At 75.1% G+C, this 112,834-nt stretch carries 60 protein-coding genes, 4 rRNA genes, 7 pseudogenes and 2 other annotated features (1 of these 73 cut by a window edge); of the genes and pseudogenes, 42 read left to right on the plus strand and 29 right to left on the minus strand.

Annotation, left to right across the window (positions count from 1 at the left end; all coding sequences use genetic code 11):
- From C6361_RS39400 to C6361_RS36145, 5 genes and pseudogenes are all read left to right on the plus strand, one after another.
- Window positions 1-359, plus strand: a pseudogene (locus C6361_RS39400) (class I tRNA ligase family protein); its annotated part reaches 307 nt to the left of the window's first position; the annotation flags it as partial.
- Window positions 360-439: 80 nt separating this feature from the next.
- A pseudogene (locus tag C6361_RS39405) lies at window positions 440-673 on the plus strand (class I tRNA ligase family protein); the annotation flags it as partial.
- Window positions 674-1,195 carry a hypothetical protein gene (locus C6361_RS38670; RefSeq protein WP_234359214.1) on the plus strand — a complete coding sequence of 174 codons (522 nt, stop codon included), beginning with the start codon at window positions 674-676 and terminating at the stop codon, window positions 1,193-1,195.
- A 7-nt stretch (window positions 1,196-1,202) separates the two neighbouring features.
- Window positions 1,203-1,850, plus strand: a complete 648-nt coding sequence (locus C6361_RS36140) for a nucleoside/nucleotide kinase family protein (protein WP_107257883.1) — start codon at window positions 1,203-1,205, stop codon at window positions 1,848-1,850.
- Between the two features lie 235 nt (window positions 1,851-2,085).
- Window positions 2,086-5,229: a bifunctional diguanylate cyclase/phosphodiesterase gene (locus C6361_RS36145; RefSeq protein ID WP_159079642.1), complete on the plus strand. Its 3,144-nt coding sequence runs from the start codon at window positions 2,086-2,088 to the stop codon at window positions 5,227-5,229.
- 116 nt (window positions 5,230-5,345) lie between these two features.
- On the opposite strand, the gene C6361_RS36150 is transcribed toward C6361_RS36145, so the two are convergent.
- Together C6361_RS36150 and dapD are read right to left on the minus strand one after the other, a co-directional pair.
- Window positions 5,346-5,924, minus strand: a complete 579-nt coding sequence (locus C6361_RS36150; RefSeq protein ID WP_107270582.1) for a sugar O-acetyltransferase — start codon at window positions 5,922-5,924, stop codon at window positions 5,346-5,348.
- An 18-nt stretch (window positions 5,925-5,942) separates the two neighbouring features.
- Window positions 5,943-6,896, minus strand: a complete 954-nt coding sequence (gene dapD / locus C6361_RS36155; protein WP_107257886.1) for a 2,3,4,5-tetrahydropyridine-2,6-dicarboxylate N-succinyltransferase — start codon at window positions 6,894-6,896, stop codon at window positions 5,943-5,945.
- Window positions 6,897-7,012: 116 nt separating this feature from the next.
- Between dapD and dapE the strand changes: the two genes are divergently transcribed.
- Entirely contained in the window at window positions 7,013-8,086 is a 1,074-nt protein-coding gene (gene dapE / locus C6361_RS36160; protein WP_107257887.1) for a succinyl-diaminopimelate desuccinylase, read from the plus strand.
- A gap of 94 nt (window positions 8,087-8,180) precedes the next feature.
- Here dapE and C6361_RS37385 read toward each other — a convergent pair whose 3' ends face one another.
- Entirely contained in the window at window positions 8,181-8,342 is a 162-nt protein-coding gene (locus C6361_RS37385) for a hypothetical protein (protein ID WP_199853617.1), read from the minus strand.
- 171 nt (window positions 8,343-8,513) lie between these two features.
- Between C6361_RS37385 and C6361_RS36165 the strand changes: the two genes are divergently transcribed.
- The 3 genes from C6361_RS36165 to C6361_RS36180 all read left to right on the plus strand — a co-directional run bounded on the left by C6361_RS36165 (window position 8,514) and on the right by C6361_RS36180 (window position 11,856).
- Complete coding sequence (locus C6361_RS36165; RefSeq protein ID WP_107257888.1) at window positions 8,514-9,383, plus strand: TIGR00730 family Rossman fold protein; 870 nt, start codon at window positions 8,514-8,516, stop codon at window positions 9,381-9,383.
- Window positions 9,384-9,628: 245 nt separating this feature from the next.
- The gene (locus tag C6361_RS36170; protein WP_159079644.1) at window positions 9,629-10,069 is read left to right on the plus strand and encodes a MarR family winged helix-turn-helix transcriptional regulator; all 441 of its coding nucleotides are present in this window, start codon (window positions 9,629-9,631) and stop codon (window positions 10,067-10,069) included.
- A gap of 755 nt (window positions 10,070-10,824) precedes the next feature.
- Window positions 10,825-11,856: a phosphotransferase enzyme family protein gene (locus tag C6361_RS36180; RefSeq protein WP_107270584.1), complete on the plus strand. Its 1,032-nt coding sequence runs from the start codon at window positions 10,825-10,827 to the stop codon at window positions 11,854-11,856.
- A gap of 17 nt (window positions 11,857-11,873) precedes the next feature.
- Here the strand turns inward: C6361_RS36180 and C6361_RS36185 are convergent, their stop codons facing one another.
- The 6 genes from C6361_RS36185 to C6361_RS37390 all read right to left on the minus strand — a co-directional run bounded on the left by C6361_RS36185 (window position 11,874) and on the right by C6361_RS37390 (window position 17,880).
- The gene (locus tag C6361_RS36185) at window positions 11,874-13,877 is read right to left on the minus strand and encodes a cell wall-binding repeat-containing protein (protein ID WP_159079645.1); all 2,004 of its coding nucleotides are present in this window, start codon (window positions 13,875-13,877) and stop codon (window positions 11,874-11,876) included.
- A gap of 172 nt (window positions 13,878-14,049) precedes the next feature.
- Window positions 14,050-14,970 carry an acetyltransferase gene (locus C6361_RS36190; protein WP_107270586.1) on the minus strand — a complete coding sequence of 307 codons (921 nt, stop codon included), beginning with the start codon at window positions 14,968-14,970 and terminating at the stop codon, window positions 14,050-14,052.
- A gap of 612 nt (window positions 14,971-15,582) precedes the next feature.
- Window positions 15,583-16,173 carry a DUF6346 domain-containing protein gene (locus C6361_RS36195; protein ID WP_107263085.1) on the minus strand — a complete coding sequence of 197 codons (591 nt, stop codon included), beginning with the start codon at window positions 16,171-16,173 and terminating at the stop codon, window positions 15,583-15,585.
- Between the two features lie 11 nt (window positions 16,174-16,184).
- Window positions 16,185-17,189 carry a hypothetical protein gene (locus C6361_RS36200; RefSeq protein WP_107263084.1) on the minus strand — a complete coding sequence of 335 codons (1,005 nt, stop codon included), beginning with the start codon at window positions 17,187-17,189 and terminating at the stop codon, window positions 16,185-16,187.
- Complete coding sequence (locus C6361_RS36205) at window positions 17,186-17,497, minus strand: type VII secretion target (protein WP_107263083.1); 312 nt, start codon at window positions 17,495-17,497, stop codon at window positions 17,186-17,188. Before C6361_RS36205 ends, C6361_RS36200 begins: the two co-directional genes overlap by 4 nt.
- Entirely contained in the window at window positions 17,494-17,880 is a 387-nt protein-coding gene (locus C6361_RS37390; protein ID WP_159079646.1) for a YbaB/EbfC family nucleoid-associated protein, read from the minus strand. Before C6361_RS37390 ends, C6361_RS36205 begins: the two co-directional genes overlap by 4 nt.
- A gap of 268 nt (window positions 17,881-18,148) precedes the next feature.
- On the opposite strand from C6361_RS37390, the gene C6361_RS36215 reads away from it, so the two are divergent.
- Window positions 18,149-18,886 carry a class I SAM-dependent methyltransferase gene (locus C6361_RS36215; RefSeq protein WP_107270588.1) on the plus strand — a complete coding sequence of 246 codons (738 nt, stop codon included), beginning with the start codon at window positions 18,149-18,151 and terminating at the stop codon, window positions 18,884-18,886.
- Between the two features lie 36 nt (window positions 18,887-18,922).
- Here C6361_RS36215 and C6361_RS36220 read toward each other — a convergent pair whose 3' ends face one another.
- Window positions 18,923-19,264 (minus strand): DUF952 domain-containing protein, encoded by a 342-nt coding sequence (locus C6361_RS36220; RefSeq protein WP_107270589.1) that lies wholly within the window; start codon window positions 19,262-19,264, stop codon window positions 18,923-18,925.
- Window positions 19,265-19,400: 136 nt separating this feature from the next.
- Between C6361_RS36220 and C6361_RS36225 the strand changes: the two genes are divergently transcribed.
- Window positions 19,401-20,633 (plus strand): cytochrome P450, encoded by a 1,233-nt coding sequence (locus C6361_RS36225; protein ID WP_107270590.1) that lies wholly within the window; start codon window positions 19,401-19,403, stop codon window positions 20,631-20,633.
- Window positions 20,634-20,962: 329 nt separating this feature from the next.
- On the opposite strand, the gene C6361_RS36230 is transcribed toward C6361_RS36225, so the two are convergent.
- Together C6361_RS36230 and C6361_RS36235 are read right to left on the minus strand one after the other, a co-directional pair.
- Window positions 20,963-22,180, minus strand: a complete 1,218-nt coding sequence (locus tag C6361_RS36230; protein ID WP_234359215.1) for a sodium:proton exchanger — start codon at window positions 22,178-22,180, stop codon at window positions 20,963-20,965.
- A 228-nt stretch (window positions 22,181-22,408) separates the two neighbouring features.
- Complete coding sequence (locus C6361_RS36235; RefSeq protein WP_107270592.1) at window positions 22,409-23,140, minus strand: hypothetical protein; 732 nt, start codon at window positions 23,138-23,140, stop codon at window positions 22,409-22,411.
- A gap of 274 nt (window positions 23,141-23,414) precedes the next feature.
- Between C6361_RS36235 and C6361_RS36240 the strand changes: the two genes are divergently transcribed.
- Window positions 23,415-24,212, plus strand: coding sequence for a putative protein N(5)-glutamine methyltransferase (locus C6361_RS36240; protein ID WP_107270593.1), 798 nt, complete (start codon window positions 23,415-23,417; stop codon window positions 24,210-24,212).
- Window positions 24,213-24,268: 56 nt separating this feature from the next.
- Here the strand turns inward: C6361_RS36240 and ligA are convergent, their stop codons facing one another.
- Window positions 24,269-26,668: an NAD-dependent DNA ligase LigA gene (ligA, locus tag C6361_RS36245; RefSeq protein ID WP_234359216.1), complete on the minus strand. Its 2,400-nt coding sequence runs from the start codon at window positions 26,666-26,668 to the stop codon at window positions 24,269-24,271.
- Window positions 26,669-26,802: 134 nt separating this feature from the next.
- On the opposite strand from ligA, the gene C6361_RS36250 reads away from it, so the two are divergent.
- The 14 genes and pseudogenes from C6361_RS36250 to C6361_RS36315 all read left to right on the plus strand — a co-directional run bounded on the left by C6361_RS36250 (window position 26,803) and on the right by C6361_RS36315 (window position 39,006).
- Entirely contained in the window at window positions 26,803-27,933 is a 1,131-nt protein-coding gene (locus C6361_RS36250; protein WP_199853169.1) for a cation diffusion facilitator family transporter, read from the plus strand.
- Window positions 27,934-28,241: 308 nt separating this feature from the next.
- Window positions 28,242-29,129, plus strand: a complete 888-nt coding sequence (locus tag C6361_RS36255) for a DUF1996 domain-containing protein (protein WP_107263074.1) — start codon at window positions 28,242-28,244, stop codon at window positions 29,127-29,129.
- Window positions 29,130-29,199: 70 nt separating this feature from the next.
- A complete protein-coding gene (locus C6361_RS36260; protein ID WP_107270594.1) occupies window positions 29,200-29,814 on the plus strand; it encodes a DUF305 domain-containing protein in 615 nt (204 codons plus the stop codon).
- 700 nt (window positions 29,815-30,514) lie between these two features.
- Window positions 30,515-30,739, plus strand: a pseudogene (locus C6361_RS36265) (integrase core domain-containing protein); the annotation flags it as partial.
- Window positions 30,740-30,898: 159 nt separating this feature from the next.
- Complete coding sequence (locus tag C6361_RS36270) at window positions 30,899-32,716, plus strand: ABC transporter ATP-binding protein (protein ID WP_107270595.1); 1,818 nt, start codon at window positions 30,899-30,901, stop codon at window positions 32,714-32,716.
- 71 nt (window positions 32,717-32,787) lie between these two features.
- Entirely contained in the window at window positions 32,788-32,922 is a 135-nt protein-coding gene (locus tag C6361_RS36275) for a keywimysin-related RiPP (RefSeq protein WP_159079647.1), read from the plus strand.
- Window positions 32,923-32,962: 40 nt separating this feature from the next.
- A complete protein-coding gene (locus C6361_RS36280; RefSeq protein WP_107270596.1) occupies window positions 32,963-34,804 on the plus strand; it encodes an asparagine synthase-related protein in 1,842 nt (613 codons plus the stop codon).
- 10 nt (window positions 34,805-34,814) lie between these two features.
- The gene (locus C6361_RS36285) at window positions 34,815-35,075 is read left to right on the plus strand and encodes a lasso peptide biosynthesis PqqD family chaperone (protein ID WP_107270597.1); all 261 of its coding nucleotides are present in this window, start codon (window positions 34,815-34,817) and stop codon (window positions 35,073-35,075) included.
- The gene (locus tag C6361_RS36290) at window positions 35,072-35,557 is read left to right on the plus strand and encodes a lasso peptide biosynthesis B2 protein (RefSeq protein ID WP_107270598.1); all 486 of its coding nucleotides are present in this window, start codon (window positions 35,072-35,074) and stop codon (window positions 35,555-35,557) included. The genes C6361_RS36285 and C6361_RS36290 overlap by 4 nt, the downstream gene beginning before the upstream one ends.
- Window positions 35,554-36,096, plus strand: coding sequence for a MauE/DoxX family redox-associated membrane protein (locus C6361_RS36295; protein ID WP_107270599.1), 543 nt, complete (start codon window positions 35,554-35,556; stop codon window positions 36,094-36,096). The genes C6361_RS36290 and C6361_RS36295 overlap by 4 nt, the downstream gene beginning before the upstream one ends.
- A gap of 9 nt (window positions 36,097-36,105) precedes the next feature.
- Window positions 36,106-36,660: a redoxin family protein gene (locus C6361_RS36300; RefSeq protein ID WP_107270600.1), complete on the plus strand. Its 555-nt coding sequence runs from the start codon at window positions 36,106-36,108 to the stop codon at window positions 36,658-36,660.
- A 101-nt stretch (window positions 36,661-36,761) separates the two neighbouring features.
- On the plus strand, window positions 36,762-37,460 hold the full coding sequence (locus C6361_RS36305) for a hypothetical protein (RefSeq protein ID WP_107270601.1): 699 nt from the start codon (window positions 36,762-36,764) through the stop codon (window positions 37,458-37,460).
- Window positions 37,457-37,822, plus strand: coding sequence for a transcriptional regulator (locus C6361_RS36310; RefSeq protein WP_234359217.1), 366 nt, complete (start codon window positions 37,457-37,459; stop codon window positions 37,820-37,822). The genes C6361_RS36305 and C6361_RS36310 overlap by 4 nt, the downstream gene beginning before the upstream one ends.
- Window positions 37,819-39,006: an acetylhydrolase gene (locus tag C6361_RS36315; RefSeq protein ID WP_107270602.1), complete on the plus strand. Its 1,188-nt coding sequence runs from the start codon at window positions 37,819-37,821 to the stop codon at window positions 39,004-39,006. Before C6361_RS36310 ends, C6361_RS36315 begins: the two co-directional genes overlap by 4 nt.
- Before the next feature lie 300 nt (window positions 39,007-39,306).
- Here C6361_RS36315 and C6361_RS36325 read toward each other — a convergent pair whose 3' ends face one another.
- The gene (locus C6361_RS36325) at window positions 39,307-40,011 is read right to left on the minus strand and encodes a B3/4 domain-containing protein (protein WP_107270604.1); all 705 of its coding nucleotides are present in this window, start codon (window positions 40,009-40,011) and stop codon (window positions 39,307-39,309) included.
- An 80-nt stretch (window positions 40,012-40,091) separates the two neighbouring features.
- Between C6361_RS36325 and C6361_RS36330 the strand changes: the two genes are divergently transcribed.
- The 4 genes from C6361_RS36330 (at window position 40,092) to C6361_RS36345 (ending at window position 45,401) form a co-directional block, all read left to right on the plus strand.
- Window positions 40,092-41,576, plus strand: coding sequence for a PLP-dependent aminotransferase family protein (locus C6361_RS36330; protein WP_107270605.1), 1,485 nt, complete (start codon window positions 40,092-40,094; stop codon window positions 41,574-41,576).
- A gap of 78 nt (window positions 41,577-41,654) precedes the next feature.
- On the plus strand, window positions 41,655-42,512 hold the full coding sequence (locus C6361_RS36335; protein ID WP_107270606.1) for an SMP-30/gluconolactonase/LRE family protein: 858 nt from the start codon (window positions 41,655-41,657) through the stop codon (window positions 42,510-42,512).
- A 169-nt stretch (window positions 42,513-42,681) separates the two neighbouring features.
- Complete coding sequence (locus C6361_RS36340; protein WP_107270607.1) at window positions 42,682-45,012, plus strand: excinuclease ABC subunit UvrA; 2,331 nt, start codon at window positions 42,682-42,684, stop codon at window positions 45,010-45,012.
- Complete coding sequence (locus tag C6361_RS36345) at window positions 45,009-45,401, plus strand: hypothetical protein (protein WP_107270608.1); 393 nt, start codon at window positions 45,009-45,011, stop codon at window positions 45,399-45,401. The genes C6361_RS36340 and C6361_RS36345 overlap by 4 nt, the downstream gene beginning before the upstream one ends.
- A gap of 84 nt (window positions 45,402-45,485) precedes the next feature.
- Here C6361_RS36345 and C6361_RS36350 read toward each other — a convergent pair whose 3' ends face one another.
- On the minus strand, window positions 45,486-46,655 hold the full coding sequence (locus C6361_RS36350; RefSeq protein WP_159079648.1) for a low temperature requirement protein A: 1,170 nt from the start codon (window positions 46,653-46,655) through the stop codon (window positions 45,486-45,488).
- A 273-nt stretch (window positions 46,656-46,928) separates the two neighbouring features.
- Here C6361_RS36350 and rrf (C6361_RS36355) point away from each other — a divergent pair.
- The 3 genes from rrf (C6361_RS36355) to C6361_RS36370 all read left to right on the plus strand — a co-directional run bounded on the left by rrf (C6361_RS36355) (window position 46,929) and on the right by C6361_RS36370 (window position 51,056).
- Window positions 46,929-47,045: ribosomal RNA gene (gene rrf / locus C6361_RS36355) — 5S ribosomal RNA — on the plus strand.
- Window positions 47,046-47,127: 82 nt separating this feature from the next.
- Window positions 47,128-50,028, plus strand: a complete 2,901-nt coding sequence (locus C6361_RS39410) for a hypothetical protein (RefSeq protein WP_369931048.1) — start codon at window positions 47,128-47,130, stop codon at window positions 50,026-50,028.
- Window positions 50,025-51,056, plus strand: coding sequence for an HAD-IIA family hydrolase (locus tag C6361_RS36370; RefSeq protein ID WP_199853170.1), 1,032 nt, complete (start codon window positions 50,025-50,027; stop codon window positions 51,054-51,056). The genes C6361_RS39410 and C6361_RS36370 overlap by 4 nt, the downstream gene beginning before the upstream one ends.
- 286 nt (window positions 51,057-51,342) lie before the next feature.
- On the opposite strand, the gene C6361_RS36375 is transcribed toward C6361_RS36370, so the two are convergent.
- Entirely contained in the window at window positions 51,343-51,819 is a 477-nt protein-coding gene (locus C6361_RS36375; protein WP_369931050.1) for a hypothetical protein, read from the minus strand.
- Window positions 51,816-52,829: an N-acetyl-1-D-myo-inositol-2-amino-2-deoxy-alpha-D-glucopyranoside deacetylase gene (mshB, locus tag C6361_RS36380; RefSeq protein ID WP_107271403.1), complete on the minus strand. Its 1,014-nt coding sequence runs from the start codon at window positions 52,827-52,829 to the stop codon at window positions 51,816-51,818. Before mshB ends, C6361_RS36375 begins: the two co-directional genes overlap by 4 nt.
- A gap of 166 nt (window positions 52,830-52,995) precedes the next feature.
- On the opposite strand from mshB, the gene C6361_RS36385 reads away from it, so the two are divergent.
- A complete protein-coding gene (locus C6361_RS36385) occupies window positions 52,996-55,260 on the plus strand; it encodes a prolyl oligopeptidase family serine peptidase (protein ID WP_107271404.1) in 2,265 nt (754 codons plus the stop codon).
- 128 nt (window positions 55,261-55,388) lie between these two features.
- Here C6361_RS36385 and rrf (C6361_RS36390) read toward each other — a convergent pair.
- The 3 genes from rrf (C6361_RS36390) to C6361_RS36400 all read right to left on the minus strand — a co-directional run bounded on the left by rrf (C6361_RS36390) (window position 55,389) and on the right by C6361_RS36400 (window position 60,592).
- Window positions 55,389-55,505, minus strand: a 5S ribosomal RNA gene (gene rrf / locus C6361_RS36390).
- Window positions 55,506-55,603: 98 nt separating this feature from the next.
- Window positions 55,604-58,714, minus strand: a 23S ribosomal RNA gene (locus C6361_RS36395).
- 30 nt (window positions 58,715-58,744) lie between these two features.
- Window positions 58,745-60,592: a condensation domain-containing protein gene (locus C6361_RS36400; protein WP_159079649.1), complete on the minus strand. Its 1,848-nt coding sequence runs from the start codon at window positions 60,590-60,592 to the stop codon at window positions 58,745-58,747.
- Window positions 60,593-60,634: 42 nt separating this feature from the next.
- Here C6361_RS36400 and C6361_RS36405 point away from each other — a divergent pair.
- Window positions 60,635-62,136: ribosomal RNA gene (locus tag C6361_RS36405) — 16S ribosomal RNA — on the plus strand.
- A gap of 268 nt (window positions 62,137-62,404) precedes the next feature.
- Here the strand turns inward: C6361_RS36405 and C6361_RS36410 are convergent.
- Both C6361_RS36410 and C6361_RS37860 read right to left on the minus strand, forming a co-directional pair.
- A complete protein-coding gene (locus C6361_RS36410; protein ID WP_199853171.1) occupies window positions 62,405-63,304 on the minus strand; it encodes a transposase in 900 nt (299 codons plus the stop codon).
- 15 nt (window positions 63,305-63,319) lie between these two features.
- Window positions 63,320-63,457: a hypothetical protein gene (locus C6361_RS37860; protein ID WP_199853172.1), complete on the minus strand. Its 138-nt coding sequence runs from the start codon at window positions 63,455-63,457 to the stop codon at window positions 63,320-63,322.
- Between the two features lie 496 nt (window positions 63,458-63,953).
- Between C6361_RS37860 and C6361_RS36415 the strand changes: the two genes are divergently transcribed.
- The gene (locus tag C6361_RS36415) at window positions 63,954-65,012 is read left to right on the plus strand and encodes an IS110 family transposase (protein WP_107270611.1); all 1,059 of its coding nucleotides are present in this window, start codon (window positions 63,954-63,956) and stop codon (window positions 65,010-65,012) included.
- Between the two features lie 62 nt (window positions 65,013-65,074).
- On the opposite strand, the gene C6361_RS36420 is transcribed toward C6361_RS36415, so the two are convergent.
- The 4 genes and pseudogenes from C6361_RS36420 to C6361_RS36435 all read right to left on the minus strand — a co-directional run.
- The gene (locus C6361_RS36420) at window positions 65,075-65,770 is read right to left on the minus strand and encodes a C39 family peptidase (protein WP_107270612.1); all 696 of its coding nucleotides are present in this window, start codon (window positions 65,768-65,770) and stop codon (window positions 65,075-65,077) included.
- A gap of 343 nt (window positions 65,771-66,113) precedes the next feature.
- Entirely contained in the window at window positions 66,114-66,929 is an 816-nt protein-coding gene (locus tag C6361_RS36425) for a SigB/SigF/SigG family RNA polymerase sigma factor (RefSeq protein ID WP_107270613.1), read from the minus strand.
- 183 nt (window positions 66,930-67,112) lie between these two features.
- Window positions 67,113-67,997, minus strand: a complete 885-nt coding sequence (locus tag C6361_RS36430) for an IS5 family transposase (protein WP_107270614.1) — start codon at window positions 67,995-67,997, stop codon at window positions 67,113-67,115.
- Window positions 67,998-68,045: 48 nt separating this feature from the next.
- A pseudogene (locus C6361_RS36435) lies at window positions 68,046-68,915 on the minus strand (IS481 family transposase); the annotation flags it as partial.
- Between C6361_RS36435 and C6361_RS38675 the strand changes: the two are divergent.
- Window positions 68,866-70,593: an AMP-binding protein gene (locus C6361_RS38675; RefSeq protein WP_304598522.1), complete on the plus strand. Its 1,728-nt coding sequence runs from the start codon at window positions 68,866-68,868 to the stop codon at window positions 70,591-70,593. The pseudogene C6361_RS36435 and the gene C6361_RS38675 overlap by 50 nt on opposite strands.
- A gap of 33 nt (window positions 70,594-70,626) precedes the next feature.
- Here C6361_RS38675 and C6361_RS39415 read toward each other — a convergent pair.
- Window positions 70,627-71,493, minus strand: a pseudogene (locus C6361_RS39415) (AMP-binding protein); the annotation flags it as partial.
- Window positions 71,481-71,615: a sequence feature (16S ribosomal RNA rRNA prediction is too short), on the plus strand. Its footprint overlaps the pseudogene before it by 13 nt.
- 1,197 nt (window positions 71,616-72,812) lie before the next feature.
- On the opposite strand from C6361_RS39415, the pseudogene C6361_RS39420 reads away from it, so the two are divergent.
- Window positions 72,813-73,088 (plus strand): annotated as a pseudogene (locus C6361_RS39420) (AMP-binding protein); the annotation flags it as partial.
- Window positions 73,089-73,268: 180 nt separating this feature from the next.
- Window positions 73,269-73,403, plus strand: a sequence feature (16S ribosomal RNA rRNA prediction is too short).
- A 764-nt stretch (window positions 73,404-74,167) separates the two neighbouring features.
- Entirely contained in the window at window positions 74,168-74,389 is a 222-nt protein-coding gene (locus C6361_RS37870; RefSeq protein WP_199853173.1) for a hypothetical protein, read from the plus strand.
- Between the two features lie 12,195 nt (window positions 74,390-86,584).
- Here C6361_RS37870 and C6361_RS36570 read toward each other — a convergent pair.
- On the minus strand, window positions 86,585-86,866 hold the full coding sequence (locus C6361_RS36570; RefSeq protein WP_199853174.1) for a hypothetical protein: 282 nt from the start codon (window positions 86,864-86,866) through the stop codon (window positions 86,585-86,587).
- Window positions 86,867-88,445: 1,579 nt separating this feature from the next.
- On the opposite strand from C6361_RS36570, the gene C6361_RS37410 reads away from it, so the two are divergent.
- The 3 genes from C6361_RS37410 (at window position 88,446) to C6361_RS39430 (ending at window position 97,447) form a co-directional block, all read left to right on the plus strand.
- Window positions 88,446-88,664, plus strand: coding sequence for a hypothetical protein (locus C6361_RS37410; RefSeq protein WP_159079652.1), 219 nt, complete (start codon window positions 88,446-88,448; stop codon window positions 88,662-88,664).
- Between the two features lie 6,203 nt (window positions 88,665-94,867).
- On the plus strand, window positions 94,868-95,035 hold the full coding sequence (locus C6361_RS39425) for a hypothetical protein (RefSeq protein ID WP_369931472.1): 168 nt from the start codon (window positions 94,868-94,870) through the stop codon (window positions 95,033-95,035).
- Window positions 95,036-95,164: 129 nt separating this feature from the next.
- Window positions 95,165-97,447 carry a DUF3631 domain-containing protein gene (locus tag C6361_RS39430; protein ID WP_369931473.1) on the plus strand — a complete coding sequence of 761 codons (2,283 nt, stop codon included), beginning with the start codon at window positions 95,165-95,167 and terminating at the stop codon, window positions 97,445-97,447.
- A 7,376-nt stretch (window positions 97,448-104,823) separates the two neighbouring features.
- Here C6361_RS39430 and C6361_RS37445 read toward each other — a convergent pair.
- A pseudogene (locus C6361_RS37445) lies at window positions 104,824-105,003 on the minus strand (amino acid permease); the annotation flags it as partial.
- Window positions 105,004-112,834 lie beyond the last annotated feature (7,831 nt).

Here is a 112,834-nt window from a genome sequence, read left to right on the forward strand (position 1 = left end):
AGCTGCTGACCCGGGTGTACGAGGCGGGTCATCTCCGCCCCGGCCGGTACGACGGGCGGTACTGCGTCGGCTGTGAGGCGTACGCGACGGAGCTGGTCTGTGCGGTGCACGGCCGGCCGACCGAGCTGGTCGGCGAGGAGAACTGGTTCTTCCGGCTCTCCGAGTTCGCCCGGCCGCTCGCCGAGTGGTTCGACCGGTGCCCGGAGGCGGTCCGGCCGGCCGCCCGCCGCAACGAGGCGCTCGGCTGGCTGCGCCGGGGACTGACCGACTTCTCGATCAGCCGGGCCGGCCTGGACTGGGGCATCCCGCTGCCCTGGGAGCCGAGCCAGGTGACGTACGTCTGGTTCGACGCCCTCGGCAGCTATCTCACCCCGCCGGCTGGCCCGCACCGGAGTACTCCCGCTGGTGGCCGGCCCGGCACGTCATCGGCAAGGACATCCTGCGGTTCCACGCGGTCTACTGGCCGGCGATCCTGCTCGCCGCCGACCTGCCGCTGCCGGAGCGGATCACCGTGCACGGCTTCCTGCTGCAACGCGGCAGCAAGATCGCGAAGTCCGGGGAGCGGGCCGTCGCCCTGGACGACCTGCTCGACCGGTTCGGTCCGGAGGGGCTCCGCTACCACCTGCTCCGGGACAACCCGGTCGGCCCGGACGGGGAGTTCTCGCTCGCCTCGGTGGAGGCGCGCTACAACGCCGACCTGGCCAACACCCTCGGCAACCTGCTCTCCCGGGTGACCGCGCTGGTGGTGTCCCGGTGTGCCGGGACCGGCCCGGCTCCGGACCCGTCCTCGCCGCTCGCCCCGGCCGCCGCCCGGTGGGCCGAGGCCGGTGCGGCCGGGTGGTCGGTCGGGGCGCCCTCCGAGGCGCTGGCCGCCGCCTGGCGGCTGGTGGCGGCGACCAACTCCTACCTGGTCTCGGCGCAGCCGTGGCGGTCGCCGGCCGGCTCGACCGAGGCGGCCACGGTACTCGGCGACGCGCTGGAGGCGCTGCGCATCGTCGCCGTACTGGCCGCACCGGCGGTACCGGAGACCGCCGGGCGGATCTGGCGGCAGATCGGGCTCGACGGGTACGCCCCACGGGTGCCCGACGACCTGGCCTGGGGCGGCTATCCGGGCGGCCTCGGGGTCACCAGGGCGGCGCCGCTCTTCCCCCGGCTCGCGGCCGGCGAACCCCGGCCGGCCGGCGGGGTGGGATAGTTCCCGGGTGCGCCCCGATCCGTCTCCCCACACCCTGGACCAGTTGGTGGCCCGGGCCCGCGCGTTGGCGTCGACCGGGTCGCGCCGGCTGCTCGGCATCACCGGCGCGCCGGCGGCGGGCAAGTCGACCCTGGCCGGGCTGCTGGTGACGGCGCTGGGCGGCGTCGCCGAGCTGGTGCCGATGGACGGCTTCCACCTGGCCGACTCCGAACTGCACCGGCTCGGCCGGCACGCCCGCAAGGGCGCGCCGGACACCTTCGACGGTGCCGGCTTCGTCGCGCTGCTGCGCCGGCTCCGGGCCGGCACGGAGACGGTGTACGCGCCCGAGTTCCGCCGGGAGCTGGAGGAGGCGGTCGCCGGGGCGATCCCGGTCCCGCCGTCGGTGCCGCTGGTGGTGGTCGAGGGCAACTACCTGCTGGTACCCGACCAGCCCTGGGGCGAGGTGCGCGACCTCCTCGACGAGGTGTGGTTCCTCGAACTCGACGAGTCCGAACGGCTGAACCGGCTGACCGAGCGGCACATCGCGTTCGGCCGGCAGCCGCGGGAGGCGGCGGCCCGGGCCCGGGGCACCGACCAGCGCAACGCCGAGTTGATCGCCGGCACCGTCGACCGGGCCGACCTGATCGTCCGGATGGCACAGTCCAATCCGACCTGATCGTCCGGATGGCACAGTCCAGTCCGGCCTGACCCGGCAGGTCCGATCAGGCCGGACGCCGGAGGTTCCGGGTTGCTCACTGCCCATCGGGCGCCACCACTACCCGCCGGGGCGATGGCGAAGCGCATCGAGGACTGGTAGACCCATCGGCGAAGCTGTTTGGACCGGTGGTGCAGCCGTCGGCGACGATCGGCAGGAGCGACGATCGGCAGGAGCGACGATCGGCAGGAGAGCTGTGTCAGTTCGGAAACTGTTGGCCGGGTATGCCGGGGTGAACGCCGCGCTGGTGGTCGGCTTCTTCGCCCTGCCGGTGCCGCGTCCGGTGGTGACCGCCGCGTTCGGGTTGACCAGCATGGTGGCGGTGGCGGTCGGGATCCGCCGATACCGGCCGCAGCGGGCGTACGCCTGGTGGCTCTTCGTCGCGGCGCTCGGGGTCTTCGCGGCGGGTGACACCGTCTATCTGCTCGCCGCGAACCTGCCGCTCGGCGATTCCCCGGCCGACTCGGGGCTCGTCTCCGACCTCTTCTATCTGGTGATGGTGCCGCTGATCGGCGCGGGGCTGCTCGGGCTGACCCGCTCCACCACCGGGGCCCGGGACCGGTCCGGACTCCTCGACTTCCTGATCTTCACCACCGCCGGTGCCTTCCTGCTCTGGGTGATGGTGATCCGGCCGTACCTCGTCGGGCCGGGGCCGAGCACCTTCGAGCAGTCGGTGCTGGCCGCGTACGCGCTGCTCGACGTGCTGTTGCTGGCCACCGCCGTGCGGGTCGCGGTGACCTCGCGGGGCAGCGTCGCCGGGTTGCTCCTGGCGGCCGGCGCGGCCGGGATGCTCGTCTCCGACATCAGCTACGGCGCCGCGTTGCTGCGCGGCGCGTGGCAGCCGGGCGGCCCGGACGAGCTGGGCTGGCTCGCCTTCTACGTAGCCTGGGGGGCCGCCGCGCTGCACCCGTCGATGGCGACGCTGACCGAACCGGCCGCGCCCCCGGACAGCGAGATCGACAAGACCCGGCTGGTACTGCTCGGCATCGCCGCGACGCTCGCCCCGGCGGTGCTGCTGCTGGAGGTGGTCAACGGCGACGTCCGGGACGGCGCGGTGATCGCCGTGGTCGGCGGCGTGGTCTTCGCGCTGGTGCTGAGCCGGCTCGGTGACGCGGTGGACGGGCACCGGCAGGCGGTGGCCCGGGAGCGGAGCCTGCGGCAGTCCGGCGCCGAGCTGGTGGCCGCGACCGACACCGCCGAGGTACGCCGGGCGGTACGGACCGCGGTGGCCCGGCTGGTGCCCCGGCACTCCTCGCACCGGATGGTCTTCACGATCAACCACACCGACGGGGTGCCGGCGACCACGGTGAGCATCTGGGGACCGGGGATGGCCACGCCGTCACCCTTCTATCCCGCCCCGACCACGGCCGCGGCCCGGCGCAGCCGGCTGCTCCGGGTCCGGACCCTGCAACCGGCGCTGGCCGAGCAGCTTCGCGGATTCGAGAGCGTCGCGCTCTGCCCGCTGGTCGGTGACGGCCGGGTCGACGGCGGGGCCAGCGGCGCACCCCGGGTCGGCGCGCTGCTGGTCGCCACCGACAGCCGGCTGCTGCCGACCCTGCGGGACTCGCTGGAGGTACTGGCCGCGCAGGCGGCGATGGCGCTGGAACGGATCAGCCTGAACCAGGAGATCAACCGCCGGGACAGCGAGGCGTACTTCCGCAGCCTGGTGCAGAACGCCGCCGACGTGATCCTGATCGTCGACGACGACCACCGGGTCCGGTACGCCAGCCCGTCGGTCCGACCCGTGCTCGGCGTCGAGCCGGCCGACTGCACCGATCTGGGTACGGTGCTCTCGCCCGAGGACCAGCTCTCGGTCCCGGCCCTGCTCGACACGGCGCTGGTCGAGTCGGACCGTCGAGGGGTCGACTGGAGCGTACGGCGCCCCGACGGGCAGTGGGTGCAGCTGGAGGTGACCTGTCGGGACCTGCGCCGGGACCGGGCCGTACGCGGCTTCGTGCTGACGTTGCGGGACATCACCGAACGGGTCCGGCTGGAGCAGGAGCTGACCCACCGGTCGGTGCACGACTCGTTGACCGGGTTGGCCAACCGGGCCTCCTACCAGGACCAGGTGTACGAGGCGGTGGAGAAGGCCCGGGACGGCGACCGTACCGTCGGCACGCTCTCCATCGACCTCGACGAGTTCACGGCGGTCAACGACACCCACGGGCACGCGATCGGGGACGCGCTGCTGGTCGCCGCCGGTCAGCGGCTGCGGGAGATCGTCGGACCGAACGACCTGGTGGCCCGGCTCGGTGGCGACGAGTTCGCCGTACTCATCCCGGACGCCGACGACCCGGAGCAGGTCGAGCAGGTCGCCGACCACCTGGTCCGGGCGCTCGCCGAGCCGTTGGAGGTCGGCGACACCGTGGTCAACGGCTCGGTCAGCGTCGGGGTGGCCACCACGGCCGACGCCAGCGACGCGGGCGAGCTGCTGCAACGGGCCGACCTCGCGCTCTATGTCGCCAAGGGGGCCGGCAAGGGGCGCTGGTGCCGCTACCAGTCCGAGCTGCACACCGCGATCGTGGAGCGGCTGGAGCTGCGGGCGGCGCTGACCGAGGCGGTGCAGAAGCTCAGCTTCTCGGTCGACTACCAGCCGATCGTCGACATGCGGACCGGGGCGGCGGTCGGCTTCGAGGCGCTGGCCCGGTGGCACCATCCGGCGCGGGGGCCGGTGCCGCCGGAGCTGTTCATCGGGCTGGCCGAGGAGACCGGGCTGATCGAGCCGATCGGGGACTACGTGCTGCGCCAGGCGGCCGGTGCGGTGGCCCGGTGGCGCGCGGAGCGGGGCGACGAGGGTGTGCCGTACGTCAGCATCAACGTCTCGGCCCGACAGCTCCGTACCCCGGGCTTCGTCGGTACCGTGCGTGCCGCGCTGACCGCCGCCGACGTACCGCCGGACCGGGTGATGCTGGAGATCACCGAGAGTCTGCTGCTGCGGGACCAGGAGCCGGTCTGGGCCGAGCTGTCCGAGCTGCGCACCCTGGGGCTGCGGGTCGCCATCGACGACTTCGGCACCGGCTTCTCGTCGTTGAGCTATCTCCAGCAGATGCCGGCCGACGTACTCAAGATCGACCGGTCGTTCACCGAGACGGTGGCGTCGTCGCGGCGGCAGCGGCTGCTGGTGGAGGGGATCGTCCGGCTCGCCGGCACCCTCGGCCTGGACATCATCGCCGAGGGGGTGGAGACGGAGGCGGTCCGGACCATCCTGCTCGACATGGGCTGCGCCTCCGGGCAGGGCTATCTCTTCGCCCGGCCGTTGAAGGACCACGACGTGCTGCGCTGGCTCGGCGACGCCCCCGCACCCGGCACCCTGCCGAAGCCCCGCCCCGCCGCCGAGTGACGCCGCCCGGCCGCCGTGGGAAGCCGTCCTTCGCGAGGACGCCGTTTGTCAGCGGTGGGAAGTCGCCTGGCCGCCGAGGGACGCGGGCGGTTCGGGGGCGCGGCCGGAGGCGACGGTCAGCCGGCCAGCGGGCGGACGACCCGGGCCGGGTTGCCGACGGCGAGTACCCCGGCCGGCAGATCCCGGGTGACCACGCTGCCGGCACCGACCACGGTGTCCGGGCCGATGGTGACCCCGCCGAGCACGATCACCCCGCCGCCGAGCCAGACGTTGTCGCCGATGGTGATCGGCCGGGCCGCCTCCCAGCCGGCCCGTCGCTGCCCCGGGTCGAGCGGGTGGTGCGGGGTCAGCAGTTGCACGTTCGGCCCGACCTGCACGGCGGCGCCGATCTCGATCACCGCGACGTCCAGCAGCACGGTGTTGAAGTTCAGGAACGACCCGTCGCCGATCCGGATCTGGCTGCCGTAGTCGCAGTAGAACGGCGGCCGGACCACCACCCCGTCGCCGACCGCACCGAGCAGCTCGCGCAGCAGTTCCCGGTGCTGCTCCGGCCGGTCGGCCGGCGTCGAGTTGTAACGCTGCACGAGCAGGGCGGCCCGCCGGGTCAGCCCGGTCAGTTCCGGGTCGTCGGCCCGGTAGAGGTCACCGGCGAGCATCCGCTCCCGGGGCGAGCGCGGATCCGCGTCGGTGACCATCTCGCCGCACCCGTTTCCTCAGTCGTTGGCGTGCAGGGCGGCGTTCAGCTCGATGCCCCGGCCGGTACGCGGCTTCGCCTCCAGGGCGCCGGTCACCGAGTTGCGCCAGAACAGCAGCCCGTCGACGCCGGAGAGTTCCCGGGCCTTGACCACCCGGCCGTCCGGCAGGGTCACCTTCGAGCCGGCCGTGATGTAGCAGCCCGCCTCGACCACGCAGTCGTCGCCGAGGGAGATCCCGATCCCGGCGTTGGCGCCGAGCAGGCTCCGCTCGCCGATCCGGACCTTCTCCTTGCCGCCGCCGGAGAGGGTACCCATGATCGAGGCGCCGGCACCGACGTCGGAGCCGTCCCCGACCACCACCCCGGCGACGATCCGCCCCTCCACCATGGAGGCGCCGAGGGTGCCGGCGTTGAAGTTGCAGAAGCCCTCGTGCATCACGGTGGTGCCGCTGGCCAGGTGGGCGCCGAGGCGTACCCGGTCGGCGTCGGCGATCCGGACCCCGGACGGGACGACGTAGTCGGTCATCCGGGGGAACTTGTCGACCCCGTAGACGGCCAGGTGCCGGCCGGCGGCCCGCTCGATCACCCGCAGCTCGTCGACCCGCTCCGGCGGGCACGGGCCGGCCGAGGTCCAGGCGACGTTCGCCAGCACCCCGAAGATGCCGTCGAGGTTCAGCTCGTTGGGCCGGACCAGGCGGTGGGAGAGGAGATGCAACCGGAGGTACGCGTCGGCGGCGTCCTTGATCGGGTCGGCCAGCGAGCCGATCTCGGTCGCCACCACGGCGGTACGCAGCCCCGGCAGCGCCCGCTCGCCGATCGCGCCCGGCGGCAGGTCGAGCACGTCGCCGTCCTCGCCCGCGACGAGCGGGGACGAACCCAGGCCGAGCTTGCCGGTCGGATACCACGTGTCGAGCACCTGGTCCCCGGCGAGCGTGGCTACTCCGATCCCCCAGGCGGGCTGTGCGGTCGTCACCCGGTTTACCTCTCCGTCATCCGTCTGGCACCTCGGCTCAGCCGTGAGTGTGGAACGTCATTTCCGAGCCTTGGACGCGTCCCGCCGATACGACCTTGACGGTACCGTCTCCCACCATGGAGAACCCGCTCACCCCCGAGGTGTTGGCCGATCCGGTGGCGTTGACCCGTGCCCTGGTCGACATCGAGTCCGTCTCGCGCAACGAGAAGGAGATCGCGGACTGCGTCGAGGAGGTGCTCAGGAACGTCCCGCACCTGACCGTGGCCCGGCACAGCAACACGATCATGGCTCGTACCGACCTCGGGCGGGCCCAGCGGGTGGTGTTGGCGGGGCACCTGGACACCGTGCCGTTGAACAACAACTTCCCGTCGAGCGTGCAGGGTGACCTGATCTACGGCTGCGGCACCTCGGACATGAAGTCCGGGGTGGCGTACGCGCTGCACCTGGCGGTGAGCGTGCCCGAGCCCCGGTACGACGTCACCTACTTCTTCTACGAGGCCGAGGAGATCGAGTCCCGCTACAACGGGCTGACCCTGGTCGCGCAGGCGCATCCGGAGTGGCTGACCGCCGACTTCGCGGTGTTGCTGGAGCCCACCCACGGGGTGGTGGAGGCGGGCTGCCAGGGCACGATGGGGGCGATCGTCAGCGCGACCGGCCGGCGGGCACACTCGGCCCGCTCGTGGAACGGGGTGAACGCGATCCACGGGATCGGCGGCGCGCTCAACCGACTGGCCGGGTACCAGGCCCGGATGGTCACCATCGACGGCTGCGTGTACCGCGAGGGGATGAACGCGGTCCGGATCAGCGGCGGCGTCGCCGGCAACGTGGTACCGGACCTCTGCGAGATGCAGGTGAACTACCGGTTCGCGCCGGACCGGACGGTCGAGGAGGCGGAGGCACACGTACGCGAGGTCTTCGACGGCTACCTGGTCCGGGTGATCGAGTCGGCGCCGGGTGCGCTGCCGGGGCTGACCGAGGCGCCGGCCCGGGAGTTCCTGGCGGCGGTCGGCGCGGAACCGGTCGGCAAGCTGGGCTGGACGGACGTGTCGCGCTTCGCCGCGCTGGGCATTCCGGCGCTCAACTTCGGGCCGGGCGACCCGAACCTGGCGCACGCCCCCGACGAGCACGTGGAGATCGGCAAGATCCGGGACGGCGCGGCTACCCTGCACCGCTGGCTCGCCTCGCACTGAGCCGTCAGGCGGAACGCGGCCCGGTGCCGGCCGGCGGTGGCCCCTTTGCCGCCGGCCGGCACCGGTTTCCCCGTGATATTCGGTCGGCGGACTGTTAGCCGTCGACGTGCTGCTGCGTACGCGATTCCTGGTCCGGCCCCGGGTCGTCGATGGCGCCGGCCGGCGCGGCGTTGCGCGCCATCCGGCGCTCCGCAACCACCGCCCGGATCCGGCGCTGCATCTGCCGTCGAAGTCGGATGATCTCCCCGCTGGTCATCACCATTGCCCCCCGAAGGTGCGCGGCCGTGGTGTGGGCGCCGCGCTTTCCCCCTTTGTGATTGGTAGACGCCCGCCAGCGCCGTTTGGTTGCGTCGGCGCTGGATGTTTGTCCTGTGAGGTACCGGATCACGCCACCCCGGCCGTGGTCCACCGGATTACCGTGGACCCCATGAACCACAGCGAGGGGCGAAACGGCGGCCGGGGTCCGGGACCGGAACGGCACCGGGGTGCGGTCACCCTGCGCCGCGAGGCGATTCCGATGAGTACGGCCGACCAGCGGCTGCTCGACTCCCGCAGCCGGGGCGACTGGAAGACCAAGGACGCCTGGCGAGCACTGCGCATCCTGTCCGAGTTCGTGGAGGGCTTCGACACCCTGGCCGATCTGCCCCCGGCGGTCAGCGTCTTCGGCTCGGCCCGGAGCAAGCCGGACAGCCCGGAGTGTGAGCTGGCCGAGGAGCTGGGTGCGGCGCTGGCAGCCGCCGGCTACGCGGTGATCACCGGGGGCGGGCCGGGCGTGATGGAGGCGGCCAACCGGGGCGCCACCGAGGCGGGCGGGCTCTCGGTCGGGCTCGGCATCGAGCTGCCGTTCGAGCAGGGCATCAACGACTGGGTCGACATGGCGATCGACTTCCGGTACTTCTTCGCCCGCAAGACCATGTTCGTCAAGTACGCCCAGGCGTTCGTGGTGCTGCCCGGTGGCTTCGGCACCCTGGACGAACTCTTCGAGGCGTTGACGCTGGTGCAGACCGGCAAGGTGACCCGGTTCCCGGTGGTCCTGATGGGTACGGCGTACTGGAGCGGGCTGCTCGACTGGCTCCGGGACACCCTCGCCGCCGACGGGAAGATCGGCCTCGCCGACCTCGAACTGATCATCGTGACCGACGACGTGAACGCCGCCGTCCGGCACATCATCGAGGCGGACGCGGCGCTCGCCGCCGAGCAGGAGGCGCTCCAGGAGACCGCGATCGCCCAGGCCGAGGCGGCCCAGCAGTCGGCGGCCCAGGAGGCGGCGGCCCAGCAGTCAAGCGCCCAGCAGTAGGCGGGAGGCCCGCCGCACCTGCTCAGCGGGGCAGGTTGGCGGCGGCGCGCAGGGCGGCGTGCAGGTCGTCGTGGCGGTGTGCCAGGGTCACCACGCCGTCGCGTACCCGGAACAGCGTCGCCACCCTGGTCGGCGCGGTACGGCCAGCGTCCGCCGCCGTGCGCTCGGGCCAGGTGGCGTCCTGCTATGCGATTCGCATGGCACCGTATGTGATTCGCATAAGTGCTGCAAGAGAGGGGCTGGGGATGGCTTCGGGCGGGCGGGTGCTCTTCTCGTTCGTGCGCTACTGGTCCCGGCGCTGGACCGGTGTCGGCCTCGGCGTCGACGCCGAGCGGGGCCGGGACGTGATGGTGGTGGAGGCGGTGGCGGCGCTGACCGGCCGCGGCGTGGTGGCGTCGGTCAACGACGTGGCCCGGGAACTCGGCGTCGACCAGTCCGGCGCCAGCCGGATGGTGTCCCGGGCCGAGCGGCTCGGGCTGCTCTCCCGGGTGCGACCCTCGGTCGTCGGCGGTACGACGGCGATCTCCGTCACGGGGGAGGGGCGGGAACTGCTGTGTGCCGCGTACGCCTGGCAGGACGAGGTGCTGCGCACCCTGACGGCCGACTGGTCGCGGGCGGAGGTCCGTACGCTCGTCGAGCTGATGGGCCGGCTGGTCGAGGCCCAGCACCGCATCGACTCTCACTAGTGCCCTGTCTTTGGAAGGTTGACCGGGTAACCCGGTGCTTCCAGGTGTCTCCGAGCCGGGATCTCCTGACGTCGGGTGGGGAGCGGGGTGGCGATACTCGCCGAGGAGACTGTCGAGCTGCCCCGCTTGTGCGCCCACCTCCCCGGCTGCCCGAACCCGGTCCCGCCCGCAGGTCGACGGCGAACCGCAGCACGCCGTCGGCAACCCCGGCTTCCGTGCCCCGCCTGTGCACCCAGCTCGACAGTCTCCGCGCCGCCTACCCCGGGTGCGCCGCCGGTCGCTCACGTGGTTGCCGGCTGTCCGCCCAGCGATGCCGGCGCCATGCAAGGACGAGGCAACAGCATCTCCCGCCAGCGGCGAACCTTGCTTATCGTCCTCTCGCGGTGCCAGAGCGAGCCTCCTGCTCCACCTCGCCGGACACCTGCACCGAGCGCTCTCTGACCTCCTCGCCACCTCACCTCGGCTGGGTGCCTGAGCCTGCCCCCTCAGAGAGTGTTGTGATACCTCGGCGTGACCTTTGCTGACTCTTTGGACGAAGATCACTTCTGTGTCGTTGTGTTTGTAAACCGGCGTACGAGTCGTCGCTGACTGATCGGCAGTGGGCGGTGATCGAGCCGGCTGATGGCCGCCCGCCTCGCTGGCGAGGACATCGAGCCGCAGGGCCCGATCGAGACCGAAGCGGCTCGACGCCTCGACAACGAACTCAACCAGAAGTAGTCATCCAGTTACCCAACACTCTCTTAGGCTCACTCGACATGCGCGTGACCCACTCCCTCCTGCACGCCGAGGACCTCGCCCGGCTCGTGGAACGGGAGTACGCCATCGCGGCGCCCGTCAGGGTGAGCTTGCTGAACCGCGGCTTCAACGACACCTATCTGGTCACCGAGGCCGAGGGCGGTCGCCGCGTGCTGCGGGTCTACAACCGAGAGAAGTACTGGATCCGCTCTGAGTCCGACCTCCGCTTCGAGCTCGACCTGCTTGAGCACCTGGCCTCGGCCGGGTTGGGCGTCATCCGCCCGTACCAGCGGACCCTCGGCGACCGGCTCGGCCGGCTGACGGCGCCGGAAGGCGAACGATGCTTCGCGCTGTTCACCCACGCGCCCGGCACGCCGCTGCACGAAGGCACGCTGACCGTCGAGCAATGGCGCGAGTTCGGCTCCGGCATCGCCCGGATGCACCTGGCGATGGACGGCTTCCTCACCAACCACCACCGCTACCACCTCGACGAACGGATCCTCGTCGAACGGCCGCTGGCCAGCCTGGCACCCTATGCCGGCTCGGACCGGGCCGCAGCGGACCTCGCCGAACTCGGCACGCTCGGCGAGCGGCTGACCGGCGAGATCCAGCGACTCCGGTCGATCGACGGCGCATACGGAATCATCCATGCGGACCTGCACCGGGGCAACACCAACATCGACGGCGACGGACGGTTCGTCACCTTCGACTTTGACCACTGCGGGTTCGGGTTACGCGCGTACGACCTGGTCGCCCTCTATTGCGGGCCCGACGCGCCGCAGGAGGATCGCGAACGCTGGGCAGCGGTCCTCGCCGGCTACCAGCGGGTCCGCCCGTTGAGCCGGAGCGAGGTGGCCGGCTTCCCCGTACTGGCTGCCTGCCGGGGGATGTGGGACATCGGTGATTGGCTCGGTGCCGCCGACCGTACCGGCGACGCCTGGATGACCGAAGCGGTGCTCGCCAGGCTGCTGACGGACGTCCGCAAGGCGGAATCCGATCCCACACCCCGGCCCGCCGCCGAGCAACCGAACAACGGATCAGGCGACGGGTAACGCCGCAGGCGCTCTCGTCACAGTGGACCCGATGGGCGTTGCGGGAGCCCGATGTCGAGCGGCCCGGCCGGGCTCGTGACGGTCGTGCGGGTACCGGTCGTTCCGCCCTCGGTGCGCAGGTAGCCGCCGGGACCGCTGATCCGGGCGCCGATCCCGTCGGCCAGCGCGGGGGTGACGACCGCGGACGAGCCGAAGACGTAGCCGGTGGAGATGGCGGCCCGGTAGGTGTCCAGGTATTCCCGGGTCGGTGCGCTCAGCGTCGTCGCGTTGCCGGCGGTGAGCAGCAGCGGCGCCCGGAGGGTACCCATCAGCGCGGCGCCGGCCAGCGCGTCCGGCCAGTTCGTGCCGGTGGCCACGCCGACGACGTCCCGGCCGCCCGCGATGTCGATGCCGTCGAAGTAGCGGTACGCCACCTGTTGCGCGGTCTCGTAGCGGTCGAAGCCGAACGTCTGCCGGGGCGCGTACTCGATCATCGCCGTGCCGGCCTGCATGCCGATCGTGTTCAGTTGCCAGCGGGTGAAGCCGTGGTCGTCGAGGTACTTGCGGGTGACGGCCGGCAGGGTGGTGTCGTTGGTGAGCAGCAGCACGGTGCCCTGGCCGCCGACCCGGGCGGGCATGTTGTAGGCGCCGGCCAGCGCACCCGCGGCGAGGGCGTCGGGGAAGTCGGCGCCGGTCGCGGCGAAGACGGTGATCGGATCCGGGTCGATCGCGTTGGCGATCTCCACCGCCGTGCTGTAGCGGTCCGGCCCGGAGAGCCGGCGTACCCGGTAGCCCGCCGCCTCGACCTCCGCCTGCACCTCGGCGGAGACGGCACCGGTACTACCCAGCAGGTACACCGTCTTGTCCGGGGCGAGAACCCGCACCATCTCGGCCCTGGTGGCCGGGTCGAGGGTGTGCGGGGAGGTCAGCAGCAACGGTCCCTGCTTCGCCGAGGCCAGTACCGTGCCGCCGAGCGCGTCGGCGAACATGTCCGACCGGGCCAGCACCACGGTCTCGGCCCGGCTGCCCGTGGCCGGGTTGTCGCCGACGCCGCCCCAGTGGGCCCGGGAGACGGCGACGGCGGTGCCGACCCGGTCCGCCCCGGCCAGCCGGACCACGGACTCCTTGCGCCGCGACTGGTACGCCGGCACCCCGGACAGTCCCGGCACCATCGCGTACCCGGAGCCGTCCGGCCGCACCGTCGCCACCCCGGACCCGTCGCTGAAGGCGATCCGGGAACCGGTGGGCGACCAGACCGGATGGTCGTGGTCGACCGGGTTCGACGTCACCTGGACAGTCCTGCCGTCACGCAGGTCGTAGACGAAGATCTGCTGGTGGCTGCCGTCGGAGCGGACGAACGCCAGCCGGATGCCGTCCGGCGAGATCGCCGGGTTGGCGGCGTTGTCGACGACCTTTCGCTGGCCGAGGGCGTAGTCCCACATGCCGACCCACGGTTCCCCGACGAGCCGGCCGCCCTCGTTCGGCTGCGCCTGGAAGACGAAGCCCCAGTCCACCCCGGTCGCGTCCGGGTTCAGGTAGTGCCGGCTGTCGTCCGGTGAGTGGACGAACTGCTGCGGCCAGGACGACTCCTTGAGCGGGTTGCGGTTCACCGCGATCTGCCACGGCTTCGCCGACGACTCCTTGACCGCCATGATCAGGCCGAGGCCGAACTTCCAGTAGCTCGGCGAGGCGTACCTGCCGCCGGGGTCGGCCGGCGGAACGGCGGCAGGAGTCCTCGGCGAGTCGTAGCGGAACCTCTTGACCTGCTGGTCCGCGCCGACGTACACCGCCTCGCTGCCGTCGGGTGCCCACGCGACGTGCTGGACCGCCTCGGAGACCGTCACCGTGCCGCCGGTGTCGAACCGGACCGTGTTGCTGCCGTTGCTGGCCGAGAGCACCGCCTCCTCGACGGCGGCGGCGGGCTCGGCGCGGTTGACGGCGGGACGGGCGCCGGCCGGGGTCGGCACGACCAGCACCGCCGTCGTACCGACGGCGAGCGCCGAGGCCAGCACGAACAGTCGACGAGAACGACGTGGAGTCAAGGGGGCTCCTGGTTGCAGACGGTCCCGTGCTGCCCGGACCGGGGCGCGCTCCGCTCCCGTGGGACGGTACCGGCAGGAAACCTTAGAGCTTCCTGACCGGGTACCGCTGCCCCATTACGGGCGGGAAGCCGAGCCGTTAGGCCGATGGCCGACGCGATCACCCCGCCAGCGGTCAGCCGGTCCGGACCCCGTCCGGTGTGTCGGGCGTCGACGCCGGTACGAAGACGACCCGGGACCGCACCTGCCGGAACCCGGTCCGCTCCAGTTCGGCGAGTACGCGTACCCGATGGACGTCCACGTCCGCGATCACCTCCCGGGCGCCCCCCTCGGCCAGCACCCGGACCGCCTCGGCCAGCAGTTCGCCCCGGACGGCCTCGTCGAGCAGGCCGAGGTAGCCGATGATCGGATAGCAGGCGTCCCCGGCCGTGCCGACCAGCCCGACCGGGCGTGCGCCGTCGAGCGCGATCCGCCAGTTCCCGGCCGGACTGTCCAGCCAGGCCAGCGGGTCGGTGGCCAGGTCGACCCCGGCGACCGCCCGGGCCACCTCCCGGCCGGTCAACACGTCCGGCTCGACGATCCGGGCGACCAGGGCGTCTATCTCCGCCGCGTCGGCGGCCGGCCGGAACGTGTACCGGCCGGAGGACGTCGGCAGCGGGGTACCCGTCCACGAGCAGCGCAGCCGCTCACCCTGCTCGACCAGGCCGGCGAGCCGGGCCGCCGCCATCGGCGCCTCGACCACGGCGAGTACCTCGGGCCGGCGTCGCCAGTGTGCCGGCAGCGCGGCGTGGTAGGTCAGCGGACCGCCGAGCGCCCGGTGGGCGGCGTGCAGCAGCGCGGCGCCGACCTCCGGCTCGGCGGCCAGGTCGAACCGTTCCAGCCACGGTGCGCCGACCGCACCGGGCAGCAGTAGCCAGGCAGCCCGGCCGACGACCCGGCCATCTCTGAGGGCGACCCAGGTGCGCTCGGGGCGGTAGCCGCCGCCGGCCAGCCCGTCGGCGTAGCCGACCTGGCGCAGTTGGGGCAGTGGATCGGGCATGGAGTCGAAGAGACTTTCCTCGCCCGCGACGAGCGGGCGGACGACCAGATCGGTCATGGCGTGATCCTCGCAGAAAGCGGGCGCCCCGCTCAGATCCGCGTGGACGCCGGTGCGCGGAGGGGGCGCAGAACATCGGACATTGTTCTGACCTCCTTCCGGCTCGTCGGCGTACCGGGAAGTTAGCGGGGCGCAGCTGCCGGCCGCAACGCAATTAGCCGTCCTCCGGGCAGCCCCCGGGCGGCTGGTCTGGTCGGCGGGAAAAACGGCCCTCGGCGGATTGCCGGCGACGGCTCGGGGAAGTCCGAGGGTCGGCAGGTGGGGAGGTGTGTGCCCGATGGGTCGTGGATCGAGCAGCAGCGACGGTGTCGCGGGACGGCTCAGGGCGGTTCGGAACCGTACGAAGCGTCGGCGGTTCCGGTTCGCCAGGAGGGCCGAGGAGTTGGCAGCCCAACTCGGGGTACTGATAGGGCGGAAAGCCGTCAAGGCGGGCCGGAAACGCCCGCGCAAGACCGAACGGGGTGGCCGGCACGTGACGCGCAGTGCGAGTGCGCAGACCCGTACGGTCAAGTCGACGCGGGTCAGCCGGCGGCAGGGCCGGAAGATCGGACGCGGCCGCAAGCGGATCCGCCCCGGTTGAGCGGGACCCGCCCCGGTTGACCGGCCGTCGCGTCACCGCTTCCTGCGGAAGCGCAGCACCTCGCGCATGAGGAGCACCCCTACCAGGGTGGGCAGCATCGCGAGAGCGCCAAACCCGTAGCCGATCCATTCCAGCCACGGTCGCGGTGCCACGTCGGCGCGGGCCAACTGTCGACTGCTGCGGTTGTATCCCAGGTCCCCGACCCGCACCGTCTTACCGATGTCCGCCGAGTTGAAGACCACGCCGATCGTCATCCCCTCGATCTCGGTGCCCTCCCAGACGACCTTCACCTGGCAGCTCTCCCAGTAGCCGAAGCCCCGGTTGGTGACGGGACCTCGCTCGACGCACGAGCTGACCGTGGCCTCGCCCTCGCGATCGGCGTCTGCCATGTCGTTGGCGGACATCCGGCCCAGCGTGACCCCGACCCCGAGCAGGCCGGCAGCCAAGGCCAGTACGCCGAGGGTGAACAGCAGTGACGACAGGAACCCGGCCTTGCGTTGCACCACCTGCGCACCGAGCGCCGGTACGTCGGCGTTCCGCTCGGCCTCCTTCCGATCGAGTTCTCGCTCCTGCTCCTTGATCTCGGCGAGACGTTTGGCGATGCGGTCGTCCAGCGGTTCCACAATGCCTCCCGTCAGAGCGGAAGTTCGATGGGTGTTGGGGTCGGGTTGTCTCCGCGCAGTGTATCCCCGGCCTGACCCGTATTCTGTGCGCCGTTCGTCTGGCTCGCGGAACGGGCGGTGTTCTGGGCTACCTTGTCGACCGTGCCGTAAACCGCAGTATGGCCCCGACCGATCGTGTCGAACGCCCCTCTGAACCCGCTCATACCGCTTCCGCCGGCCTCTCCCACGGCCTGGAGGCGGAACGCCTCGAGCAGCAGGGTGCCGTTGTTGGCCTGGCGAATCTGGGCCAGGATGCCGTTGCACCTGCCGGCGATCATGCTGATGCGATTGATCGCCTCGAAGAGACGCTCAAGCAAATTCAGGATCTTGCTGCTGGCCTTGCCGACCAGGATCGCAACCTCGGCAGCGACTTTGGGAATCAGCACCACGGTGAGGGCCTGGACCGCCTTGGAGATGCAGGCTCCAACAACCTCCGCCACGATGTCGCGGATGGTGTTACGGATGATGCCAACCATGGCGCCGACGATGGTAGTCGCCTTGCTCATGGCGTCGGCAATCTTGCCGAGAGACTGCACCGACTCCGCATGGGTTCGGGCGCGCTGCCGGTAGGCTGCCGCTGCCTGCGACGTCCAGGCCGCTGTGCTCCGGTTGACCTCGTCGACGAAGAAGTCAGTGGCCTCGTAGATGCGCTGCTCGATGTTGTACCAGGTTTGGGCGTGCCCTTCGATCGCTTTCGGGTCGCCGGCGAGCTTGTCCAGGGGTTCCCGGAGGAAGCTGACGTGCTCCATCAGCCAGCCGACACCGGCAGCGAAGACTGCCTGGAGCGGGTCCATGATCGCACCAATGGCGGAGAGGCCGCCCGCCAGGGCGTTGCCCCCAGCACCAAGCCAATCTCCGCCCCTCAGGTTGTCCACCACGCCGCAGGCCGACTCGAAGATGCCGGCGCCCTCGTACCCCTTCGTCTCGCCCTCGGGCGCGACGACGGAGGCTCGGGTGAAGGCCGCGTCCGTACTCATCGGCCGCCCGCCTCCTTGATCCGGGTCGCCGCCGCACCGTCGGTGATGTCGACGTTGTCGGCCAGCGCGCGGAGCAGCTCCGCCAGGTGGGTGGTCGCGTCAGCCCCGTTGCGGATCTCCGTCAACGCGTAGTCGGAGAGCGGGTCGATGATCGGCAGGAAGAGCGGGCTGCACAGGACGCCGTAGACCTCGTCGTGCAGGCTGACGTACTCGGCCCCGGCGGCGGCTTCCCCGCACATCCGGCCGGCCTCCTCCACCATCTGGGCATGCTTGCGGACCTCGGCCGTCGACAGTCTGATGTCGCTCATCGGTGGTCACGCTCCTCGTCCTCCGGCGGTTCCGGAAACTGCTTGGTGTATGCGCCGCCGATGAAGGAGGCGGTCTCGGAGCCCGCGCCGTAGAGGCTGCTCACCACGGCGACCATCTGCTGCGCCATCTTCGCCTGGGCGCGCCGGCTGGTGTCGAGAATGATCGAGGCGAGTTCGTCGGCGGAGAGTCGCATCGCCTGGTTGCTGAGGCGTAGTTCGGCCATCCCGCCCGACGAGTCGACGGTGACGACGGCTTCGCCGCCCCGTGACTCCACAGTCGCCCTGTTCTGTTCCATCCGCTGACTGAGCTCGGTGGTGAGTGCCGTCTGCTGCTCCACACGCCGCTGCCAGTCGACGAGCATGCCTTCCGGGTCCCCCCGCACAAGTCCTCCCTCGGTGGCTGTCGCGGGTAGTTTAGACAAATCCCGCGAGCCCGAAATCCCATTGACATATCTAGATGGCTGGGGTGTCGTCCGCACGGGCGGCGGCTCCGGCTCTCCGCCACCGGCCACTGTGTCGCGTCCCGGCTGGCGTGCTCCTGCTTGGCGTGCTCCTGCCGCAAGGAGCGAGCGGCACGCCGCCGTCGTACCGGGCGGGGGCCGGGGGGCCGTGCGATCATGGCGTCGACCGACCCGACGGTGCGGAGGCGGCATGTCCCAGCAGTACGACTCGATCGGCGAACTCTACGAGCGGGCCAAGCACCTCCCGATCGGGCAGGCCGAAGAGAGCACCCTACGGTCCGCACTCCCGGATCTGGCCGGCAGGTCGGTGCTGGACGTCGGCTCCGGAACCGGCTTCTATCCCCGGCTCTTCAGCCGGCTCGGTGCCGTCCGGGTGATCGGGGTGGACGCGTCGCCGGAGATGGTGGCCCATGCCCGCCGGGTGGAGGCGGACGATCCGCTCGGCATCAGCTACCAGGTACACGACGCCGCGGCGTTGCCGAAGCTCGGCGAGTTCGACGTGGTGACCGCCGTCTGGCTGCTCGGTTACGCCCCGGGCGAGGCGGCCCTGGACGGCATGCTCGGCCAGCTGGTGGCGAACCTCGCGCCCGGTGGCACCCTGCTCGTGCTGGTGCCCAACCCCGACCTGGACTGGGCGCGGCTGGACATCTTCCCGCGCTACGGGATCACCGCCACGAAGACGGCACCCTCGCACGGTCGGCAGGGCTATGCCGTGCACATCGACGGGGAGCCGCCGATCGACTTCGAGGGCTTCTCCTGGCCACCGGGGGTCATCGAGGCCGCCCTGCACCGGGCCGGTCTGGCCGACGTACGCCGGCATCCGCCGGTCGTCGCCGCGGAGCTGCTCGCCGAACGCGGCCCGGACTACTGGACCGACCTGCTGGCGAACCCGACGTTCGCCGTCTTCACCGCCGTCCGTCCCGGCTAGCCGACCCCGCCCGTCCCGCAGCCGCACGCCGAGGGGTCAGCCGGGCGGCATCACGAACCGGCCGTCGACGGTCCGCTCCAGGGGCGCCACCGCCACCACCGCGTCGAGGTTGATCGGGCCGTAGATGTGCGGGAAGAAGATCCCCGGCTCGACCTCGTCGTCGCGTACCGGGGAGACGAGGCGGTCCGGGTCGATGTGCAGCAGCAGCAGCGGACCCGCGTCCGCGTAGGCGGCCTCGGCCACGCCGAGCACCTGACCTCGGCGGGAGGCGTGGATGAACCCCTCGTCGGCGAGGCTCCGCCCCCGGGTCGAGACCCGGTAGTCGCCGGACTCCTGCGCCGCCGCCCAGTCCGACGCCTCGGCGATGTGGAAGATCACCCTGGTGACTGTACCGGGACCGACCGGTGGCGCCGGTGGATTGCCGGACGGTGGTCCATCCCTGGTGGTCGGAGGCGGTCCGGTCCCTGATCGTCGGAGCCGGTTTAGTCGCGGTGCGCCGGGGCAAGGAGGGCAAATGTCTCCGCGTCCCAGTCTCCTCGCCGACAACACGCTGCGGCTCGCCGTCGAGGGCTACGGCTGGCTGCCCAACCTCCGCCGCCGTCAGCAGGCCGAGGTCGTCCAGACCCGGCTGCTGGGGCAGCCGGCGGTGGCGTTGCGCGGCCCGGAGGCGGCCCGGTTCTTCTACGACGAGGAGCACGTCCGGCGGCACGGGGCGATTCCCGGGCCGGTGCAGGACACCCTCTTCGGCCGGCGTGCGGTGCACACCCTCGACGGCGCCGACCACCGGCACCGCAAGGCGATCTTCACGTCGCTGCTCACCCCCGACGCGATCACCACCCTCCAGGGGTACGCCGGCACGGCGTGGGACGAGACCGTCGACCGCTGGCCGTCCTGGCAGCCGGTCGTACTCTTCGAAGAGGTCAGCCGGGTCCTCACCCGGGCTGTCTGCCGCTGGGTGGGCGTGCCGGTGGCCGAGCCGGAGGTCGCTCCGCTGGCCGCCGACATGGTGGCGCTGGTGGACGGCTTCGGCAGCCTCGGCCCCCGGCACTGGCGGGCCCGGCAGGCGCGGGGCCGGCGGGAACGCTGGCTGGCCGAGCTGGTCGAGCAGGTCCGGCAGGGACGGCGGGCCGTCGACGCCGGGTCGGCTTTCGAGGTGATCACCCACTATCGGGGTGCCGACGGCGAGCAGCTCGATCCCCGGCTCGCGGCGGTGGAGATCCTCAACCTGGTCCGGCCGACGGTCGCGGTCTGCTGGTTCGTCAGCTTCGCGGCGCACGCCCTGCACCGCTGGCCGGACCTCCGGGAGCGGCTGCGTTCCGGCAGCAGCGAGTACGTCACGGCGTTCGGGCACGAGGTCCGCCGCTTCTATCCGTTCGCGCCGTTCGTCGCCGGCCACGCCGTACGGGACCTCAGCTGGCGGGACGTACCCATCCCGGCCGGCTCGCTGGTGATGCTCGACCTGTACGGGCAGAACCACGACCCGCAGCTGTGGCCGGACCCGTACGTCTTCGACCCGGAGCGGTTCCTCGGGCGGGAGATCGGCGCGTTCGAGCTGGTACCGCAGGGCGGCGGCGATCCGCGTACCGGCCACCGCTGTCCGGGCGAGACGACCACCGTGGCGCTGCTGGACGTGCTCACCAGTCGGCTGGCCGAGCTGGACTACCAGGTACCCGAGCAGGATCTCAGGATCTCGCTGAGCCGGGTACCGACCCGGCCGCGCAGCGGCTTCGTCCTCGTCCGGGGCTGACCGTCGGGTGCGGCGGCGGCCCGTTTGGCCGCCCCGATCGGGGGAAGCCAGCCGCCGGAGGATGGGGCCGGCTGCGGTGCCCTCGTCGGCGGAACTGGGAGGCTTGGGATGGCTGGTCGGGACGAACTTCATGACCTTCGCCAACGCGCTCACGAGGCGGGCATCGAGGGCAGCTCGAAGATGAGCGAGCAGCAGCTGCGGGAGGCGTTGAAGAAGGTCGGCAAGGGAGCCGAGCCGATGGTCGCCAAGCAGGAGGCCAAGGGCTACCTGTAGCCGAAGCCGAGGTACGGCCCGGGCGGGGATCCGCTCGGGCCGTACCCGTGCGCGGTTCAGGACTTGGGTCGGGCCCGGCCGGTCGGCCAACTGGCCCGGACCAGGGCGGGCAGTTCCCGGCGGTGCCGGGCCAGCAGGAACGCGGCGAGGACGGCGTACACGACCGCGACGCCGTACCGGACCGCCTGGGTGGGTATCGCGAACTGCACCGCGAAGAGCAGGAACAGCAGCGCCGCCTCGACCCGGGAGATCCGCAGGTCGGCCAGGACGGCGACGCCGAGCAGGGTCTGCGCCGCGGTCAGGTAGAGCTCCTCGGTCTGCCGCGCGTCGAGTTTCAGGCCGGCGAACTCACCGCCGCCGAGGTAGAAGGCGATCGGCAGGCAGGCGATCAGCAGGGTCCACTGGTTGAGTTTCGCCGCCAGCAGCGCGCCCAGCCCGTCGTCGGCCCGGCCGCGCAGCGCGAAGGCGATCGCCACGATCACCTCCGGGGCCTCGGAGGCGACCGGGGCGAGCCACTGGACGAGCAGGAACTCGTCGATGCCGAGCGCGGTACCGGCCTCGACGAGCGACTTGCCGAACGGCTCGGCGGAGCTGAGGATCACCACCGCCGCCGTACCGAAGAGCGCGGCGACGGTCAACCGGCGGCGCGTCGCCGGCTGGCGGGCGAGGGTGGCGGAGACCCCGACCAGCGACTCCTCCGCATGCTCGGTACGCCCGATCCGGGAGAGGTAGAGCCCGAACAGGACGCCCAGGACGATGCTGTCGTACCAGGCGAGCCGGCCGGTCACCGGGATCACCAGGGCGTAGATGGTGGCCACCAGCAGATAGATCGTCTCGGTTCTGCGGTGCCCGGAGAGGCTGACCCCGGTCCGGTCGCCGCGCTGGCCGCGCCGGCGTACCGCCCAGATGGCGGCGAAGACCAGCAGCGGCCAGGCGATCCCGATCAGCAGTCGGTTGGCCCCGGTCATGTTGGCCAGCGCGAAGGCCGCGAATTCCGGGTCGGAGCCGGCGGCGAAGGCGAAGTAGATGTCGATCGCGTACTCCGGGAGGACCGCGACCAGGGCGAGCAGTGCCAGGGCCAGGCTCCCCGGCAGGTCGACCCGGGCCACCTCGGAGGCCCACATCAGCAGGGCCACCGCGGAGAGCACCGCCACCCCGAAGACGGCCATTCCGGCGACCGCCGGCAGGTGGACGCCGGCCAGCCGCATGGCGACGGCCGGGCTGGCCGCCAGCACGGCGAGCCCGACCCGGGTGGCCACGCCCCGAGCGGACACCGTGACATCCAGTCCCACCCGCACGCCGTCACCCCCGCCTGGCATCGAGCCTGCCGGACCCCACGGACGCGAGGGGGCAGAATTGCCGAGATGGTCGGTCCGGTTGTCGGTCCTCCGGCCGAGTGGTGCCGTTCGGGACGGAGCTGTCCAGGATCCCGGAGGGGACAGCCGGGACCGGCCCGGGGACCGGGCCGGTCCCGGCGGCCTACCGGGCGTGAGCGGCGACCGTCACCAGCGCGGTTGCGCGACGTCCTCGACGGTCGCGCCGGCCGGTGGGGCGAACGCGCTGCCGTCGACCTTTCCGGAGTACTTCACCAGCTCGATTGCGGCCTGCTCGCCACTGTCCGTCCGGCCGGCGAAGGAGGCCAGTACGCCGGACTCGGTGACGCAGACGGTGAGCCTGTCGAGGGTTCCCTCGGTGCCGCCCTGCGGGTCGCTGACCCCGGTGACGTCGGCGCAGAGCGTCTCCTGTCCGGCGATCCTGCGCTCGGTGGTCCGCACGTCGGTGTTCGGCACGATCGCGGCGGCGGCGACCAGGCCGAGCGCCAGTTCCGGGGTGACGAAGCCGGGACCGGCGACGGCAGTGACCATGCCGGCCTCCGGGGTGGTCGTGGCGGCGGTGTTCGGACTCTTCTGGCAGGCACCGTCGGAACAGATGATCATGTATTCCGGTGTGTGGACCAGTCGACCGCCCGGGGTGCTCAGCGCCGAGTTGGGCGGCTGCTGGCTGAGGATCACGGTCTCGGTCTCCCGCTGGCCGGCCTCCTCGCCGACGATCCGGTATTCGGCGGTGAACGTGAGTTGGGCGGACCGGCCCAACCGGTCGGCGAAGCTGCCCAGCGTGTTGGCCGTGTCGACCGCGTTCTGCACGGTGTCGACGACGCCACAGCCGGCGCCGAGCAGGACGAGTGCGCAGAGGGCGACGAGGCGCCCGGCGAGGTGGTCACGAGGCGGGGTCATGCCGAGTACTGTGCGGCCGGCGGCGACCGCCGGCCACGCTCCGCGACCGGGACGGCACGAATCCGGGAGATCCGTCGCCACTGCCGACGGTCCCAGCCGTACCGCCGCCAGGTGAGGTACCTTGAGGGCCTCGTTCGTGGCGACCAGAGGAGGTGGGACCGATTTCCGTGTCGATCGGCCGGGCGCTCCCGTCCTCCGGACCGGTGCCCTCCCCGGGGCACGTCGGGCCGCGCTAGCCGGGAGAGCGCCCGCAGGCGTTCCGAAGGGCTACCCGTTGTCAGCACCCATCTCCGGTCCCGTCTCCACACCGGACGGCGCGGACGTCGTCCGTCGGCTCCGGGCCGCCGGCTGTGTCTTCGCCGAGGACGAGGCCGAACTTCTGAGTACTGCCGCCCGGAGCCCGACCGAACTGCTGGCCATGGTCGAGCTGCGGGTCGCCGGGCTGCCGCTGGAACACATCGTCGGCTGGGTGGACTTCTGCGGGCTGCGGGTCGCCGTCGACCCGGGAGTCTTCGTGCCGCGCCGCCGTACCGAGCTGCTGGTCCGTCGGGCCGCCGCGCTGGCCCGGCCGGGGGCGACGGTGCTGGACCTGGCCTGCGGCTCCGGTGCGATCGGGCTGGCGGTTGCGGCACTGGTCGGCGACGTGACGCTGTACGCGGTGGACGTCGAACCGGCCGCCGTCCGTTGCGCCCGGCGCAACCTTGCCGCACTCGGCGCCCAGGTGTACGCCGGTGACCTGTACCAGCCCCTTCCGGCCCGGCTGCGCGGCCGGATCGACGTGCTGGTCGCGAACGTGCCGTACGTGCCCAGCGCGGCGGTCGGGCTGTTGCCGCCGGAGGCGCGGCTGCACGAGCCGCTGGTGGCGCTGGACGGCGGACGTGACGGTCTCGACGTGCTGCGCCGGGTGGCTGCCGGAGCCCGGGACTGGCTCCTCCCCGGCGGTCACCTGCTGGTGGAGACGGGCCTGGAGCAGGCGGAGGTGGCGGCGGACGTGTTCGACCGGGCCGGCCTCGACCCGGCGGTGGTCACCGACGACGACCTCCCGGCGACGGTGGTGATCGGCCGCCGCTGACCACCGCGCCCCCGCAGACCGCATCACCCGCCCGGAAACAGCGTCCCCGCACCCGGCTACCGTTCGGCCACCGGCTCCGGTTCGGCCTCCGACACCGGTTCGGCCTTCGGCGCTGGTTCGGCCTTCGGCGCTGGTTCGGGCACCGGCACTGGTTCGGTCTCCGGCGCCGGCTCGACCTCTGGCTCCGGTTCGGTCTCCGGCACTGCCATGATCTCGGCGATGGTCGCCGCGTCTGCGGCGGTGTGCGCGGCGAGCAGTTCGGCGAAGCGTTCCGCCGGCATCACCCGGACGCCGAGGCCGGCCGCCTTCTCCGCCTTGCTGCCCGCGCCGTCGCCGACCACCACCAGATCGGTCCGCTTGGAGACCGAGCCGGACGACTTGCCGCCGAGCCGCTCGACCGCCTCGTTGCCCTCGTTGCGGGTCAGCCCCGGCACGGAGCCGGTGACCACGACCGTCATCGGGGTGCCGTCCGGCCGGCGCAGCGGCAGCGCGGTCGCCGCCGGCATCTCCGGGTCGGCGTCGCCCCCGGCGGTCGCGGCCTGGCCGGGAACGCCCGGTTCGGTCATGTTGACCCCGCGCGCGGCGAGCTTCTCGACGACCGGGGCCAGCTCGACCAGCTCCGCCGCGATGGTGACGGCGCGCTCCGGTCCGACGCCCTCGACCTCCTGAAGGTCGGCGACGGAGGCGGCGAGCAGCGCCTCCATGGTGCCGAAGTGCCGGGCGAGCCGGCGGGACATCGACCGGCCGGTCATCCGTACGCCGAGGCCGGTGAGCACCCGGCTGAGCGGCTGCCGCTTCGACGCCTCGATGTTGGCCACGAGTTTGCGGGCGGAGGTCTCGCCCAGCCGCTCCAGGGTGGCCAGCGTGGCGGCGTCGAGATCGTAGAGGTCGGCCGGGTCGGTGACCATGCCGGCGCTGACCAGCAGGTCGATGATCTTGCTGCCCAGCCCCTCGATGTCCATCGAGTCGCGAGCCGCGTAGTAGGAGAGCGACTCGCGGGCGCCGCAGGCCCGGCCCTGGGTGCAGCGCCAGCGCTTCTGCGAGCGGTCGATCTCGCCGCCGCAGCGCGGGCACGAGGTCGGCGGCTCGTACGCCGTGGAATCCGCCGGCCGCTCGTCGAGCTTGGCACCGGTGATCTCGGGGATCACGTCACCGGCCCGCCGGACGAAGACGGTGTCGCCGGCCCGGACGTTGCGCCGGACCAGGTCGTCGAAGTTGTGCAGGGTGGCCGAGGTGACCGTCACTCCACCGACCTGCACCGGTGCCAGTACGGCGACCGGGGTGATCAGCCCGGTCCGGCCGACCTGCACCTCGATCGAGAGCAGGGTGGTGGTGCGGGTGTCGGCGGGGAACTTGTAGGCGATGCCCCAGCGGGGGGCCCGGGTGCCGGAGCCGGCCAGCTCGCGGTCGGCCGGGTGGTCGGCCTTGATCACCGCACCGTCGATGCCGAAGCCCAGCTCGCCCCGGCGGGCGTAGAGCGACTCCACCACCGCCAGCACCTCGTCGATGGTGGTGCAGAGCGGCATCCCGGCCGGTGAACCGGCGGTGGTGGCGACGCCGAGGCTCTCGACGTACGCCATGGTGGCCGAGTGTGGGCGCGGCTCGGTCGTCCCGTCGGCGCCGTCGAGGCCGTGCACCGCGTAGGCGAGGAAGGAGAGCGGCGCGTCGTACGCCCGGTCCTGCACGCGGAGGGTGCCGGCGGCGGCGCTGCGCGGATGCGCGAAGGCCGGCTCGCCGTGCCCGGTGCGCATCTCCTGGGCCCTGGCAAAGTCGGCGTCGGTCATGTAGACCTCGCCGCGGATCTCCAGGGTGAGCGGCTCGGTGAGCCGCTCCGGGAGGCCGGCCGCCCGCCGTGCCTGCGGGGTGACGTCCTCGCCGGCCAGCCCGTCGCCCCGGGTGGCGACCTGGGTGAGCCGGCCGTCCACGTAACGGGCGGCGATGGCCAGCCCGTCGATCTTGGGCTCCACGGTGTAGCCGGCGGCGGGACGGCCGAGCAGCTTGTCGAGCCGGGCCGCCCAGCGGGCCAACTCCTCCTCGCCGAAGACGTTGTCGAGGCTGAGCATCGGGACGCTGTGCACGACGTCGCCGACCAGTCCGGCGCCGGCCGCCACCAGCTCGCTGGGCGAGTCGTCGTCCTTCCAGCCCGGCTGGGCGGCCTCGGTGGCGACGACCCGGGCCATCAGCGCGTCGTAGGTCGCGTCGTCCATCGCCAGGTCCGCGCCGTTGTAGTAGGCGGCCGCCGCCGAGCGGATCTCGGCGATCGCCGCCTGGTAGGCCGGACGGTCCGGGAACGGCGCGGCGAGCGCGGCGTCGACCACCGGATCCACCGGGTCGACCACCGGATCGGCGGCCGGGTCGACCACCGGATCGGCGGCCGGTTCCACCGGGTCGAGCTCGGCTCCGCCCGGCTGCTCGGGCCGATCGTCGGTCGCCGTCACCACTGCCTCGTGCGCCACGAAGTCCCCCTCCCGTCAGGCCCGTAAGCTCGGCGTTCAGCCTAGAGACCGGGTACGACGAAGCGACCTCCCCGGTCCCGTCGGACTCGGGGCAACCGCCGGCTGGGCCCCGGCCCGGCACCTAGGCTGACCTCATGGCCGAGCCGGCGCGCAGCCCGGACGCCGAGCCGGGCGGAAACGGGCCGTACGCGCGCCGGCCGGACGCACCCGGGCCGGGCGTACCGGGGCCCGGTGCACCCGAGCCGGGCGTACGCCAGCCGGGCGGCGCCCGGAGCACCCAGCACACCGAGGGCTCGGCCGCCGGTCAGGCACCCTGGTCGCAGGCGGGACCGCTGAGTTCGTCGCGTTCGCAGCACAGCCAGAGCGTCGGCACGGTGATCATCGCGGGTCTGGCCAACCTCACCGTGGCGGTGGCGAAGGCGATCGCCGGGATCGTCTCCGGCTCGGCCGCGGTGCTCTCCGAGGCGGCCCACTCGGTCGCCGACACCACCACCGAGCTGCTGCTCTTCATCGCGCTGCGGCGAGGCGCCCGGCCACCGACCACGCAGTACCCGTTCGGCTATGGCCGGGAGAGCTACCTCTGGGCGTTCGTCGCCGCCGTGGTCACCTTCGTCATCGGTGCCGGGTTCTCCATCTTTCAGGGTGTGGAGGCGATCCAGCAGCGGCACGAGGACCTGGACCCGCTCGTCGCGTACGTGGTGCTGGTGGTCTCCTTCGTGGCCGAGGGCATCTCGCTGACCCGCTCGGTACGCCAGTTGCGCCGTCGGGCGGCGCGCTGGCGCGTCTCCTGGCTGCGGGTGGCCCGGCGTACCCCGAACACCACGATCAAGGCGGTACTGCTGGAGGACAGCGCGGCGCTGGTCGGGCTGGTCCTGGCGGGCATCGGGGTGGGTGCCTCGGAGCTGACCGGCAGCCCGGTCTGGGACGGCGTCGCCTCGATCGCGATCGGCGTGCTGCTGCTGGTGGTGGCGACCACCCTGGCGCACAACAACATCGCGCTGCTGGTCGGCCGGGCGGCCCAGGACGCGGTACGGGCGGAGATCGAGCAGGAGTTGGCGGCGGTGCCGGATCTCCGGGGCGTGGACCGGTTGATGACGCTGCAACTCGGGCCGGAGGACATCCTGGTGGCGGTGAAGGTCAACTTCGCCGACGACGCCAGCCGGGAGGAGATCGAGATCGCCGCCGACGAGGCGGAACGGCGACTGATCGCCCGCAACCCGGCGATCCGGTACGTCTTCCTCGACCCGACCCGCCGCCCCGGCTGACGATGCGCGGCCGCCGCCCCGGCTGACGATGCGCCTTCGCCGGTCCGAGGGGAGGATGCGCCTTCGCCGGCCCAGTGGAGGAGGCGCGCTCGCCGTGCCGGTGGAGATGAGCGGTTCGGGGCGGAAGTATTGACAGCTTTCGACGGCAGGCTCAAGCTGGTGGATGTGAGAGAGAGCGCTCTCTCACACCTCGAACGAGGGCAGACCACCACCAGTCTGGCCACCACCCAGTCTGGCCAGCGATCTCCGACGCCTTCGGCGGCGGCGCCGGAACCCTCGCTGGCCGCTCACCAGCTAGGAGTGCCCACATGGAAAGGGCCGCACCCCTGCCCGCGCCGCGCCGCCGGCTGAGGATCGTGACACTGTTCGGTGCCCTGCTCGTCCTGCTCGGCGGCTACGCCGTGGTCGAGCGGGCGGAGCCGGCCGAGGCCCGGATCGTCCGGGTCGCCGAGTTCCTGGCCGACTGTCCGTACAGCCACCGGCTGCCGGACGACCCGATCATCTACCCGGGCCTGCCCGGCGCCTCGCACATGCACAGCTTCTTCGGCGCGACGACCACCAACGCCTACACCAACCTGGCCGACCTGCTGAACTCCAACACCACCTGCAACCCCCGGGTCGACGTCTCGTCCTACTGGGTGCCCACCCTCTACGCGGACAACGTCCCGGTGGAGCCGGCCATCGTCACGTTCTACTACCTCGGCGAGGGCGTCCGCAGCGACATCGTCGCCAACACCCAGCCACTGCCGCTGGGCCTGCGGATCGTGGCCGGCAACGCCCGGGCCACCGGCCCGGACTCGACCACGATCTCCCGGTGGTCCTGCCTGCACGCGGGGCACGTCGGCGCGTCCAAGGACTTCGTCAACTGTCCGTCCGGGACGATGCTGGAGTCGTACCTCGACTTCCCGCAGTGCTGGAACGGCCGCGACCTCGACTCGCCGGACCACAAGAGCCACATGGCGTACCCGGTGAACCAGGCATGCCCGCCCAGCCACCCGGTGGCGGTGCCGAAGCTCCGCCAGGTGCTGCGCTACCCGGTGAGCGGCAACCCGGCGCGGTTCCGGCTCGCCTCCGGTGGCGGTTTCACGATGCACGGTGACTTCTTCAACGCCTGGCCCGAGGCCGAGATGCTGCGCCGGGTCCGGGACTGCATCCGCCCCGTGATCAAGTGCGGTGCGGACGGTCGCCCGAGCTGACCGTGGGCTCCGGGGTGGGTCCGGCTCCGGCCGGACCCACCCCGGGACAGCGACCGGAGGGAACCGGGAAATGAGGTTCGGCACCGTGGCACCGGCCGCCGCGGCGCTCGTCGCGCTCCTGCTGGTCGGCGGGTGCGCCGGCTCCGACGCGGCGCCAGCGTCCGTTTCGGGTACGCCCACCAGCGCGGCCACGGCTGGTCGACCAGCCGTCCCGACGGGTACGCCCAGCCTGTCCGGCCCGTTCAACGGCACCGACATCGCCTGGCTGCAACTCACCGTCGCCATGCACGAGCGGGTACTGCCGCTGCTGGACCTGGTGCCCCAACGCACCGCCGACCCGGCCGTACGCCGGCTCGCCGCCCGGGTACGGGAGACCCACCGCGCCGATCTGGACCGGTCCCGGCGCCTGCTCGACCGCTCCGGTGCGCCGAAGACCAACCCGCACGAGGGGCACGACATGCCGGGCATGGTCACCGCCGCCGAGCTGACCGCGCTCGGTACGGCCCCGGAAGCCGAGTTCCGCCGCCTCTTCGGCCAGCACCTCAGGGCGCACCTGGAGCAGTCGGTCCGGGTCGCCGGTGCCGAGCAGCGCTCCGGAGCCGACCCCGAGACCACCGCCCTGGCCGGCACGATCGTCCGGACCGGCAGCGCCTACCTGACCCGACTCGCCCAACTCCCGGACTGACCGCCGCCACTCAGCCTGCCGCGACCACTCAGCCGGACGCCACCGTCCAGCCGAAGGCCGGGAACACGGAGCCGTACACCGTGGTTACACCTGGCGTAGGTCCCGCAGCAGCGGGCCCGGCACCTGACCGGGACTGCGGCGCGGGCCGAACAGATTCCGACACTTCAGACTTAACGCCTTATTCTTTCCAGGTTCGACCCCGATTTGGCGTTGCCGCCTCGGGCGTGTAACTTTCTCTCCCGGCAGGGCACCGGGCAAGACCGCAAGGCAACACCGCGGCGGCCGGCCTGCCAAACCCCGAACGATCGCGGCGGTAGCCCGTCGCGTCCGTGCGGGTGCACGACGGCTGGACGAAGCATGACAAACCGGGAGACATCGGTTTGACGAGGCGGAAACAGTCGGGTAAAGTACAACAAGTGCCTGGCGGAAACGGCGGGTGCGGATAAGCCCCGGGTGGCTGGTCTTTGTGGCTGGTTGTCTGGTGTGTGGTTGTTCTTTGAGAACTCAACAGGGTGCTTGATAAGCCAGTGCCAAATGGTTTTTTGTTTGGCAGCAAGTGTTTTATTGTTGCCGGGTTGCAAATTTTTCGATGGTTTTTGTTGGAGAGTTTGATCCTGGCTCAGGACGAACGCTGGCGGCGTGCTTAACACATGCAAGTCGAGCGGAAAGGCCCTTCGGGGTACTCGTCGGCGCACAACCCCGCTTCACCCGCCGCTACCGACCACAAACCAACGGCAAAGCCGAACGCTTCAACCGCACCCTCCTCGACGAATGGGCCTACCAACAGCCCTACACCAGCAACCAACACCGCGCCGACGCCCTACCCACCTGGATCCACACCTACAACCACCATCGCGGACACACCGCACTCGGAGGCCAACCACCCATCAGCCGCGTCAACAACGATGCTGGTCCCTACAGCTAGCCGCCCGCCCGGCCCGGGGCCGGCGACGGCTGCACTCCGCCGGCCCGGCCCGCCGGTAAAAGCTCCGGTATAGCTCGAATATCGGACCTCACCGGAGGGTGTCGGTGGGCCGGCGCCGATCACGGCCGGCACCTCCGACACCCCGGTGAGGACGACGGCATGCTTCCCATCCCCGGTGCCGCCGGTCGGGCGCCGCTGGCGTCCCTGCTGAGCTACGTCCGCCCGCACGCCCGTGGACTGCTCGGCGGAGCGGCCCTGATGTTCCTCGGCGGACTGGCCAACCTCGCCCAGCCGATGGTGGTCAAGAGCCTGATCGACGCGCTGACCGGCGGCACCCCGTACCGCGAGCCGATGCTGCTGCTGGTGGCGCTGCTGCTGCTCAGCGTGGTCGTCGGGGTCTGGGGCATGTACCTCGTGGAGCTGACCGCCGAGAGCGTCGTGCTGACCGCGCGCCGCCGGCTCGTCGCCCGGCTGCTGCGCCTGCGCATCGCGGTCGTGGACGGCGCCGAGCCCGGGGACCTGCTGTCCCGGGCGACCGGGGACACCACCCAACTGCGCGCGGCGGCCACCAGCAACGTCGTCGACCTGGTGGCCGGGGTACTCCAGATCGCGGGCGCGGTGGTGCTGATGGCCCGACTCGACGCGGTCCTGCTCGCGGTGGTACTGGTCGTCCTGCTGATGCTCGCCGCCGTGACCCTGGCGCTGGTGCCACGGATCCGCAGCGCCGGGGAAGAGGCGCAGGAGGCGGTCGGCGGGATGGGCGCGGTCCTCGAACGTACCCTGGGCGCCTTTCGGACCGTCAAGGCCAACGGCGCCGAGGAGCGGCAGGCCGCCGCCGTGCACGCCGCCGCCCGGCAGGCGTGGCGGCGGGGGCGGCAGGCGGCGCGCTGGGTCTCGCTGGCCGGCATCGCCACCGGCCTCGCCGTCCAGGTCGCCTTCATCGTGGTGCTGGGGGTGGGTGGGGCGCGGGTCGCCGCCGGTGGTCTCGCCGTCTCGTCCCTGGTGGCCTTCCTGCTGTACCTCTTCTACCTCGGCGGCCCGGTGACCCAGCTGGTCGGCGGCGTCACCGGGCTACAGGCGGGCCTGGCCGCCGTCCGGCGCATCGACGGGATCGCCGAACTCGCCGCCGAGGACCTGGACCGGCCCGCCGACGCCCCGGCGGCGGGCACCCCCGCGCCCGTGACGGTGGCGTTCCGGGACGTCTCGCTGCGGCACCGGCCCGGCGGCCCGGCGATCCTGGAACACGTCGAGCTGCGACTGCCGGCGACCGGGCTGACCGCCGTCGTGGGACCCTCCGGAGCCGGCAAGACGACCCTGCTGGCGCTGATCGAACGCTTCTACGACCCCACCAGCGGGCAGGTCGAGATCGACGGCCGCGACGTCCGGGACTGGCCGCTGGCCGACCTGCGGGCCCGGATCGGCTACGTCGAGCAGGACGCCCCGGTCCTCTCCGGAACGCTGCGGGACAACGTGACGATGGGCTCGGCATCCGCACCGGAGCCGTGGCTGGCGGAGGTCCTCGAACAGACCCGCCTCGTCCCGCTGCTCCGGCGGCTGCCGGACGGCCTCGACACCGCGGTCGGCCACCACGGTACGACGCTCTCCGGCGGGGAACGGCAACGCATCGCCATCGCCCGTGCCCTGCTGCGCCGACCGGGGCTGCTGCTGCTCGACGAGCCGACCTCGCAGCTCGACGCCATGAACGAACGCGCGCTCGGCGAGATCGTCGCCGCCGTCGCCCGGACCACCACGGTGGTGATGGTGGCGCACCGGCTCTCCACGGTGACCCGGGCCGACCGCATCGTCGTGCTGGACGCGGGCCGGGTTCGTGCGGTCGGCACGCACGCCGACCTGGTGGACGGCTGTGAACTCTACCGAGGACTGGCCGCGACCCAGTTGCTGGCCGGAGCCGGTGCGCAGGCGCCGAGGCCCGGTGCGCAGGCGTCGAGGCAAAGCGCCGATATCGCAACAATATAGATCGACCTCGGATAGTGCTTGCACCACGGGCTCAGGACGCCGGAGCCCGACCACACCGAGGAGGTACATCGATGGTGAAGAAGACCGCCTACGAGCGGCCCACCCTGTCGAAGCAGGGCACGTTCGCCCGCAAGACCGCCGGCAGCCTGTTCACCAGCTGCCGGGAGTCGTTCGTCACCCAGAAGCCGCGTTCGGTCTGCAGCTGACGGCCCGGACCCACCGTACCGACGCAGAGGGGTAGTACCCATGGTGGCCGTTCCGGACCTGGCATCCGGGCTCTCGTGGTTCGTGGTCGTCCCGGACACCGACGCCGGTCGCGCGCTCGTCGAGCCGCTCCGGCACCGGGTCCCGACGCTGCGCACCCTCACCCATGCCTCCGGGCGTCCATGGCTGCTCGGTCGGTGGACCGACGACGAGGTGGCGGTGGCCGAGTTCGGCGACCGCCGCCTCGTCGCGCTGGGCGAACACCGTCTCTCGGCCGGTGACCTCGAACGGCGTGCTGCGGGCACCCGCGACGCCGCGCAGATGTGTGCCGCCCTACAGGGCCTGCCCGGCAGCTTCCACGCGCTCGCCACCACCCCGGCGGGGACGGCGGTGCAGGGCAGCCTGTCGGGATACCGCCGGGTCTACTTCGTCGCGGCGGGCGAGCGGAGCGCCGCCGGTGACCGGGCCGACGTACTGGCCGGGCTCACCGGTGCGCGGGTCGACGAGGAGGCACTCGCCCTGCGGATGCTCGCCCCGTACGCCCCCTGGCCGATCTTCTGGCAGCCGGTCTGGCGCGGCGTGCAGGCCGTACCCCCGGACCGGCGCCTGCTGCTGGACCGTGCCACGGCGCCGCGCACCGTGACCCGGTGGCGCGCTCCCGAACCCGTGCTCGACCTGGCCACCGCCGCCGACCGGTTGCGCCGGGCGCTCTCCGACGCCGTCGCCGTACGCGCGGGCGGCCACGGAGTGATCGCCAGCGACCTGAGCGGGATGGATTCGACGTCGCTCTGCGCACTGGCCGCCCGGGGCGGCAGCCGGGTGGTCGGGCTGACCTGCGTGAGCCCGGACCCGCTCGACGACGACCTGCCGTGGGCCCGCCGGGCCGCCGCCGAACTCGGCTCGGTGACCCACGAGGTGGTGGCGGGCGAGGCGAACCCCCTGCCGTACGAGGGGATCCTCCGGGCGGAGGACCGCTTCGACGAGCCGACCGCCGCCGTGCTGTACCGGGCGAGCTTCCTCGCCGTGTCCCGCCGGGCTCTGGCGCACGGTGCTCGTACCCGCCTCACCGGGTTCGGTGGTGACGAACTGCTCAGCGCCGACCCGGTGCTGCAACTGACCCTGCTGAGGACGCATCCCTGGCAGGCCCTTCGTCAACTGCGGCTGCTGGGCGCGGCCTACCGGTGGCGACGCCGGGACACGCTGCGGGCGGTCCTGGACAGACGCCCGTACGGCCGCTGGATGGCGTCGCTCGACAGGGACCTCGACGCTGCCCGACTCAGCCGTCCCCGGCCACTCCTCGACTGGGGCGCACCGGTCGCGACCGCGCCGTGGCTCACCCCGGAGGCCCGGGCGGCCCTGGGCGAGGCACTGCGCGAGCGGGCGGCCGAGGCGGCGCCGCTCGCCGACGACCGGGGGCTGCACGGCCGGCTCACCGGGGTGTACGCGGGTGCGGCGAACGCCCGGCACCTCGCCCAGTCGACCCGGCGGGTCGGGGTGAGGGCCGCCCTGCCGTACCTCGACGACCAGGTCGTCGAGGCGTGCCTGGCGGTACACCCCGCGCACGTCACCGCTCCCCGGGACTACAAGCCGCTGATCCGCGCCGCCATGCAGGGGGTACTGCCACCGGCGCTGCTCGCCCGGGACACCAAGGCCGACACCTCGATCGCGGCTGCCCGGGGCGCCGACCGGCACCGCGACGACCTGCTCGCACTCGCCGACGATTCGCGGCTGGCCGGGCACGGCCTCGTGGACGCCGCCGCGCTGCGCGCCGCCGTACGCAGCCCGGACGACCGCACCTGGTACGACCTCGACCAGACCCTGGCCTGCGAGACCTGGCTGCGCACCGTGGAAGCCGTACCCGTACCCGCACCCGCTATCCGATGAGGGAAAGACCATGACCTGGAAGCTGCGCGACCGGGTGTCCTGGACACCGACCGAGTACGGCGGCGTGCTCCTCGACGCCACATCCGGCCAGTACTGGACGCTCAACCCGAGCGCGGCGGCGGTGCTCGCCTCGCTGCTGGCCGACGGGGATCCCGGACACGCGGCGGCCCGACTCGAGGAGCGGTTCGACGGCGACCCCACGGTGATGGCCGCGGACGTGTCCGGGCTGATCGCCGACCTGGAGGCGGCCGGACTGGTGGTCGCCGGGTGACCTCGGAACAGGTTCTCCGGCACGACCCCGGGCGCCTCGGTGTGCGGCGGCGGCTCGTCGTGCGCGCGGTCGTCGCCGTGGCCAGGCTGCTGGCCGTGCAGAGGCCCGACCGCATCCGTCGGGTACTGCACCGGCTCAGTCGTGGCGCGCGTCCGGCGAGCCGTGCGGAGGCGGCCGCCGCACGCCGGGACACCGTCATGACCAGTGCCTTCTGTAGTGGTCCACTGGGATGCCTGCCGCGTTCGATCGCCACGGTGCTGCTCTGTCGGCTCGCCGGCAGCTGGCCGGTGTGGCACGCCGGCGTACGCCGGTATCCGCCGTTCGGGGCGCATGCCTGGGTCTCGGTGGACGGCGTCGCGGTGGACGAGCCGTACCCGGAGGACTTCCACATCCCCCTGCTGACCGTCGCCGCCGACGAGCGCGTCGTCGAGGAGCGCGTCGTCGAGGAGCGCGTCGTCGAGGGTCTACGGGAGTTCGGGTGAGCGGCGTGCTCCCGTACCTCTCCGTGGTCTGCCGTGGCACCGTCGTCGTGGTCTTCGCGTTCGCCGCGCTCGGCAAGCTCCGCAGCCGGGCGGCGTACGCCCGGTTCCGCCGTTCCACCCGGCTCTTGACGGGCCTGCCGGAGGAGCCGGCCTCGGCGCTCGCGCGGTTCGTCGTCGCCGGTGAGGTGACCGTGGCGCTGACCGCCGCCGCCGGCCCGCTCTCGTCGGTCGGGCTCGGCCTGGCCGGCGTACTGCTCTGCGGCTTCACCTGGGCGCTGGCCCGGTCCCCGAGGTCCGGGCAGGCCCTGGAGTGCGAGTGCTTCGGCTCGTCGGTCTCGGCCACCCGCCGCACCGCCCTCGCCCGCAACCTCCTGCTGCTGGGCGTGGTCTCCGGCGGCCTGCTGAGCACCCGGATCGCCGCCGGAGCGGTGTCGATGCGCTGGGACGCCACGCTGGTGTGCCTGGTCGGCGCCGTGGCACTGGCCGGCGTCATCACCCGGCTGCACGAGATCACCTCCCTCTTCACCGCTCGTCTGTGAGGCCGCGCCATGTCCGTGCTCGTCGCCGTCGTCGTGCTCAGCAGCGCCGTGTGCGCGTTCAACACCGCCCTGCTGGTCGCGGTGGTGCGACGCCTGCGCTACCAGTCCGAACTGCTCTCCGAGGTGGAGCGGCAGGGGGTTCCGGCGCGGGCGCTGTCGCGCGGTGACGCCGTGCGGGACTTCCTCGTCCACGACACCCAGGGCCGGCCGGTCACCCCGGACGTACCGGCGGCCACCCTGGTCGGGTTCTTCAGTCCGACCTGTGCGTCCTGCCGTCGTGAACGCGCACGGTTCCGGGCGGTGGCGGCGCGCTGGCCGGGTGGTCCGGCACGGGTGCTCGCCGTGGTGACCGGGCCGGACGCGTCGGCCCGGTTCCTCGCCCGGCTGGAGCCGGTGGCCCGGATCGTCGTCGACGCGGACGGCACGATGCGGCGGGCGTTCGGCATCGAGGGCTTCCCGGCGATCTTCGTACTGGCGGAGTCCGGCTGCCTGAGCTGGACCGGCATCCACGCCGATTCGGTGCCGGGGCTGAGCGCGGAACCGGTCGCCCCGCAGGCGCGGTGACCGCCAGCAGGGGGCGCGGCGGGGGCGGGGTCGGATCCCGATGACCTGTTGTCATGTGGTTGACACTTGCGCCAATAGGTTTGCGATGGAAACCTATTGGCATGACCACTGATTCGGTTCCCGCCGCCGGCGATCCCCGTCGGCTGCTGGCTGACGCGCGCGACCTCGCGCGCCGAGTTCGTCTCGCCCAGCGGGTGACCTGGTTGCCGCTGCTGGTGCTGGCCCTGGTCACCTTCGGGGCGATCCTGGTGTACCGGTTCGGCGACCCGGTCCTCAGCGGCTGCCAGCCGGTGGACCGCGGCCAGGTCTGCAAGGTCTGGTACCGGAGCGCCCAGTTCTACTGGTGGACGGCGCTGGTGCTGGCGTACGTGGTGATCGCCGGTGGATACCTGCGGGTCGCCCGGGCCCGGGGACTCGGCACCCGGGTACGGCCGTACGTGCTCACCGGCGTCGCGCTCGTCGTGCTCTCCGCAGCCGTCACGGTGGCCTGGCGACTCCTCGACAACCCGTACTTTCCCGACACCCCGCCCGCCCTCGTCCAGTTCCTCTTCCGGCTCTTCGACCCGACCGGAGCGATCGGGTTGGCCCTGCTGGTGCTGGCCTGGCTGGAACGGCGCGTCGCGCTGCTGCTCTTCGCCCTCGGATACCTGACGGTGGTGCTGGTACCGATCAACTTCGGCTGGGGAGTCGGCTGGGGCGACCGGTGGGGAATGGCCCCGCAGCTGGTCATCAACGGCGGCCTGCTGTTGCTGGGCAGCGCCGGTTTCGCGCTGGCGCAACGGCTGCGGCGACCCCGGTGACCGGCCCCGTCGACATCCCGGCTCCGGACGAGACGGAATCCCCGCACCCGGTCACCGGACTGGACGACGTGGTGCACCAGCGGGTCCGGCTCGGCATCCTCACCATCGCGCACGAGGCCCGCCGGGTCGAGTTCGGCTACCTGCGTACCCAGTTGGAGCTGACCGCCGGCAACCTCTCCAAGCACCTCGGCGTGCTGGAGGCGGCCGGCCTGGTCGAGGTCGAGAAGGGCTACGCCGGCCGGCGTGGCCGTACCTGGATCACCCTCACCGCCGCCGGCAGCACCGCGCTCGCCGAGGAGATCGCTCGGCTGAAGCTGCTCATCACCCGGATCGAGACCACCGACACCACGGAGGACCGATGACCAACGCACTGACCCGCCGACGTCTGCTCACCGCCGCGCTCGCCACCGGAGTCGCCGTGCCGCTCGGTGCCGCCGGCCACCGGTCGGCGACCCCGGCGCAGGCCGCGCCCGGCCCGGCCCGGCTCACGCTGCCGCGACCCACCGGGCCGCACCGGATCGGCACCGTGTCGCTGCACCTCGTCGACAGGTCCCGCCCGGATCCGGTCGCCGGCCCGGGACACCACCGCGAGCTGATGGCCGGCGTCTGGTATCCCGCCGCCCGGGACGCCCGGCGGCATCCGGTGGCGCCGTGGATGACCGCCGCGCCAATGGGCGACCTGCTGGCGTCCGCCGGGTTCGACGCCGATATCGCGGCGCCGCGCACGGCCGGCCAACTGGGAGCGCCGGTGCTGCGCACACCCGGACGGCTGCCCGTGATCGTCTTCTCGCACGGCAACGACGGTCACCGTGCCGAGACCACCATCGTGGTCCAGGAACTCGCCAGCCACGGCTACGTGGTGGTCACGGTGGATCACACGTACGACGGTTTCAGCGAGTTTCCCGACGGCCGGCTCACCGTCCCGCTCGACCTGTCGTTCACACCGTGGGACTCCACCCGCGACATCCGGTTCGTACTGGATCGCATCGAGGACCTCGCCGCCGGCCGCAACCCCGACGCCGGGCACCGTCGGCTGCCGGCCGGCCTGGGCGCCGCGCTCGACCCGCGTCGCATCGGCATGTTCGGCTGGTCGAAGGGCGCGACCGCGACCGCCCTCGTCATGAACACCGACCGGCGCGTCCGGGCCGGGCTCAGCTTCGACGGCCCGATGCAGTCGAACCCACCGATCACCGAGATCGACCGGCCGTTCATGCTGATGACCGCCGAGTTCAGCCGGGCCGCCGAACCGAGCGTCGAGGACATCTGGGCGTACTACCTGCGCGGGTGGCGGCTCAACGTGCACGCCGAAGGCGCGGCCCACGGGTCGTACTGCGACCACCAGTGGCTGATCCCGCAACTGGCCAGGATCATCGGGATGAGCGACGAGGAACTCGCGAGCTGGGTCGGCACCCTCGACCCGGCCCGGGCGGTACGGATCCAGCAGGCGTACCCGCTCGCCTTCTTCGACCTGCATCTGCGCCACCGCCGGCAGCGCCTGCTCGAAGGCCAGAGTGCGGCCTTCCCGGAGGTGCGGTTCATCCCCTGACAGTGAGGATGTAGGAGCGGGTCACCCGGCCGGTCTGACTCAGCCTCTGACTGACCTTGGGTGTCTTCTAGGGGATTCGTCGGTCTGCCCGGGTGACCCGTTCCTGCACTCACCGACCGGGCGGGCGAACCCGAACCAGAGCGAGTACTGGATGAGCACCATCACCCTCGCCAACTGGGCCGCCGAACGCGGATACTCCGCATAACGCACGACCGAATGGGCCAGCCCCACCCCGGGGCTGGCCCATTCGTCGTCTCCGGAACAGTACGTGCCGGACCCGCCGCCCCCGAGCCGGCGGCCTCAGGTGCCGAAGTCGAATCGCGGGCTCTCCCGGCTCAGGATCGCGGTCGTCGGTTCGACCGACCAGAGCGCGGCCAGTTCGTCCGCGAGCGCGGCGGTGAGCTTCGGGACGTCGGCCGACGCGGTCCCGTGCAACGCCTCGACGACGATCAGGATCTCGTCGGTCCCCTCCCGGACCGCCGAGTAGCCGCTCTGCCGGTTGGTCCAGCGCCGGGCGTGGGCCCGACCGTCGGCATCGGCGAAGACGACCTCGCCGACGGCCGGCTGCTCCGACTCGCCGGAGAAGGTCAGGTAGGTCTCCGTGCCGTCGGCCGGCCGTACCTCCAGGCCCCCGGCGATCCGGGTGACGTCGAAGACCCCGACCGGGATCGCGAAGGCGAGCGAGGCGGCGTTGCAGAGGTCTATCAGCGGATGGATCCCGGGCAGCGAACCCTCCCGGGCGAAGCGTCGGAGCAGCGCCTCCGCCGCACACCGGTACTGCGTCGGCTTCAGCCCCATCCGGGCGAAGGCCCGGCGCCAGGCGCGGATCTCGGGCTGCTCGGCGGCCGGTCCCGCACCGAGGCGGGTCGCGGCGGCGGCGGTGAACCCGGCGATCACCGGGTCGACCGCCGGGTCGGCGTTCCGGGCGAGGCCGGTGGCGGCGACCACCCCGGCCACCAACTCCGGATGGTCGGACCAGATCTCGGCCGAGTGTTGGAAGTACACGTCTCACCCCGTCGTCGTGCGCGCTCTCCGCCGGCCTGCGGCGGCGTCGGTGCACTCACTCTGCCCGGCACAATGGCCTGATGGACAGGGCCAAACAGGAAGCAGCCGACCGGTCCATTGCCGGCTCCGACTTCCTCCAGCTCGACATCGGCGACGCGCCGGCCGGCGGCCGGGCCGACTGGCTCGCCACCCGGCTGCGGGTGGCGATCTCGGACGGCCGGTTGCCGGTGGGCGGCCGGTTGCCGGCGACCCGGGTACTCGCCGCCGAGCTGGGCGTCTCCCGGGGCGTGGTCACCGAGGCGTACCAGCGACTCGTCGAGGACGGACACGTGGCCGGCCGGGGCCGGGGCGGGACCGTCGTCGTCTCCGCCCCGCTCGACGCGCCGGCCGTGCCGTCCCGGTCGACCGGCACCCCGGTACCGGCCCCCGGACTCTTCGGCACCGATCCCCGCCCCGACATGTTCGACTCGCTCCGCGCCGCGCCGGCCCGGATCGACCTGACGCCCGGCGTACCCGATCTCGCCGCCTTTCCGCGCGCGGCCTGGCTGCGGGCCGAACGCGCCGTGCTGCACGACCTGACGCCCGGCGACTTCGGCTACGGCGACCCGAGGGGTACCCCGAAGCTGCGGCTGGCCGTCGCGCACTGGCTGGCCCGGACCCGGGGGATTGCGGTCGACCCGGACGACGTGCTGGTGGTGGCGGGGGTCGCGCAGGCGCTGACCCTGCTCGGCCAGGTGTTGCACGCCGACGGGGTACGGACGGTGGCGGTGGAGGACCCGGGGTCGCTCGGGGTACGGCAGCAACTGCGGAGCTGGGGTCTGGCGACGCCGCCGATCCCGGTCGACGCCGGTGGGCTGCGCGTCGACGAGCTGCGCGCCAGCGGCGCCCCGGCGGTCATGCTGACCCCGGCACACCAGTTCCCGACCGGGGTGGTGCTGGACGGTGCCCGGCGGCGCGAGCTGATGCGCTGGGCGGCCGGCGGCGGGTTGATCGTGGAGGACGACTACGACGCCGAGCACCGGTACGACCGGCCACCCGTACCGGCGCTGCGGGCGGTCCTGCCCGAACAGGTCTGCTACGCCGGCAGCGTCTCCAAACTGCTCGCCCCGGCCCTGCGGGTGGGCTGGCTGCTCGCGCCGAGCCGGTACCGGGCCGCCCTGGTCGACGCGAAGCGGACGGCGGATCTCGGCAACGCCGCACTGCCGCAACTGGTCCTGGCCGAGCTGATCGGGTCGGGGGCGCTGGAACGGCAACTGCGGTTCCTGCGCCGTCGCCACGTACGCCGCCGGGACGCGATGATCGCGGCGATCCGTACCCACCTGCCGGACGCCGTGGTGCACGGCGCGGCGGCGGGACTGCACCTCATGATCACCTTCCCGGACGGTGCCGGCGCCGTCGACGACGTCGCGCTGGCGACCGCGGCACTGGCCCGGGGGGTCAAGGTGCAGCCGCTCACCTGGCACCGGCAACGTCCCGGCCCGCCCGGCCTGGTGCTCGGCTACGCCGCCAGCAGCACCGCCGAGATATCCGACGGCATCGCCACCGTCGGCGCCGTACCGCGCTGACACGATCGGCCGTACCGGCGCGGACGTGATCGGGCCGTACCGCGCTGACATGATCGGGGCTGTCGAAAGGAGCGCGACGTGGTGGACGCGACGCAGGTGACGGATCCGTGCTGCGAGCATGCCGAGGGACCGGTCTGGGATCCCCGGACGGGGCGGCTGTTGTGGGTGGACATGCTGGCCGGCGACGTACTGACGATGACGCCGGGTACGGACCGGGTGGACCGGCACCACGTCGACAGCGTCGCGGCGGTGGTCCGGCCCCGGGCCGGCGACGGCTATCTGGTCGCCGTCGAGCGCGGGTTCGTCCTCACCGACCCGCAACTTCGCACGGTACGCCGGCTGCCCGACCTCTGGACCGATCCTGACCTGCGGATGAACGAGGGCGGCTGCGACCCGGCCGGCCGGTTCTACTGCGGCTCGATGGCGTACGACACCCGGCCCGGTGCGGCGGCGCTCTACCGGCTCGACGCCGACCTGGTGGCCCGGCGGGTGCTCTCCGACGTCACCATCTCCAACGGCATCGCCTGGTCACCCGACGGCACCCTGGCGTACTACGTCGACACCCCGACCCAGCGCATCGACGTCTTCGACTACGACCCGGAGCAGCCCGTGCTGACCGGCCGACGGCCGTTCGCCCGGATCGAGTCCGCCGACGGCGCACCCGACGGGCTGACCGTGGACGCCGAGGGCGGGGTCTGGGTCGCGCTCTGGGGCGGCGGGGAGGTACGCCGCTACGCGCCGGACGGCCGACTCGACGTACGGCTGGCGGTGCCGGCCGGCCAGGTCACCGCCTGCACCTTCGGCGGGCCGGAGCTGCGCGACCTCTACATCACCACCTCGCGGCTCGGCCTGGAGGACCCGGAGCCGGCCGCCGGGGCGCTCTTCCGGGCCGACCCCGGCGTCGCCGGGCTGCCGGTCACCCCGTTCCGGGACTAGGACCGCCGCCACCGGCCGCCCGCCGCCGCTTCCCGGCTTTCGCCTAGCTTCCTGCCCCTCGCCGCCGCTTCCCGCCGCCCTGACCCGGGAGTTGAGACTTTCAGCCCCGCTGACATCGTGGCCCCTTCGTCAACTCTTAAGATGGAAGTTCAACGATAGAGTTGAGGGAATGAGTGTCGTCCAATCTTCCGGGGTCGTCCAATCTTCCGGGCAGGGTGCGCCGGTCACCGAGTGGATCCGGGTCACCGGGGCTCGCGAGCACAACCTCGCGGCCGTCGACGTCGAGATCCCCAAGCGCCGGCTGACCGTCGTCACCGGCGTCTCCGGGTCGGGGAAGTCGTCGCTGGTCTTCGAGACGATCGCCGTCGAGGGCCAGCGGCAGATGACCGAGATGCTGCCGATGTTCGTCCGTACCTTCATGCCGAGTTCGGCCCGGCCGGCCGTCGACCTGATCGAGCACCTGCCGGCGACGGTCGCGATCGACCAGCGACCGCTGACCGGCGGGCCCCGGTCCACCGTCGGCACCATCACCGACATCGCCCCGCTGCTGCGGCTGCTCTTCGCCCGGGTCGGCGAGCCGTTCGTCGGCTACCCCGACGCGTTCTCGTTCAACATGGCCGCCGGGATGTGCCCGGAGTGCGAGGGCCTCGGCGAGATCACCGACGTCGACCTGGCCGCCTTCCTCGACCCCACCCGGTCGCTCAACCAGGGGGCGCTGCTCGCCCCGACCTTCAAGGTGGGCAGCCGGGACTGGCACCTGCTCGCCGCGTCGGGCCGGCTCGACCCGGACAAGCCGGTGTCGGCGTACTCGGAGCGGGAACTCGACGACCTGCTCTACGCCACCGACGGCACGGTGCCGCTGGAGGTGGCCGGCTCGACGCTCAACCTGAGCTACGAGGGCGCGGTGGTGAAGTTCCGCCGCCGCTACCTCGACCAGCAGGCGGAGCCGGCGGAGCGGACCCGGCGGATGGTGGCGGACTACACCACCACCGTCCCGTGCCGGGCCTGCGGGGGCAGCCGGCTCTCGCCGCTGGCGCTCTCCAGCCGGGTCGGCGGGCACAACATCGCCGAACTCTGCGCGATGGAGTCGGAGGAGCTGCTCGGGGTACTGGCCGGGCTGGAGGTGCCGGCGGCGAAGCCGGTGCTCGACACCCTGGTCGCCCAGGTCGGGCACCTCGTGCAGATCGGCCTCGGCTACCTGAGCCTGGACCGGCGTACCGGCACCCTCTCCGGGGGCGAGTCGCAGCGGGTCAAGATCGTCCGACACCTCTCCAGCAGCCTCAACGACCTGCTCTACGTCTTCGACGAGCCGAGCGTCGGGCTGCACCCCCGGGACGTGCACCGGCTCACCGACCTGCTCCGCACGCTGCGGGACAAGGGAAACACCGTGCTGGTCGTCGAGCACGACCGGGACGTGATCGCGGCGGCCGACCACGTCCTCGACCTCGGCCCCGGTGCCGGTACGGCGGGCGGCCGGGTGGTCTACGCCGGAGGTGTCGAGGCGCTCGCCGACGCGGACACCCCGACGGGCCGGGCGATGACCGGGAGCACCCGGTTGAAGGCGGCGGTACGCACCCCGACCGGCGTACTCCCGATCGTCGGCGCGCGTACCCACAACCTGCGCGACCTCACCCTCGGCATCCCGGCGGGCGTACTCACCGTGATCGCCGGGGTGGCCGGCGCGGGCAAGTCGAGCCTGGTCGGCGGCGCGTTCCGGGCCCAGCACCCGGAGGCGGTGATCATCGACCAGTCGATGCCGCACGCCAACCGCCGCTCCACCGTCGTCACCTACACCGGGGTCGCCGACCAGGTCCGGGCCGAGTTCGCCCGGGCCAACCGGGTCAGCCCGGCCCTGTTCAGCGCCAACTCCTCGGGTGCCTGCGCCACCTGCGCCGGGCTGGGCGTGGTGCAGACCGACTCCGGCGCGCTGGAGGGCGTCTCGCTGGTCTGCCAGACCTGCGACGGGCGCCGCTTCTCCGACGAGGTGCTCGGTTACCGGCTGCGCGGCCGGACCATCAGCGAGGTACTGGAGATGACGGTCGCGCAGGGGCGGGAGTTCTTCGCCGGCAACCGCCGGGTCGCACCGGTACTGGCCGCGACCGCCGACGTCGGGCTGGACTATCTGCGGTTGGGTCAGCCGTTGACCAGCCTCTCCGGCGGTGAGTGTCAACGGATCAAGCTCGCCACCGGACTGCACGGCGGCGCCCCGGCGTACGTGCTCGACGAGCCGACCACCGGGCTGCACATGGCGGACGTGGGGCGGCTGCTCGGGGTACTGGACCGGCTGGTCGACGAGTACGCCGCGACCGTACTCGTGATCGAGCACAACCTGGACGTCGTCGCGCACGCCGACTGGGTGCTGGAGCTGGGGCCGGAGGGCGGCAGCCGGGGCGGTCGGGTGCTCTACCAGGGCGAGCCGCGCGGCCTGGTCGAACTGGCCAGCTCGCCGACCGGCGTGCACCTGCGGCGGGCCCTGGGGCTGGCGGAGGTGACGGCATGACCCGGGTGGTCGACGAGGAGCGTCGCCGGTTCGCCGCCGCCGTCGCCGAGGCGGCCGGGGAGGTGGTCGAGCTGCTCGGCGCCTACCAGATCCGGCCCGGAGTGCCGTTTCCGGTCGCCGAGCTGCTGCCGCTGCTGACCGCGCGGCAGCACGCCCTCCAGGTGGCCGTCGACGGGTACCCCGGGCCGCTGGCCGTGGACCCGGCGGGCCGCCCCGACCCGCTGGGCGGGGAACTCGCCGGCCTGATGAGCTGGCTGCAACTGCTCCGGGTGCTCTACCGGGGGCTGGACGACGTCCCGGAGCCGCTGCGGATCGCCGCCGGCCGGAGCTTCGCGGCCGCGCACCTCGCCGCCCGACGGGTACGCGACCGCACCCGCCGCCTGACCTGACCTCGCTCTGGCCGGCCCACCGTCGCCCGGCCGCCCGGCCGCCCGTTCGGGTGGTCGGGCGGGCCGGTGGTCCGTCGGGGGTGGCTACGTCTCGATCCGGTTCCCGGCGAACCGGACGATGAGCCGGCTGACCACCACGGCGTAGCCGATCATCAGCAGGGCGAGCAGCGGCATCAGGGCCAGCGGCGGCGGCACCAGGGCGACGGCGCCGACCAGCGCGATGGCGACCGCCGCGATCCCGATCCGCAGTGGCGGTACGGTGCCCAGCGCGATCCATTGCAGCGCCAGGCCGCCGACCATCCAACTGGCCAGCGAGACGGCCATCAGCAGGCGCAGCATCTCCGGCAGGTCCTCCCGGCCGGTACTGACCTCGCGGACCGCCTGTCCCAGGCACCAGCCGAGCAGCAGCAGGGTGGAGCCGATCGCGCCGTGCACGGTCGCGTAGCCGAGACCGGCGCTCAGCCGCGACGTGGTCAGCCCCATGGTCACGAAGGTGGTGTAGACCCACCACACCGACGCCGGGATCAGGAATCCGGTGATCGCCACCACGACGACGGCCGGCGACGGCCGGGTCGGCACGGCGCCGATCAGGTCGGTCAGGCTGACGCCGAGCAGGATGATGGTGAACTGTCCGATCCGTTCCGGCAGGTGTGCCGGATGGACGGGGTGTTTGATCAGCCAGCGTCGGCCGAGCCACGGGGTCAGCAGTTCGACGATCAGCCCGATCAGCCAGAGCAGCGCCCGGTTCTGTGCCGGTACGGCGAGGGAGGCGACCCAGAACGACAGCCCCACGCTGAACCCGATGAGGTAGACGGTGGTCAGTTCGCGCGCGGTGGCCCCGATGCCGCGTACCCGGAGGTAGAGCGCCAGCAGGGTGCCGCGGACCACGAGGTAGCCGATCGGCAGCAGCAGCGTGTCCGGGGCGTCCTTGGCGCCGACCGCCATGATGCCGGCTCCGATCATGCCGACGAGTACCGCCAACCGGTGGCGGAGGTCGTCGGGGTCGAACCGGGTGTCGTAGAACGCCTGCCCGACCCAGGCCCACCAGACGATCACGAAGAGGCCGGCGGTCCGGAGGATCTCGTCGACGTCGGGTACCGCGTCGGTGAGCCGGTTCTGCACGGCGGCGAGGGCCAGGACGAAGACGAGGTCGAAGAAGAGTTCGAGCCAGGAGGCGTGTCGTGCCTCGTTCTCGCCGGGCAGGGACTCCGGGTCGAGCCCCCAGCGCTCGATGATCCGACGTGGCCGGATCATGTCGTGCTCCGGCCGCCGGTGCGGCCCGCCCGGCCCGGCACACGGTGTCGCGCCCAGCTCACAGGCGGTAATCATCCCGTGGGAGTCGGCGCGGGTGTGCCGGATCGGCGAAATGCTTTGTTGGCTTTCCGTCGGGTGCGCCCGTTTTATACATCAGCCGTTCGGCTAGCATCCCCCGATACCAACGGGCTAAGGTGATGCCTGAACAGCCACACGACACCTCCACCACCCGACCACCACATAACGAACCTCCACCACCGAACAACTCAGGGTTACGGCGGTTATGGCGGAGGGGAAACGCCCGGTTACATTCCGAACCCGGAAGCTAAGCCTTCCAGCGCTGATGGTACTGCACTCGGGAGGGTGTGGGAGAGTAAGACGCCGCCGGACATCTTTGTTTGCAGGGCCACCCCGGTCGGGGTGGCCCTGCACTGCGTGTTGCGGCGATCTCGCCATGAGGAAGGATGTACCCGTGAGTTCAGGAGCGCACGGCGGAGACCGCCCGCGCCGTCGAGACGACCGTCCGGACCGCCAAGGCGGCCGTGACGCCTCTACGCGCCGGGACGGCCGTCAGCCCTATCGCGGGGACCGCGATTCGTCCGGCACCTCTGGTGACCGGGGCGGCTATCCGAGTGGGGGTCGTCGAACCGACGGCCGTACCGGCGACCGGCGTGACCGCCCAGCTCCACGTGACGGCGCCGGCCAGCGGGACGGTCGCGCGGGTGGCGGTTACCGATCCGGCGCTGACGACCGGCGCGGCGGCGGCTTCCGGGACGGCCAGCGCGGCGGCGGCTTCCGTGGTGACCGGGACTTCCGTGGTGACCGGGATTCCCGGGGCAACCGCGACTTCCGTGGCGACCGCGCGAGCGGCGGCGGGCGGTTCGGTGACGACGACCGGCGATCCGGTGGCTACCGAAGCCCCGGCGGCGACGGCCCTCGGGCCGGCGGATACCGCGACTCCGGGCGTCGGGACGGCGATGCGGGCTTCCGCTCCGGCGGCGGCTACCAGCGTGGCGGCGATGCCCGGCAGGGCGGTTACCAGCGTGGCGGTGACGACCGGCAGGGCGGCTACCAGCGCGGCGGCGATGCCCGGCAGGGTGGTTACCAGCGTGGCGGCGATGCCCGGCAGGGTGGCTACCAGCGCGGCGGCGACGACCGGCAGGGCGGCTACCGCGGCGGTGGGCGTCGAGACGACTTCGGCCCGGGGCGTGCAGAGGGACGCCAGGGCTACCGTCCGGCCGGAACTGGCCCGCGTGGCGGCGACCGGGATACCGGCGGCTACCGCGAGGGCGGCTACCAGTCCGGAGCGGGACGGGACGGCTTCGGCCGTGGCGACCGTGACCGGGGACCCCGTACCGACTACGGCCGGGGCGGCGACTTCCGGGGCGACCGGCGGGGCGACCGTGACTCCGGTGGTGGCGGCTATCGGGACGACGCCCGGCGCGGCGACGACCGACGTACCGGCGGCTACCGGGGCGGAAGCTCCGGCGGCGACGACCGGCGCGGCGGCTACCAGGGTCGGAGCGGAGGCTCCGGCGGCGACGACCGGCGCGGCGGCTTCCGGAGCGACAGCGGCGGTTACCGGGGCGGATCCCGGCCCGGCTCCGGCGACGACCGCCGTGCTGGTCGGGACTCGCGTGCCGGCAGCTACCGGGACGACGACCGGCGCGGTGACGACCGGCGGGACGGCGGTTTCCGGGGCGACAGCGGTGGTTACCGGGGTCGCCCGGGTGCGGGTTCCGGCGGCGACGCCGGTCGCGGCGGTGGCTACCGTGGCGGACCGTCCGGCGGCGGTGACCAGCGCGGCGCAGGACGTGACAGCGGGCGGCGCTTCGGCGACGACGCGGGTCGTCGCGGCTTCGACGGCCGCAGTCGGGAAGGCTTCCGGGGTTCGGACCGGGAAGGCTACCGGGGCGGGGACCGCGAGGGTACGCGTGACGGCGACCGCGGTGGTTACCGCCGGTCGGACCGGGACGCGCGCAGTGGCGGCGCACGCGAGGGCTTCCGGTCGGGCGGCGACCGCGCCGACCGTGGCCGTGCCGACGAGGGCCGGCGGGACTGGAAGCCCCGGCAGGGGACCGGCCAGACCGGTCGGGACGGTGCCGGCGCGGGCGGGGGTGGCTACACCCGCTCCGAGGGTACGGATCGACGCGAGCGGTCCGGCCGACCGGGCGACGGCGCTCGGGAAGCCTCCGGTCCGGCTCTGCCGGAGGAGATCGTCGCCACGGATCTCGACAGCGCGGTCCGGGCCGAACTGCTCTCTCTGGCCAAGCCCGTCGCGGATACGGTCGCGCGGCATCTCGTCGCGACCGGAGCGCTGATCGACGAGGATCCGGGCCTTGCCCTGGAGCACGCGCTCGCCGCCCGGAGCCTGGCGGCCCGGATCGCGCCCGTACGGGAGGCGGTCGGGCTGGCGGCGTACCGGGCGGGTGAGTGGCAGACCGCACTCGCCGAACTGCGGACGTACCACAGGATGAGCGGGCGGCAGACCCACCTGGCCGTACTCGCCGACTGCGAGCGGGCGCTCGGCCGCCCGGAGCGGGCGATCGACCTCTATCGGGGCGCCGATCGTGAGGCGCTGGACCCGGCTGGGGCGGTGGAGCTGCTGATCGTGGCGGCCGGAGCCCGGGGCGACATGGGTCAGCGCGACGCTGCGGTGGCGATGCTCCAGGTGCGCGAACTGACCGCCACGCCCGCCGAACCGTGGACCGCCCGGCTGCGTTACGCGTACGCCGACGCGCTGCTCGCGGTGGACCGGCGGGAGGAGGCACGGGAGTGGTTCGCCCGGGCCGCCGAGGTGGACGAGTTCGGTGAGACCGATGCCGCCGAGCGGTTGTTGGAGCTCGACGGCGTCGTCCTGGAGGGCGACGAGGACGAGGACGACTCCGACGACACCACCGATGGCGGATCCGACGACTCGGAGCCGACGGCGGACGCCGACGCCGATGCCTCGGAGAACGAGCCCGGTCCGGAGGACGACCAGGACGAGCCCGATCCGGAGGACGACGAGGACGGGTACGACGACGAGGACGTCCGCGCGGATCGTGACGCCGACGACGAGTTCGACGACGAGGACGAGTTCGGCGACGAGGACGACGACGAGGTCGACGAGGACGACGGCGAGTTCGGCGACGGTGATGACGACGGCGACGAGGACGGCGACGAGCCGCTGGCTGCCGCCGAGGTGACCGCAGTGGACGCCGAAGCGGGGGTGGACGCGGACGAGGACGCCCGGACAGAGGCGGTCGAGGACGCGAAGCCCGGAGCGGCTGACGCGGAGGCTCCAGACGCCAACGCCAACGCCAACGCCGACGCTGAGGCCGAGGCCGGGGCCGATCCGGCTGCCCGTCCGGGGCGTGGCGCCGAATCGTGACCGAGTCCTCGCCGGGCGGCCGGCTGGTCGACGCGTACGACCTGGTGATCTTCGATCTGGACGGCGTGGTCTATCTCGTGGACCGGCCGATCGAGACGGCGGTCGCGGCGGTCGGCCGGCTGCACGCCGAGGGCAAGCCGCTGGCGTACGCGACGAACAACGCCTCCCGGCGCGCCGACGAGGTCGCCGCGCTGCTCACCGGGATGGGGCTCGACGTGCGGCCGCAGGAGGTACTCACCTCCGCGGCCGCCGCGGCGGAACTGCTGGCGCACCGCTTCCCGCCGGACTCCCCGGTACTGGTTGTAGGCGCGGAGGCGCTCCGCAACGAGGTACGTGACGTCGGACTGCGCCCGGTCTCCCGGCTGGAGGACGCGCCGGTGGCGGTGGTGCAGGGCTACGGGCCGCAGGTCGGCTGGGCGGATCTCGCCGAGGCGGCGCTGGCGGTACGGGCCGGCGCCGACTGGTTCGTCACCAACACCGACCGGACGTTGCCGACCGCCCGTGGCCCGGTACCCGGGAACGGTTCACTTGTCGCGGCGGTGCGTACCGCACTGGCCCGGGACCCCGACGTGGTGGTCGGCAAGCCGGAGCCGGCGCTGTTCACCGCCGCCGCCCGGCGGTTCGGCGCGGCCCGCCCGCTCGCGGTCGGCGACCGGCTGGACACCGACATCGAGGGTGCGGTCCGGGCCGGGATGGAAAGTCTGCTGGTCCTCACCGGGGTGTCGGCGCCGGCCGACCTGCTGCGCGCGGCGCCGTCGGCCCGCCCGGACTTCGTGGCGAGCGATCTGGGCGGGCTCTTCGACCCGGCCCGGGTCGCCCGGCTGACCGCCGAACCCGCCGACGCCGCCGGTACCGGCTGGCAGGTGGTGGCCGACGGCGGCCCGGCGGTGCTCACCGGGGAGGGGCCGAGCATGGCCGCGCTGGCCGCGCTCTGTGCGGCCGCTTGGTCGGGGGCGCCGGTCGACGACATCGAGCCGGGGTCCGAGGCGGCCCGGAAGGCCCTCGGGGAACTCGACCTGCTGCGCTGACCCCGCGCCGGCCGACGGGTCACCGCGAGCCGGCGTGGACGCTCCTATGGTGCGTCAAGTGGTTGAGGGTGGTGTTTCGAGGCGTCGGTAGAGCTCTCGGGTGATGTAGCGCTTGAGGCAGCGTTTGATCTCGCGGTCGGTTTTGCCCTGGGTGCGGCGGCGGCGCCCGGTCGGTGAGTGCAGGAACGGGTCACCCGGGCAGACCGACGAATCCCCTAGAAGACACCCAAGGTCAGTCAGAGGCTGAGTCAGACCGGCCGGGTGACCCGCTCCTACATCCTCACTGTCAGAGGCGCGGCCGGGACGACTCCGGGCCGCGCGGGTTCATGATCACCCGGAAGCCCATGATCGCGAAGGTCACCGAACCGGCGAAGATCATCACAAGTCCGACCCAGTTGTCGGCGGCGATCAGCACGTCACCCTCCGAGGTGCCACCGGCGGCGACCACCATCAGGGCGAACCAGACGACGGCGGGCAGCGCCAGCGCCCAGCGCCGACCCACCACCCGGGGCGCGAACCAGCCCAGCGCCACGTTCGCCAGCACGGTGACCAGCACCGACACCCCGATCAACACCCCACCGACCCGGAGCATCGACAGGAGCAGCTCCAGCACCGCCGTGACCGCCGCGGCCACCACCGCGACCACGCCGCCGACCACCCGCAGCACCAGGTCGACCGCCCGGTGCGCCGCCGACGGCTCGGCGGGCGGCGGGACCGGCTCCAGCTCGGACGGGATGGACACGGTCGGGCCCGGCAGGCTCACCGCGCGCCCGCCTCCGCCGGCGTACCGGACGGAGGCGTCGGGGCCACGGCGGCCGGGGCGTCACCGGCCGGTACCGGCCCGGACGGGTCGGCGTCCCCCACCGGCAGCCCGGCGAAGAGGTCGTCCTCCCAGCCGTACGGGCCGGCGCCCGGACCCCGGGAGCCGACGGCCAGGGCGTAGTACTCCACCCCCATGAACTCGCCGCCGAAGTTGCTGGCGATCGAGTAGAGCCAGGAGTTGTCCGGAATCTGCGTCGCGTGCGCCCGCATCGCCGCCTCCTTGGCGGCGTGCTGGTCGGTGCCGTCGATCCGGGCCGCGATCTCCTCGTCCGGGGTACCGAACGGGAGCTCGTCGGCCTGCTCGGTGCCGGCGAACGGGTTGTCGGCGGCATCGGCGAAGGCCACCAGACCCGCCTCCAGCACGCTCCTCGGCATCGCCGTCCAGTAGATCTTGTCGGGCCCGAAACCCTCGGCGGCGGCGAGTTCGGCCGCCCGCATCGCCACCCGGTGCGCCTGGATGTGGTCCGGGTGCCCGTAGAAGCCGTTCGGGTCGTAGGTGACCAGCACCTGCGGGCGTACCTCTCGCATGATCTCGACCAGGTGGCCGGCCGCCTCGTCGAGATCGGCCCGCCAGAAGGCCCTCGGATGGTCGTTGGTGGGCAGCCCCATCATCCCCGAGTCGCGGTACCGCCCGGCGCCGCCGAGGAACCGGTGGTCGCGTACCCCGAGCGCGGCACAGGCGGCGGCCAGCTCCGCGATCCGGTACCCGCCGAGCTGGTCCGCCTCGGCGGCGGCCAACCCGTACAGCGCCGGTACGTGGATCTCGCCCTCCTCGCCGAGGGTGCAGGTGACCAGGGTGACCCCGGCGCCGGCCGCCGCGTAGTACGCCATGGTGGCGCCGGTGCCGATCGCCTCATCGTCCGGATGCGCGTGCACCAGCAGCAGCCGTCGGGCCGGCCGGGCCGGATCGGCGGAACCGAACGGCTCGGTTTCCTCGGCCGGGACGGCCACCTCGCTCGGGTTCGTCACCCGGGCAACTCTACGCGGCCGGACCGGCTCACCCTACTCAGGAGCGGCCCGCCGCCTCCGCAGAGTGATCGGACCACCACCGGTACCCGACCGGGCGGCGATGCCCGGCTCGGCCACATCGCCGAGCGCCCGGCTCTACGATCACGGTGTGGAGTACCCGGAGTTGGCCGCCCGTACCCGCCGGTTCAGCCGCGGCGCGCCGCGCGCCGTGACGGTGGCGAGCGACGGCTCGCGGGTCGTCTTCCTCCGCTCCGGCGGCCCCACCGACCCGGTCGACGCGCTCTGGATGCTCGACGTCGCCGACGGCACCGAACGGCTGGTCGCCGACCCCGCCGACCTGCTCGCCGACCCGGCGGCCGACGCCGACCCGACGAGTACGCCCCCGGTCGCCGACCCCACCGACCTGGCGGCGGCCGCCGGCGGCGCCCAGCCGACCGGGTTCGGCGGACCCGGACCCGCCGTCGGCACCGACCTGGCCGGCACGCCGCACTCGACCGAGCGGGCACTGCGCGAACGGCTCCGGCTGAGCGCCTCCGGCATCGCCTCCTACGCCACCGACCCGGCCGCCCGGATCGCGGTCTTCGCCCTCGACGGCCGGCTGTTCCGGGCCGACCTGGTGCACGGGGACGTCGTCGAGGTCGCCGTCACCGGCCCGGTGGTCGACCCCCGGCCCGATCCGACCGGCCAGCGGCTCGCCTACGTCACCGACGCGGCCGGGGACGGCGGCCGGGTCGGCCAACTGCGGGTGGTGGACTCCGACGGCACCGACACCCTGCTGGCCGGCGAGGACGCCGGGGTCACCTGGGGGCTCGCCGAGTTCGTCGCGGCCGAGGAGTTCGACCGGTTCCGGGGCTACTGGTGGGCGCCGGACGGGCGCTCCATCCTGGCCGCCCGGGTCGACGAGTCCCGGCTGCCCCGCTGGTACCTGCACGACCCCGGTGACCCGGCCAGCCCGCCGCGGTCGGTGGCGTACCCGCGCTCCGGCGGGCCGAACGCCGAGGTGAGCCTGCACCTGCTCGACCTCGACGGCGGCTGGGTCGACGTGCACTGGGACCGGGAGACCTACCCCTACCTGGTCTCGGTGGAGTGGGCCGAGACCGGGCCGCTGATCACCGTACTGCGCCGGTTGCAGCAGCACGGCCTGGTGCTGGCGGTCGACCCGCGTACCGGCGAGACGCAGGTGCACGCCGAACTCGCCGACCCGCGCTGGGTGGAGCCGGTCGCCGGTACCCCCCGACACCTGCCCGACGGCCGGGTACTCGTCGGCGGCGAACTCGCGCACGACGGCTACGACGCCCGCTGCCTCTTCGCCGACGGCACCCTGCTCACCCCGCCGTCGCTCTACGTCCGCCGGGTGGTCGGCTGGCTGCCGAACCGCAACGGCAGCCCGGACCTGCTGGTCGAGGGGAGCGACGGCGAGCCGAGCCAGCAGCACCTGTTCCGGGTGCGTACCGCGATCGGGGCCGGCGGGATCGACGCCCGGCGGCTGACCGGCGACCCGGGCTGGCACAGCGCGACGGTCGGCGGCGACGTACTCGTGGTGCAGTCCCGCTCGCTCGACGCGGCCGGCAGCACCTGGACGGTCTGGCAGGGTGACCGGGAGGTGGCCGCGCTCCGCTCGCTCGCCGCGACCCCGCCGTACGCGCCCCGGCCCGCGCTGGAACGCGTCACCGACCGCCGGCTGCCGGCCGCGGTGGTCTACCCCGGTAACCACGTCGCGGGCCGACGCCTGCCGGTGCTGCTCGACGTCTACGGCGGACCCGGCCACCAGGAGGTGGTGGCCGCCCGGTCGGCGTGGCTGGAGCGGCAGTGGTGGGCCGACGCCGGCTACGCGGTGGTCACCATCGACAACCGGGGTACCCCCGGAGTGGCGCCGTCGTTCGAGAAGGTGGTGCACCGGCGGCTGGCCGACGTGATCCTGGCCGACCAGGCGGACGCGCTGACCGCGCTCGCCGGCAAGCACCCCGACCTCGACCTGGGCCGGGTGGCGATCCGGGGCTGGTCGTTCGGGGGCTGGCTGGCCGCGCTGGCCGCGCTGCGCCGGCCCGACCTGTTCCGGTGTGCCATCGCCGGTGCCCCGGTCACCGACTGGACGCTCTACGACACCGCCTACACCGAGCGCTATCTCGGGATGCCGGCCGACAGCCCCGAGGTGTACGCCCACCACTCACTGCTGGAACTCGCCGCCGAACCGGTACGCGACCCCGACGAGGTCCGGCCGATCCTGCTGCTGCACGGGCTGGCCGACGACAACGTGGTGGCCGCGCACACCCTGCGGCTCTCCGCCGCGCTGCTGGCCGCCGGCCGTACCCACTCGGTGATCCCGCTGACCGGCGCCACCCACATGGCCGCCGGTGGCACCGCCGAACGGCTGCTCGCCCTCGAACTGCAGTTCCTCCGCCAGTACCTCTGACAGTGAGGATGTAGGAGCGGGTCACCCGGCCGGTCTGACTCAGCCTCTGACTGACCTTGGGTGTCTTCTAGGGGATTCGTCGGTCTGCCCGGGTGACCCGTTCCTGCACTCACCGACCGGGCGAAGATGTCCGGCGGCGTCTTACTCTCCCACACCCTCCCGAGTGCAGTACCATCAGCGCTGGAAGGCTTAGCTTCCGGGTTCGGAATGTAACCGGGCGTTTCCCCTCCGCCATAACCGCCGTAACCCTATCAACAACACAAACAACAACCCCCTGCCCACACGCAGGAGCAAAACTGTTGTTCGTTTGCTGTGAATCACACAGTGGACGCGTAGCAACTTTGTAGTCAAGTCCTCGGCCTATTAGTACCGGTCAACTGAACCAGTTACCTGGCTTACATCTCCGGCCTATCAACCCAGTCGTCTCACTGGGAGCCTTACCCCCACAACGGGGTGGGATACCTCATCTTGAAGCAGGCTTCCCGCTTAGATGCTTTCAGCGGTTATCCCTCCCGAACGTAGCCAACCAGCCGTGCCCCTGGCGGGACAACTGGCACACCAGAGGTTCGTCCGTCCCGGTCCTCTCGTACTAGGGACAGCCCTTCTCAAGTATCCTACGCGCACGGCGGATAGGGACCGAACTGTCTCACGACGTTCTAAACCCAGCTCGCGTACCGCTTTAATGGGCGAACAGCCCAACCCTTGGGACCTGCTACAGCCCCAGGATGCGACGAGCCGACATCGAGGTGCCAAACCATCCCGTCGATATGGACTCTTGGGGAAGATCAGCCTGTTATCCCCGGGGTACCTTTTATCCGTTGAGCGACACCGCTTCCACACGCAAGTGCCGGATCACTAGTCCCGACTTTCGTCCCTGCTCGACCCGTCAGTCTCACAGTCAAGCTCCCTTATACACTTACACTCAACACCTGATTGCCAACCAGGCTGAGGGAACCTTTGGGCGCCTCCGTTACATTTTAGGAGGCAACCGCCCCAGTTAAACTACCCACCAGACACTGTCCCTGAACCCGATAAGGGCCCGAAGTTAGATACCCAAACCAACCAGAGTGGTATTTCAAGATTGCCTCCACCCATACTGGCGTATGGACTTCACCGGCTCCCACCTATCCTACACAAGCTAATTCAGATACCAATGTCAAGCTATAGTAAAGGTCCCGGGGTCTTTCCGTCCTGCCGCGCGTAACGAGCATCTTTACTCGTACTGCAATTTCGCCGGGCCTGTGGTTGAGACAGTGGGGAAGTCGTTACGCCATTCGTGCAGGTCGGAACTTACCCGACAAGGAATTTCGCTACCTTAGGATGGTTATAGTTACCACCGCCGTTTACTGGCGCTTAAGTTCTCAGCTTCGCCCCGAAAGACTAACCGGTCCCCTTAACGTTCCAGCACCGGGCAGGCGTCAGTCCATATACATCGAATTACTTCTTCGCATGGACCTGTGTTTTTAGTAAACAGTCGCTTCCCCCTGCTCTCTGCGGCCATACAACGCTCCACCCGCATGGGGCTTCACGTCTCCGGCCCCCCTTCTCCCTAAGTTACGGGGGCAATTTGCCGAGTTCCTTAACCACAGTTCACCCGATCGCCTCGGTATTCTCTACCTGACCACCTGTGTCGGTTTAGGGTACGGGCCGCTCGGAACTCGCTAGAGGCTTTTCTCGGCAGCATAGGATCACTGACTTCACCTGAATCGGCTCGGCATCACGTCTCAGCCACAAGGTGTGCGGATTTGCCTACACACCGGCCTACACGCTTACCCCGGCACAACCACCGGCCGGGCTCAGCTACCTTCCTGCGTCACCCCATCGCTTGACTACTACCCGCCAGGTTCCCACGCTCCCCACCCTCAACCCGAAGGTCTTGGATGGTTCGGGTGGTTAGCACAACGAGGTTCATCACGGGCGCTCCTACACGGGTACGGGAATATCAACCCGTTATCCATCGACTACGCCTCTCGGCCTCGCCTTAGGCCCCGACTCACCCAGGGCGGATTAACCTGGCCCTGGAACCCTTGGTCATCCGGCGGAAGGGTTTCTCACCCTTCTTTCGCTACTCATGCCTGCATTCTCACTCGTGCCGCGTCCACAACTAGGTCACCCTGCTGCTTCACCCCCGGCACGACGCTCCCCTACCCATCCACACACCTGCACACAAGTCCCGAAAGACCTGCACGAAGTTAAAATGTGAATGCCACAGCTTCGGCGGTGTACTTGAGCCCCGCTACATTGTCGGCGCGGAACCACTTGACCAGTGAGCTATTACGCACTCTTTAAAGGGTGGCTGCTTCTAAGCCAACCTCCTGGTTGTCTATGCGACCCCACATCCTTTTCCACTTAGCACACGCTTAGGGGCCTTAGCTGGCGATCTGGGCTGTTTCCCTCTCGACTACGAAGCTTATCCCCCGCAGTCTCACTGCCGCGCTCTCACTTACCGGCATTCGGAGTTTGGCTGATTTCAGTAACCTTGTAGGGCCCCTAGACCATCCAGTGCTCTACCTCCGGCAAGAAACACACGACGCTGCACCTAAATGCATTTCGGGGAGAACCAGCTATCACGGAGTTTGATTGGCCTTTCACCCCTAACCACAGGTCATCCCCCAACTTTTCAACGTTGGTGGGTTCGGCCCTCCACGCGGTCTTACCCACGCTTCAGCCTGCCCATGGCTAGATCACCCCGCTTCGGGTCTAGAACACGCGACTACACGCCCTATTAAGACTCGCTTTCGCTACGGCTACCCCACACGGGTTAACCTCGCCACATGCCACTAACTCGCAGGCTCATTCTTCAAAAGGCACGCCGTCACCCCTAAAGGCTCCGACGGATTGTAGGCGAACGGTTTCAGGTACTATTTCACTCCCCTCCCGGGGTACTTTTCACCATTCCCTCACGGTACTCGTCCGCTATCGGTCACCAGGAAGTATTTAGGCTTACCAGGTGGTCCTGGCAGATTCACGGCAGATTACAGGAGTCCGCCGCTACTCGGGAACACCCACAAGGAAGACCAGCTGCTTTCACCTACCGGACTATCACCGCCTACGGTTGGCTTTTCCACACCATTCAGCTAACAACTGGCTTTATAACTCCCCACACGAGTGTCAGCTCGTGTCATGAGGTCCCACAACCCCGACCACGCAACCCCTGACAGGTATCACACGCAACCGGTTTAGCCTCAATCCGCTTTCGCTCGCCACTACTCACGGAATCACTATTGTTTTCTCTTCCTACGGGTACTGAGATGTTTCACTTCCCCGCGTTCCCTCCACACACCCTATGAATTCAGGTGCAGGTGACACCACATGACTGGTGCCAGGTTACCCCATTCGGACACCCTGGGATCACAGCTCGGTTGACAGCTCCCCCAGGCCTATCGCGGCCTCCCACGTCCTTCATCGGCTCCTGGTGCCAAGGCATCCACCGTCCGCCCTTGACAACTTGACCACAAAGATGCTCGCGTCCACTGTGCAATTCTCAACAAACGACCAACCCACAACCCACCACCCCACACCAACCCGACAACCGCCGGCGGTATATGAGGCAAGGCGTGCCTGGCAGTCTTTGAGATGTGGATAAGGGACAGGCGAGACCGTTGGCGACGGTGCTGGTGTCGTAACCCTCGACCTGGAGCACCCGCTCCAGCGACTCACGGATGGCCGCCTCGTCATCCGCGATCATGATTCGCACGCCGGCCCGCCCCTCTCCAGTCCGCTCCACCGACGACAACAACCCCAACTCCGACAACCCCAACCCCGAACCACCAACAACCGAACCCAACAACACCACAAAAGAACCCACCAACCGCTCCACCGACCCCACATCAAACAAATCGGTGCGGTACCGGAGGTCGCCCCTGACCCGGCCGTCCCATTCCGCCAGATAGAGCGAGAGGTCGACCACCGCGCTGTCGGTGGGGATCTCCGGCTCGTCGGTCATCTCCAGTCCGGGCAGGTCCAGCAGTTCGGAGGTGGTGAACCGGGGATGCAGCTGGAAGTCGACCTGGTAGAGCGGGTTCCGGGCGAGGTCCCGCTCCGGGCTCAGCTCGTCGACCAGCACCTCGAACGGCAGTTCCTGGTGCGTGTACGCCTCGATCGCGGTGTCCCGTACCCGTTCCAGCAGCTCCGCGAAGCTCGGGTCGCCGGAACAGTCCACCCGCATCACCAGTACGTTGAGGAAGAGGCCGATCAGGTTCGCCGTCTCGGCCTGGTGCCGGTCCGAGACCGGGCAGCCGATGGTGAAGTCCCGCTGCCCGGTGTAGCGGTGCAGCAGCGTGGCGAAGCCGGCGAGCAACGTCATGAACAGGGTGGCGCCGTGCCGGCCCCCCAGCTCCCGGAGTCGCCCGACCAGCTCGGCGTCCAGCTCGAAGCTGTGCACCGCGCCGCCGGTGCGCAGCGCCCCGCGCGGGCGGTCGGTGGGCAGTTCCAACTGCTCGGCCCCGGCGAGCTGCTCGCGCCAGTAGGAGAGCCCGGCCTCCCCGGCCGGCCCCTGGAGCCGGTCCCGCTGCCAGGCGGCGAAGTCGACGTACTGGACCGGCAGCTCGGGCAGGCCGCTCGGCGCACCGGTCAGCTCGGCCCGGTACAGCGCGGCGATCTCGGTCGAGAGCCGGTTCATCGAGCGGCCGTCACCGGCGATGTGGTGCATGGTCCAGACCAGGAGGTGCTCCTCGGGCCCGAGCCGGACCAGCCGGGCTCGGTGGACCGGCCCGGTGGCGAGGTCGAAGGGGGTGGCCGACTCCTCGACCCGGACCGCCCGGGCCGCGTCGCGGCGGGCGTCTTCCGGCCGCACGCCGGTCAGGTCGGTCACCGGCACGGTCACCGGTCGCGGTGCGTCGATCACCTGGTTCGGGCGGCCGGCCAGCACGGTGAACCTGGTCCGCAGCACCTCGTGCCGGGCCACCAGTGCGGTCACCGCGCGGTCCAGCGCCGCGAGGTCGAGACGTCCGCGCAGCCGCGCGGTCCACTGCATGTGGTACGCCGAACCGCTCGGCATGAGCTGGTGCAGGAACCAGAGCCGCTGCTGCGCGTACGACAGCGGAAGCTCGCCGTCCCGGGCCACGGCGGTGATCGCGGTCGCGGTACCGGTCTCGGCGGCGTCCAGCGCGCTCGCCAGCCGGGCCACCGTCGGCGCCTCGAAGACCACCCGGACCGGCAGGTCGATTCCGTGCTGCTGCTGTAGCCGCCACAGCAACTGGGTCGCCAGTAGTGAGTGTCCGCCGAGTTCGAAGAAGTTGTCGTGCACCCCGACCCGGTCCACCCCCAACAACTCCACCCACAACCCCGCCAACACCCGCTCCGTCACCGAACGCGGCGCCTCGAACGCCACCTCCATTTTATTGTTGCCGGGTTGCAAATTTTTCGATGGTTTTTGTTGGAGAGTTTGATCCTGGCTCAGGACGAACGCTGGCGGCGTGCTTAACACATGCAAGTCGAGCGGAAAGGCCCTTCGGGGTACTCGAGCGGCGAACGGGTGAGTAACACGTGAGTAACCTGCCTCAGGCTTTGGGATAACCCTCGGAAACGGGGGCTAATACCGGATATGACTTGTCACCGCATGGTGGTGGGTGGAAAGTTTTTCGGCCTGGGATGGGCTCGCGGCCTATCAGCTTGTTGGTGGGGTGATGGCCTACCAAGGCGACGACGGGTAGCCGGCCTGAGAGGGCGACCGGCCACACTGGGACTGAGACACGGCCCAGACTCCTACGGGAGGCAGCAGTGGGGAATATTGCACAATGGGCGGAAGCCTGATGCAGCGACGCCGCGTGAGGGATGACGGCCTTCGGGTTGTAAACCTCTTTCAGCAGGGACGAAGCGGAAGTGACGGTACCTGCAGAAGAAGCGCCGGCCAACTACGTGCCAGCAGCCGCGGTAAGACGTAGGGCGCGAGCGTTGTCCGGATTTATTGGGCGTAAAGAGCTCGTAGGCGGCTTGTCGCGTCGACTGTGAAAACCCACAGCTCAACTGTGGGCTTGCAGCCGATACGGGCAGGCTAGAGTTCGGTAGGGGAGACTGGAATTCCTGGTGTAGCGGTGAAATGCGCAGATATCAGGAGGAACACCGGTGGCGAAGGCGGGTCTCTGGGCCGATACTGACGCTGAGGAGCGAAAGCGTGGGGAGCGAACAGGATTAGATACCCTGGTAGTCCACGCTGTAAACGTTGGGCGCTAGGTGTGGGGGGCCTCTCCGGTTCTCTGTGCCGCAGCTAACGCATTAAGCGCCCCGCCTGGGGAGTACGGCCGCAAGGCTAAAACTCAAAGGAATTGACGGGGGCCCGCACAAGCGGCGGAGCATGCGGATTAATTCGATGCAACGCGAAGAACCTTACCTGGGTTTGACATGGCCGCAAAACCTGCAGAGATGTGGGGTCCTTCGGGGGCGGTCACAGGTGGTGCATGGCTGTCGTCAGCTCGTGTCGTGAGATGTTGGGTTAAGTCCCGCAACGAGCGCAACCCTTGTTCGATGTTGCCAGCGCGTTATGGCGGGGACTCATCGAAGACTGCCGGGGTCAACTCGGAGGAAGGTGGGGATGACGTCAAGTCATCATGCCCCTTATGTCCAGGGCTTCACGCATGCTACAATGGCCGGTACAATGGGCTGCGATACCGTGAGGTGGAGCGAATCCCAAAAAGCCGGTCTCAGTTCGGATCGGGGTCTGCAACTCGACCCCGTGAAGTCGGAGTCGCTAGTAATCGCAGATCAGCAACGCTGCGGTGAATACGTTCCCGGGCCTTGTACACACCGCCCGTCACGTCACGAAAGTCGGCAACACCCGAAGCCGGTGGCCTAACCCGCCGCTGGTGGTAGCGGCCGACGATCTCGGTGTAGTAGTCCCGCAGCAGGGCGCCCGCCACCGGGCCGTCGACCGGCTCGGCCCGCACCGTCCAGCCCCTGTCCATTATACACATTATCGTCAGCAGCTTAGGATGTGTATAAGAAACAGCTTCGGGGAGCGGTTCTGGTGGCCGGGTCGGCCGCACCGGGGCGATCCGGCGGCCCTGGTTTAGATGTGTATAAGGGCCAGTCCTCCCGCCGTACCCCGGAAAAGCCCACCGGAAAAGTCGACGGCCCGTGGTCGCGGGGCGACCACGGGCCGTCGAGGCCCGCCGGATCGGCTCAGACGGGACGCTCCTATGGTGCGTCAAGTGGTTGAGGGTGGTGTTTCGAGGCGTCGGTAGAGCTCTCGGGTGATGTAGCGCTTGAGGCAGCGTTTGATCTCGCGGTCGGTTTTGCCCTGGGTGCGGCGGCGGTCGGCGTAGGCCCGGGTGCGTTCGTCGTAGCGCAGCCGGGACAGGGTGATGGTGTGTAGGGCGCGGTTGAGTTGTCGGTCGCCGGAGCGGTTGAGCCGGTAACGGACGGTCTTGCCCGATGATGCGGGGATCGGGGCCACGCCGGCGAGCATCGCGAAGGCGGCGTCGTCGCGGCAGCGGCCGGGGTGGGACCAGGCGGTCAGGACGGTGGCGGCCACGATCGGGCCGACTCCGGTCAGGGTGAGTAGGTCCGGGCGCCAGGACCGCACGATGGCGCGGATCGCCGCCTCGTGGGCGGCGGCTTCGGTTTCCAGGGCGCGGACGCGTCGGGCGAGGTCACGCAACACTGTCAGCGCGGTGGTGATCTCGATGTTTCCGCTGGCCGTTGCGGGTCGCAGCCGGGCGGCGGTGGTGATCATCGTCCGGGTGCTCTGGCCGCGGAACCGGGCACGGACCGTCTCCGGCGCGGTGATGACCATCGCGTGTAGTTGCCGCTGGGCGGTGGTGGCGGCTTCGACCGCCGCGCGGCGAGCGGTCAGCCGCATCTGCAACGCCGCCCGCTGCGGTCCGGTTTTGGGCTGGGCCAGGCGGGTCCGGGCCAGGGCATCACGGGCGGCGCGTTCGGCGTCGATCGGATCGGACTTCGCCCCAGCACGGCGAGCGGGCCGCTTCGGCCGGTCCAGCTCGACGACCAACTCACCGGCGCCGGCCAGATGCCGGTGCAGACCCGCGCCGTAGCCGCCGGTGCCCTCCACCGCCCAGGCCCGCAGCCCTGAGTGCCGCTCGGCCACGCCCAGCAGGTCGCCCTAGCCGTCCGGGTCGGCGGTGACCGTCACCCGGTCCAGCACCGCGCCGGTACGGGCGTCGAGGATCGCGGCGGTGTGGGTGTGTTTGTGGGTGTCGACGCCGATGACGACCTCGACCAGTTCTGTCAGCATGGACATGCGTTCTCTCCTCACCCGTGGGGACGCAAGGGTCCGGTCCGGTGCGGAGATGGCAGGACTGTGATGAGACACGCCAGCCGCTAACTGGCGGTCAAGCTCCTGATCAGGCCAACGTCTCCCGCCGGGCCGGCGCCGGCAGCAGCGGGCGGACAAGTCCACGCGAAGGCACCAAAGGCCAGTCAGACGAAGAGTCACGCCCACTACTACCGACTATCAGCTCACCACTGATGAACCGACCCCGCCATGCTCACAGTCAGCTGACAGTGAGGATGTAGGAGCGGGTCACCCGGCCGGTCTGACTCAGCCTCTGACTGACCTTGGGTGTCTTCTAGGGGATTCGTCGGTCTGCCCGGGTGACCCGTTCCTGCACTCACCGACCGGGCGTTCGTGACCTGATAGGAGCCTGTGCAAGAGGTCCCGTCACTGTCCTGTCCGCCCGTCCCGGCGGTGCGTGCCGACCCTGTTCGGTGCAAGCGAAAGGGACGACGGTTCCAGCATGGCAGCCAAGAAGCGTCAGGTCACAGGCGGCGTCGACACACACGGCAAAACCCATCACGCCGCCGCGGTCGATCAGACCGGCAGGATCCTGGGTGATCATGAGTTCCCGGCCACCACCACCGGCTACCAACAGCTGCTCGCATGGCTTCGTGGGTTCGGTCGGGTGGTCAAGATCGGGGTGGAAGGCACCGGCACCTACGGCGCCGGCCTCGCCCGCTACCTGAGCACCCGTGGCATCACCCTGGTCGAGATCGACCGCCCGGACCGACGTGCCCGCCGCGCCAAAGGCAAATCCGACCCCCTCGACGCGCTCGCCGCCGCCCGCGCCGCCCTGTCCGGGCAAGCCACCGGCACACCCAAGACCCGCACCGGACCGGTCGAGGCCATCCGCGCCCTGCGCGTGGCCCGGCGAGGAGCGGTCAAGGCCCGCACCGCGGCCCTCAACCAGCTGCACGGACTGATCGCATCCGCACCCGATGCGCTGCGCCAGGACCTCGCCGACGCGGGAACGACCAAACTTGTCGACCGGTGCGCCGCCCTCCACACCGACGAGACCCAACTCACCGATCCTGTGGAGGCCACCAAGGCAGCCCTGGCCGTGATCGCCACCCGGATCCAACACCTCACCGCCGAGATCAACCAGGCCGACCGCCGTTTACGACCCGCCGTCGCCCGCACCGCACCACACCTGAACGCCGTCTACGGCATCGGCACCGACGTCGCCGGTCAACTCCTGACCACCGCCGGCGACAACCCCGACCGGCTGCGCTCCGAAGCCGCCCTGGCCCACCTCTGCGGCGCCGCCCCCATCCCCGCCAGCAGCGGACGAACCGACCGACACCGCCTCAACCGAGGCGGCGACAGAGCCGCGAACAACGCACTGCACACCATCGCCCTGGTCCGCATGCGCTACGACCCCCGCACCCGCGCCTACGTCGACAAACGCACCAAACAAGGACTCAGCAAGAAAGAGATCATGCGCTGCCTCAAGCGCTACATCGTCCGCGAGGTCCACACCGCCCTCCTCGCCGACTTCACCGCCCTCAACACCCCTTGACTTCCATAGGAGCATCCCGAATGGGCCAGCCCCGGGGTGGGGCTGGCCCATTCGGTCGTGCGTTATGCGGAGTATCCGCGTTCGGCGGCCCAGTTGGCGAGGGTGATGGTGCTCATCCAGTACTCGCTCTGGTTCGGGTTCGCCGGGTCGGCGATCTTCACCTTCCGGCCGTGGTCGTCGTAGCCCACGACGGTCAGGTAGTGCCCGCCCTCGTAGGAGTGCGGTACACCGTCGACGTCGGTGGCGGTGCCCTTGATGTTCATCACCACCGGACGCTTGGCGTCGATCGCGTTGACGATGTCGACCTGGAGCCGGTCCATCTGCTCCGGCTTGGCGGTGCTGTCCGGGATCGCCACCGTCTGATAGTCCTTACCACCGGCGGAGTTGAGGACCCGGGTGGTGTCCTCGGCCGAGTTCGTACCCGCCTCGGTCGTACCCAGCTGCTTGGCCACCTCGTCCTGCGACGGGGTGTGTCCCTGCGCCGACAGCGCGATCCGGGTCGCCGCGGGCGCGCAGTAGTAGAAGTTCTCCTGCGCCTTGTACTGGTAGTCCAGCATCTTCGACGGCGCCCGCTTGTCGATCTGCTTGATGTCGGCGGTCACCGACGCGGCGGTCGGCGACCCCGTGGTCGGGGTGTCCATCGCGATCACCGGGCCGGCGAACGCGCCACCGACAACGGCGAGTCCGGCGATACCCAGCGCGGTCTTACGCATCGGAGTCTCGGTGATGGCCGGTAGCCATCGCTTGACGAAAGTCATGATGGTCGCCTTCCATTCCGGGGGAACGACAACACCGCACCCGCGGCGCGTCGAAAGGAAAGAAACCCGAAAACCACGTTCCGGGGGAAAGAACAACACCCAACACAGGCCAGGGGGGTTCACGGTCGGGGACCGTTCCCGCTACCCGGGGTGCCAGGCAGATGTAACCGACGCCGACCGCCCGTCATTCCCGGGGCCGGTCACCGGCCGCCCGCAACCAACTCCCACCGACCCGGCAAGCCCGGGGGGGACTGCTGCTGCGGACGTACGCCGGGTATAACCACCGCCACCGGCCCGGTGTTCCGCGATCCGCCCCCACCCACCACCCGATCATGACCAAAAATCAGTACGTGTCGGCGAGTTGGCCGCGGAGTTTGGTGAGGGCGCGGGTGAGGAGGCGGCTGATGTGCATTTGGGAGACGCCGATTTGTTCGGCGATTTGGGATTGGGTGAGGTTGCCGTAGAAGCGGAGGGTGAGGATTTTCTGTTCGCGTTCGTCGAGGGTGGCCAGGGCGGGGCCGAGGGCGACGCGGAGTTCGGCGAGTTCGTATTCGTTGTCTTCGCTGCCGAGGAGGTCGCCGAGTTCGGTGGTGCGGTCGCCGTCGCCGGTGGGGGTGGACAGGGAGACGGCGTTGTAGGCGCGGGCGCCTTCGAGTCCTTCGAGGACTTCTTCTTCGGTGAGGTTGAGGTGGGTGGCGATGTCGGTGATGGTGGGGGAGCGGCCGAGGGTTTGTAGGAGGTTGCTGTTGGCTTCGCTGATGGCGAGGCGGAGTTCCTGGAGGCGGCGGGGGACGCGGATGTCCCAGGTGCGGTCGCGGAAGTGTCGTTTGAGTTCGCCGATGATGGTGGGGATGGCGTAGCCGGCGAAGTCGACGCCGCGGGTGGGGTCCCATTTGTCGATGGCTTTGATGAGGCCGACGGCGGCGGTTTGGATGAGGTCGTCGGTGGGTTCGCCGCGTCCGCTGTAGCGGTGGGCGAGGTGGTGGGCCAGGGGGAGCCAGGCTTCGATGGCTTTGTCGCGGAGGGCGGGTCGGGAGGGGTGGTGGGTGGGTAGGGCGGTCATGGCGTGTAGGAGTTCGGTGGCGGTGTCGTTGGGGGTGGGGTGGTCGGTCCGGGTGGTGGCCGGGACCGTGGTGGTGGGGGCTGTGGTGGTTGTCATGGTGGTCCTCCCTGCTGGGTGGGCGGGGGTGCGAGTTGTTCGGTGGTGGAGGTTCGTTATGTGGTGGTCGGGTGGTGGAGGTGTCGTGTGGCTGTTCAGGCATCACCTTAGCCCGTTGGTATCGGGGGATGCTAGCCGAACGGCTGATGTATAAAACGGAGAGAGTGTTGGGTAACTGGATGACTACTTCTGGTTGAGTTCGTTGTCGAGGCGTCGAGCCGCTTCGGTCTCGATCGGGCCCTGCGGCTCGATGTCCTCGCCAGCGAGGCGGGCGGCCATCAGCCGGATCATGGCAACTTTGATCATCGCTTCGGCGTGCGCGGGTTTGCGCTCGTAATCGCGGGCCAACCGTCTGCACCGTCCCAACCAGGCGAAGGTTCGTTCGACCACCCAGCGTCGGGGTAGCACCTGGAAGCCTTTCACGTCGGCATTGCGGGCCACGATCTGCAGGTCGACCCCGGCGTGGGTACGCGCCCATGCCAGCAGACCCGCGTCGACGCGGTTGACGTAACCCGCGTCGGCCCAGACCAGGCCCAGCAGCGGGAACGACTCGGTGATCCCCGCCAGGACCAGCTTGGCGCCGGCACGCTCCTGGATCGACGCGGAATGCACCACCGCCCGTAGCAGCAGTCCGCAGGTGTCGACCAGGACATGCCGCTTGCGGCCCCGAGTGCGTTTGCCCGCGTCATAGCCGATCGCCTCGCCACCCTGGTGACTGTGCGCGGTCTGCGAGTCCAGCACCGCCGCCGACGGCTGCGGGCTACGTCCCTCGACCATCCGCACCGCGTCTCGCAGCCGGTCATGAACCTCGTCCCAGGTCCCGTCAGCGCTCCAGCGGCGGAACCACCGGTAAGCCACGTCCCACGGCACAAGGTCATGCGGAACGTGCCGCCACGCCGCACCGGTACGCAGCACGTACAGGATCGTGTCGATGACCAGCCGACGCGGATACCGCAACGGCCGGCCACCCCGACGCGGGTCCCGTGCCGGCAACAACGGCTCGATCACCGCCCACTGCCGATCAGTCAGCGACGACTCGTACGCCGGTTTACAAACACAACGACACAGAAGTGATCTTCGTCCAAAGAGTCAGCAAAGGTCACGCCGAGGTATCACAACACTCTCTGCGCGGTGTTGGTTGCTGGTGTAGGGCTGTTGGTAGGCCCATTCGTCGAGGAGGGTGCGGTTGAAGCGTTCGGCTTTGCCGTTGGTTTGTGGTCGGTAGCGGCGGGTGAAGCGGGGTTGTGCGCCGAGGTCGGTCAGGGCTTGGTGCCAGGCGTGGCCGCGTCGGTAGGCCAGGGCGTTGTCGGTCATGACTCGTTCGATGTCGGTGATGCCGAGGGTGGCGAAGTGCGCGGCGGCGCGGCGGAGGAAGCCGGCGCAGGTGGTGGTCTTCTCGTCTGGGTGGATTTCGGCGTAGGCGAGGCGGGTGTGGTCGTCGACGGCGCAGTGGACGTAGTCGAAGCCGACTCGGGTGCTGTTGCGGGCGCGGCGGTGTTCGATGCTGTCGCGGCCGTGGATCTTCCAGCCGCCGCCGTCGCGGAGGCGGCCGAGTTTCTTGACGTCGACGTGGATGAGTTCGCCGGGGCGGTCGCGTTCGTAGCGGCGTACGGGTTGGCCGGTGGGCCGGTCCAGCCAGGCCAGGCGGTGCAGCCGGTGACGGGTCAGGACGGCGTGCACGGTAGATGGCGGTAGGGCCACCAGTGGGGCGAGTCGGCGGGGGCCGAGTTTGCGGCTGGTTCGCAGGTGGCAGACCTGCTGCTCGACCTCGGTCGGGGTTTTGCGGGGGTGCCGGTGGGCGGTACTGGGCCGGTCATGCAGGCCGGGGTCGCCTTCTGCCCGCCACCGGGCCAGCCACTTGTAGCCGGTGGCGCGTGAGCAGCCCAGCTCCTTGACCACGTGCGCGACTGGCCGGCCCTGATCGATGACACGCGTGATGAGCAGGCGGCGGGCGTACACGGTCAGCCGGGCGTTACGGTGGGCCATAGAGACCTCCGGTAGGTATGGGCGTCAGCACCTCACACCTCGCCGGAGGTCTCTCCATCGATCAAGCCGACACGCCGTCAACAACGCTCATGGTCACTACAGCTATACGGGTGTGTCGGTGGTGTTGACGCAGGAGGGTTTGTTGGGGCGGTTGCCGGTGGGTGTGGGGGTGGAGGTGTTGTGTTTGGATCGTGATTGGGGTTGGTTCGAGTCTGGTGTGGGGTTGGTGTCGGGTGGTTCGGGGGCGGGTCCGGAGAATGTGGCGTATGTGATGTACACGTCGGGGTCGACGGGGCGACCGAAGGGTGTGGTCGTGCAACACGGCGGCCTGGCGAACCGCATTCTCTGGGCGCAGTCCGAATACCGGCTCGGCGAGCACGACGTGGTTCTGCAGAAGACGCCGTACTCGTTCGACGTGTCGGTATGGGAACTGTTCTGGCCGCTGGCCGTCGGCGCCCGACTGGCGATCCTGCCACCGGAGGAGCACCGGGACCCGGAACGGGTGGCGGCGGCCATCGACCGGTACGGCGTGACCACCGTGCACTTCGTACCCTCCATGCTGGACCAGTTCGTCCGGGCGGTACCCGGCGGCTGCCCGACCCTGACCCGGGTGCTGGCCAGCGGTGAGACGCTGGCCGGCTCGACGGTGCGGGAGTTCCAGCACCGGTTCCGGGCCGAACTGCACAACCTCTACGGGCCGACCGAGGCGTCGATCGACGTCACCTCCTGGCCCTGCCCGCCCGGCGCCGACCCGTCCGCCCCGGTGCCGATCGGTCGGCCGATCGCGAATATGCGGGTGTTGATTTTGGATGAGTGGTGGGAGCCGGTGCCGGTGGGGGTGGCGGGTGAGGTGTTTTTGGGTGGGGTGGGTTTGGCGCGGGGTTATTGGGGTCGGCATACGGGTGTGTCGGTGGTGTTGACGCAGGAGGGTTTGTTGGGGCGGTTGCCGGTGGGTGTGGGGGTGGAGGTGTTGTGTTTGGATCGTGATTGGGGTTGGTTCGAGTCTGGTGTGGGGTTGGTGTCTGGTGGGTCGGGGGCGGGTCCGGAGAATGTGGCGTATGTGATGTACACGTCGGGGTCGACGGGGCGACCGAAGGGTGTGGTCATCCAACACGGCGGCCTGGCCAATTTCGCGCACGAGTTGCGCTGGACCCCCAAGGACCCGGTCGGGCGGGTCGCGCTGAACGCCTCGATCGCCTTCGACCAGTCACTGGACACCCTGCTCGCGCTCTGCCACGGCTGGGAGATCGTGATCGTGCCGGAGAGCGTACGGCTCGCACCGGCGGACTTCCTCGGCTGGCTGGCGCGCAACCCGGTCGACGTACTGGAGACGACCCCGAGCCAGTTGGAGCCGCTGCTCCGGCAGGGCCTGGCGAAACTGCCCGAGCCGCCGTCGACGATGCTGGTCAGCGGCGAGGCGATCGACTCGGCACTGTGGAAGCAACTGTACGAGCTGACCGACATGACGATCTGGAACTCGTACGGCCCGACCGAGTGCACGATCGACACGACCGTCGCCCGGATCGGCGACTCACCCCAGCCCAACATCGGTCGGCCGATCGCGAATATGCGGGTGTTGATTTTGGATGAGTGGTGGGAGCCGGTGCCGGTGGGGGTGGCGGGTGAGGTGTTTTTGGGTGGGGTGGGTTTGGCGCGGGGTTATTGGGGTCGGCAGTGAGTGTCCGCCGAGTTCGAAGAAGTTGTCGTGCACCCCGACCCGGTCCACCCCCAACAACTCCACCCACAACCCCGCCAACACCCGCTCCGTCACCGAACGCGGCGCCTCGAACGCCACCTCCAACTCCGGACGCTCCACCGGCACCGGCAACGCCCGCCGATCCAACTTCCCATTCGCCGTCAACGGCAACGCCGCCAACCACACAAACACCGACGGCACCATGTACTCCGGCAACACCCGCGACAACGCCGCCCGCAACACCGACACCGCCGGCGTCACCCCCACCACCGCCGGCACCACATACGCCACCAACCGCCGACCCGACACCCCATCATCCCGAACCACCACCACCGCCTCCGACACCTCCGCCAACCCCACCAACACCGCCTCAACCTCACCCGGCTCCACCCGATAACCCCGCACCTTCACCTGCTCATCCACCCGACCCAAAAACTCCACCACACCATCGGACCGGAACCGACCCACATCACCAGTCCGATACAACCGACCACCCACCACACCACCAAACGGATCCGGCACAAACCGCGACGCCGTCAAACCCGGCCGACCCCAATAACCCCGCGCCAAACCCACCCCACCCAAAAACACCTCACCCGCCACCCCCACCGGCACCGGCTCCCACCACTCATCCAAAATCAACACCCGCATATTCGCGATCGGCCGACCGATTGCCAGGCCGCCCCGGGGAAGAGTTCGACCACCGAACCGACGGTCGGGGCGTCCCGAGGCACCCGGGTCCGGAGCCTGCCCCTTATACACATCTGCGTATACAAAAGAATAATACACCACATTACCCCGTGAAGTCGGAGTCGCTAGTAATCGCAGATCAGCAACGCTGCGGTGAATACGTTCCCGGGCCTTGTACACACCGCCCGTCACGTCACGAAAGTCGGCAACACCCGAAGCCGGTGGCCTAACCCTTTTGGGGGGGAGCCGTCGAAGGTGGGGCTGGCGATTGGGACGAAGTCGTAACAAGGTAGCCGTACCGGAAGGTGCGGCTGGATCACCTCCTTTCTAAGGAGCACCTCCCGGCGAAGGCCGGGTAGGAGCCCACGACCTGCGGATGTCGGGTCGGGGTGCTCGTTGGCGGAGACACTGGCGAGTTCACGGCTGGCAACGGCCAACTTTCGGCGAGTACGGCCCCTTTTGGGGGGTGTGGAAGGTCGGGTTGGTGCGGCTGGTGGTGGATGATGGGCACCCTGTTGGGTCCTGAAGGAACAACCGCGAGGTTGGTTCTTCAGTGGCTGTGGCGGGCCTTCGGGTTCGTCTGGCTGCCAGGCACGCCTTGCCTCATATACCGCCGGCGGTTGTCGGGTTGGTGTGGGGTGGTGGGTTGTGGGTTGGTCGTTTGTTGAGAATTGCACAGTGGACGCGAGCATCTTTGTGGTCAAGTTGTCACCGCGGGTCGGCGCGCGAGGATGGCGGGGCCTGTGGCCGGAGTGCCGGCGTGGTCGCGTGCGCGTGGGAGGGCCCTTCGGAGGGGGGGTGGGCCGCAGGCAGAGCGGTTCGACGGGAGGGAGGCCGAGGCGGACGCCGGCGGTGCCGGGGGCGCAGGGTCGGGGCGAGCGGGGGGGGACTGGCGCGCTGGGTGAGGGGGGTGGGCGAGGACGGGGCGGCGAGGGGCGGGTGCGCGGCCAGCGGGTGCCGATCCGGGCTGAGCGGCGCGAACCGGAGCGGCGGGCGGCGCCGGACCACCCGGAGTGCGAGTTGGGGGGTGGGGGGGGCGGCCGGGGGGGTGGGCGGGTCGAGGTGCGGGGCGGGGACGGGGGGGTGCGGGGGGAGCGCGGGGGGGCTGCCGGTGGCGGGGGGGGGGGTAGATATGCTGCACCCGGCGGCGGACGGCCGGCGCGGGGTAGTCGCGACCCGGGCGCGGGGAGGCGCGGCGCTGCCCGCGCTGGACGGGCTGGTCGGGGGCGAGCGCTGCGCGGGGACCGGCGTGGCCGTCGCGCGGTACGACGCCGAGCCCCCGGGGCCGACCCGACTGATGGACGGGCACCGATTTGTTTGATGTGGGGTCGGTGGAGCGGTTGGTGGGTTCTTTTGTGGTGTTGTTGGGTTCGGTTGTTGGTGGTTCGGGGTTGGGGTTGTCGGAGTTGGGGTTGTTGTCGTCGGTGGAGCGGGGGCGGTTGTTGGGGTGGGGTTGGGGTGGGGTGGGTGTGTTTGGTGGTGGGTTGGTGCATGAGTTGTTCGAGGGTGTGGTGGGGCGGTGTCCGGGGGCGACGGCGGTGGTGTGTGAGGGGGTGTCGTTGTCGTTTGCGGAGTTGGATCGTCGGGCGGGTTTGGTGGCGGGGCGGTTGCGGGGTTTGGGTGTTGGTCCGGAGGTGTTGGTGGGGTTGTGTGTGGGGCGTGGGGTGGAGATGGTGGTGGGTTTGTTGGGGGTGTTGAAGGCGGGGGGTGGTTATGTGCCGTTGGATCCGGAGTATCCGGTGGAGCGGTTGGGTTTTGTGTTGGGGGATACGGGTGTGTCGGTGGTGTTGACGCAGGAGGGTTTGTTGGGGCGGTTGCCGGTGGGTGTGGGGGTGGAGGTGTTGTGTTTGGATCGTGATTGGGGTTGGTTCGAGTCTGGTGTGGGGTTGGTGTCCCCCGTGAAGTCGGAGTCGCTAGTAATCGCAGATCAGCAACGCTGCGGTGAATACGTTCCCGGGCCTTGTACACACCGCCCGTCACGTCACGAAAGTCGGCAACACCCGAAGCCGGTGGCCTAACCCGTAAGGGGGGGAGCCGTCGAAGGTGGGGCTGGCGATTGGGACGAAGTCGTAACAAGGTAGCCGTACCGGAAGGTGCGGCTGGATCACCTCCTTTCTAAGGAGCACCTCCCGGCGAAGGTCGGGTAGGAGCCCGCGTCATCCATGAGTGTGGTGGCGGGGTGCTCGTTGGCGGAGACACTGGCGAGTTCACGGCTGGCAACGGCCAACCATGGCGAGTACGGCCCCCTCTTGGGGGGTGTGGAAGGTCGGGTTGGTGCGGCTGGTGGTGGGTGTAGAGCATCCTGTTGGGTCCTGAGAGAACAACCGTGTGTTGTGGGTTGTTGTCTCTGCCAGGCACGCCTTGCCTCATATACCGCCGGCGGTTGTCGGGTTGGTGTGGGGTGGTGGGTTGTGGGTTGGTCGTTTGTTGAGAATTGCACAGTGGACGCGAGCATCTTTGTGGTCAAGTTGTCATGGGGGTGGTGTGGTCGGGGGGTGGGGGGGGGGGGGGGGGGGGGGGGACGGGTGGGCGGGGCGCCGGAGGGGCGGCCGGGCGGGGGGGGACGGGGGCGCGGGGGGCGGGGGGGACGGGGGGGGGGGTCGGCAGCGGGCGGGGGGGGTCGGGGGCGGCGGGTGGGGGGGGGGGGGACGGGCGGAGCGGGAGGCGGGGGCGGAGCGACGGGCTCGGCGGGGCGCTGGGGGGCGGGCTGGTGCCCTGGCCGGGGGCGCGGGCGGCGCCGGGGGGGACGGGGCGGCGGTGAGCGGCGGAGGGTCGGCTCTGACGCGGCCCGGGCGGGCGTGGGGCGGGCGCGGGTGGCCGTGCAGTTCGTCGGTTACTGGTGACCGGCGGGCCGGGGGTGGGGTCGTTGACGGAGCGGGGTGCGGCAAGCGGCGGCGGCGACCTCGGCGGCGGGCCCTCGCTGGGGGAGATGGCCGCGATGGGGGGCGGGGCGGCCTGCCTGGTCGGCGGGAACACGTGGCCGGCGCGGCTGGCCGCCGGGGTCGGCAGCCGGGTGGTCAGGCGCTTCGCGCCCGCCGTCCCGTTCGGACTGGTCGCGTGGTCATGGCGGGCGGTAGTAGTTCCGTAGGTGAGACGGTAGAAGTGGGAGGAGGTGGAGGGGGGAGGGTGGGGGGGGGGTAGGGGAGCGGGGGGAAGGGGGGAGGGTCGGGGGCGGGTGGGGGGGGGGGCAGGAGGAGCAGGGGGGCAACGGGCGGACGGGGGGAGGGGGGGGGAGGGGGGGGAGGGGGGGGGGGGGAGGGGGGGGGGGGAGGGGGGGGGGGGAGGGGGGGGTGGGGGGGGGGGGGGGGGGGGAGGGGGGGGAGGGGGGGGGGGGGAGGGGGGAGGGGGGGGGGGGGGGGGGGGGGGGGGGGAGGAGGGGGGGGGGGGGGGGGGAGAGGGGGGGGGGGGGGGGAGGAAGAGGGGGAGGGGGGGGGTGGGAGAAAGGAGAGGGAGAAAAAAGAGAGGAAAACAAGGAATATAGTCGGAAGCGGAAGATGTGAAGAAGAGAAAGCAATGAAGAAGGACAGGAGAAGAATATAGAAGGGGGACGGAGAGAACACGGGGACGGAGATACTGGAGAAGATAATGGAGAACCTGGCCGAACTGAACGGACGCGCGGCTCGTGGGCGCTGTCGGTGTGGGCGCGGGGTAGAGGAGCTCGTGTGCGTTGTGAGACAGCGGGGAGAGGCTGCGGGGTTGAGTCGGGGGGAGTGGGGAGGATACGAGGGGTCGGCGGGGGGTAGAATGGCTCGGGCTGGCGGGCAGGCTGGCAACGGCCGAGGGGGGCGGAGGGGGGGGGGGGGGGGGGGGATGGGGGGGGGGGGGGGGGGGAGTGGGGGGGGGGGGGGGGGGGAGGGCGGGGGGGGGGGGGGGGCGGTACGGGGGGGGGGGGGGGGGGGAGGGGGGGGGGGGGTGGGGGGAGGGGGGGGGGGGGGAGGGGGGCGGGGGGGGGGGGGGGGGGGGCGCGGGGGGGGGGGGGGGGGGGGGGGGGGGGGGCGGGGGGGGAGGGGGGGGGGGGGGCGGGGGGGGCGCGCGGGTGGGGGTGAGGGGGGGCGTGGTGGGGGGGGGGAGGGAGGCGGAGGGCGGGGAGGGCTGGCGGGTCGGCGGGGGGGCGGGGGGGGGGGGCGGGGGAGGGGGGAAGGGCGGGGGGCGGGGCGGGTAGGGTGGGGGGGGTGTGTGGGGCGGGCGAGGGGGCGGGGGTGGGCGTGGGGGTGCGAGGAGGGGGTGGGCGGGGTGTGGGTGTGATGGTGGGCAGCGAGATGGGCGCGGGGGGGGGGGGGGGGGGGGGGTGGGCGGGGGGGGGGCGGGGGGGGGGGGGCGGGCGGGGCTGGGGGGCGGGGGGGGGGGGGGGGGGGGGTGGGGGTGGGGGGGGGGGGGGGGGGGGGGGTGGGCGGGGGGGGGGGGGGGGGGGTGGGGGGGGGGGGGGGCGGGGGGGGGGGGGGGGGGCGGGGGCGGCGGGGGGGGGGGGGGGGGGGGGGGGGGGGGGGGGGGGCGGGCGGGCGGGGGGCGGGGGGGGGGAGGGGGGGGCGGGGGGGGGGGTGAGAGAGAGGTGGCGGTGGGACGCGGGGGGGGTCGTGGCGGAGGGGGCGAGGGCACGGCGCGGGGGGTGGTGGGGGGACGAGGTGCGAGAGATGTGGGGCACGCTGTGCAGCGGGGAGGGGGGCGCGGTGGGGCGGAGCGGGGGGAGATTGGCCCGACGCGGACGGTGGGCGCCGGCGGCGTGGCGCCGGGTGGCGGTGTCGGGGCAGCCGGCGGGGCGCGGCGGCGAGGGCGGGCGGCGGACGGGTGGGTGGCGCGCGGGCGGGGGCCGGGAGCAGGGGGCGGGGGCGGCGGGGGGGGGGGCGCGGGGGGCGGGGGGGGGGGGGGGGGAGGGGGCGGGGGGGGGGGGGGGAGGGGGGGCGGGGGGGGGGGAGGGGGGGGGAGGGGGGGGAGGGGGGGGGGGGGGGGGCGGGGGGGGGCGGGGCGGCGGGGGGGGGGGGGCGGGTGGGGGGGGGGGGGGGGGTGGGGGCGGGGGGGGGCGGGGGGCGGGGGGGGTGGGGGGGGGCGGGGGGGCTGGGGGGGCGGGGGGGGGGGGCGGGGCGGGGGGGGTGCGGCGGGCCGGGGGGGTGGGGTCGGGCCGAGCGGAGCGGGCGGGCTGGGCGGGGGGGCGGCGAGGACCGGGTAGCCGGCGAGCCGGTCCGGGCGGAGCGGCGCGTCGGCGGGCTGGCCGCTGCGCGGCGGGACCCGGTCGTCCGCCGCGCTGCGAGCTGGAGCGATGTGTGCCGAGGGGACGCGGTCGCTGGGCGCATGGGGCGGGGGAGGGCCGTGCAGGTAGGGTGGGATAGGCCGCAGCCCGGACAGTGTGTGGTGGTCAGGAGCGTCGTAGACCCGCTGGAGGCGGCGGGGCTGGCGAGCGTGGCGGCGGTGGCGCGGGCCGCGAGGTTCGGCGGGCGGGGGGGGCGGGTGGGGGGGGCGGGGGGGGTGGGGGGGCGGGGGGGGGGGGGGTGGGGGAGGGGGGGGGGGGGGGGGGGGGGCGAGGGGGGGGGGGGGGGGGGGGGCGTGGTCGGGGAGATCGCCGTGACGACCGTGCTCGACGCCTGCTACGGCGTCGAAGGGCGCGGCCAGACCGCCCCCGCGCACCACGTGACCCTCGGGCAGCCGCCGCCCGACCCACCCACGGTCGACCTGGACGAGCTCGAGCGGCGGATGCTCGCCGACTGTCTCGAGCTTGCCACCGGCGGCCCGGCCGCCGGGGCGCAGGCGATCTGGCGCGCACATGCGACGACTCCCCCGGCCCCCATATCCTATCCGCCCTCACACCCCCCCGCCGTCCTACCACCCCCAGACCTTCCAGCATCCCTTGCCGCCCGCGCCCGCCCCCTCCGCCCCGCCCCTCCGCTCCCACCCCCTCCACCCGCTCTTGGTCCTGCACCCCCCCCACCACCACCCCCGCCCGCTCCCACCGGCTCCCCGCCCCCACCCCGCCCCCCACCCCACACCCCCCCCAACACACCCCCCCCACCCCCCTTCCCCCCCCCCCTACCCCCCCCCCCCTCCCCCGTCCTCCCCCGCCCCTCCCCTCCCCCCTCCCCCCCCCCCCCCTCCTCCGTCCCCTTCCCCCCCTTCCCCCCCCCCCCCCCCTGCCCCCCCCCCCCCCCCCCCGCCTCCCCCCCCACCCCCCCCCCCCCTCCCCCCCCCCCCCCCCCACCCCCCCCCCCCTCCCCCCCCTCCCCCCCCTCCCCCTCCTCCACCGCCCCCCCCCCACCCCCCTCCCCCTCCCCTCATCACCCTGTGATCGGGGTGGCGGCAGCGGCGGCGTGGTGTGCGGGGGCGTCGCGCGGGCGCCGGGTGAGGGCGGGGGCTGGCGGGGCGAGGTGCGTGGTCGGGGCGGGGCGTGGGCGAGGGCCGGGGGCGCGTGGGGCGCGCGGCGGGGGGGGTGGGGGGCGGGGGGCGGGGGGGGTGGGGGGGGGGGGGGGGAGGGGGGGGGAGGGGGGGGAGGGGGGGGGGGTGGGGGGGGCGGGGGGGGGGGGGGCGGGGGGGGGGGCGGGGGGGGGGGGCGGGGGGGGCGGCGGGGGGGCGGGGGGGGGGGGGGGGGTGGCGGGGGGGGGGGGGGGGGGCGGCGGCGCGGGGGGGCGGACGGGGGGAGGGGGCGAGCAGGGCGCGTCGGCGTGCCGGGGGGGGGGGGTGGGCGGCGGCGGTCACGGCGGCGCCGGCGCCCAGCGGGGCGGCGCGCGGGTAGCCGGCTCCGCCGAGTTCGGGGGGGAGCGCGGGGAGGTCGCTGGCGGGGGCGGCGGCGTCGTGCCGTGGCGGCGTGCCGCCGGGCTGCCGGGTGCGTCGTCGTGTGCACGGCGGGGTTGGCGCGGCGTGTCGGGGTGGGCGGGGGCTGGTGGGCGGGGCGGCGGGCGCGGGGGGCGGGGGGGGCGGGGGGGGCCGGGGGGGGGGGGGCGGGGGGGGTGGGGGGGGGGGCGGGGGGGTGGGGGGGGGGGGGGGGGCGTGGGGGGGGGGGGGGGGGGCGGGGCGGGGGGGGGGGGGGGGGGCGGGGGGGGCGGGCCGGGGCGGGGGGGGGGGGGGGGGGGGGGGGGGGGAGGGAGGGGGGGGGGGGGGGGGAGGGAGGGGGGGGGGGGGGCGGCGGAACGGGCGGGGGCGGGACGGATAAAGGCGGGGGCGGCGGGTAGGCAGGGGACTGGGGGCCGGCGTGATGGCGGCCGGGGCACGAGTCGGCGGAGGGGGCACAGAGAACGTCCCGACAGGACGGGTAGAGCGCTTCGTCGGCGTCTCCTGCGTGGGGAGGGGCCGGCCGAACGGGCTGGCCCTGGCGCGCGGGGGGTGGGGGGGGGGCGGCGGGGCGGCCGGCGGGAGGGGAGCGGTGGGGGCCGGCGGGGTGGGGGCGGCCGCGGGGTGGCCGTCGGCGAGGGGGGGCGGGGCGGGCGGGGGTTGGGGTGTGCGGTGGGGGCCGGGCCGGGGCCGAGGCCGGGGGCGCGGGAGGGGGCTGGGCAGGCGCGGTGGGGGCGCGGGGGTGGCCGGGGCCGGGTGCAGGTGCGAGAGCAGGGGGGCGGGGGGGCAGTAGAGGTGCCGGCAGCCGCGCGCGGCGGAGGGGCGGGCTGAGGTGGGGTGCGGCGTCGCGGGCCGACCTGTCCGCTGGCCTGCCCCGGCCCGTCATCCCCCCGTGGCCGGACGGCGGTGGCGCGGTGGGGCTGCGGGGCGCCGCCAGGCCCGCACACGGCGCGTGGGCATACGCGCCCGGGGGCGCGATGCGGGGGGCGGAGAAGCGGTGCGGCGAGAGTGGACTGCTCGGCGTCGTGGAAGGGAGCTGCCACAAGACGGGGTACAGGCGTGGCGGGTGGTGAGGCTGGCGGGGTCGCGTGGGTGGGGTGGGGGCGGTGCGTGCGTGGGGCGGTGGGCGGGGTGGTGGGGGGGGGGAGTGCTGGGGTGGAGGGCACGGAGGGTGGCGGGGCGGGGTGGGGTGGGGGGGCGGGGCGGGGGCGGTGCGTCGGCCGGGCCGGGGGGGGGGCGGCGGGGGCCGGGGGGGGGGGGGGGGCGGGGGCGGGGGGGGGCGCGGGGGGGGGGGGCGGGCGGCGGGGGGGGGGGGGGGGGGGGGGCGCGGGGGGGGGGGGGGGGGCGGTGGGGGGGGGGGGGGGGGTGGTGGGGGAGGCGACGGAGTTCGACGGGGCGGGGGCGGATGGGGACACGAGGCAGGGCGGGGCGTGGGGAGGCGGCGCGGTGGGTCGGGTGCGGAGACGGGGGTGGGGGTGATGGCGTGGGGCGGGGAGTGCGGTCCGGGACAGGCGTAGGGTCGCAGGGTTCGCGGGAGGGTGTAGGGGGAGGGTGTGAGCTCCACAACCTGGCCGCCGGGCGATCGGCTCCGACGACGCCGCCCGCCGCCATGTTGCCGAGTCCGCGCGCCCCACCCTCGGAACCCCGCACGCCCTTCTCGCCCTGGTCGAAAGCCTCCCCCACGCCCGCGGATGCCGCGCCCTGCCCGCCCGCCGCACCCGCGCCGATCACCCGCGGCCGCCGCCACCCCCTTCCGTTCCCCCGCCCCCTCGCCCCCACCCCGATCTCCAGCCCGCAGGCCCCCGTCCCCCCCTCGGCCGCCGCCGCCGCGCCCATCCCCGCGCCCCGGCCCGGACCCACCAGCAACGCCCGCACCGCCCGCAAGCACTGCGCCCCCGCCCCCACCACCCGCCCCCCCCCCCCGCCCGCCCCCCCCCCGCCCCCCCCCCCGGCCCCCCCGCCCCCCACCACCACCCCCCCCCGGGCGCCGCTCCTCCAGCCCCGCAGCCCCCACCCCCCCTAGACCCAGCGCAGCGCCCACACCTCCCACCGGCGCAGCCCGCTTCTGGACGCTGAACGGCCCGGCGCCCACCAACTCCCGACCCAGCTCCGCCATGTCCAGATCCGGACCCTCCACCCCCACCCCCTGACCCGCCACCAACGCCCCCCCCCCCTTCGGCACCCCCAGCTCCACCCCCCCCGCCGAGCCCCCCCCCTAACCCCCACCACCCCGCCCCGCCACCCCCCGCCCCCCCCCCCCCCCCTCCCACCCCCCCCCCCCCCCCACCCCCGCCCCCCCCCCCCCCCGCCCCCCCCCCCCCCCCCTCCCCACCCCCCCCCCCCCCCGCCCCCCCCCCGCTCCGCCCCGTCCCGCCCCTCGGCCGCCTCTACCCCGCCCCGCTCCTCCACCTGCACCCGCGCCTCGCTCACCGTGCCGTCCCCGCCGTGCCCGGCCGCCCCCCACACCCGATACTCCCACTCGCCCCCGCTACCGTCCCCGCCTCCCCCCACCCCCCCACCCACCCCCACCTCCCAGCCCACCCCGCCCACCCCCCCGCGGGTCTGCGTGGGTGGCGGGGTGCGGCGGTCGGGGGCGGTCGGCGGTGGGGGCGGCTGTGGTGGGTGGGGGGCGGGGGGGCGGGGGGGGGGGGGGGTGGGGTGGGGGGGGGGGGGGGGGGGGGGGGAGCGGGGGGGGGGGGGGGGGGGGGTGTGGGGGGTGGGGGGGGGGGGGCGCGGGGGGGGGGGGGGGGGGGGGCGAGGGGGCGGGGGGGGGGGGGGGGGCGGGGCGGGGGGGGCGGGGGGGGGGCGGGGGGGGGGGGGGCGGGGGCGGGCGGCGGGGACGGTCGCGGGGCCGGCGGTTCCGCGGGCGTGTCGGGGTCGCGGGGGACGGTTGGCGGGCGATGCGGGCGGCCGTGGAGGAGCGCATCGGCGCGGTGGGAGGTCCGAGAGGACGTGGAGGCCCGAGGTCGGGGACGGCGGTTGGGAGCGGCTTCGTGTTGGTGCTGCTGGCGTTCGTCGGCTGGACCGGATACCGGGGGGCCAGCGTCGGTGGTCGGGTGGACGCCCGGGGCGGCGGTGGGGGGCTCGGGGGTGGACGGGCGGGGGTGGTGCCGGAGGGAGCGGGCGGTGCTGGCGGCGTTGGTGGGCTCGTTCCGGGGCGGTCGGGTGGGGTTGTCGGCCGTGGCGGGGGCGGTGGGGGGGCAGTCGGACGCCGGGGAGGAGGGGGGGGGGGGGCGGGGGGGCCGGGGGGGGGGGCGGGGGGGGAGGGGGGGGGGGGGGGGGGCGGGGGTGGGGGGGGGGGGCGGGGTGGGGGGGGGGGGGGGGGTGGGGGGTGGGGGGGGGGGGGCGGCGGCTGGGTCGGATGGAGGGGGGGGGTGGGCGGGCGCGACGGGCAGACGAAGGGGGGGAGAGGGGGGAGTGGAGGGCGGAGGTGGCGGGGCGGTGGCCGGCGCCGGCGGTGCGGGGGGTGGGGCGGAGGGACCCGCACGGGGTGTGGGGGGAGGCGGACGGGCTGAGCCGGGTGCTTGGCAAGGTGCGGGAAAACGGCGGGTCGTGAGGTGCGGTCCGTTGTGTCCGTCGGGAGCGTGGGACGGGGAGCAGGGGCAGACGGACAAGGGGTGCAGTGTTTGGAGTTGGGGTTGAGGCGGGAGGTGTGCAGGCTCATGGTGTGGGAGGGTGCGGTGGGGGAGGGTGGGTAAAGAGCGGTGGTGTGGGGGGGGGGGGGGGGGGGGGAAGGGGGGGGGGGGGGGGGCGGGGGGGTGGGGGGGGGGGGGGGGGGGGGGGGTGTGGGGGGGGGGGGGGGGGGGGGGGGTGGGGGGGTGGGCGGGCGGGGGGGGGGGGCGGGGGGGGCGGGGGGGAGGGCGGGGGTGGGGGGTCGGGGGGGGCCGGGGGGTGGGGGGGGGGGGGGGCGAGGGGCGGGTGGGGGGGGGGGGGGGGGGTGGTCGGGGGCGCGGGGAGGGCCGGGGTGGGGGGCGGGTTGGGGGGGAGGGGCGGGGGGGGGGGGGTGGTGCGGGGGGTGAGGGCGGCGTAGGGGAGGGAGTGGGTGGAGGGCGAGGGGGACGGGGGGGGGGGGGGGGGCGAGTGGGGGGGGGGCCGGGATGGGGGGGAGGGGTGAGGGGCTGTGGGGGGAGAGGGGAACGGGGGGCAGCGGTACAGTCGGGAGAACGGCGGGGCGGGGGGGGGGCGTGGGGGGGGGGGGGGGCGGGGAGGGGGGGGGGGGGGGGGGCGGGGAGGGGGGGGGGGGGGGGCGGGGGCGGGGGGGGGGGGGGAGCGGGGGGGGGGGGGGGGGGGGGGATGGGGGGGGGGGGGGGCGGGGGGGGGGGGGGGGGGGGGGGGGGGGGGGGGGGGGCGGGACAGGTGGCGGGGGGGGGGAGGGGGACGTGAGCGGGGTGGAGGGCTAGTGGGGGGGGGGGGGGGGGGCGACGGGGGTGAGGAGGAGCGGGGCGGGGGCGGGGGGGGGGGGGGACGGGGCGGGAGGGGGGTAGGAGTCGTAGGGTGGGGAGGGGACGGGAGAAGGGGAGGGGAGGGGGGTGGGGGTGCGGGGGGGGGGGGCGGGGGGGCGGGGGGGGTGGGGGGGGGGGTGTGGGGGGTGGGGGGGGGGGGGCGGGGGGGCGGGGGGGGGGGGGGGGGCGGGGGGGGGGAGGGGGGGGGGGGGGGGGGGGGGGTGGGGGGGGGGGAGGGGGGGGGGGGGGGGGGGGGCGGGGGGGCGGGCGGGGGGGAGGGGGGGGGGGGGGGGGGGGGGGCGGGCGGGGCGGGGGGGGGGGGGGGGGGGGGGGGGGGGGGGGGGGGGGGGGGGGGGGCCGGGGGGGCGGGCGGGGGCGGGCGGGGGCGGGGGGGGGGATGCGGGGGGGCAGCGGGGGGGTGGGACGGTGGGGTGCGGCGGGCAGGGGGCGGGGCGGCCGGCGGAGCGGGCGTGCCGGGGGCGGTGGGGGGAGCAGGTGGGGCGGGGAGTGGCCGCCCTGGACGTGGACGTGGGGGCGGACCGCCTGGAGCAGCCGGGCCGGTGAGTCGCGGGGGTGGAGGGCGGTGTGCGACGGGGCGGTGGTGGGTGCAAGGGTGTGGTGGGGGGGCGGGTGGTGGGTGGGGGGGGGCGGCGGGAGGGGGGCGGGGGGGGGGGGGTGGGGGAGGGCGAGGGGGGCCGGGGGGGTGGCGGGCGGTGCGGGTGGGGGGAGCGGGCGGGGGGGGGGGTGGGCGGGGGGGGGGGGGGGGGGGGGGAGGGGGGCGGGGGGGGGGGGGTGGGCGGGGGGGGGGCGGGGGGGGGCGGGGGGGGTGCGGGGCGTGCGGGTGGGGGGGGGTGGGGCGGCGGGAGGGGCGGTGGGGGGAGCGGGGCGGCGGCGGTCGGCGGGGGGGGCGGCGAGGCGTTGGGGGGCGGGGGGTGGGCGGGGGGCCGGGCGCCGAGGTCGTGTGCGCGGGGGAGGGAGCGGGCGGCGGGGGCGGCGCTGGGCGGCGGATGGGCGGCAGGGGGCGGGAGGTGGCGGCCGCGGGGCGGGCGGCGGGGCAGCGGGCTGGTCGGTCGGGGGGGGTGGTGTGGGGGGGCAGGGGGGCGGGGTGCGGTGGGAGGGCTGGGTCGGGCGGCGGTGGCGGGGGTGAGGGTGGGCCGGGTGGGGCGCGGGGCGGGGCTGGGGGGGGGGGGGGGAGGGGGTGGTGGGGGAGGGCGGGGCGGGGGGGGGGGGGGGGCGGGGTGGGGGGGGGGGGGGGAGGGGGCGGGGGGGGGGGGGGGCGGGGAGGGGGGGGGGGGGGTGGGGGGCGGGGGGGGGGGGGGGCGGGGTGGGGGGGGGGGGGGGTGGGGGGGGCGGGGGGGGGGGGGCGGGGGGGGGGCGGGGGGGGGGGCGGGGGGGGGGGGGGGGGGCGGGTGGGGGGGGGGGGGGTGGGGGCGGCGGGCGGGGGGGGGGGGGGGGGGAGGGGGGGGGGGTGGGGGGGGGCGGGCGGGGGGGGGCGGGCGGGCGGCGGGGGCGTGGAGAGGGGGGGCGCCGGCGGGGCCCCGATCCTCCCCGCCGCCGCCCCGCACCCGACCCCCCGCCCCGCCGCCCGGACCTGGCTGCTCGCCGGGCTCGCCGCCCTCGCCTGCCCTCCCGCGCCTCTCGCCCACCCACTGCGCCCCCCCGGCACCCCCGCCCCCCCCCCTCCCGGCCCCTCCCCGCACACCCCTCGCACGCCCCCCGCCACCCCCCGGCTCCACCCCCCCCCCCCCCCCGCTCCCCCCCCCCCCCCCCCCCCCCCCCCCCACCTCCCCCCCCCCCCCCCCCGCTCCCCCCCCCCCCCCCCCCTTCCCCCCCTCTTCCCCTCTCTGTGCCCCCTACCGTCTCTATCCTCGCCCCTCACCACGCCCGTGTTACCTCCTGTTTTCCGCGACCTCTGATTTCGCCACCCTCCATTCGTTCTGCAGTGTCAGATTTGTATAACAGCCCGGACCCCCCCCTCGTGGCGTCCATCCTGTACCGTGCCCTGCGCTTGCCGCGCGAGCCGACCAACGTGCCGTCGCCCACATCCACCCCCGCCACCTTCGTCCAGCTCGAACCGACGTCGGCGCAGACCGCGACCGCCGGCACCGCTACCGGGACCCGCCGTCCGCCCGCCCCACCGGCCCGCCCCCCCCCGCCGGCCCCACCACCCTGCCCCCCGCGGCCACCCCCACCCCCGCCCCCGCCCCCCGCCCGCCCGCCCCCCCCCCCCCCCCCCCCCCCCCCCGCCACCCCCCCCCCCCCCCCGCCCCCCCCCCCCCCCCCCCCCCCCCCCCCTCCCCACCCCCCCCCCCCCCCCCGCCCCCCCCACCCCCCCCCCCCCCCCCTCCACCCACCCCCCCTCCCCCCCCCCCCCCCCACCCCCCCACCCCCCCCCCCCCGCCCCCCACCACCCCACGCCCCCCCCCGCCCCCCACTCCCACCCCTGCCCACTCCCCACTCACACCACCACCCGCCCCTCCCCCACCACCCCCACCCCCAGGGGGAAGGGGGGGGGAGGGTGGGGGGGGGGGGGGGAGGGGGCGGGGGGGGGGGGGGGGGGGGGGGGGGGGAGAGGGGGGGGGGGGAGAGGGGAAGGGGGGGGAAGGGAGAGAGGGGGAGAAGAGAAAGAAGGAGAAGAGGGGGGAGGAGTAAGAGAGGGGGGGGGGGAGAAGGGCGGAGGAAAGGGGGAAGAGGGAGAGGTGGGAAAGGGGGGGGGAAGTGGAGAGGAGAAGATGGTAAGGAGAAGAGGAAGACAGACGGAGAGAGGGGAAGAGGGGGGAGGCGTAGGGGTGGAGGTGAACGGCGAAGAGGGGGGGGAAGAGAAGGGAGTAAACGGGAAGAGGAAGAAGGGAGGATGAAAGAGCTCAAAGATGGAGAGCGGGCCGAAAGAAGAAGAGTAGGGAGAGAGACGAGAGTGGAAGAGGGAACCGGAAGACGAACAGGGAGTAGAGGGGGGAGAAGAACGAATAGGAGAGGAGGCCCTCGGGTGCGATCCCGACCAGGCCCGAGCGGAGGTCCCTCCCGTCGCCCCACCACCCGGGCGGGTCCGCCCCCCCCCGTTCCGCGCCGCGCCGCCGGCGTACCCGCGCGCCCGCCTCCCCGCGCCGTCGCCACGTCCCCTGCCCCTTCTACCCGCGTGCCGCGCTCCCCGCCACCCCGTCTGCCCGCCCCACCAGTCGCCCCCGCCCCCCGGCCCGCCCCCCCGCCCCCCCCCGCCCCCCGCCCGGCCGCTCACCCGCCCGGCCCCCCGCGCCGGCCCCGCCCCCCCCCCACACCACCCGCCGAGCCCGCCCACCGGCCGGCCCCCCCCGCCCCCCACCCCCCCCCTCGCCCACTCGCCCGCCCCCACCGCCACCCCCCCGCCCCGGCCTCCCCCCCCCCGGCCCCCCGCCCCCCGCCCCACCCCCGTCACCCCCCCCCCCAGCCCCCCCCCCCCACCCCCCCCCGCCCCCCCCCCGCCTCTTGGAGTCCACCCCTGTATAACCCTGAGGTTCCTCCGGAACTATGGGAAGCACGCCTTCGTCGGATTCATCCGGTGCCAACTGTGCCGCCGGCGCTGGCCATGCCCCGCCCTGCTATCCTGAGTCCTCGCCGCCACCATCGCCTCCGCCCCTCTGACCCGGCCCACCACCACCCCCCCACCGCCCCCCCCCCCCCCCCACCCCCCGCCCCCCCCCCCCCCACCCCCCCCCCCCGCCCCCCGCCCGCCCCCCCCCCCCCCCACCCCCCCCCCCCCGCCCCCCCCCCGCCCGCCCCCCACCCCCCCCCCGCCCGACTCGCGTCCCGCCCACGCCCGACCCACCGCGCCACCCCCCCGCCCCACACCCCCACCGCCCCAACCCCACCACGCCACTCCCCCAGCCGCCGACAGCCCCCACCCCGCCCCCCATCCCCCCACAACCCACCCCACCACCCCTCCCGACCCACAAATGAATGGCAACTGAACGAATCAGCGTGTTCAGGCGCCGGATTCTGGATTCGAAGAAGCGGTTTGTGACACCCTCCTGCCGCAGGGCGTGGCGCAGCCGGTGACATTTGTCACAAACGCGCCGCCAGTGTGGTGCGGCGCGCGTCAACGGCCCCGTTGCTCAGCGCTCGATGGTCTTGTTCCAGCGCGTGTTCCAGGCTGGGCGGTTGGCGTTGACGCTGTCCCAGTCCAGGGTCACGGCGTTTTTCATCCACTGGTTGATCTTGGCCACCTGCTCGGCGCCTTCACCCACGGCCGGGGCCTTGGGGTTGGTGGGGATCTGCGCGCCAAACTGCAGCACGTTGGCCTGCGCCAGGGGGCTCAGCAGAAATTCGGCCAGTTTTTGCGCCAGCTCGGGCTCGCTGTTCTTGGCGATCACGCACTGGCCTGTCATCAGCACCACCGAGCCTTCCTTGGGCTGGGCGTATTCTCGGTGGAGTGGGGTCGCGCGGGGGGCGGGGGCCGGACCGGTGACGCAGGAGCTGGTGGCGGCGTGCGGGGAGTTGTGGTGGGGTGGGGGGGGTGCGCCAGCGGCGGGGCGGGGGTGCGTGGGGGCGTGAGGGGGCAGGGCGAGAGTGGGGAGCGGGGGGGCGGGGGGGGCGGCGGGGCGGGGGGGGGGGGGGGGGGGGGCGGGAGGGGGGGGGGGGTGGGGGGGGAGGCGGGGGGGGGGGGGGTGGGGGGAGGGGGGGGGGGGGTGGGGGGAGGGGGGGGGGGGGGGGGGGTGGGGGGTGGGGGGGGTGAGGGTGCCGGAAGCGCAGCAGAGCGAGGCGACAGGGAGAACCAAGCGGACGGGGGCGGAGAGGGCGGGGAAGAGAGGTCGGGGAGTCAGCGAGCAACGGCGGGGGAGGAAGCTGAGCAGAAACGAGAGGGCGGTGGAGTAGAGGACCGAACGGGTGGGGTCGGTGGTGGGGGGGGACGGGGAGCCGTGGGCGGGGCGCGGGCGGCGGTGCGCAGGGGCGGGACGTGTGGCGACGGTGTCGGACGGGGGGCGGACGGTCGGGTCGGACGTGGCGGTGGCGAAGGAGTGGTACGCGAGACACGGGGTCCGGCGCGTGGTCTACGGGATCAGCACCTGTGCGGCGGAGTAGCGAGGGGTGGCGCGGCGGGGGGGGCGGGGGTGGGGGGGGGGGGGGTGTGGGGGGCGGGGGGCGGGGGGGGGGGGGGGGGGGGCGGGGGCGGGGGCGGGCGGGGCGGGGGGGGGGGGGGGGGGGGGGGCGGGAGGGGGGCGAAGGAGGGCACCGCGGAGTAGGGGGTGTGGGTCGGGGGGATGGGGAACGGGGAGGGGTGCCCGTGGGTCGGGGCGGCGGGGAGGGGGGGGAGCGGAGGGGGGACCCGGTGGACGGGACTGTGCAGTTGCCCCTGACCCGCCCGCCCCAGCACATCCGTCCGCCGCTGCCCGCTCCCCGCCGCCCCCCTTCCCCCCCTCGCCTATCACAGCTCCCGACCCCCCTCCCGCCTCTCATCCGCCCCGCGACACGCCTCCGAGCCCACCCGTCCGCCCCACCCCCACCCCTTCCCCGCTCCCCCCTCCGACTCTCCCCCCCCCGGCCGCCCCCGGCCGACAAGCACGCGCCCCCGCCCCCCCGCCGCCCCCCCCCCCCCCCCCCCCCCCCCACGCCCCCCCCCCCCCCCACCACCCCCACCCCCCCCCCCCCCCCCCCCCCATCCCCCCCCCCCCCCCCCCCCCAGCCCCCCTTGCGTCTCTGCCCGCCCCCCTCCGCCTCCTTCCTCTCCGCCCCCCCGTTGCACGCCCCGCTCCCCCCACCTAGACCCTCATCCACCCCCCGCCGCGCGTCGCGCCACCAGCCACCCGGCCCCGCTCCGGACGGGCTGTCGGCTCCGGGCCGGCCGTCGGCTCGGGGTGGCCGCGTCGCGCCACGGCGGCGCGGGGAGTCGTCGTCGTTCGACGGTTCGGCCGGGTCGCCGTAGCGGACGACCTGCCCGGCGCGGATCTCGCCGCGCCAGCCCTCCACCTCGGCCTGATGCATGATCGTCTCGGTAATCCCGTGCCGGAAGAAGGGCTTGAGTGCGAGGCGTACCCGACCTGGCTCTTATACAAATCTAAAAAAAAAAAAAAAAGAAAGAGGGAAAGGGAGCAGAGGCGGAAGGCCGAAGAAGCGAGGAGGAAAGAGATGTCAGGGAGAGGGGGAGGAAGTAGAGAAAGAGAAAGGAAAAGTAAGGGAGAGGAGAAAAATGCATGAGAGAAAGAGAGTAAGAAGAAAAGAGAAAGAGGGAGGGGTGGCTGGAGGAGCGCGTGGGGGTGGGTGGGGTGCGCGGGGGGGGACTGGGGGGCCGAGTTGCGGGGGGGTGCGGGGGCAGGTGGGGGGGGGGGGTGGGGGGGGACGCGGCGGGGCGAGGTGGGGCGGGGGGGGGGGGGGGGGGTGGCGGGGGGGGGGGGGCGGGGCGGGGGCGGCGGGGGGGGCGGGGGGGGAGGGGGGGGGGGGGGCGGGGGGGGGGGTGGGGGGGGGGGAGGGGGGGGGGGGGGGGGCGGGGGGGGAGGGGGGGGGGGGGGAGGGGGGGGCGGGGGGGGGGGGGGGGGGGGCGGTGGGGGGGGCGGCCGGCGGGAGCGTCGGCGGGCCGCGATCCGGCCGGGTCGGGCGGGACCGCGGGGACGGCCCAGCCGCCGTCCGGCCGGGGTCCGGCGTCGAGTCGGCGGCGGGGGAGGGGGGGCCGCTCGTACAGCGCGATGAGCCCATCCGCAACCGTGCCGGGCCGTCGGCCCGGTCCACGCCGGCCGGCAGGAAGTTCATCGGCGGGGCGCCGAGGCAACCCCCGACGAACCCGTCGGCCGGGTGGTCGTCGACCTCCAGCGCCTGGCCGATCTGCGCGATCCGGCCCTCGCGCACCACCGCGACCCGGTCCCCGAGGGAGCGCGCCTCGTCCTGGGCGCTGTCCCTTATACACACCTAAACAAAAAATGCTAGGACGAAGGAAGCCCGGGGTCGCCGGTGATCACGCGGTCGGACGAGCCGAGAGTCGCCGGCGTCCGGAGTTGCATCGTAGGAACCGAGGACGCACACATTGTGGCGACGGCCCGGCCTGTTCGCGGGCTCCGAGCGTACGTCGACGTGGTGCGCCGGCACTACACGGTGCTCTGCGCCGGTGACAAGCTCAGCCCGTCCGCCCCCGCGGGCGGCGCCCCCCGGCGGACCCGACACGGCGGCGTGTCCCGCGAGCTCACCGTCCCCGCGAGCCGCCCATGACGGTTGGCGCCGTCTCCGCCCACCGGCCCTGTGCGGTCTTCTCCGAACCTCCCCGCGGGATACCTCCGCGCCGGCGGTACGGGTCGGCCGACGCCCCGCTCTCCCCGTCGACGGACGGGATCGGGCGCCGTGCGCGCGCCGCGGCTGCCCGTCTGCGTGCGCGGGCCGCGTCGGGTGAGGCGGGGCGGCCGGTCGGTCGCCTCGCAGCGGCCCTCGAGGGCGCGCGGCCCTCACTGGGCGGCGCGGGGTCCGGGTGGAGCACCCTGCCCGGGGTCACCAACCCGGCGCCCCGGGCGGCGGCCGCGGCCTGTGCCGCGTCCGGGCCCCGGTCGCTCGGGCGCGCCGGCGGGGTGCCCGGAGCAGCGCGGCGTGTCGTCGGGTGGGCCGCCGGGGCGCGGCGGGGAGCGCGGGCGGAGTACGGCGCGGTTGATGCGTGCAACCGTGGCCCGGACGCGGCCGACGTGGACGAGAGAGGGGCCGCGGGGCAGAGCATCTCCGGGCTGACCGCCTGGCAGGGACTCGGCGAGCAAGGAGAGCGGAGGACGGGACAGACCGTCGGCGGGCCGGGGGGGGGGGGGGGGGGCGGCGGGGGGGGGGGGGCGGGCGGCGGGGGGGGGGGGGCGGGGGGGGCGGGGGGGGGGGCGGGGGGGGGGGGGGCGGGGGGGGCGGCGGGGGGGGCGGGCGGGCGGGCGAGAGCAGGAGGAAGGGGGCGGCGGGGGCGGCCGGGCCGGTGGGGAGCAGCGCGGCGGGGAGCGGGGGGGCCCGGCCGGCGGAGGCGCGGGGCAGCAGCAGCGTGGAGGGTGCGGCGTGGACGGCGGCCGGGGCCCCCGCGTCCCCCGCGGGGAGGGCCCGCCCCACCCCCCGGCCCACCTCCTCGCCGGTCCGCCCCCGCCGCTCCGCCACCGACTCCCCGCCCCACCCCTCGGCCTCCCTCGGCGCCCCCACCCACGCCGCTCCCGCCGCCCGCCCGACCTCCCCGCCCCCCCCCCCCACACCAACCCTACCACCGGCTTCGACGCCCCACTCCCCCCCCCCCCCCCCCCCCCTCTCCCCCCCCCCCCCCCCCCCCCCCCCCGCCGCCCCCGCCCCCGCCGCCCCCCCCCCCCCCCCCGCCCCCCCCCCCCCCCCCCCCCCCCCCCCCACCACCCCCCCCCCCCCCCCCTCCCCCCCCCCCCACCCCCCCCCGCCCCCCCCCCCGCCCCCCGCGCCACCCGCCCACGCCGCCCCCCCACGCGCCCCCCGCGCCCCGCCCACCCGCCCCCGCTCCCCGCCACCGAGCCCCACCGCTGGGTGGTCGCCGCGCCCCACCTCGGCCCGCGCATCCCGCCCGCCCGGGCCGCCGCACTCCTACCCGGCCTCTCGCCCCCCCGCTGGCCCGCCCGGCCCCTGACGGCCCCCCCACTCGCCCCCCCCCCCCCCCCCCCCGCCGCCCGCCCCCCCCCCCCCCCCGCCCACCCCCCCCCCCCCGCCCCCCCCCCCCCCCTCCCCACCCCACCCCCCCCCCCCCCCCCACCCCCCCCCCCCCCCCCACCCCCCCCCCGCCCGCCGCCCCCCCCCCGCCCGCCCCCCCCGCCCCCCCCCCCCCCCCCCCCTCCCCCCCCCCCCCCCCGCCCCCACCCCCCCCCCCACCCCCACCCCCAACTCCGCGCCCACCCTCCGCCCCCACCCGCCCCGCCGCACCACCACGCCGACCACCCCCCACGCACACCTACCCCCCCCGGCCCCTCGCACCCCACCCTCGCCCCCTGGGGGGGGTGGGGCGCGGCGGGTGGTCGGTGTGGTCGGGTGGGCGAGTGCGCGCGGGGGGGTGGGGGGGGGAGGGCGGGCGGGGCGGGTGGGGGGGGACGGAGCGGCGGTGGAGGGGCGGGTGCGGGAGGGGGTGGGGGGGGGCCGGGGGGGCGGGCGGGGGGCGGGGGGGGGGGGGGGGGGGGGCGGGGCGGGGGGGGGTGGGGGGGGGGGGGGGGCGGGTGCGGGGGGGGGGGGCGGGGGGGGGTGGGGGGGGGGGGGGGGGGCGCGGGGGGGGGGGGGGCGGGGCGGGGGGGGCGGGCGGGGGGGGGGGGGGGGGGGGGGGGGGGGCGGGGGGTGGTCGGGGGGGGGGGGGGGGGGCCAGGCGGGGGGGTGGTGGCCGGGGTGGGCCGGGTGGGGGGGGGGTGGAGGGGCAGGGGGGGGCGGGCCTGTGCGGGGGGGGAGGGGAGGGGCGGGGGGGTGGGGGGGTGTGGCCGGGCGTGGCGGGCAGGCGCGCTGAGTCGATGTGCGCTGTGAGGGGCTGGGCCGCGACAGTCCCTGCTGTGGCGGGGGTGGGGAGCTGGGCTGCGGGGCGGCGCGGTGTGGGTGGGGGTGGGGGGGGGGGGGTGCGGGGGGGGGGGGCGGGGGGTGGGGGAGGGGGGGGGGGGGGAGGGGGGCGGGGGGGGGGGGGGGGTGGGCGGGGGGGGGGCGGGGGGGGGGGCGGGGGCGGGGGGGGGGGGGCGGGGGGGGGGCGGGGGGGAGCAGGCGGAGGCGGGCGGGGAGGAGGGGGGCGGGGAGGGGGCGGAGGAGGAGGCGGGGGGGGAGAGGGAGGAACGGGAAGAGGAAGGGGAGGAGGGAGGGAGAAGGTAGACGAAGGGGGAGGAGAAAGTGGACGTGGAGCCAGGAGGGGCGGGGAGGGGCAGGGTGGAGGAGAGAGAAGGCATGGTCGTCACGCGCGTGTGCACGAGCGGGCGGGGGAGCCGCGTGGGGCGGCGGCGGGGCGGGCAGAGACGGCGAGGACGCAGCGCGTAGAACGCAGGGCCGGAAGTTAGGAGCCGGGGGAGGAGCGGGCGGCGGGGGGGTGCGGAGGCGGCGGGGGGGGGGGGGGGGGGGGGTGGAGGGGGGGGGGGGGCGGGGGGGGCGGCGGGGCGGGGGGGGGGGGGGGGGCGGGGGCGGGGGGGGGGGGGTGGGGGGGGGGGGGGGGGGGGGGCTGTGGCGGAGCGGGGGCGGACCGGCCGGGCGCAGCGGCTGTGCGCGGCGGGGACACGCGGCGAGCGCGGCGTAACGGTGGAAGAACGGGATGCGATACCGGAGCTGCGGCCGCACGGGGCTGCAAAGGGGGACCTCGTCGCGCAGCCGGAGGGTGAGCTGGGAGAGGCGGTCCTGGACGACCCCGGCGGTCGGCGACCCCGCCGCCCTGGCCGCGACCGCCCGGCTGCCCCTCGCCACCCCCCCCGCCTACTCGGCGCCCGCTGTCCCCTACCCCTCCCTTGGCGCCCTCCCCCACTCCCCCCCTCCCTCCCCCCTCGCCCCCCCCCCCCCCCCGCCCCCCCCCCCCCGCCCCCCCCCCCCCCCACCCCGCCCCCCCCCCCCCCCCCTCCCCCCCCCCCTCCCCCCCCCCCCCCCCCCCCCCCCCCCCCCCCCCCCCCCCCCCCACACCCCCCCCCCCCCCCCCCCCCCCCCCCCCGCCGCCCGCCCCCCCCCCCCCGCCCCCCCTCCCCCCCCCCCCCCCGCCCCGCCGCCCCCACAGGAGGCCCTCCGCGACGCCGCGTACCACGCCGCTCCAGCAGCCCCGCGCCTCCCAGCGCCGCCCGCGCACACAACCACACACCCATCCGCCAGCCCGGAGCATTGATGTGTTTGTGGTGGGGTTGATGTGTAAAGGATGTTGATTGATTTGTTATTGTTCGGTAGAGGTGTATGTTTATGAGTTTTATTGTAATGGAGTTGCTTCCTATGTATACTCACTACATGTCGTCGGCAATGTCAGATGAGTTAAGGATACAGGTTGCTCAGCGGACGCGGGTGCCTGAACCAGCTCGGGCTGGGTCAGGACCTGGTGCGCCTGCGAGCGCTGGAGGAGTTCAGTGATCAGCATGCAGCCGACCTCTGACACCTGAGCGGGGGCAGCAGGCAGCGCACAAGGTCGCTGCAGTCTCTTATATAAATCTCAACATATCACTCACACAAATCTCCCACCCCACGAGCACCCGCTACATCCCTTACTCCGTCTCTTGCTTCCAACAAACAAATACATCAACCTCCCCCCCCCTCGCCCACGCCGCCAGCCCCGGCCCCTGCCACCTCGACCCCCCCTCTGCCCTCCCCCCCCCCCCCCCCGCGCCCCCCCCGCCCGCCCGCCCCCCGCCCTCACCCCCCCCCGCCACCCCCCCCACCACCCCGCCCCCCCCCCCCCCCCCTCCCGCCCCCCCCGCCCCCCCCCCCCCCCCTCCCGCCCCCCCCCCCCCCCCCCACCCCCCCGCCCCCCCCCCCCTCCCCCCCCCACCCCCCCCCACCCCCCCACCCCCCCCCCACCCCCCCACCCCCCCCACGCGCCACCCCCACCCAGCCCCCCCCACCCACCGCCACGGCGCGCCCCCCCGACCACAGCCCACCCCGCACCCCGCGACAACCCCGCGCACCAGACGCCCCCACACCCCCACCCGCCCCCCCACCGCACCACCCGCCCCCACCCTCACCCCCCCACACACACACGCGCCCAGGACGCTCAGGGCTCCACCCCCCAGCCCCGCCACCCCCCCCCGGCAGCCCACCCGCGCCCCGCGCCCCGGACCCCCCCGCCGCAGCCGCCACCCCTCCCCCTCGCTGCCGCCACACGCGCCCACCACCACCAGCCGCCCCACCGCGCGCCGGCTCCGCCGCCCCGCCCCCCCCCCCGCCGCCCCCGCCCCGCCCGCCGCCGCCCCCCCCCCCCCCGCCCCCCCCGCCCCCCCCCCCCGGCCCCCCCCGCCCCCCCCCCCCCACCCCCCACACCCCCCCCCCCACCCCCCCCCACCCCCCCCCACCCCCCCCGTACGGCCCCCACGACACCGCCCACACCCCCACACCGAGCGGCAACACCCACCGCACACCCCACGCCACCCCCGCCCCCCCGACCCACACCAACACCCACAACACGCACCCGCCCCACCTCCCACCCGCCAGCACACCATGGTGGTGGGCGTGGGGTCGGGGGCAGGGGGGGCGGGGGCGGCGGGGGGGCGGGGGGGTGGCGGCGGGGGGGGGGCGCGGGCGGGGGGGTGGGCGGGGGGGAGGGGGGGCGGGTGGGGGCCGTGGGCGGCGGGGGCACGGGGGAGGGGGGGCGCGCGGGCGCCGCGGGGGGGAGGGGGGGGGGGGGCGGGGCGGGGGGGCGGGGGGGGGGGGGGGAGGGGGCGGGGGGGGGGGGGGGGGGGGCGGGCGGGGGGGGGCTGGTCGGGCACGGGGGGGCGGTGGGCGTGCAGGCGGTGCTGGGGCAGGTGGAGCGGGGCGACGGGGGAGGGTCGGGCTTCTGGGGCGACGGTGCGCGGCGCCGGGACCCGGATCGGGTAGGCGACTACGCGCGGCGGCTCGTGGGCTGCGGGATGAACGCGGTGAGGGTCAACAACGTCAACGTGCAGGGTACGGCGAAAGCAGCGTGTTCGTAAATCTTGTAGACCTGCGATGAGTTGTGGACGTTGAGTTTCTTGAGTCTCTCATGTGTGCATTCTTTTTTTTTTCAGATGTGGATAAGAGACACGCCCGACACCATCGAAGACCGCGCCGTAGTCGTCCGGATGCGCCGCCGTGCCCCCGGCGAGCAGGTAGCACCGTACCGGCACCGCCGGGCAGGGCCAGCGTTGCTGCGACTGGCAGAGCGGGTGAACGAATGGCTCAGCGCGCACCAGGTATCTTATACACAGCTGACGGTGCCGACGATACGCAGTGAGCAGAGCTCCACGAACGCCGGATCCAAACAAAAACAAGATAGCAATCACATGACACCACGCAACACCCCGCTGCCCACCCCCACACATGTACACATCAGCCACACGGCACAGGGGTCGCGGGTAGGGGGGAGGAGGCCGGGGGTGGGGGTGAGGAGTGGTGCGGGGAGGGGGGCGGTACGCGCGGAGGGCTGTGCGGGGTGGGGCGGGGCGGTGGGGGGGGGAGGGCGGGGGGGGAGGCGGGGGGGGCGGCGGGGCGGGGGGGGGGGGGGGGGGGCGGGGGGTGGGAGGGGGGGGGGGGGGGGGCGGGGGGGGGGAGGGGGGGGGGGGGGGGGGGGGGCGCGGGGGCGGGGGGGGGGCGGGGGGGGGGGGGGTGGGGGGCGGGGGGGGGGGGGGGAGGGTCGCCGCGACGTCGCCGGCCGGGGTCCGGGCGGGGTCGGCGCGGGCGCCGGGGAAGCGGGTGGGCGGGCGGGGGGGGTCGGGGAGCGGGCGGGGCGGGGGGGCGCGCGGGACGGGGGCGGCGGCGAGCGGGGGCGCCGCGAACCGGGGGCGGTGGGCGGGCGAGTGGACCCCGCCCCGCCGGCCGAACGCGCCGGCCCCGCCGAGCAGCGCCGCGCCGACGGCCAGCCCCGTCCCCTCGATCCCGGCGGCCCGCGCCACCCGCCCCGCCCCCCCCCCCGCGCGCCCCCCCCCCGCGCCGCCCGCCCAGCCCGCCCCCCCCCCCACCCCCCCCGCCCCCCCCCCCCCCGCCCCCCCCCCCCCCCCCACCCGCCCCCCCCCCCCCCCCTCCCACCCCCCCCCCCCCCCCACCCCCACCACCCCACTCACCCCCGCGCCCCTCCCCCCCGCCCCTCCCACCTCCCCCACGCCACCCTCCCCCCCCCTCCCACCCACCGCCCAGCCCCACCCCCCCTTCCTCTCTCTCCCTTCTTCCCCCACTCCCCCACCTGCCCCATCCCGCCTCCCCCCCACACCTGCGCGCACCCCGCCACCACCACCGCCACCCGCCACCACCGCACCCTCGGGGCCCTGTGTGTCGTCGCGCGTGGCCTGCAGGGCTGTGGGGCGGTGCGCGGGCGACCGGGTGTGGTGTGCAGCGTGCGCTGGGAGTGGGCGGTGGGGTGCGCGCTGCCGGTCGGCCGGGCGGGGCGCGGGCGCGGTGGGGGGGGGCGGGGCGGGGGGGGGGGGCGGGGGGGGTGGGGGGGGGGGGAGGGGGGGGGGGGGGGGGCGGGGGCGGGGGGGGGGGGGGGTGGGGGGGGGGGAGGGGGGGGGGGGGGTGGGGGGCGGGGGGGGGGGGGGGGGGTGGGGGGGCGGGGGGGGGGCGGGGGGCGGGGTGGGGGGGGCGGCCCTGTGGGTGAGGGGGAGGCGGGCCTGGGGCGTGTGAGCGTGGGGCGGGACGGTACGGAGGAGGACCGGGGTCGCGCCGACGGGGGGGGGGGTGACCTGGTGGGTGGGCGTCTTGTCCAGCACCTGGGGGAGGTGGGAGGGCGGGGGGCCGCGGGGGGTGGGGTGTGGCGCGCTGCGCGGCGGGGGGGTGGGGGTGGGGGCGCGAGACGGCGGGGGTGGGGGTGGGGAGCGTGGAGCTCGGGGGCAGGGGCCGACGGGGTGCGGGGCGGGGGGGGGGTTGCGCGGCGGGGGGGGGGGGGGGGCGGGGGAGGGGGGGGGGGGGGGCGGCGGGGGGGGGGGGGGGGGCGGGCGGGGGGTGGAGGGCGTGGGGTGCGGGGGGAGGCGGGCTGTGTGGGCGGGGGGGGCGGAGTGGGCCGGAGTCACCCGGGGGCAGGGGGGCGGCACGCGGTCGGTGGGCTCGGCGGCCGGCGTGCGCGGGGGGGTGCTCGGGGGGCGCGCCGTGGGGGGTGGCGAGTGGGGCGGCGGCAGGGGGGGCACCGGGGAGCGGTGCACGGCCGGGCTGACCGGCGGCGGGCGGGTACTTTTATGGGTACTACTAGTAAATGCTTGGCATTGACGTTGCTGATAAAGGATAATGTTATGAATGTTTGTATGTTGCCAGCTAATAACAAAATTTTTCGTAAGAAGTTTATCGTTAAGGAATTTATTCGACTCGTTTATGTGAGCCCAGCTAAAGTTGTTATGGACGCAGTTATATTGACGTTTTTTTTTTTTATATTTGTATAAGAGACATCTCCACTCCATACCATCCTCCTGTGATGGCCACGATCCCTCTGGTGTCCAGCCACGCGCCTTGGGCACCGATCCCGGAACTTATCGGCTGGGACCAGCTCGTCGACAGATCGATCTTCTGACCGATGGCGGAGGCGGGCAAGTCGTCGGTCGACTTCTGGCGGGACACCGTCAAGGTACGCACCCAGTACCGCCGGTTGTCCTTTGTAACCTCCTCCCCCAACATCCCCTCCGTGCCGCACCCGTGGCCGTCGCTGCCCCCTCCGCCCCGCCCGCGCTCTCCCCCGGCCCATCCGCCCCACCCGGCGCCACCACTGCATGACCCCAACACGCTGCCCGCGCCGCGTCGGTCGCCCCCCCCCGCCCCCGCCCCCGCCCCCCCCGCCCCCCCCCCCCCCCGCTCCCCCCCCCCCCCCGCCCCCCCCGCCCCCCCCCCCCCCTCCCCCACCCCCCGCCCCCCCCCCCGCGCCCCCCCCCCCCCCCCCGCGCCGCCCCCACCCCCGCCCACCCGGCCGCGCCGTCCGGGCGGGGCCCCCTGCGGCAGCGCCATCCCCAGCTCCGGGCCGCGTACCCCGAACCCGCGGCGCCCACCGACCCCCGCCCACGCCCCGGACCCGCACGGAGCCCCGCCCTGCCACGCGCAGCGGGATCACTGCAGCAGTGCTGGAGTCGGTTGAAGATATCGTGGCGTGGGCCCGGGTATCGCGGGGGGTCGGCGGCTGAGTGGTGGAAGACCGGGGGGGGGGGGGGGGGGGCGGGTGGGGGGGGTGGGGGGGTGGGGGGGGGGGGGGGGGGGGGAGCGGGGGGGGGGGGGGGGGGCGGGGGGGGGGGGGAGGGGGGGGGGGGGGGGGGGGGGGGGGGGGGGGGGAGGGGGGGGGGGTGGGGGGGGGGGGGGGGGGCGGGGTGGGGGGGGGGGGGGGGGTGGAGGGGGGGGGGGGGGGGGGGGGGGGGGGCGGGGGGGGCGGGGGGGGAGGGGGGGGGGGGGGCGCGGGGAGGGGGCGGGGAGACGGGGCGGGGGGGGGGGGGGGGGGGGGCGCGCGAGCGGCAGGCGGGGGGGGCGGGAGTAGGGGAGCGGGGGGCGGGCCAGGGGGGGCGCCCCCCCCCCTCCCCCCCACCTTCCCCTTCGCGCCCCCCCGCCCACCCGCCCCGGTCTCGACCCCCCTCGCGCCCCCCCTCCCCCCGCCCCCCCCCCCCCCCCCCCCCCCCCGCCCCCCCCCCGCCGCCCCCCCCCCCCGCGCCCCCCCCCCCCCCCCCCCCCCCGCCCCGCCCCCCCCCCCCGCCCCCCCTCCCCCCCCCCCCCTCCCCCCCTCCCCCCCCCCCCTTTCCTCTTCCTTTCGTCCCCTTTCCCCCTCTCCCCCTTCCCATCCCACTCCTCCCCCTCCTCCCCACCTCCCTATTCCCCCTCCCTCCCCCTCTCCTCCTCCCCCTCCCGCCCCCTTCCCCTCTCCCCCCCCCTCCCTCTCCCACCCCCTCCCCCCTCCCGCCCCCCCCTCCCCCCCACCCCCCTCCCCCCCGCCCCACCCTCTCCCCCACCCCCCCCCGACCCACCCTCCACCCGCCGCCCACCCCCCCCGGACCGGCCGCCGCATGCCCCCCGCCACCGCCCGCTCCAGCCCGCACGCCCCCCCCCCCCCGCCGGCCCCCCCTCCCCATCCCCACCCCCGCCCCCGCCCCCGCCGCCCCCCCCCCCCGCCCCCCCCCCCCCCCCCCCCCCGCGCCCGCCCTCCCCCCCCCCCCCCCCCCCCCGCCTCCCCCCCCACCCCCCCCCCCCTCCCCCCCCCTCCCCCCCCCCCGCCCCCCCCCCCCCTCCCCCCCCCCACCCCTCTCCTCGCTCCCGCGCGCCTCCTCACACCCCCCGCCCTCTCCCTCTCCCTCCCCCCCCCCCCCACCCGCCCCCTCCTCACTCCCCCTCTCCCCCTCCCCGCTCCCACCACCTCCCCACCCGCCCCCCCCGCCCCACCTTCCCTCTACACCAGCCCTCTCCTCAGGGGGGGTGTGGGGGGCGGGGAGGCGCGGCGGGGTGCCGGGGGTGGAGGCGGGGCGGTGGGTGGGCGGGTGGTGGGTGGGCGGGGGGGGCTGGGTGTGGGGGGAGGGGTGGGGGTGGTGGGCGCCAAGGTGGGGGGGAGGGGGGGAGGGGGGGGGGGGTGGGGGGGGTGGGGGGCGGGGGGGGGGGGGGTGGGGGGAGGGGGGGGGGGGGGGGGGGGGGAGGTGGGGGGGGGGGGGGGGGTGGGGGCGGGGGGGGGCGGGGGGGGGGAGGGGGGGGGGAGGGGGGGAGGGGGGGGGGGGGTGGGGGGGGGCGGAGGGCGGGGGTCGGGGGGGGGGGGGGGGCTGGGGGGGGGGGGGCGGCGTGGGGGGGGAGGGAGGTGGGGAGGCGGTGCGGGGGGGTGGAGGGGGGGGGGGGCCGGCCGGCGCGGCCGGGGGTGTGCGGGTAGCGTCAGTACCGACCCGCCGCCCCGCGCTCCCCCCGCTCCCGATCCCCTCCCTCCTGCCCGCCCCCGGCCGCAAGCCCACGCCGTCGGCGTCCCCCCCGTCCCCCCACCCCCCCTCGCCCCGCCCCCGCCTCCGCCCCCCCCCCCGCATCCCCCCCTCCCCCACCCGAGCCATCCCCCTCAGTCCGCCCCCCCCCCCCCCCCCCCCCCAGCCCCCCCACCCCCCCCCCCCCCGCCCGCCCCCCCGCCCCCCCCCCCGCCCCACCCCCCCGACCACCCCCGACCCCACCACCCCACCCCCACGCCCGCCGCCACCGCGCCCCGCCACCCCCCACCAACGCCCGTCCGACCCCGCCCCGCCCGCACCCAACCCGCACCCTGTCCCCACCCCCACACCCGCCCCGCCCCACCCCCACACAACCGCCACCACACCCCGACACAACCCCCGTCCATCGCCTGGCCGGCCCGCCCGCCGGCCGTCCTCCGGATCGTCCCCCCCACCGCCGGTGCCGTCCGCACGCCCGCCACGGCCAACCCTCTGCAGTCCGCCAACGTGACCCCCCCGGTCCATGCCCCCCGCCACATCCTGCCGACCGTCGGCTGGCCCAGCCTCCCCCCCCCCCCCCCCCTCCACCCCCCCCCCCCCCCCCGCCCCGCCCCCCCCCGCCCCCACCCCCCCCCCCCCCCCCCGCCCCCGCCCCCCCCCCCCCCCCCTCCCCGCCCCCCCCCCCCCCCCCGCGCCGCCCCCTCCGCTCCCGCTCGCCGCGCCCGCTCCCGCCCCCCCCCGCCCCCCACGCCCGCGCGCGCGCCGACGCGGCGCCCGCCCGTCCGTGCCCGGGCACCCCACCCCCGCAGACGACCTGCTCCACACGCATCGCCAGGCCACGCGCTGGGTAGCCGAGTGGAGCTCCGGACAGTCCGGCAGCCCGGCCCGCGGCCGCTGCGGGTATGACCGGGCGCGCCGAGCAGCTGGCCCTCGCCGGCAGACCCACCCCGAACGTCCGGGTCGGCCGGCCCGTCCGGCTCTGCAGCCGCCGCCCCTGCGCGGCGTGACTGGGCGCGCCGCACCGGTCCCCCCACAGCCAGCACCCCATGGCGAGCCTGCCGCGCCTGTACACCCCCGCCCCCCCTCGCGGCTCCAGCCGCCGCTCGCCACGGCCTGCCCCTCGCTCGGCACGTGCGTCGCCGGCTCGCAGACCCGTGCGACGACGCCGGCCAGGGTCCGCTCGCCCAGGTGCGGGCGGGGCGACCTCAAGCACCTCCGGCTCGGCCGCTCAGTCCGAACCCATCCCTGGACGGTATACTCCCCAGATGGCCCCGCACCTCTCGACGCGAGGTGGTGGTTGGCCGGTGCGGCGCGGGTGGGCGGGGGGCTGTGTGCGGGGGCGCGGGGGGGGACGGTGCCGGGTGCTGGCTGCGGGGGGCGAGTGTGGGTGGTGCTGGTTGGGACGCGGGGGGGGCACGCTGAGGCGGGGGGAGGTGCACGGGGGGTGGGGGGGGTGGGGGGGGGAGGGGGGGGGGGTGGGGGGGCGGGAGGGGGGGGGGGGTGGGGGGGCTGGGGGGGGGGGGGGGGGGGGGGGGGGGGGGGCGGGGGGGGAGGGGGGGGGGGCGGGGGGGGGGGCCGGGCGGGGGGGGGGGGGGGGGGGGGGGGGGGGGGGGGGGCGGGGGGTGGGGCGGGGCGTGGGGGGTGGAGAGGGGGGGGGGGGGGTGGGGGGCGGTGTTGGGGTTCGGCGGTGAGGAGGGGGGGGGCGGGAGGGTGGGGGGGGTGGGGGGGGATGCCGATCTCCCCCCCCGGCGGCGCGACCCCCCCCCCCTGGCTCCCCCTCCGCGCCGTGTCCATGGTCCCAGCCATCCCCGCCATCCCCTCCCGCTCCCCCCCCTCCCCCACCGCCCCACCCCGCTCGTCCCGCTTCCCGCCCACCCCCTCCCCCCCCCCCTGCACTCCGCCGCCGCCGACGCTTCCCCCGCCCCCCCCCCCCCCCCCCCCCGCCCCGCCCCCCCCCCCCCCGCCCCCCCCCCCCCCTCGCCTCCCGACCCTCCGCTCCCCCCCTCCCCCCCCGCCCCGCCCCACTCCCCGCGCCCCACGTCCCCCTCTCCCCCACCCGCCGCGCCCCGTCCACCACCCCACCCCCCACCCCGCCCCCGCCACCCTCTCCGCCCCCCCCCCCCTCCCCCCCCCTCCCCGCACCCCCCCCCCCCCACCACCCCACCGTCCCCCCCCCTGCTCGGCCGGTCAACGGGCCATCCTGTCGACCACGGCCACCACCTCGCCGGCACCGTCCTCGTCCGCCATCAGGTCGTCGAGTGCCTCCGCCCGGCGCCTCCGCCCCTCCTCCTCCCCCGCGGCCCCCATCTCGGTTGCCCGCCCCGCCTCCTCCTCCCCGCGCCACGGCCGCTCCCCCCCCCCCCCCCCCCCCCCTTCCCCCCCCCCCCCCCCCCCCCCCGCCCCCCCCCACCCCCCCCCCCCCACCCCCCGCCCCCCCCCCCCCCACCCCCCGCCCCCCCCCCCCCCCCCCCCCCGCCCCCCCCCCCCACCCCGCCCCCCCCGCCCCCCCCCCCCCGCCCCCCCCCCCCCCCCCCTCCCCCCCGTCCCCGCCCTCCGCCACCACCCCCCACCCACCCCCCCCCCCCCCCCGCCTCGCGCGGCCTCACCCCCACCCCCGCGGCCGGTGCCGGACTGCCGCCGGTGCCGCCGGAGCCGGCCCGGGCCCTCTACGGCGACACGCTGTTCCAGGGCAAGCGGTTCCACAGGCTGCGGCGGTACCACCGGGCCGCCGCCCGGCACGGCGACGCCGACCTGGCGGTCGACCCGACGGGCGGCTGGCTCGCGCCGTTCCACCCGGGCTGGCCCCTATACACATCTAAAAAAAAACATACACATCTGACCCTGCCGACGACCAGGCTAGTCTAGATCCCGCTGTTCCCCGCCGCAGTTCACCAAGCTACAGTTACACATGCGACCTACAGCAAGTATTACGCAAGCAGCTGATGTCTAGAAGATGACATGCCAACGTGGTATCAACTGTGACTAAAGCCAAACTCTATGGCACAGTTACCGGGACCGCATCGCCGGTTGGCGTCCCCGTGCCACCCGGGCGGGCCGGCGGGGCGGGGCCTGGGGGGGGCCGGGGCCGTGCAGGCTCCGGGTGGGGCGGCCCGTGGGGCCCGCCTCCGGCTCCCGCCGGCGCTCCGACGGGGCCCTCGGAGGGTCGGGGCGTCGCGCGGGAGTGGTGGGGCGCGCCCAACCGGTCCGGGGCGGCGGGCCGGGCGGCGGCCGGGCGGCCGGGCCGGCGGGACGGCGGGCGCGCGCGGGGGCCGATGAGCGCGAGGGGGGCGGCGGCGGGAGGGGCGCAGGCGGGGGACGCGGCACCCGACAGGACGAACGCCCGCAGCAGCGGCGAGACCGCTGAGGTGGAAGTGCCGCCGGGTCGGGGCGAGGAGCCGGCGCAGGGCCGGGGTGCAGTCAGCGCGACCGCTACGGCGAGGGGTACCGGGGTGGGCGTGGGTGTGCAGGGTCTGTGGGGGGCGGTTGCCGGTGCGGGGGCGCAGCGGGGGGGGGTCAGGGTGCGGAGGGGGGTCGGCGAGGTGGGCGGCGGCGGGAGCGTCGTGTGTGGCTATGAGGGAGGGCGTCACCGGCCGGGCGGGGGGGGGGGGCGGGGCGGGGGGGGGGGAGGGGGGGGGGGGGGGCGGGGGCGGGGGGGCGGTGGGGGGGGGGGGGGGGCGGGGGGGGGGGGCGGGGCGGGGGGGGGGGGGGGGTGGGGGGGGGCGGGGGGGCGGCGGTGGTGCGCGGGGCCCGTTAGGGGGGGCGCAGTGGGGGGCGCGGAGGCGCGGTGGGCGCACACCTGGGCGAGGCCGGCGGGGAAGGCGGCCGCCTGCGGGGGGTCGAAGGCGTAGGGGAGGTGGGCGGCGGGGACGACGCCGAGGGTACGGGTGACGGGACCACCCCCGCCCCGGCCTCGCTCCCCTGCCCGGCCCGCCCCTCGCCCGGCTCGTCCCCTCTGCCCCTGTCCCAGGCCGCTTCGCCCCACCCGCCCGCCGACCGCGCCCCCGCCCCCGTCCTCCGCCCCCCGCCCCGCCCCGTCCGCCTACCCCGTTTCCCCCCCACCCCCCCCCCCCTCCCCCGCCCCCCCCCCCCCCGCGCCCCCCCGCCCCCCCCCGCCCCCCCCCCCCCCCCCCACCCCCCCCCGCCCCCCCCCCCCACCCCCCCCGCCCCCCGCCCCCGCCCCGCCCCCCCCCCCCCCCACCCACCCCCCCCCCACCCCCACCCCCGCCCCCACCCACCGCCCCGCCCCCCCCCAACCCCCCCCACCCCCCGGCCGCTGACCACCCGCGGACACCCCCCCGCCCCGCACACCCGCCACCCCACCCCACCACCTCAGGCGGGGCGGGGACGGGGGGGGGGGGGGGGCGGGGGGTGGCCACAGGGTGGGGACGGGCAGGCGACGGGGGGGGCGGCGGGGGGGCCGGGCGACGTGCGGGGCGGGGAGGGGGGGCGGGGGGGGGGGGGTGGGGGCGGCGGGCGGGGGGGGGGTGGGGGGGGGGGGGGCGGGGGGCGGGGGGGGTGGGGGGGGGGGGGGGTGGGGGGCGGGGGGGGGGGGGGGGGGGGCGGTGGGGGGGGGGGGGGGGGAGGGCGGGGGGGGGGGGGGGGGGGGTGGCCGGACCGGAGGCGGTGGGAGCGGGGGTCCGGGGTAGAGGAGGAGGGGGGGCTCGACGGGGGCCGGTGGCCGGGCCGGCTCGACGGTAGGGGGCGGGGCGGTGGGGGGGGCCGCCTCGGGGGGCCGCGGTGGCTCGGCCGGGCGCAGGTGCGGGGCGGGGCGAACTAGTAGCTGGAGAAAGGTGGACGTCGGAATGAGTAGGGCAGTTTTATATTGAAGGCGACGGCGGCCGCCAAGAGCGAACACGTGCATATCGTCGGCGGCGTCAGAGGTGTATAAGCGGCAGGACCAGCACGGTACAACTGGAGAAGCCGATCGCGTGCCGGACGTCGCCGGGCGCCACCACCAGCACCACCACCCCGGCGACGGCGAGTTCGGCCCGATGCGGCACCCGGTACGTCGGGTGCACGGCGGCCAGCGCACCCGGCAGGTCACGGCGGCGGGCCATCGCCAGCCCGGTCCTGCCTCCTATCCACATCTGAAAAAAACACCCCCTTCCCCCGCCTCCACCCTCGCCCTCACTTCCCCCCTTTCCATCTCCCGCCTCCTCTTTTCGGGTGTCCTGGTGGGGGGGGGCGCGCTGGCTATCGTCTGGGCGGTGCTGGTCCTGCGGGACGGCCCGGTGGGCGGGTTGAGGGCGGTGGGGACGGGGACTGCCCGGGAGGCCGGGTCCCGGGAGCGCGGCCCGGTGACGGTGGGCGGGGAACTGGGGGGGCGGGAGAGGGCGGCGGCGGCGAGCGACAGGGCGGAGGGGGAGGGGGGGGGGGGGCGGGGGCGGGGGGCCGGGGGGGGGGGGCGGGGGGGGGGGGGGGGGGGGCCGGGGGGGGGGGCGGGGCCGGCGGGGTGCGGGCGCTGGGGGCGCTGCTCGGCGCCGGCCGCGTACACCTGTCCTGGGCCGCCGGGGGGGGCTGTGACGAGGTGGTCGCCGCGCGGCTGCTGCGGGCCTGGGGCCGGGCCGAGCGCGGCGCGCTGCGGGTGGTCGGGTACGACCGGGGGGGGGAGGGTGGGGCGAGAGGGCGAGAAGGGCAGGGTGGGCTGCGCGGGGGGGGGGAGGAGCGGGGCGGGGGGCTCCGGCGAGGGGGGCTGGTGGGTGGCGCGCGTGGGGGGGGGGACGGAGTGGGCCGCGGCGACGGGGGGGGGGGGGGGGGAGTGGGGGGGGTGGGGGGCGGGGGGGGGGGGGTGGCGGGGGGGGGGGGGCGGGGGGGGGGGGCGGGGGGCGGGGGGGGGAGGGGGGGGGGGGTGGGGGGGCGGGGGGGGGGGGGCGGGGGGGGAGGGGGGGAGGGGGGGGGGGGAGGGGGGGGGGGCGGGGGGGGCGGGGGGGGGGGGGCGCGGGGGGGGGGGGGGTGGGGGGGGGAGGGGGGGGGGGGGGCGGGGGGGGGGAACTGCCGGGGTTGAGCCGGCTCGACGACGGGGGGCTGCGGTGAAGCAGGGGGGGGGGGAGAGGGGGGGGGGGGGCGGGGGGGGGGAGGGGGGGGGGGGGGGGGGGGGCGTGGGGGGGGGGGGGGGGGGGGGGGGGGGGGGTGCGCGGGGGGGGGGGGGGGGGGGGCGGTGGGGGGGGGGGGGGGGCCGGGGCGGGGGGGGGGGGGGGGGGGGGGGGGGCGGGGGGTGGGGGGGGGGGCGGGGGGCGGGGCGGGGGCGGGGGGGCGCGGGGGGGGGGGGGGCGGGGGGAGGGGGGGGGGGGCGGGGGGGGGGGGGCGCGCGCGCGGGGGGCCCGTGCGGGGGGGGGACGGGGGGGGGCGGGGAGGTCGGGGGGGGGCGGGGGGGGTGCCGCTGTGGCTGGGGCGGGTGGAGGGGGGCGGCACCGGCGAGCGCGCCGCCGGCGCGAACGGCGTACCGGTCGGCGCGGCGGGGGCGGGCTGGACCGATGGCCCCGGCGGGTACCCCTGCCCCCGCCACCCCCCCCCCCGCAAACCCCGCTTCCGCCCACCCGCCCCCGCTCCCCCCCCCCGTCCCGCCCACCCCGCCCGCCCCCCTCCCCGCCCCCCCCGCCCCCCCCCGCCCGCCCGCCCCCCCCCCCCCCCCCCGCCCCCCCCCCCCACCCCCCCCCGCGCCCCCCCCCCCCCCCCCCCCACCCGCCCCCCCCCCCCCCCCGCCCCCCGCCCCCCCCCCCCCACCGCCCCCCCCCCCCCCCCCTCCCCCCACCCCCCCCCCCCCCCCCCCGCCGCCCGCCCCCCCCCCCCCCCCACCGCCCCCCCGCCTGCGCACCCACCGCGCCCCCCACCCCCGCCCGCTCCCCCGCACCCCCGACGCTCTGCCCAACGCGCGCCGCCCACGTCACCGCGCCCTCACCCGACGCCACCAACCCCCACCACCTAGTCGCCGCCGTACACCCGCCGCCCCCCCTGCCCCGTCAGCCCCAGCACCGCCCCGCCCACCCCCCCGCCCCCCGCCCCCCGCCCCTCGCCCGCCCCCGCCCCCCCCCCGCCCCCCCCCGCGCCGCCCCGCCCCCGCCCGTGCCCCCCCTACCCGCGGTTCCCCCGCGCCCCCCCGCCCCACCCCCCCCCCCGGCCGCCCCCCCCCCGCCCCCCCCCCCACCCCCCCCACCCCCCCCCCCCCCACCCCCCCCACCCCCCCCCCCCTCCCCCCCCGCCCCCCCCCCCCGCGCCCCTGCCCCTGCACCCGCTGCCACCCCCCCACCCCCTCCGCCACCCCACCCCCCCCCACTGCCCCGACCACTCCCTTGACCCCCCTGCCCCCCCCCCCCCGACACCCCGCCACTTCTCCACCACCCTTCCACCCCCTGGCCGCGGCGACCGCGCTCGCCCGACGGATCCCCCCCCGGCTCGGCCCGCCGACCCCCCCCGCCGTCGCCCGGCCGGCCGCCCGCACCCCCCTGGCGGTGCTGCCCCTGGCCCCCCCCCCCGCCGCCCGACGCGCCCCCGGCCCACACCCACCCGCCCCCCCCCCGCACCGGCGTCCGCCTCCTGTGCCGACCGCCCCCCACGCCGCCCCGCCCGCCCCCCCGCCGCCCGCCCCCCCGCCCCCCCCCACCCCCCCCGCCCCCCCCCCCCCCCCCCCCCCCCGCCCCCCTCCCCCCCCCCCCCGCCGCCCCCCCCCCCCCCCCGCCCCCCGCCCCGCCCCCCCCCCCCCCCCACCTCCGCCGGCCCCCCGCACCCTCGCCACCTCCCCCAGCGCCCCCCAGCCCACCGACACCCCCCCCCGCACCGCACCCCGGGGAGGAGGGGGGAGGGAGAGGGGGGGGGGGGGGTGGGAGTGGGAGGGGAAGGGGGAAGAAGGGGAGATAAAGAAGGAAAAGGGGGGGAGGGGGGGGGGGGGAGGGGGGGGAGGGGGGGGGGGTGGGGGGGGGAGGGGGGGGGGGGGGGGGGGGGGGGGCGTGGGGGGGGGGGGGGGGGGCGGGGGCGGGGGGGGGGGGGAGGGGGGGGGGGGGGGGAGGGGGGGGGGGGCGGGGAGGGGGGGGGGGGCGGGGGGCGGGCGGGGGCGGGCCGGCAGCGAGGAAGCGGGGCAGGTGTGGGCGGGCGGGCGTGATCGGGTCGACGAGTCCGGGGGGGAAGAACCGCAGCGGGGAGGCGTCGGAGGCGGCGCGCAGGCGCTGCGGGGCGCGCTGCACGCGGATCGGGACCGCGGCGTGCGAGCCGGGGTGGAGGTGTACAGAGATAGGAGTGGAACAAATCGTTGAGTACAACAAGGAGAAGTAATAATGTTTTCTCTGAAGCAACGGACCTCACAGCACTTTACACACTGATTACCGTCGGCGGCGTCATGTTTGTAAAGGAGGCGTGGTCACATCCGCTCGCGTAGCCGAGCGCGATTCCGCTGTGCCGGGGTGAAGCGACCAACTCGGCCACTGGTGTGCCCGTCCAGCACCGTTCGTTGATTGGTCGGCCGGCGGGATGGCGACGGCCGACCAATCAACGAACGGTGCTGGACGGGCACACCAGTGGCCGAGTCTGCCGCTTATACACATCTCCTAGCCCACGAGACTAACGCGAAACTCGCATCCCGCGTTCTGCCTGTATCAACATATACAAACGATAGTGCCGACTTCATGTTGTTAGTGATTCAATCCAACTGACTCAGATGCCCGACCTGGCCCGATCGACGTCCCCGCAGTCGCGGACCACCTACCCTCCCGACGCCGCTGCGACGGGCGAGCCCCGCCCGCTTCCCGGCTGGACCCCGGGACGCCTCCTCACCTCCCCCCCCCGTTACCCCCCCCGCTTCCTCAACCTGCTGCGCTCGGCGCGCACCGGTGCTGACCTCCCGCCGTACCCCAACACCTCACGCCGCAACGCGGCGCTCCGGGCCCGCCCGGCCCGGCCGGTGTCCGCCGCCGAGCTGGCCCCAGCCGCCGCCCAGCGCCGGGCGAGGCGGCCCGCCGGCGCCCTGATCGGGATTGCCGGGCCGATCGGGCCGTTCGGGGCCGTACTGGTCAACCTCGCCTTCCCGCAGTCGTTCCTGGCGTACCCACAGGACGGCGCCTACTACCTGGCCTTCATCGGCTGGTACGCCCCCCGCGGCCCGGGCACGCCCCGCCCCGCTCCGCATCCCCCGCCCCCCCCCCGTCCGCCGCGCCCCCCCCCCCAGCCCTCCCCCATCCCCTCCCCCCCTCCGCCCCCCCCCCCCGCCCGGCCGCCCCGCCCCCTCCCGTACCCGACCCCACCCCCCCCCCCCCCCCCCGCCGCCCCCCCCCCCCCCCCCCCCCTCCCCACCCCCCCCCCCCCCCACCCGCCCTCCCCCCCCCCCCCCCCACCCCCGCCCCCCCCCCCGCCCCACCCCCCCGCCCCCCCCCCGCACCCCCCCCCCCCCCCCCCCACCCACCCCCCCCGCCCCCCCCCCCCCGCCACCCCGCCCGCCCCCCGCCCCCCCCCCGCCCACCCCCCACCCCCACCCCCAGCCGCCACCCACCCCCCCCCCCCCCCCCCCCCCGCCGCTCCCCCCACCGCTCCGTCGGGGGGTCGGGGCGGCGCTGCGGTCGGGGGGGGGGGTGCGGCGGGGCGTGCGGCAGGGTGGCGGGGTGCGCGGGGTGGCGGGCAGGGGTGGGCGGGGGGGGGGGGGGGGGTGGGGAGGGGGGGGGGGGGGGCGGGGGGGCGGGGGGGGGCGGGGCGGGGGGGGGCGGGGGGGGGGGGGGCGGGGGCGGGCGGGGGGGCGGGGGGGGGGGGGGGGGTGGGGGGGGGGGCGGGGGGGGGGCTGGTGTGGCGCGGGACGAGCGGCGCGCGGGGGCGAGGGACCAGGGGGGGGGGTACGGCACGGGTCCGGCATCGGGCGCGGGGCAGCCCGCGCTGAGCCGGTCCGAGGCGGGACCGACGGAGCCGAGGCGCGCGGACGCCGCCCTGGTGGTGGGCAGCGGGGTCGCGGGCGGCGGGGGCGGCACCGTCGGCCCGGCCCGGTCGGCCCCGGGCCCTCGGTGGGTCGCGGCTCCACCAGGGCCGCCCCGCCCACCGCCGCCAGGGCGGCCGGCCCGGACGGGCCGCCCACCGCCCGCGCCGCCCCCGCGTCCACCCCCCCCGCACAAACCCACCGCCGGCCGAAGAGCCGGCAGCCCCCCCCCCCCCCCCTGCCCCCGCCCCCCCCCCCCCCCGCCCCCACCCCCCCCCCCCCCGCCCCCCCCCCCCGGCCCCCCCCGCCCCCCCCCCCTCCCCCCCCCGCCCCCCCGCCCCACCGCCCACGTCACCGTCCTGCCGGGCCGCCGCCCGCCCCGGCCCGACCGCCGGGCGCCCTACGGACGCTCACCCCGACCCCCGCGACCGCCCCCCTCCCGCACCGCGGCGGGGGCCCCGCGCCGGGCGCGGGCGTCCGCGGGGGGGCGGCATCCCCCACATCCCCATCCCCCACCGTCCCCCGCCGCTCGCCCGCCTCCTCCCCCCCTGACCGCCCCCCCCCCCCTCCCCCCCCCCCACCGCCGCGCCCGCCCATATCCCCTCGCGCATCCGCCCACCTCCCGCCGCTGCCCCGCCACCCGTCCGCCGCCCCGCACGCCCCCGACGCCCCTCCCCCCCCCCCCCCCGCCCCCCCCGTCGACCCCCCCCCCCCCGCTCGCCCGCCCCCCCGCCCCGCCCACGCCCGCCTACCTCCGGCCCTTCCCCCCCGCGCCCGCCCCCCCCCACTTCCGCCCTCTGGCCCCCGCCCGTGGCCGCGCCCATCTGCACCGTGCGCGCGCACTGCCGCCGCACGCCCCTCCCCCCCCCACACCCCACCACGCCCACCACGCACGCCGCCCCGCCGCTCCGGGACCCCACCTTGGGGACGGGAGACGTGGTGAGGGGGAGGGCGGGGGGGCAGGCGGGGTGGGGGGTGCGGGGTGGTCGCGGTGGGTCAGCGTGCCGTGGTGGTACTGGGGTGGGACGGTTGTGGGGCGGGGCGGTGCGCGCCCCGGATGGGCCGGCGGCCCTCGGCGGCGAGGAGGGGGGGGGGCGGGGGGGGAGGGGGGGGGGGCGGGGGGGGAGGGGGGGGGGGGGGGGGAGGGGCGGGGCGGGGGGGGGGGGGGGTGGGGGGGGGGGGGGGGGGGACGGGGGGGGGCGGGCGGGGCGAGCCGTCGGGGGGGGCGGGGGCGGGGACCGGCGCGACCCCGACCGTCGAGCGTGCGGGCGGCGGCCAGGACGTCGTGTAGGTCGAGAGGACCGACCCGGTCGACGGGGTGCTGGACGTGACGTGGGGGCTGGACGGCAGGGGGGGGGTGGGGGGTGGGGGGGGGGGGGGGGGTGGTGTGGGGGGGGGGGGGGTCGGGAGGGGGCGGGGGGAGGACGTGGGGGGCGGGGTGTGGGGCGGCGGGGTGGAGGGACGGGGGCCGGGTGGAGGGCGGGAGGGGGGGAGGGAGGGGGGAGGGGCGCTGGGGGGGAGGGGGGGCGGTAGGGGCGGGGGGGGGGGCGGAGGGGGCGGCGGGGGGGACGGTGGATGGGCGGGAGGGGGGCGGGGGGGGGGCGGCGGGGGGGCGGGGGGGGAGGCGTACCGCCGGCAGGTCGGGCCCGGCGAGCGCGGTCGCGTTCGGGGTGCCGTGGGCGGGGTCGTAGGTGGCGGCCAGGCGCGGGGTGCTCTTGCCGGGCGCCGCGACCTGCGAGGGGAACGCGGTCGGGTCGTCGTGGTGCAGGGGCGTGAAGGGTGCCCGGCCGGTCGGCCCGCGCCCACCCGCCCGGACCCCGCCCGGTTCGATCCCGCTGTCGAACCCTGCCCGCGCGCCACTCCCGACGCCGGCCGGCGCCTCGTCCGCCCCGACCGCCGCGCCGCCCCCGTCCGGCCCCCCCGCGTCGCGCCCGGCGCGGGCGCCACCCTCCTCCCGCCCCCGGGGCCGGCTGCCCGGCCCGCCGGCCGCCCCCCCCCCCCCCCGCCCCCCCCCCCCGCCCCCCCCGCCCCGCCCCCCCCCCCCCCCCGCCCCCGCCCCCCCCCCCGCCCCCCCCCCCCCCGCCCCCCCCCGCCCACCCCCCCCCCCCCCCCGCTCCCCCCCCCCTCACCCCGCCACCCCCCCCCCCCGTGGCGCACCCACCTCCCCGGCAGCGACCCCCACACCGACAACCCCCCCCCTGCTCCCCCCCCCCCCCCCCCCCCCCCCCCCCCCCCCCCCCCCCCCCCCCCCCCCCCCCCCCCCCCCCCCCCCCCCCCCCCCCCCCCCCCCCCCCCCCCCCCCCCCCCCCCCCCCCCCCCCCCCCCCCCCCCCCCCACCCCCCCCCCCCCCCCCCCCCCCCCCCCCCCCCCCCCCCCCCCCCCCCCCCCCCCCCCCCCCCCCCCCCCCCCCCCCCCCCCCCCCCCCCCCCCCCCCCCCCCCCCCCCCCCCCCCCCCCCCCCCCCCACCGGCCGCGCCCGCTTCCAGCCCACCGGCCGCGCCCGCTTCCAGCCCACCGGCCGCGCCCGCTTCCAGCCCACCGGCCGCGCCCGCTTCCAGCCCACCGGCCGCGCCCGCTTCCAGCCCACCGGCCGCGCCCGCTTCCAGCCCACCGGACCGGCCGAGGCGGCGGAGCCACCGGCCGAGGCGGCGGAGCCACCGGCCGAGGCGGCGGAGCCACCGGCCGAGGCGGCGGAGCCACCGGCCGAGGCGGCGGAGCCACCGGCCGAGGCGGCGGAGCCACCGGCCGAGGCGGCGGAGCCACCGTCGCTCCCGACACCGTCGCTCCCGACACCGTCGCTCCCGACACCGTCGCTCCCGACACCGTCGCTCCCGACACCGTCGCTCCCGACACCGTCGCTCCCGACACCGTCGCTCCCGACACCGTCGCTCCCCCCCCCCCCCCCCCCCCCCCCCCCCCCCCCCCCCCCCCCCCCCCCCCCCCCCCCCCCCCCCCCCCCCCCCCCCCCCCCCCCCCCCCCCCCCCCCCCCCCCCCCCCCCCCCCCCCCCCCCCCCCCCCCC

It is taken from the genome of Plantactinospora sp. BC1 (assembly GCF_003030345.1).
Classification (GTDB): Bacteria; Actinomycetota; Actinomycetes; order Mycobacteriales; family Micromonosporaceae; genus Plantactinospora.

Bases quoted from the DNA above. Each gene is read 5' to 3' on its own strand.
- C6361_RS36150 (WP_107270582.1), bottom strand. From the start codon at position 5,924: ATGGTCACCGACGCGGATCCGCGCTCGCCCCGGGAGCGGATGCTCGCC.
- dapE (WP_107257887.1), top strand. From the start codon at position 7,013: ATGGAGAACCCGCTCACCCCCGAGGTGTTGGCCGATCCGGTGGCGTTG.
- C6361_RS37385 (WP_199853617.1), bottom strand. From the start codon at position 8,342: ATGACCAGCGGGGAGATCATCCGACTTCGACGGCAGATGCAGCGCCGG.
- C6361_RS36165 (WP_107257888.1), top strand. From the start codon at position 8,514: ATGAACCACAGCGAGGGGCGAAACGGCGGCCGGGGTCCGGGACCGGAA.
- C6361_RS36170 (WP_159079644.1), top strand. From the start codon at position 9,629: ATGGCTTCGGGCGGGCGGGTGCTCTTCTCGTTCGTGCGCTACTGGTCC.
- C6361_RS36180 (WP_107270584.1), top strand. From the start codon at position 10,825: ATGCGCGTGACCCACTCCCTCCTGCACGCCGAGGACCTCGCCCGGCTC.
- C6361_RS36190 (WP_107270586.1), bottom strand. From the start codon at position 14,970: ATGACCGATCTGGTCGTCCGCCCGCTCGTCGCGGGCGAGGAAAGTCTC.
- C6361_RS36200 (WP_107263084.1), bottom strand. From the start codon at position 17,189: ATGAGTACGGACGCGGCCTTCACCCGAGCCTCCGTCGTCGCGCCCGAG.
- C6361_RS36205 (WP_107263083.1), bottom strand. From the start codon at position 17,497: ATGAGCGACATCAGACTGTCGACGGCCGAGGTCCGCAAGCATGCCCAG.
- C6361_RS36215 (WP_107270588.1), top strand. From the start codon at position 18,149: ATGTCCCAGCAGTACGACTCGATCGGCGAACTCTACGAGCGGGCCAAG.
- C6361_RS36225 (WP_107270590.1), top strand. From the start codon at position 19,401: ATGTCTCCGCGTCCCAGTCTCCTCGCCGACAACACGCTGCGGCTCGCC.
- C6361_RS36235 (WP_107270592.1), bottom strand. From the start codon at position 23,140: ATGACCCCGCCTCGTGACCACCTCGCCGGGCGCCTCGTCGCCCTCTGC.
- C6361_RS36250 (WP_199853169.1), top strand. From the start codon at position 26,803: ATGGCCGAGCCGGCGCGCAGCCCGGACGCCGAGCCGGGCGGAAACGGG.
- C6361_RS36255 (WP_107263074.1), top strand. From the start codon at position 28,242: ATGGAAAGGGCCGCACCCCTGCCCGCGCCGCGCCGCCGGCTGAGGATC.
- C6361_RS36260 (WP_107270594.1), top strand. From the start codon at position 29,200: ATGAGGTTCGGCACCGTGGCACCGGCCGCCGCGGCGCTCGTCGCGCTC.
- C6361_RS36270 (WP_107270595.1), top strand. From the start codon at position 30,899: ATGCTTCCCATCCCCGGTGCCGCCGGTCGGGCGCCGCTGGCGTCCCTG.
- C6361_RS36275 (WP_159079647.1), top strand. From the start codon at position 32,788: ATGGTGAAGAAGACCGCCTACGAGCGGCCCACCCTGTCGAAGCAGGGC.
- C6361_RS36280 (WP_107270596.1), top strand. From the start codon at position 32,963: ATGGTGGCCGTTCCGGACCTGGCATCCGGGCTCTCGTGGTTCGTGGTC.
- C6361_RS36285 (WP_107270597.1), top strand. From the start codon at position 34,815: ATGACCTGGAAGCTGCGCGACCGGGTGTCCTGGACACCGACCGAGTAC.
- C6361_RS36300 (WP_107270600.1), top strand. From the start codon at position 36,106: ATGTCCGTGCTCGTCGCCGTCGTCGTGCTCAGCAGCGCCGTGTGCGCG.
- C6361_RS36305 (WP_107270601.1), top strand. From the start codon at position 36,762: ATGACCACTGATTCGGTTCCCGCCGCCGGCGATCCCCGTCGGCTGCTG.
- C6361_RS36315 (WP_107270602.1), top strand. From the start codon at position 37,819: ATGACCAACGCACTGACCCGCCGACGTCTGCTCACCGCCGCGCTCGCC.
- C6361_RS36330 (WP_107270605.1), top strand. From the start codon at position 40,092: ATGGACAGGGCCAAACAGGAAGCAGCCGACCGGTCCATTGCCGGCTCC.
- C6361_RS36340 (WP_107270607.1), top strand. From the start codon at position 42,682: ATGAGTGTCGTCCAATCTTCCGGGGTCGTCCAATCTTCCGGGCAGGGT.
- C6361_RS36345 (WP_107270608.1), top strand. From the start codon at position 45,009: ATGACCCGGGTGGTCGACGAGGAGCGTCGCCGGTTCGCCGCCGCCGTC.
- C6361_RS36350 (WP_159079648.1), bottom strand. From the start codon at position 46,655: ATGATCCGGCCACGTCGGATCATCGAGCGCTGGGGGCTCGACCCGGAG.
- C6361_RS37860 (WP_199853172.1), bottom strand. From the start codon at position 63,457: ATGTCCATGCTGACAGAACTGGTCGAGGTCGTCATCGGCGTCGACACC.
- C6361_RS36415 (WP_107270611.1), top strand. From the start codon at position 63,954: ATGGCAGCCAAGAAGCGTCAGGTCACAGGCGGCGTCGACACACACGGC.
- C6361_RS36420 (WP_107270612.1), bottom strand. From the start codon at position 65,770: ATGACTTTCGTCAAGCGATGGCTACCGGCCATCACCGAGACTCCGATG.
- C6361_RS36425 (WP_107270613.1), bottom strand. From the start codon at position 66,929: ATGACAACCACCACAGCCCCCACCACCACGGTCCCGGCCACCACCCGG.
- C6361_RS38675 (WP_304598522.1), top strand. From the start codon at position 68,866: ATGAGCAGGCGGCGGGCGTACACGGTCAGCCGGGCGTTACGGTGGGCC.
- C6361_RS37410 (WP_159079652.1), top strand. From the start codon at position 88,446: ATGCATGATCGTCTCGGTAATCCCGTGCCGGAAGAAGGGCTTGAGTGC.
- C6361_RS39430 (WP_369931473.1), top strand. From the start codon at position 95,165: ATGCGCCGCCGTGCCCCCGGCGAGCAGGTAGCACCGTACCGGCACCGC.